The organism is Streptomyces sp. NPDC047028, from assembly GCF_040644095.1.
Taxonomy (GTDB): domain Bacteria; phylum Actinomycetota; class Actinomycetes; order Streptomycetales; family Streptomycetaceae; genus Streptomyces.
In genome coordinates, this window is record NZ_JBEYVS010000009.1 from 1 (window position 1) to 114846 (window position 114846).

Below are 114846 nucleotides of genomic sequence, written 5' to 3' on the forward strand. Positions count from 1 at the left end.
ACCTTCTCGTCCAGGTGCTTGGGCAGCACGTACACGCCGATCGGGTACTCGTCGGGCTTGGTGAACAGCTCGATCTGCGCCAGCGTCTGGTCCGCGAACGAGTTCGACATCACGAACGACGGATGCCCGGTCGCGTTGCCCAGGTTCAGCAGACGGCCCTCCGACAGCACGATCAGCACCTTGCCGTCCGGGAACGTCCACGTGTGGACCTGCGGCTTGACCTCGTCCTTCACGATCCCGTCGATCTTCGCCAGGCCGGCCATGTCGATCTCGTTGTCGAAGTGACCGATGTTGCCCACGATCGCCTGGTGCTTCATCCGCGCCATGTCCGACGCAAGGATGATGTCCTTGTTACCCGTCGTGGTCACGAAGATGTCGGCCGTCTCCACGACCTCGTCCAGCGTCGTCACCTGGTAGCCGTCCATCGCCGCCTGCAGCGCGCAGATCGGATCGATCTCCGTGATGATCACCCGGGCGCCCTGACCCCGCAGCGACTCCGCACAGCCCTTGCCGACATCGCCGTACCCGCACACCACGGCCGTCTTCCCGCCGATCAGGACGTCCGTCGCACGGTTGATGCCGTCCACCAGGGAATGCCGGCAACCGTACTTGTTGTCGAACTTCGACTTCGTCACCGAGTCGTTGACATTGATCGCCGGGAAAAGCAGGACACCGTCACGCTGCATCTCGTACAGACGGTGCACACCCGTCGTCGTCTCCTCCGTCACCCCACGGATCTCGGAGGAGAGCTGGGTCCACTTCTGGGGATTCTCACCCAGGGTGCGGTGGAGGAGCTGGAGGATGACGCGGTGTTCGTCGGACTCGGCGGTGTCGACGGCAGGGACCTCGCCGGCCTTCTCGTACTCGACGCCCTGGTGGACGAGGAGGGTGGCGTCACCGCCGTCGTCCAGAATCATGTTCGGGCCGCCGGTGGCGCTGTCCGGCCAGGTCAGCGCCTGCTCCGTGCACCACCAGTACTCCTCGAGCGACTCGCCCTTCCAGGCGAAGACCGGGATGCCCTGCGGGTTGTCCGGGGTACCGTTCGGGCCGACGGCGATGGCGGCGGCCGCGTGGTCCTGCGTGGAGAAGATGTTGCAGGAGGCCCAGCGGACGCGGGCGCCGAGCGCGACCAGGGTCTCGATGAGCACGGCGGTCTGCACGGTCATGTGCAGGGAGCCGGTGATGCGGGCGCCGGCCAGGGGCTGGGCCTCGGCGTACTCCTTGCGGATCGCCATCAGGCCGGGCATCTCGTGCTCGGCGAGGGTGATCTCCTTGCGGCCGAACACGGCCAGGGAGAGGTCGGCGACCTTGAAGTCCTGTCGGCTCTCGACAGTCGTCATTGCGAGCTACTCCTCGGGATCGGGGCGAGGTGGATACGGCTGGTCTGCGCGGCGGCGGACACAGGAGTGCCCGGGAAGAGGACACAGGCATGCCCACATGCGCGCAGCGCAGTCCGTCGGAGGCCCTCTCTCCCTCGGCCGGTCCGCACCGGGACCGCCCGACCGCCATCAGCAGCGACGTCTGGCTCCGTCCCAAGCTACACCGGACGGCACCGACGCCCCCAGTCCGCCTCCGGACAGTTCCCACCGATCGAGGGAGGGCCGCGCCGGCTTCCAGGTGGCCGGCCGCTATTGTCCGCAGCGGTCGATGGGCGGCCGGGGAGGACGGACATGGCGGGCAGAGGGCGGGGACTCGGGGTGGCGGCGCTGGTCGTGGGGGTGCTGGGGCTGGTACTGGCCGTCGGTGCGTTCGGGTACGGGCGGCATGCCTACGGCGGCGGCACCGTGTCGAGCCGGAGCATGGAGCCGGCCTACGAGCCGGGTGACCGGGTCGTCTGGGAGCGGATGGACGGCAGCCAGGTGCGGCGCGGTGACGTGGTGATGTTCTCGATGCCGGACCGCTACGGGACCAGCGCCGTCGTCATGCAGCGGGTGATCGGGGTGGGCGGCGACAGGGTGGCGTGCTGTACGCGGGTGGGCTCCGAGGAGCGGGTCACCGTGAACGGGAAGCCGGTCGAGGAGCCCTACGTCAGCCGGGGCGACGCCGACGGGGCGCACCACTCGTACGACGTGAAGGTGGAGCGGGGCCGGCTGTTCCTGCTCGGTGACCACCGGGACGATGCGCGGGACTCCCGCTTCTTCGCCTCCGACCACGGCGGGACGGTGCCCGTGTCGGCGGTGCGCGGGAAGGTGACCGACGGCCGCGGCCCCGTGCTGTTGCTGGTCGCGGGGCTGCTCGGCGGCGGGGTGCTGGTCCTCACCGGCATCGGGCTGGGGATCGGCGCCCTGGTGGTACGGCGGAGCACGGTGCCGCCCGCGCCGCCGGTGCCCTGGCCGGTGCGGCCGGTCTGACCCAGCCGGGATGACCCGGCCGGGATGACCCGGCCGGGACAGCCTCCCGCCCACCGGGAGCGGGGGCCCGACGTCGGGGCTCAGTGGCCGGCCGGGTGCGGGACCGGGCCGCCCGGGGTGGCCTCCGGGTCGGGGCCCTTGGCGGCCTCGGCCTCGCTGTAGATGTCCGGCTCCAGGTAGATGACGCGGGCGATGGGGACGGCGGCCCGGATGCGTGCCTCGGCCGCGTCGATGGCCTGGGCGACCTCGGTGGCGGTGTCGTCGTGCCGGACGGCGATCTTGGCGGCGACGAGCAGCTCCTCGGGGCCGAGGTGGAGCGTGCGCATGTGGATGATCCGGGTGACCGAGTCGCCGTCGACCGTCGCGGTCTCGATCTGCTGGACCACGTCGGCGCCGGCCGCCTCGCCGAGCAGCAACGACTTGGTCTCGGCGGCGAGGACGAGGGCGATGAGGACGAGCAGGACGCCGATGCAGACGGTCCCGATGCCGTCCCAGACGCCGTCGCCGGTCAGCAGGGACAGGCCCACGCCGCCGAAGGCGAGGACGAGACCGATCAGGGCGCCGAAGTCCTCCAGCAGGACGACGGGCAGCTCGGGTGCCTTGGCGCGGCGGATGAACTGCGCCCAGGACAGCTTGCCGCGCAGCTCGTTGGACTCCTTGATGGCGGTGCGGAACGAGAAGCCCTCGGCGATGATCGCGAAGGCGAGGACGCCCACCGGCCAGTACCAGTGCTCCACTTCGTGCGGATGGCGGATCTTCTCGAAGCCCTCGTAGACGGCGAACATGCCGCCGATGGAGAAGAGGACGATCGAGACGAGGAAGGCGTAGATGTAGCGCTCGCGGCCGTAACCGAAGGGGTGTTGGGGGGTCGCCTCGCGCTGGGCCTTCTTGCCGCCGATGAGCAGCAGGAACTGGTTGCCGGAGTCGGCGAGCGAGTGGACGCCCTCGGCGAGCATCGACGAGGAGCCGCTGAACGCGAACGCCACGAACTTCGATGCCGCGATCGCGAGGTTGGCGCCCAGTGCCGCCACGATCGCCCTGGTACCGCCTGACGCGCTCATCTGTCCGCGTTGTCCCTTCGCCTCGTCCGTCCACGCCGTGCGGCGGTCGTCTTTGCCCGGCCTTTGCCGGGGCCGGTGGGCCATTCTTGCAGCCCGGCCGGCCCGCGGGGCGTCAGGTGTCCACAACCCCGGTCATACGATCACAGTGGCGCGGAAGACGGTGCCCTCGCCCGACACCTCGGCCTTCTCACCGGCGGGGACGAACACCGACCGGCCCGGCGTCAGCCCGTGTTCGCCGGCCCGGACGGCACCGGCGGTGCAGAGCAGGATCTGCGGGGTGTCCAGGGTGATGTCGTGGGTGGTGCCGCCCGCGGGGAGGACGTACCGGGAGAGCCGGAACTCGTCGATCGGCGTCTCGTAGACCTCCTCGCCGTCCGGGGAGGCCTCGGGGCGCAGCACGCCCGGGTCGCTCGCCTCGAAGCGGACGACGCGCAGGAGTTCGGGCACGTCGACGTGCTTGGGGGTCAGGCCGCAGCGCAGGACGTTGTCGGAGTTGGCCATGATCTCGACGCCGAGTCCGGTGAGGTAGGCGTGCGGGATGCCGGCGCCGAGGAAGAGGGCCTCGCCGGGCTGTAGGCGGACGTGGTTGAGGAGCATGGCCGCGATGACGCCGGGGTCGCCCGGGTAGTGGTGGGCCAGGTCGGCGTACGGGGCGTAGTCGCCGCCGAGGCGTGCGCAGGCGGCGGTGGTCTCGGTGACCGTGCGGGCCATGTCGGCGGGGTCGGCGGTGAGGACGGCGGTGAGGACCTCCCGCAGGGCCGCCTCCTCGGGGTGCGCGTGCAGCAGGTCGGCGTACGGCTTGAGGGAGGCCACGCCGAGTCCGTCGAGCAGGGCCGCCGTCTCCAGCGGGTCGCGGAAGCCGCACAGGCCGTCGAACTCGGTGAGGGCGCAGACCAGTTCGGGTTTGTGGTTGGCGTCCTTGTAGTTGCGGTGCGGTGCGTCCACGGGGATGCCGCGCCGCTCCTCCTCGGCGTAGCCCTCCTTGGCCTGTTCCAGGTCGGGGTGCACCTGGAGGGAGAGCGGGGCGCCGGCGGCGAGGATCTTGAACAGGAACGGCAGGTGCGGGCCGAACTTCGCGACCGCGGCCGCGCCTAGTTCGCGCTCGGGATCGGCTTCGATGACCTCGACGAGCGTCCCGCGCGCGGTGCGTGAGGGTGCGCCCGGGTGCGCACCCAGCCACATCTCCGCCTGCGGTTCGCCGGTCGGCTCGACGCCGAGGAGCTGCGGGATGGCGGTGGGGGAACCCCAGGCGTAGGGGCGGACGGTGTTGTCGAGGCGGTCCATGTGGCTTCTCAGTCTCCGTACGTACGGTGCTCGGCGGGCGCCGGTGCCGGTCGCCCGGAGCCAGGTCAGGCCCTTGAGGCGAGCGCCAGGTAAACGGCGGCGAAATCGGTGACGGCGATCAGCTCGGCGAGGGTCTCCAGTTCGCCGCCCTCCTCCGGTTCGAGTTCGCTGACCGGTGTGTCGTGGCTGAGGGCCAGTTCGCGGGCGGCGGAGGCGGCGGTGAGGCCGCTGATCGGGCGGTCGCGCAGCAACACCACGCGCGCGTGCAGCGCGGGCGGCTCCTCCACGCGGTCGCGGAAGAAGTCGTCGGGGTCGGCGCTGGCGGCCAGGGGGCCGGCGAGCAGGGCACCGTGCGCGGCGAGGGCCTCGGGGAGTTCGGCGACGACGGCGGGGCGGCCGGCGAGTTCGGCGAGGGCGTCGGCGAACCGGCGGCCCGCGGGGCCGGCCGAGGTGCCTTCCGTCCACACGAGGGGGAGCGCGTCGGCGAGTTCGGCGGCGAGGGTCTTCGCCGCGTTGCTGTACGTGGCGATCGCGGGGCCGCAGCCCTCGGCGATGTGGTCCAGGCGGTCGGCGACCTTCTCCAGGGCCTCGGGCGGCGCGATGAGCAGGCCGATTCGGTCGAGGAGGGCGAGGAGCGGCGTGAGCAGGGCCCAGAAGACGCCGGGTGAGGAGGCGGCGACGGGTTCCTCGTGGTCGTACGGTGCCGTCGCCATCGGTACGAAGAGGCCGTGCGCCCCGGTGACGGCCTCGGCGAGCGGGGTGCCGGCCGGGGCCACGGCGACGACGGAGCAGCCGCGGCGGTAGGCCTGCTCGGCGAGCAGGCCGAGGCTGGGTTCGGTGCCGTCCGGGGTGGCGATCAGCAGGAGGTCGACGGAGCCGGCCCAGCCGGGGAGTTCCCAGCGCAGGGCGCCCGCGGCCGGGGCGACGCCGGTGGGGGCCAGACGGGTGACGGGGCTGCCGGGGCCGGCGAGGGTGCCGAGGAGGTCGGCGGTGTGGGTGGCGGCGGCGCCGGGGCCGGCGATCAGGACGGCGCGCGGGCGGCCGTCGGGCTTCAGGCTGCCGACGCCGGCCTCGGCGGCGTGCCGGGCGGCGGTGCGGACGCGGGCGCCGGCCTCCGCGGCGCCGCGCAGGAGACCTCGGCGGTCGGCCTCGGCGAGGGCGTCCGGGGTGTCGAGCAGCGATTCGTCGAGCATGGGCGGCAGCCTCCGGTCGCCGGGATCCTGAGTGCGTCGTCGGTTCGCGGGCGGCCCCCTGCGGGGCTGCGGCGGGCGTCTCCGCCTACGCGGGGCGGCGGGCCTCGTCGACGAGGAGGACGGGGATGCCGTCGCGGACGGGGTACGCCAGGCCGCAGTCCTGGCCGGTACAGATCAGCTCCGTGTCCTGCTCCTTCAGGGGGGCGTGGCAGGCCGGGCAGGCCAGGATCTCCAGGAGGCCGGCTTCGAGCGGCATGAGGGGTCCCTTCGGGGCGTACGGCGTTGTCGTGCGGATGTGCTGGTCAGCGTACCGCTGGTGGGGGTGGGGCGGCGGGGTTGGGCGGGGCCGGTGCGGTGGGGCTCGGCGGACTCCGGTCACCCACCAGAGGGCTCCGCCCCCTGGGCCCCCGACCTATGCCCACCCACCACCCGACTCGGTGGGTCGAGAGGTGCCGAAAAGCGGGGGAGGCGGGGGGAGGGGGGCGGCGGGGTGGCTCGGACGGCCGAGACGTGCTGAAAAGCCGGAAGCCGGGCGGCTCGGTGTGGCTGAGACGTGCTGAAACGCCGGGGGCATGATCGGTGCGGCTGAGACGTGCTGGGACGCCCCGGGGGCCTCGGCAGGATGCCGGCGCCGGGGGCCCGGGTCAGGATCTGATGATCGTGAGGGCTTCGTCTCGGATCTTGGTCATCGTGGCCCCGTCCTTGGCTTCCGCGTTGAGACGGAGGAGGGGCTCGGTGTTGGAGGGGCGGACGTTGAACCACCAGTCGGGGGCGGAGACGGTGAGGCCGTCCAGGTCGTCCAGGGTGACGTCGGCGCGGTTCTCGTAGGCCGCGCGGATCGCGGCGAGGCGGGACGCCTGGTCGGCGACGGTGGAGTTGATCTCGCCGGAGCCGGCGTAGCGGTCGTACTGGGCGACGAGGGCGGACAGGGGGCCGTCCTGGCCACCGAGGGCCGCGAGGACGTGGAGGGCGGCCAGCATGCCCGTGTCGGCGTTCCAGAAGTCCTTGAAGTAGTAGTGGGCGGAGTGCTCGCCGCCGAAGATCGCGCCGGTGCGGGCCATCTCTGCCTTGATGAACGAGTGGCCGACCCGGGTGCGGGCCGGGGTGCCGCCGTTCTCCCTGACGACCTCGGGGACGGTGCGCGAGGTGATCAGGTTGTGGATGACCGTGCCGGAGCCGCCGTTGCGGGCCAGTTCGCGCGCGGCCACGAGCGCGGTGATCGCGGACGGGGACACCGGGTCGCCGTGCTCGTCGACGACGAAGCAGCGGTCGGCGTCGCCGTCGAAGGCGATGCCCAGGTCGGCGCCCTCGGCCGGAACCCGCTTCTGCAGGTCGACGAGGTTGGCCGGGTCCAGCGGGTTGGCCTCGTGGTTGGGGAAGGTGCCGTCCAGTTCGAAGTACATCGGGACGAGGGTCAGGGGCAGGCCGGCGAAGACGGTGGGCACCGTGTGGCCGCCCATGCCGTTGCCCGCGTCGACCACGACCTTCAGGGGGCGGACGGACGTCAGGTCGACGAGGGAGCGGAGGTGTTCCGCGTAGTCGTTCAACGTCTCGCGCGTGGTGAGCGTTCCGGGTTCCGCGGACGGCTCGGGGGCGCCCGACTCCAGCCAGCCCTCGACCAGTTCGCGGATCTCGGCGAGGCCGGTGTCCTGGCCGACGGGGGCCGCGCCGGCTCGGCACATCTTGATGCCGTTGTACCGGGCGGGGTTGTGGGAGGCCGTGAACATGGCGCCAGGGAGGTCCAGCGCGCCCGACGCGTAGTAGAGCTGGTCGGTCGAGCAGAGGCCGATCTCGGTGACGTCGACGCCGCGCTCCGCCGCGCCGCGCGCGAAGGCGCGGGTGAGGCCGGGCGAGGAGGGCCGCATGTCGTGGCCGACGACGATCGCCGCCGCTCCGGTCACCTCCGCGAAGGCGGCGCCGAAGAGTGCGGCCAGTGACTCGTCCCACTGGTCCGGGACCACTCCGCGCACGTCGTACGCCTTCACGATCTGCGACAGATCAGCAGCCACGGCCAACCCTCCTGAATGTCCTATGGGTGCCCACAAACTACCCGCAAGGGGTAAGAGGGCGGCGGAGGGACCGCCGTGGTGCGGTTTTCCGGTCAGCAGTCCGGTCTCAGCAGTCCGGTCTCAGTTGTCCGGGGAGCGCAGGACGCGCAGGTGGCCGCGGCGGGCCACCTCCATGGGGTCCGCGCCGCGTCCTCCGCCGCCGCCCGCCTCGGCCACCCGCTCCTGGGGCCGGGCCGCCTCGCGCACGGCGTTGGCGAGGGCCTCCAGGTCGTCACCGGTGGGCCGGGCCGGCGCCGAGCCGTCGAGGAGCCGTACGACCTCCCAGCCGCGGGGGGCGGTGAGGCGCTCGGAGTGATCCGCGCACAGGTCGTAGCAGTGGGGTTCGGCGTAGGTGGCGAGCGGGCCGAGGACCGCGGTCGAGTCGGCGTAGACGTACGTCAGCGTCGCGACGGCGGGTCGGCCGCAGGCGGTGCGCGAACAGCGACGTACAGGGCTCACGACGTTGGACGGTACCGCACTCTTGAGCGGGCCGCGACGACTCTCCACCAGGTCACTCCACCGTGTCGCCCTGTGAAACGGCTAACACCCAGTCCTCAACACGCCCTGATGACCTGCGTCTACGGGATGACGCGGGATCTCGTACCGGGCTGCCTTCGATCATGATCCGGCACAAATCCCTTCAATTGCCTTGAGGTTGTGGGTCTGGGAGGGTTACGGAAACGAGCCAGACGTTGGCCGGAATGGTCATCCCGTGACAGAGATGAGCAGCGGTCGATCACCGTGCGGACTGGGCCGCGTCGCCGTGTGCAGCCGGGCGGGCGGACCGCTCGGGGACTACGCTTCACCAGTGATGGACAACCGTGTACCGCCCCCTCCCGCCGGCCCGGGGCCCCGCCGCCGTGATCGCCACGGGCGGGGCATGCGGGGGCCGATCGCGCCGCCGCAGGTGCCGCTGGCGGCCAGCAGGGCCGAGGTGTTCGCCGACCTGGTCCAGGACTCCGTGGAGCGCCTGGAACGGCACTGGCCGCAGCTCGCCGACATCGATTTCGTGGTGCTGGAGGTGCCCCGGCCGGCCGGCCGGGGAACGGAGACCTGGAGCGACGAGGCCGTGCCGCTCGGCGGGGTGGTGCCCGCGCGGGAGGGCCGGCGGGCGCGGGTGGTCGTGTACCGGCGGCCGGTGGAGATCCGGACCAAGGGGCGGGACGAGCGGGCCGCGTTGGTGCACGAGGTCGTCGTGGAGCAGGTCGCCGAGCTGCTGGGGCTCACTCCGGAGACCGTGGACCCGCGCTACGGCGAGGACTGAGCCCCTCCCCCGCCGGCCTCGGGGGCTGCGTCGGCAGCCCGCCCCGGGAGCTATTTCTGCAGCACCGAGAGATCCTCCTCCGCCTGCGGCACCGCGACCGTCCCCCGGTCGCTGGGCAGGGTCTGGATGGTGAAGCCCGGCACGCCCTCCTCCGTCGCCGACAGGGTGCGGGCGCCGTAGACGGGAGTCGCGGTCAGAGGTTCCACGGTGAGGGCGTAGGTGCCCTTCAGGGAGGCCGGGGACGGGGCGTCGATGTTCTGCGTGGTGCCCGGCTTGATCGCGTACGTCCTGCTGACCGGTGTGCCGCCCTCGCTGCCCGCCGACGCCGTCACCTTGACCCGGGCCGTGCCGCTGGGGGCCGTCAGCGACAGGGTCGAGCCCTTGGCGCTGTTGTCGGCCACCGTGGCACGGGCGCCGACGGGCGCGGTGGCGGGGATGTAGGCGGTCTCCTGCTTGGCGCCCTTGCCCCGGACGACGCGCAGCGCGGCCACCACCGGGACGTCCTGGTCGGTCGGGGCGAGCACCAGGGAGCCGGGTTCGCCGCGGGTGAGGTCGTGGAGGTCGACCGCTGTTGTCATACCGGACTTGACGTGCAGGGTCTCGTTGCCCGCCGGGGTGAGCAGGCCGTCGGACGAGGCGAGGCGGACCTTCAGGTCGGCGTCGGCGTCGCCGGGCGTGAAGGCGATCAGCCGGACGTCGGTGGCGTCCTTGGGGATGCCGGGCAGCACCAGCTCGGGGGACGGGTCCGCGGCGGCGGCCAGCCAGTCGCCGCCGCCCTTGTCGTCCAGGGCCTGCACGGCCGCGCCGACCCGCCCGCTGCGCACGCTCACGTGCACGGTGAGGTCGGTCTGCTTCTCGTCGGTGAGCGTGGAGAGCAGGACCGGCTCGCTGCTGTGCGGCTGGACGGTGAGGCCCTCCGCCACCGGGGACTTGATCGCGCCGTCCTTGCCGTACAGCTCGATGTCGACGACGGCGGCGGAGTCGTCGGGGTTGGTGAGGTGCACGTAGTCGGTGCGGTCGGCCGAGGTGCTGGCGCCGGGGAACCAGAACTCGGTGTCCGGTTCGGTGCAGTTGACGCCGAGGAGGCCGCGGCCGGTGCCGGCGGCGACCTCGGTGGTCTCCTGGACGGTCCAGCCGGGCGCGAACTTCCCGTCGGCGGTGCCGAGGAGCGCGGGCGCGTCGGAGCCGGAGCTGTCACCGGTGGCCGGCGTGCCGGGCTTCTTCGGCGCGAGCACCGGCTTGTCCGCCTTCCCCTTGCCGCTCTTGCCCTTCTGGGAGTTGCCCGTGCCGTCCGCGGACTGCTCGGCGGCGGCCTGGAGTTCGGCCTTGCCGCTGCTGTCCGTGCCCTTGGTGTCGGGCGTGAACGAGGTGTACGCGGTCTCGGCGATGTCCGAGATGCTGGGCGCCGGGCAGAGCAGACTGGTGCGCTCCACGGGGAGCCGGGCGGCCGCCGTGGGGGCCGCGCCGGACGCGGCGGGCGGGTCGAGCGCGGCGAACGCGGTGACGGCGGCCAGCGCGGCGGTGCCGGCGATCAGGGACAGGGTCGTGCGGTTCACTGCTGGCTCCCGTCGGGGCGCTGGCCGGTGCCGTGGGGGTGCTGGGCGGGGTCGTACTCCGGGTCGTAGCCCTGCTGGTAGGCCGCGGGGTCGTACGGCTGCTGCTCGGCCGTGCCGCCGTAGGCGTACGGGTCGTAGGAGCCCGCCTGGTACGGGTCGGCCTGGTAGGGATCGGCCTGGTACGCCGACTGGTCGTAGCCGCCCTGGGGCAGGTACTGCCCGGCGTCCTGGTACTGGCCGGTGTTCTCGTACTGGCCGGTGTTCTCGTACTGGCCGGTGTTCTCGTACTGGCGGCCGTTCTCGTATTGGCCGGCGGCCGGGTACTGGCCGGTGCCGTACCCGTCGTAGTAGCCGCTCGTGTCCCAGTCGCCGTACTGCTGTTGCTGCGGGACGGCGGCGGCCGGGGCCTCCTCCTCGGCGGGGGCGGGGCCGCCCTCGGGCGCCTCCGTGGGCTGCTCCGGTACGGCCGCCTCCTCGGCCTGGGCGCGCAGGCGGCGGGCGCGGCGCCCCTCGCCCTCGGTCGCCTGGGCGGGCAGCGGCTGCTCCTCGGGCAGGTCGTCGTCGATGTCTCGGCGCCGGCCGGGGAGGGCGAGGACGACCAGGACGAGGGCGAGCGCGCCTTGCGCCCACAGCCAGGCGGTGTGGCCGATCGGGTCGTCGTAGGAGACGTCCAGGGTGCCGCCGTTCGCGGGCAGTTCGAAGCCCTGGGCCCAGCCGTCGACGGTGGTGCGGGGCAGGGGCTTGCCGTCGAGGGTGGCGGTCCAGCCGGGGGCGGCGCTGTCGGCGAGCCGCAGGACGCGGCCGTTCGCGCCGGCCGGGATCGTCGTGTGGATCCCGACGGGCCCGGCGGCCACGGACCGGGCGGCGCCGGAGCCGCCGGCGGGCACGATGGTCGCGCGGGACACCTGCTGGTCGACGCGCCACAGGGCGCCGCCACGCTGCTGGCTGAGCCGGCTCAGGCCGGGGGTGGCGTCCAGGACGCGGGTGATGTCGCGGGGCGCGCCCTTGTGGACGAGGACGTAGCGCACGGCGAAGCCGCCGAGCTGCCCGGCCTGGTCGGCGCCGGAGCCGGCGACGAGATTGGCGACGATCTTGTCGAGTCTGGCGTTCCGCCCGTCGGCGGCGGCGAGTTCGGCGTCTCCCATGCGGGCGCCGGAGCCGCGGACGAGGCTGTAGCGCACGCGCGCGGTGGAGTCGCTGTCGAGGATGAGGGTGCGGGCCCGGTCGGCGGTGGAGGAGTCCTCGGCGACGAACGCCGGCACCTGGGAGGGGTCGCGGCGCTCCAGGGGGCCGTCGGCGCCGCCGAGCATCCAGCCGGCGGCGACGAGCAGCGGGCCCGCGGCCGAGGCGAAGGCGATCAGCGCGGCCACCGGCTGGCGCCAGCCGAAGCTCTGCTCGGCGACGCGCGAGCGGGCCCCGTCGGCGCCGAGCGCGGCGGCGGCCAGCAGGGCGACGCCGTAGACGAGGGTGGCGGGTCCGGCCCAGGTGGACTGGTTGGACAGGACGGCGAAGACCAGGCCGCTCAGGGCGACGGCCCAGGCGGTCCGCACGGCCCGCTGCCGTTCGGTGCGCAGGAGCGCGGCCAAGGCGGCGAGGACGATGCCGATGAGCATCAGGCCGTGGACGGTGCCCGGGCCGCCGGGGCTGGCGCCGAGCAGGTCGGTGGCGGAGGCGGCCGAGGAGCCGTACTCCAGGCCGGCCTGCTGGAAGAAGCCGAACGGCAGCAGGGTCAGCGACCAGGGCGCGAGGATCAGCAGCGGGGTGCCGAGCTGGGCGAGGAACCGCAGGCCGTGGGCGACGGGGTCGGTGCGGCGCAGCACGAGGACGCCGAGGCCGAGGAGCAGCGCGAGGGGCCAGACGATCGGGGTGAACGCGGTGGTGATGGTCAGCAGCAGCGCGTACGCCCAGGTGGCGCGCCAGCTGCCGCGTCCACCGGATGAGCTGGTGAGTCCGGCGGCGGCGATGCCCGCGCGCGCGACGAGCGGCAGCAGGACGGCGAGGACGGCGGTGCCGATGCGGCCGCCGGCCAGGGCGCCGGTGGTGGCGGGCAGGAAGGCATAGGCGATGGCCGCCCACGCGCGCAGCAGCCGGGAGGTGACGAGCGGCCGGGAGGCGAAGTAGGCGGTGAAGCCGGCCAGGGGCACCGAGCCGACCAGCAGGACCGTGACCGCGAGTCCGGTGGAGCCGAACAGCAGGGAGGCGAGGGTGGCCACGACGGCCAGGTACGGAGGCGCGGACGGGGTGCCGCCGGCGCCGACGGGGTGCCAGGCGTCCAGGTAGCGGGACCACAGGTCGCCGGCGCCGGCCGGGGCGGGCAGCAGGGCGCCACCCGCGAGCGCGCCGCCGCCGAGCAGCGCGCGGCAGGCGACGAGCGAGATGAGCAGCAGGGTGAGGAACAGTACGGGGCCGGGTTTGCGGGCGATCCGCTTGAGCCGGGCGAACTGTTCGATCTCCAGGAAGTCGGCGTCGTCGCCGCCGGGCCCGGACTCGATGGCGCCGCCGTGCCGGCCTGCCGCGGCCAGTTCGGTGTCGGAGCCGCCGAAGAGGCTGCCGGCGGCCTGTTCGACGGTGGCGCGGATGGTCGCGCCGGGCGGCGGGAACAGCTGCCGCAGTTCGTCCTTGTCTATCTGGGGGGTGCCGCGGCTGCGCCGTCCGGCGATGACCCGTTCGGGCCGCAGCAGGGTGCCGAGCAGGCCGCGGATCTCGTCGACGGCCTGTCCGGGGACCTTGCCGACGAGGTAGGCGACGGTCCGCAGGAGGGTGCCGACGACGATCCGGAGCAGCGTCCAGGGGAGGGCGGCCGTACGGGCGTTGACGAGGAGGGTGTAGACGGCGCCGGCCTTGTCGACCTTGTGCGGGGACGCCGCCGTGCGGCCGACGCAGTCGACGGTGCGGCGCTCGCGGGAGGCGGCCTCGGCGTGCCGGACGACGGCGTCGGGGGCGATGAGGACGCGGTGTCCGGCCGCGTGGGCGCGCCAGCACAGGTCGACGTCGTCGCGCATGAGGGGCAGCCGGCGGTCGAAGCCGCCGAGTTGTTCGAAGACGTCGCGGCGGACGAGCATGCCGGCGGTGGAGACGGACAGCACGCTGCGGACGTGGTCGTGCTGGCCCTGGTCCTGTTCGCGGCGGTCCAGGCCGGTCCAGCGGCGGCCGGAGTTGGCGATGGAGACGCCGACCTCCAGCAGCTGCCGCCGGTCGTACCAGCCGCGCAGTTTGGGGCCGACGACGGCCACGTCGTCTCGGCCGAGTTCGAGTTCGGTGTCGACGACCCGGAGCAGCTGGGCGAGGGCGTCGGGTTCGGGGGCGCAGTCGTCGTGCAGCAGCCAGAGCCACTGGATGGGTTCGCCGTACGGCAGTTCGGGCATGTCGTAGGCGTCGTCGCGCCAGGAGCGGGTGACGGGGTCCCAGCCGCTGGGGCGCTTGAGGTACGGCAGTTCCTCCGCGGTGAGGACGGGTGCCGTGCGGTTGGCCTCCTCGACGGCCTGGCCGAAGCCGGTGCGCCGGGCCAGGTGCAGCACGTTGCCGTCGCCGAGGGCTTCGGTGAGCCGCTGGGCGGAGTCGTCCGCGCTGCCGGTGTCGGCCGCGACCGCGTGCTGGACGGGGCGCTCCTGGGCGAGCAGCCCGGCGAGCGCGTCGGGTAGCCAGCGGGCGCCGTCGTGCGCGACGAGGACCGCGGTCACCACATGACGCGGGGACTCTGGGGTGGCGGCTCCGTCATGGGCGGCCGCTTGGCTGTGCACGGACATCGAGGTACGGGCCCCGGTTCGCTGGACTGCGGTGGACGCGTTCCCTCTCCTCGTGCGTCGTGCGTGTGCGTCGAGGGGACGGTGAGGCGTCTCGGACGAGCGACCACACTATCGGCCGCGCACGACAACAGCCCGCCGCCTGTGGATAACCCATGGGCGACGGGCTGTTCGCGAGGTTTGTGCCGGTCGGCGGCTCAGACGGCCGCCTTCTTCAGCCGGCGGCGTTCCCGCTCGGACAGACCGCCCCAGATGCCGAACCGCTCGTCGTTGGCGAGGGCGTACTCGAGGCATTCGGAGCGCACCTCACAGGCGAGGCAGACCTTCTTCGCCTCTCTGGTGGAGCCGCCCTTCTCGGGGAAGAAGGACTCGGGGTCGGTCTGGGCGCACAGCGCGCGCTCCTGCCAGCCGAGTTCCTCGTCCGCGTCGTCGACCAGCAGTTGCTGCACCAGCTCGGTCATGTGCGCCCCTCGTCTGTCTTTCGCGTCCCCGTGCCTGGCCGTTACCGATTTCGGCTGAACGACACGAGTGAAATTACAAGTGTGCTGCTCCGGGCGAGTCAAGCCGAGATCTGCTATTGGGCCCGTTATTCACTCTGCGGAACCAAGGCCATGCGGAAAGTGTTCAAATCGCCATAAACCCTGACACGCAGCCGTGGCCCACAGGGCCACCGGTCCTCGCACAGATCTCTGTACGAAGAAGGACGCCCCCGCGTTCGATCACGTTCCGCGAGGCATGAGCGCTCGGATGGACGCCATGTGTCCCGGTAGGCGAGTGAACAAACCTTTCACCTGACAGATGAACCTGATGAGGTGAACCCTGTCCCACATACCGGCGTGGAGTTGACAGTGCGGGTGTGAACCGCTGTCCTAGTGGGCATGCTCGCGAACTTGGCACTCACCTCGACCCGCACCGCCGGGTCCCACGGTGCTGCCCGGTCGCGCTGTCTGTGTTGTCGCTGTACCGGCTGTTGAGCGAACCGCTCCGGCCGTCCCCGAGTCCTGTTGCGTGACTCGGTCGTTCCCTCCTTCGCAGAACCCTCCGTCCGGCCCCCGCAGAACCCGCCGCCCCGGGGCCCCACTCTCCGCCGAGGAACCACAGCACCCCATGAACAGCGACAACGACCTCCAGATCGCCGGCGACATCCTCGAAGTCCCGCACCTGCTCCAGCCGCCGCGCGAGCACCCCGCCACCGTGGCCGAGTTCGCCGGCCTGGCCCGCGCCGTCGCCGCCGACCGCGCCCAGTGGGCGCACCTCGTCCAGTACGACGCCACCACGCGCTGGTACCACCGGCTGCGCACCGGCCCCGGCTACGAGGTGTGGCTGCTGTCCTGGGTGCCGGGGCAGGGCAGCGGGCTCCACGACCACGGCCGCTCCTCCGGTGTCCTGACCGTCCTGGAGGGCACGCTCACCGAGCGCACCGAACGCGGCACGCGCGCGTTGGCGGCCGGCGCCCAGCGTGTCTTCGCGCCGGGGTACGTGCACGAGGTGGTGAACGACTCGCTGGAGCCGGCCGTCAGCCTGCACGTGTACTACCCGGGCCTGACCGAGATGCCGATGCACACCTCCCCGCACTGCGAGGCCCGCACCGCGCCCGGCACCGGGGCGCGGCCGGTGTCCGCCTGACGCGTTGTCGTACCCGCCTGCCAGACTTGGGGCCATGCGCATTGTGGTTCTGGCAGGCGGCATCGGCGGTGCCCGTTTCCTGCGCGGTCTGAAGCGGGCCGTGCCGGACGCGGACGTCACGGTCATCGGCAACACCGGCGACGACATCCACCTCTTCGGGCTGAAGGTATGCCCGGACCTCGACACGGTGATGTACACGCTGGGCGACGGCATCAACGAGGAGCAGGGCTGGGGGCGGGCGGAGGAGACCTTCCACCTCAAGGAGGAGCTGGCGGCCTACGGGGCCGGCCCCGAGTGGTTCGGGCTCGGCGACCGGGACTTCGCCACGCACATCGTGCGCACGCAGATGCTCAGCGCCGGATATCCGCTGAGCGCGGTCACCGAGGCGCTGTGCGACCGCTGGAAGCCGGGCGTGAAGCTGATCCCGATGACCGACGACCGCGTGGAGACGCACGTGGCGGTCGAGGTGGACGGGGAGCGCAAGGCCGTCCACTTCCAGGAGTACTGGGTCCGGCTGCGGGCCTCGGTGCCGGCCGAGGCCGTCGTACCGGTCGGCGCGGAGCAGTCCAAGCCGGCGCCCGGCGTGCTGGAGGCCATCGCGGCCGCGGACGTCATCCTCTTCCCGCCCTCCAACCCGGTCGTCTCCGTCGGCACCATCCTCGCCGTGCCCGGCATCCGGGAGGCCATCGCCGAGGCAGGCGTCCCGGTCGTCGGCCTGTCCCCCATCGTCGGGGACGCCCCGGTGCGCGGCATGGCCGACAAGGTGCTCGCCGCCGTCGGCGTGGAGTCCACGGCCGCCGCGGTGGCCGAACACTACGGCTCGGGCCTGCTGGACGGCTGGCTCGTCGACACCGTCGACGCGGGCGTGGTCGAGCGGGTCGAGGCGGACGGCATCCGCTGCCGGGCCGTACCGCTGATGATGACCGACGTGGACGCGGCCGCCGAGATGGCCCGCGAGGCGCTGACGCTGGCCGAGGAGGTGCGCGCGGTATGAGCACGGCGGCCCCCGGCGGGGCGGGCGAGCGGGCCGGATACCGGGTCTGGGCCCCGGCCGGGCTGCCCGAGGTGCGACCCGGCGACGACCTGGCCAAGCTGATCGCCACAGCCGAGCCCGGCCTCGCGGACGGGGACGTGCTGCTGGTCACCTCCAAGATCGTGTCCAAGGCCGAGGGCCGGATCGTCGAGGCCGCCGACCGGGAGGCGGCGATCGACGCCGAGACGGTCCGGGTGGTGGCCCGGCGCGGCACGCTGCGCATCGTCGAGAACCGGCAGGGCCTGGTCATGGCCGCCGCCGGGGTGGACGCCTCCAACACCCCGGCCGGCACCGTGCTGCTGCTGCCCGAGGCCCCGGACGCCTCCGCGCGCGCGATCCGCGACGGCCTGGGGGACATCCTCGGGGTGCGCGTCGGCGTCGTCGTCACCGACACCTTCGGGCGGCCCTGGCGCTCGGGCCTCACCGACGTGGCGATCGGCGCCGCGGGCGTGCGCGTGCTGGACGACCTGCGCGGCGGCACGGACGCGTACGGCAATCCGCTGAGCGCCACCGTCGTCGCCACGGCGGACGAGCTGGCCGCCGCCGGAGACCTGGTCAAGGGCAAGGCGGCCGGGCGGCCGGTGGCCGTGGTGCGCGGACTGTCCCACGTGGTCGCGGAGGACGGGTCGGGCGACGAGGGCGCGCGGGCCCTGGTGCGCTCCGCGCGGGACGACATGTTCCGGCTCGGCACCTCCGAGGCGGTCCGGGAGGCGGTCGCCCAGCGGCGCACCGTACGGGCGTTCACCGACCAGCCCGTCGACCCCGGCGCCGTACGCCGGGCGGTGGCCGCCGCCGTGACCGCGCCCGCCCCGCACCACACCACTCCGTGGCGGTTCGTGCTCCTGGAGTCCGAGGAGTCCCGCGTACGGCTGCTCGACGCGATGCGGGACGCGTGGATCGCGGACCTGCGGCGGGACGGCAAGAGCGAGGAGTCCGTCGCCAGGCGCGTCCGGCGCGGCGACGTGCTGCGCCACGCGCCGTACCTGGTCGTGCCGTGCCTCGTCATGGACGGCGCGCACACGTACGGGGACGCGCGGCGGGACGGTGCCGAGCGGGAGATGTTCGTGGTCGCGGCCGGTGCGGGCGTGCAGAACCTGCTGGTCGCCCTCGCCGGCGAGCGGCTCGGCTCGGCGTGGGTGTCGTCGACGATGTTCTGCCGGGACGTGGTGCGCGAGGCGCTCGGGCTGCCGGCGGACTGGGACCCGATGGGCGCGGTGGCGGTCGGTCACCCGGCCGAGGAGCCGCGGCCGCGCGCGGAGCGGGACGCGGGGGTGTTCATCGAGGTGCGGTGAAACGGGGCGGGCGCGCCGCTCGGTCTCGTTAGTCTGGCAACACTCCTACCCACCCCTGGGACTCATCCGTGGCAGGACGTTTCGCTCCGCGGCCCACGCGTACGACGGTGCGCGGGGGCCATGTCGTCGTGCCCGGCGGAGCGGGCATACCGCGGCAAGCGGATGCGGGGGCCGGGCCGGCGCGGGTGCGGACGTATGTGCCCGACGGGCCGCTGGACCTGGGGCTGGTGCTCGGGCCGCTGCGGCGCGGGCCCGGCGACCCGACGTTCCGGGCGGCGGCCGACGGGTCCGTCTGGCGTACCAGCCGGACACCGGCCGGCCCGGGGACCCTGCGGGTGCGCGCGTACGGCGGTGAGGTGCGCGGGGAGGCGTGGGGGCCCGGCGCCGAGTGGCTGCTGGAGCGGCTGCCCGAGCTGCTGGGCGCCGCCGACGATCCCGCCGCGTTCGTGCCCCGGCACCGGCTGGTGGCGGTCACTCGGCACCGGCGGCCCGGGCTGCGGCTGACGCGTACCGGGCTGGTGCTGGAGTCGCTGATTCCGTCGGTGCTGGAGCAGAAGGTCACGACCGTGGAGGCGTACCGGGCGTGGCGGTCGTTGGTACGGAGGTTCGGGGAGCCGGCGCCGGGGCCCGCGGGAGTGGGCGCCGCGGGTGAGCCACGGATGTTCGTGATGCCGGACGCGCGGAGCTGGGCGCTGATCCCGTCCTGGGAGTGGCACCGGGCCGGGGTCGATGACAAGCGGGCCTCGACGATCCTGCGGGCCGTGCGGGTCGCCGCGCGGCTGGAGCAGGCGGTGGGGATGCCGGCGGAGGCCGCGCAGGCGCGGTTGGAGGTCGTGCCGGGGGTGGGGCCGTGGACGTCGGCGGAGGTCGTGCAGCGCAGTCATGGGGCGGCGGACGCGGTGACGGTCGGGGATCTGCATCTGCCGGGGATCGTGGGGTGGGCGCTGGCGGGCGAGCGGGGGGCCGATGACGCGGTGATGCTGCGGTTGCTGGAGGCGTATGCGGGGCAGCGGCATCGGGCCGTGCGATTGATCCTGCTGAGCGGGCGGACGCCGGCGCGCCGGGCCCCCCGGATGCCTGTCGGCGACATCGGCCGTTTGTAGCCGCCCTGCGCTGCGGCTGACCGGGGGTGGGTTTCACTGGCCCGCGTCGCGGGGTGCCGCTGCGCGCCCACCCGTGCCGCCCTGGGGGTCCCCCCAGGCCCTGGAGGCACTGGGGGAGGCACGCATGCCCGCAGCTATGTACGTGCCCCGTCAGGGGCGCGGGGAACTGCGCGACCAGCCACGACGCGCCCGCAGTGAGCCTTCTACTGGTCCGAGGAGAAGCGGAGGGCTGCCGGGGGGATGGTCGCGTCGCACCAGACCCTCGCGCCGGTCCGGAGTTCGTTGTCCGCTCCGACGACCGCGCCGTCGCCGATGACCGTCCCGGTCAGCACGCTGCGTTCGCCGACGCGGGCCCGGCTGCCGATGAGGGAGTCGGTGATGACCGCGCCCGGCTCGATGACCGCACCGGGCAGGATGGTGGAGCCGAAGACCCGCACGCCCTCGGCGACGAACGCGCCCTCGCCGACCACCGTGCCGCCCGTCAGCTTGGCGTCCGGCGCGACCCGTGCCGTGGGGAGGACGAGCCGGTCACCACAGCGGCCGGGGACCGCCGGGGACGGGGCGCGCCCCATGACGAGGTCGGCCGAGCCGCGGACGAACGCGGCCGGGGTGCCGAGGTCCAGCCAGTAGGTGGAGTCGACCATGCCCTGGAGGTGGGCCCCGGCGGACAGCAGGTCAGGGAACGTCTCGCGCTCGACCGAGACCGGGCGGCCCGCCGGGATGGTGTCGATGACGGAGCGGCGGAAGACGTACGCCCCCGCGTTGATCTGGTCGGTGACGATCTCCTCCGGCGTCTGCGGCTTCTCCAGGAAGGTGAGGACGCGCCCGGTGTCGTCGGTGGGGACGAGGCCGTACGCCCTCGGGTCGGTCACCTGGGTCAGGTGCAGGGAGACGTCCGCGCCGGTCGAGGCGTGCGTGTGGACGAGCCGGCGGATGTCCAGCCCGGTGAGGATGTCGCCGTTGAAGACGAGGACGGGGTCCTCGGGCCCGGAGTGCAGGCGCCCGGCGACGTTGCGGATGGCGCCGCCGGTGCCGAGGGGCTCGTCCTCGGTGACGTACTCGATGTGCAGGCCGAGCGCGGAGCCGTCGCCGAAGTACGGTTCGAAGACCTCGGCCAGGTAGCTCGTCGCGAGGACGATGTGGTCGACGCCCGCCGCTCTCGCCCGGGCCAGCTGGTGCGTGAGGAACGGCACGCCGGCCGCCGGGACCATGGGCTTGGGTGTGTGCACCGTGAGCGGACGCAGCCGGGTTCCTTTGCCGCCGACCAGGAGGATCGCTTCTGTCACCTGTCGTCTCTGCTTCCTGCCGGGACCGGCCGAACTTCTCTTTTCGGCCGGCCAGTGTATGCAGACCGTGCGACGGTGCCCCCGTCGGCCGCGCGGCGACCCGAGGGATCGGCACGCGCTTTCACCCGTGCCGCCCTCACTTCGCCCCGCCGCGTCCTCCCCCGACGGCGGTGAACGCGCGCCCCCGCCTCAGCGCCCCTGGTAGCGGGCCGCGGTGGAACGGGCCGTGCCGAGCTTGGCGTAGAGCCGTTTGCCCGGGCATGACGTGGCGAACCCGTCCCGATGACCGGAGATCACGTTCAGTCGTACGATCTTCCCTTTTGCGTAGAGATTGCCACCCCCCGACCTGAGAGACGTCTTTCCGCGCGGATCGGCTCCATAGAGGCCGAGTTTCCACGCGGCGAGCCGGGCGACGGCGTTCACGGCGGCACGGGACGGCTTGGCGGAGCCAAAGCTGCCGATCACGGCGATGCCCATGCTGTCGGTGTTGAACCCGCGGGTGTGCGCGCCGTAGACCGCCTTCGCCACTCCCCCGGCCCGGCCCTCGTAGACGGTTCCGCACTTGTCGACGAGGAAGTTGTAGCCGATGTCCCGCCAGCCCATGCTCTTGACGTGGTAGCGGTAGATACCCCGGATGACGGAGGGCGCCTGCGCGCAGGTGTACCTGTTGCCGCTGGCCGTGTGGTGCACGAAGGCGGCCTTGACCCTCTTCGTGTAGACGAAGCCGCCCCTGCGCAGTGACTCGTTCGCGCCCCAGCCGCGGCGCGTCACGATGCGCGGCCGGGGTCCGACGTACGGCTTCGCCCGCAGGCCGCCGCCCTCGCGCCGGGCGAGTTCCCGCTCGGTGGCGCTCCTGCTCAGCGCCGGGATCTCGGTGGCACCGTACGGGACCAGGTCGGTGTTGGCGGCGGAGGTCGCGACCATCGCGTCGCCGCGGGTGCCGGCGGCGACGCGCGGAGTGCCGGCGGGCGGGCCCGGAAGCGGCGCCCGCCCGCCGGGGTCGACGAGTTGCAGGCGCAGTCCGGCGGGCAGGGGTGAACGCCCGGCTCCGGTACGGCTCCTGTCCGGCCTATCCGCCGCGGCGGCCCGGACCCGCAGGTCGACGCCGTCCGAATCGCCCACCCACAGCGGTGCCGTGGCCCCGCGCACCAGGCCGGAGGACCGGTCGGCCGTTCCGGGGTCGGCCCCGTGGTCGTCGTTGTGCGTGTCGATGTCCTGCCAGCCGGACCAGGTGCCGGTCGCGGCGGACCGGGTGCGCACCTGTACCCGGCCGTGCAGGACGGTGTCCGGGTCGTCCCAGATGACACCGACGAGGGAGAACCGCCGTACGCCCGCGCGGTACAGGCCCTGCTCGGGGGCGGCGCCCAGGACGCGTTCACCGGAGAGGGGCACGAGGGGCAGCGACCGGGTGCTGCCGGGGAGCGCCGCCGCCTCCGGCTTCTCATGTGCCGTCAGCGCGGCAGTGGTGGTGGTGGTGGTGCGTTCCGCCCGTACGGTCGCGGCGGTCGCGGGCGACGTCAGCGGCAGCGCGAGAACGGCCGCGCACGTGACGCCGATCGAGGTAGTGAGGAATCCACGCATACCCATGATCATGGACATAGTCGTAGAAATCTGGCCATCGGAAACCGGCCGTGAACTGACGGCCCGTCGGGAAACTGTTCCGCCGAACCGGTGGCCCCGCCAGCCCCAGCGCGCCCGGGGCCCGGCGTACCCTTGCGCGGGTGAACGCCACCGACCACACCCCTGCCGACCTGCTGCGATCCGCGTTCGCCGCGGATCCCGGACGCCCCTTGGTGACCTTCTACGACGATGCCACGGGCGAACGCGTCGAACTGTCCGTGGCCACCTTCGCCAATTGGGTGGCCAAGACCGCGAACCTCCTCCAGGGCGAGTTGTCCGCAGCGCCCGGCGACCGGGTCGCCCTGCTGCTGCCGGCGCACTGGCAGACGGCGGTGTGGCTGCTGGCCTGTTCGTCGGTCGGCGTGATCGCGGACATGGCCGGGGATCCGTCGGCGGCGAACGTCGTCGTCAGCGGCCCGGACGACCTGGAGGCGGCGCGGGCCTGCCGCGGCGAGCGGGTCGCCCTCGCGCTACGGCCGTTGGGCGGGCGCTTCCCGCAGACCCCGGCCGGGTTCGTCGACTACGCGGTGGAAGTGCCGGGCCAGGGTGACCGGTTCGCCCCGTTCGCCCCGGTCGATCCCGAGAAGCCGGCGCTGATCGTCGCCGGGGCGGAATACAGCGCGGCAGAGGTCGTGGAGCGGGCGGCTTCGGACGCGGGGGCGCTCGGTCTTTCGGGGCCGGGGGCCCGGCTGCTGTCGGGGCTGCCGTACGACACGTGGGAGGGGTTGAGCGCGGGGCTGTTCGCGCCGTTGACTGTCGGGGGGTCCGTGGTGCTGTGCAGGAACCTGCCGATGAAGGACGAGGGGGTTGTCGCTCGGCGGATCGAGAGTGAGCGGGTGAGTGTGGTGCGCCGCTGAGAGGGGGTGCCTGGGCTTTGCTCGGCGGGTGCGGGTGCGGGTGCGTGGTGGTTCCTCGCGCCGTTCCCCGCGCCCTGACGGGGCGCACTGCAGTCACCCGGGTGGAGTAGTAACTGTCCGCCTTGCCCCGCCCTCCGGGTGATCGTCGTAGGAGCAGGAACCGAACGCTCGTACGTCGTCGCGAGGGGGCCGCATCGTGGACGAGGACGTGCGGCGGCGTCTGCGGCGGCGGTGGATCAAGGGTGGGGCGCTCGCGGCTGTCGTGCTCGTCGCGGGTGGCGCCGGGGCCGGGTGGGCGCTGTACGCCCGGCTCAGCGGCAACATCACCGCCGATGACGCGGCGGCCGCGGAACTCGCCCGGTACGAGCGGGAGCGACCGACCGCGCTGGTGCGGGGCGCGCAGAACATCCTGTTGATCGGGTCCGACACGCGGGCCGGGGACGGCAACGGCGCGTACGGGCGGGACTCGGGCACCGAGCGGTCCGACACGACGATCCTGCTGCATCTGGCGGCCGACCGGCAAAGCGCCACCGCCGTGTCCATACCCCGGGACCTGATGGTGGCCGTGCCGGGCTGCCGGCGGCCGGACGGCAGCCGCAGTGCGCCCGCGTTCACCATGTTCAACCACGCCTTCGAGACGGGCGGTTCGGCGTGCACGATCCGCACCGTGGAGAAGCTGACCGACATCCGGGTCGACCATCACATGGTGGTCGACTTCAGCGGGTTCAAGGACATGGTGGACGCCGTCGACGGGGTGCGGGTGTGCCTGAAGGAGCCCATCGACGACAAGGCGGCGAAGCTGAAGCTGCCGGCGGGCCCGGTGACGCTCGACGGGGAGCAGGCGCTCGGGTTCGTGCGGGCGCGCAAGTCGCTCGGTGACGGCAGCGACACCGAGCGGATGGACCGGCAGCAGATGTTCCTGGCCGCGCTGGTCGACACGGTGCGCGGCGACGACGTGCTGCTGAACCCGGTGAAGCTGTATCCGGTGCTGGAAGCGGCCACCTCGTCGCTGACCACGGATCCGAAACTGGCAAGTCTGGGCGGTTTGCACCAGTTGGTGCGAGGACTGCGGAAGATCCCCACCGAACATGTGCAGTTCCTGACGGTGCCGAGGGAGCCGTACGCCTCGAACGCCAATCGCGACCAGTTGGTGGAGGACCGGGCGCGGACGCTGTTCGCGCGGCTGCGCACGGACCGGCCGGTGGCCGTCGCAAAGGACATTCCGTATGAAGAGGGGACGAACGGGCCGTCCCATGACCCCTCCCCCGTACCGGTCTTCCGCGGCAGCACGGCCGCCGGGCGGGCCTGCGGGTAAGCCGGGAGCAGTCTTCTCGTAAAACGAGCGCCAAGGCGACGAACCTGTGTTCAGGGGTATGAGAGGGATTGCCCGGTTGTAGGGAGGTGGAATTCGTCACCGGCGTCGCTCTTCCCTGAACTGGCCGGATAGTGTGAGCGGTCCGGTGCACCCGGCCACGAGGTCCTCTCTGCGGTCGAGCACTGTTTCACCGAGAACCGGGCGCCTTTGAGGGGGAAGGCGCCGCGTGCCCCGACGGAGGATCGGACAACCGTGGACGCGCAAGGCCGTGGGCGGGCGGACGATGTCGACCCCGCAGACCAGTGGGTACGCAATCCGGTCACCGGCGAATACGAACTGCGACTGAGCCCTTCCGGACCGCAGTCACCGGTGCCCGGACCCCGGAGACCGGGTCCCCGGGACACCCCCGGTGTGCCGCGTGCCCGTTCGGCACCGCATGGCGGGCACCCGCAGGAGCCGGGCCCGGCGCGCGCCGACGTGCCCGGACCGCGCCGGGCCCGGCGCGGCGGTGAGCCGGAGGTGCCGCCGGCTCGGCGCGGGCATCGGCCGGTGAAGAAGAAGTCGAGGGTCAAGAAGGCACTGCTGTGGACCGGTGGGTCCATGGCGTTCGTGCTGGTCGCCGTCAGCGCGGCGGGCTACCTCTACATCAGGCACCTGAACAACAACATCACGTCCGTCTCCGACGACGGCGCGAGCACCGGTGGCTTCCACAAGGACCAGGCCATCAACATCCTGCTGATGGGCACGGACAAGCGCACCGGCAAGGGCAACGAGGGCTACGGCGACAAGGGCAGCGTCGGCCACGCGGACACCACGATCCTGCTGCACCTCTCCCAGGACCGCACGAACGCGACGGCGCTGAGCATCCCGCGTGACCTGATCGTGAACGTGCCGGACTGCCCGACGACCCAGCCGGACGGCTCCACTAAGGTCATCCCCGGCACCCAGAACGTGCGTTTCAACACGAGCCTCGGCCAGGACGGCCGGACGCCGAGCTGCACCGTGCGCACGGTGACCGAGCTGACCGGGATCAGGGCGGACGACTTCATGGTCGCCGACTTCAACGCGGTCAAGACGCTGACCGAGGCCGTCGGTGGCGTCGAGGTGTGTCTGGCCCACAACATCGACGACCCCGACTCGCACCTGAAGCTCTCCAAGGGCACGCACAACATCTCCGGCGACCAGGCGCTGGCGTTCGTGCGCACCCGGCACTCCGTCGGCTTCGGCGGCGACCTGAGCCGGATCACCCTGCAGCAGCAGTTCCTGAGCGCGCTGATGCGCAAGCTGAAGGGCAACTCCACGCTCACCAGCCCCACGAAGATGCTGAAACTGGCCGAGGCGGGCACCAAGGCTCTGACGGTCGACGACAAGCTGGACAGCATCGGCAAGCTGAAGGACCTGGGTCTGGAGCTGGGCAAGCTCAACCCGAAGAACCTGACCTTCACCACGGTGCCGGTCGTGGACAACCCGGCGGAGAAGGTCCACGCGACGGTCGTCCTCAACAACGCGACGGCCCCCTCGGTGTTCGACGCGATCAAGAACGACGTCTCCTTCACCGAGGTGAAGAAGAAGAAAAAGGCGGCCAAGGACGCGGCGGCGGCCCGACTGAAGGGCTCCAAGGCGCCGGCCTCCGACGTCAGGGTGCGCATCCTCAACGGCGGCGCCGTCGCCGGAAGCGCGCAGCAGACCCTGGAGTGGCTGCAGAACCAGGAGGGCGTCCTGAAGTCGGAGAACTCGGGCAACGCTCCGGCGGAGCTGAGCAAGACCACGCTGGAGTACGCTCCCGACCAGGCGCCCCAGGCGCGCCGGCTGGCCGATCTGATGGGCCTGCCCGGTACGGCACTCAAGCCGGGCAAGAGCGTCGTCAACTCCCAGGGGGTGCCGGCGATGACGCTGACCCTGGGCAAGGACTTCAAGGGTGCGGGCGTGTCCCTCACCGCTCCGACGAAGGCGCCGGACGTCGACAAGTCCACTGCGGACAAGGTGAAGTGCGCTTCGTAGGTAACCCAATGGGCTCCTCGTGCGTCTAAGTGAGCGCGGGACGGGCCCGTGGTGGGGCGCAAGGTGGGGAGGGCAGCGAGTTTGACGCAGAGCGGTGTGCGGGGGAAGGCTCCTGCGGTCGAGGACACGATGTCGCTCGCGCCGCAGACCTCGGGTCCGTCAGGCGGGTCCGGACGGCACGGCGGCGGACGGCGGCGGGGAGGACCGAAGACCGAACGCCGGCGGCGCAGACGACGCGTCCTGCGCTGGTCGGCGACCGTGCTGGCGGTGGTCATACTCGGCACGGCCGGCGCCGGATACCTCTACTACCGGCACCTGAACGCCAACATCCGCAAGGGTGAACGTTCCGCCGGTGACTCCAAGGCCCGCAAGACGGCGCCGAACGCGGCCGGACAGACGCCGCTGAACATCCTGCTGATCGGCTCCGACAGCCGTAACTCCGCGGAGGACCTGAAGCTCGGCGGCTCCAAGGAGAGCGTCGGCGCTCCGCCGCTCGCGGACGTGCAGATGCTCATCCACCTCTCCGCGGACCGCAAGAGCGCCGCCATGGTCTCCATCCCGCGCGACACCCGGGTGCACATCCCCCAGTGCAAGGACCCGAAGTCCGGCAAGGTGTATCCGGCGACGGAGGACATCATCAACACCACGCTGGCCCGTGGCGGGGCCGGCTGCACGCTGTCCACCTGGGAGAACCTCACCGGGGTCTACATCGACCACTGGATGACGATCGACTTCTCGGGCGTGGTGAGAATGGCGGACGCCATCGGCGGCGTCGACGTCTGCGTGAAGCAGAACGTGTGGGACCACTCCACCCCGATGGTGCACGGCGGCTCCGGCCTGAAGCTCACGGCCGGCACGCACCCGGTGAAGGGCGAGCAGGCCCTGCAGTGGCTGCGCACCCGGCACGCCTGGGGCAGTGACCTGATGCGGGCCCGCGCCCAGCACATGTACCTGAACTCGATGATGCGCAAGCTCCGGAACCAGAACGTCTTCACCGACACCGGGCATCTGATGGACCTCGCCGAGGCGGGCACCAAGTCGCTGTCGGTGTCCAAGGAGATCGGCACGGTCAAGAAGCTCTACGACCTGGCCATGGAGATGAAGTCGGTGCCGTCGAACCGCATCACGTCAGTGACGATGCCCAACGTGCAGGACCCGCTGAACAAGGAACACGTCGTCCCCGACAAGCCCAACGCGGACAGGATGTGGCAGCTGCTCCGCGACGACGTTGCCTTCGACAAGAACGGCAAGAAGTCCGCGAAGGACGACGGCAAGTCCAAGGACGAGCCGGCCAAGAAGCCGTCGACCGACGCGTCCCGGCTGGGCGTGCTGGTGCAGAACGCCACCCAGACCTCCACCGACGCGGCGGTGCCGCACCGGGCCGGATCGATCGCCGAGCTGCTCGCGCAGCAGGGCTACACCCGGGCCACCTCCGACACCTCGGAGACGCTGTCGGAGGACCAGACGGTCGTCCAGTACCCGAGCGCGGAGCTGGAGGGCGACGCGCAGGCCGTGGCGAAGTCGATGGGCATCCCGATGAGTTCGGTGAAGAAGTCGACCGCCGTCTCCGGCGTCACGGTCGTCGTCGGCTCGGACTGGCGGACGGGGAACACCTACCCCAAGCAGGCCCGGCCGAAGGCCGGCGACCTGCCGAGCAACTCGGACGCGATCAACGGCGGCGACACCTCGCAGTGCATGGACGTGTACGGGCCCTACCGCTGGTAGCGGCCGGGGTTTTGAAGGAAGGCGCCCTCCGGGGCGCCTTCTTGTTTATGTTGGTCGCGTCCTGAACAGCGAACAGCGCGCACGCCGAGGAGAGCAGACGTCATGGCGGATGACACCACAGCAGCGAGGGACGAGGGCATCGCGCGAGTGGCGCGGCTGCGTACCGACGTCTCGCACTCGGCGCGGATCTGGAACTACTGGCTGGGCGGCAAGGACCACTACCCGGTGGACGAGGAGGTCGGGGACCAGATCCTCGGCTTCGTGCCGGCGCTGCCCCGCTCGGCCGTCGCCGACCGGGCGTTCCTGTCCCGTGCCGTACGGCATCTCGCCGGGCAGGAGGGGATCCGGCAGTTCCTGGACATCGGCACCGGGCTGCCGACCGCCGACAACACGCACGAGGTCGCCCAGCGCGTCGACCCCTCCTGCCGGATCGTCTACGTCGACAACGACCCGCTGGTCCTCACCCACGCCCACGCGCTGCTCACCAGCACACGCGAAGGCGCCACCGACTACATCGAGGCGGACGTCCAGGACCCCGAGAAGATCATCCGGGGCGCGGCCGAGACGCTGGACTTCGACCGGCCGGTGGCCATCACCATGCTGGGCATCCTCAACTTCGTGATGGACACCGACGAGGCGGTCTCCATCGTGCACCGGCTGCTCGACGCCGTGCCCGCCGGCAGCCACCTGGTGATCTCCCACCCCACGACCGAGGTCGACGGCGAGGCCATGACGCAGGCCGTGGAGTACTGGAACAGCCAGGGCTCGGCCCTGATGACCCTGCGCAGCCGCGCCGACCTGAGCCGCCTCTTCGACCGGGTCGACCTGCTGGAGCCCGGCCTCGTCTCCTGCTCCCGCTGGCGCCCCGTGCCGGGCACCGGAGAGCCGGTGGAGGTCACCCACTTCGGGGGGGTGGGCAGGAAGTCGTAGAGGGAGGGGAGTCGGAGGAGTACAGCAAGCTGGTCCCATGACGATCATGGATGCGACCGAGGCCTTCGACTCCGCCGAGCGGGCCATGTGGGACGGGCGGGCGCGGGCGTACGCCGACAGCTTCGCCCTGTTGTGCGCGCACCCGGTGCCGGAGTTGCTGGACGCCGCCCGGGTGTCCGCCGGGACCCGGGTCCTGGACGTCGGCACGGGCCCGGGGACGGCCGCCCTGGCCGCTCTGGAGCGGGGTGCGCGGGTGCGGGCCGTGGACGCCGACCCCGGGATGGTCGCGGCCGCCCGGGCGCGGGGCGTTCCGGCCGAGGTCGCCGTGCTGCCTCGACTGCCCTTCGCGGACGGCGAGTTCGACGCCGTCGTCGCCAACTTCGTGCTCAATCACGTCGGCCGGCCGCGCACCGCGCTCGCCGAGCTGCGGCGGGTGCTGCGGCCCGGTGGGCGGCTAGCGCTCACGCTGTGGAGCGGCCGGCGCGGGGCCGGGCAGGACCTGCTCGGGCGGGCCTGCGCGGCGGGCGGTGCCGTACCGCCGTCGTACCTGCCGAGGCTGGCGGCGGACGAGGACTTCCCGCGAACGACGGCCGGGCTCGCGGGCCTGCTCACCGGGGCCGGGTTCACCGGCGCCGAGGCCGCCGAGTCGGCCTGGGACCACCGGACGACCGTCGAGGAGTGGTGGGGCGGCGCGGCCGGCGGGGTCGCCACCGTCGGGCTGGTCGTGACCTCGCAGGACCCGGAGACGGTCGTACGCATACGGCGGGAGTACGAACGGCTGTGCGCCGAGTTCTCCACCGGGGACCGCGAAAGGGACGGCGATGGGGAAGGGCGCCTGGCCCTTCCCCATGTGGCACTGCTCGGCGCGGCGACCGCCTGAGCCTGAGGCGGCCCGAGCGTTCTCAGTTGCCGGCGACCGTGACCTTCTGGTCGTTCTTCAGCTCGTCCACCAGCGTCTTGACCTTGGCCTTGTCCCAGACCAGGTTGCCGCCCGTGGAACCGGAGATCGGCATGTTCATCGAGGTGCCGCCACCGCTGTTGACGTTCTTCATGGCCCAGAACATCGACGCCAGGTCCCACAGGGACATGTCCTTGTCGACGATCAGGGAGTCCAGGCCGGCGCCCATGGTCGGGTAGAACGTGAAGGGGTTCAGGAGCGTCGACGGGGTCGCCACCTGGTGGGCGAGGGCCGCGAGGAACTTCTGCTGGTTCTTCGTCCGCTGCAGGTCGGAGGCGGCGAACGCGTGCCGGGTGCGGACGAAGGCCAGGGCCTGCTCGCCGTTCAGGGTCTGCTTGCCGGCCTTGAAGTCGGCACCCGAGTAGGAGTCCTTGAAGCCCTTGTCGATGGTGAGGGTCACACCGCCGACCGCGTCCACGATCTTCGCGAAGCCCTGGAAACCGATCTCCACGTAGTGGTCGATGTGCAGGCCGGTGTTGAACTCGATGGTGCGCACCAGGAGGGTCGGACCGTCCTCGGCGTACGCCGCGTTCAGCTTCGTGTGCCGGCCGGTGGCCGGGTAGACCTTCCCGGACTGCGAGCCCTTGTACGACGGGATCTCCACGTTCGAGTCACGCGGCAGCGAGATCAGCGTGTCCCCGTTGTCGCCGACGTGCAGGATCATCATCGAGTCGGTGCGCTTGCCCTCGGCGGAGCCCGTGTGCAGCTTCTTCTCGTCCGCCTTGGTCATGCCCTCGCGGCTGTCCGAGCCGACGATCAGGTAGTTCGTGCCCTGACCCGTCTCCGGCCGGTCGATGACCTTGGAGAGGTCCACCTCGCGGCGCAGCTTGGAGTCGGCCCAGAAATAGGTCGCCACCGATGTGACGATCAGCACCGTCACCAGCGTGAGCGCGGTCCACTTGATCCGCCGCCGCCAGTTCGGCGCGGGCCGGGCCGCCCGGGCGGGGGCGCCGGTCGGGCCGTCACCGCCGTGACCGTGACCGCCGTAGACCTGCCCGGTGTTGTAGCCGCTGTCGTACTCGCCGTAACCGTCGTCGTAGCCCTGGCCGTCGACGTACGACGGCTGCTGCGGGACGCCGGCGCCATACGGCGGCGCCGACGGGCCGGGGTTGCCGTACGAGCGCTGCCCGGGCGGCACCGGGCCGCGCCGCGGCACCTGGCGCATCATGCGGGCGCCCTCCGGCTGCTCGCCTGCGCTGCCGTGTCCGTAGCGGGAGCGGGAGCCGCGGTTGTCGTCGGACCATCCCTCGGGCCAGTCATTCATGCGCCCCAGTGTGCAGGGCGCTGGTATGTGCCTTACAAGAGCTGTCGGAAAATCAGGGCGGTGCTGTTGCGAACCCGACACAAATTCCGCGAATGTCGCTTCGGCATAAGGTGGGGGTCATGACAGACCAGGCCACGGATCCGGTGACGGACACGGAATCGGACATCCCGGGCAAGCCCACGTCCGCGTCCCGCACCACGCTCAGCCACATCATGACCCACAACGACACCAACCTGCTGGGGACGGTGCACGGCGGGGTGATCATGAAGCTGGTCGACGACGCGGCGGGGGCCGTGGCCGGGCGGCACTCCGGCGGCCCCGCCGTCACCGCCTCCATGGACGAGATGGCCTTCCTGGAGCCGGTGCGCGTCGGTGACCTGGTCCATGTGAAGGCACAGGTCAACTGGACCGGCCGGACCTCGATGGAGGTCGGCGTGCGGGTCCTGGCCGAGCGCTGGAACGAGTCCTCCCCGCCCACCCAGGTCGGCTCGGCCTACCTGGTGTTCGCGGCCGTCGACGCGGACGGGAAGCCGCGCCGGGTGCCGCCGGTGGTCCCGGAGACGGACCGCGACCGGCGCCGCTACCAGGAGGCCCAGATCCGCCGCACCCACCGCCTGGCGCGCCGCCGCGAAATCCGCGAACTGCGGGAGCAGAGGATCGCCGAAGGGTTCGAGGACTGACTTGATACGCCGGTTCACGGCAGCGCCCCTTCACGGGCGCGGGGCTGTGTCTGACGTGCGGCTCCGCCGCGTGGGCGCGACAAGCCACAACGCACCCGCACCAGACCCACTACGTACCGGAGCACAGCTCCTCGTCCCCCCGCACCACACTGGGACTCGGCTCCGGCTCGGCCGGGTTCGCGACCCGCACCTTGCGCACCGCCTTGAAATCGGCGCCCGCCGTGACCTTCAGCACGGCCCCCTGCCCCGGCACCGCCCGCAGTTCGCTGCCCGGCAGGGCCGCCGCGAGGGAGCGGGCCGAGCGGTCCCAGCGGGGGTCGTAGGAGACGATCGTGCGCTTGACGGCGTGGTCGGCCGCCGCCACCGGCAGGCGGGTGGTGGCGAAGCCGGCCGCCGCCAGCGCCGCGTCGACGCGCTTGCCGAGGCCGCTCGTGGCCGTACCGTTCTCCACCTGCACCTTGATCTGGTGCGGGTCCACCTCCACCGTCGCCGGTGCGGGCGCGCTCTTCGGGCGGTCCGTGGTGAGCGGTTTGTCGTCGCGCAGGGACTGGAACAGCTTGTCGGCGGCCGGCTGGTTCCACTTCAGGGTCGAACCGATGCCCTTGACGGGGAAGTTCATCTGGCCGATGGGCACGGTGGTGAACTCGGAGGAGGAGGGCGAGAAGGTGCGCATCGCCCGCCCGAGGTCGAGCAGTTCGTCGGCGCCGAAGCCCTCGTCGGCGCGGACCGAGCCGAGCACCGCCCGGGTGACGTCCCGGAACCTGATCGGGTTCAGCAGGACACCGGAGGAGGTGGCTCGCCCGATCAGCGCGGCCAGGAACTTCTGCTGCCGCTTCATCCGGCCCAGGTCGCTGGCCGCGTCCAGGTGCCGGGAGCGGACGTACTGCAGGGCCTGCCCGCCCATCAGGGTGTGCGTGCCGGCCGTCAGGTCGAGGCCGGTGTAGGAGTCCTTCAGGGGCGTCGGCGTGCAGATCGTGACCCCGCCGAGGACGTCCACGGTCTTCATGAAGCTGGTGAAGTCGACCTCCAGGTAGTGGTCGATCTTCAGGTGGGTCATGCCCTCGACGGTGCGCACGGTCAGCTGGGGGCCGCCCTCCGCGTACGCGGCGTTCAGCTTGAGCGGGTGCGGGCCGTGCCGCTGTCCGGAGTTCAGGTCGACGTGCTCGGGCACCTCGACGTAGGAGTCGCGGGGCAGACTGACCACGGTGGCCCGGTTCCGGTCCTCCGAGATGTGCACGATCATGATCGTGTCGGTGCAGTGACAGGGCGCCCCGCCGAGGTGGTACGCCTGCCGCTGCTGCTCGCTGATCTTGTCGCGGCCGTCCGTGCCGACCAGCAGGATGTTCGTGCCGTGGCCGGCGCGCGGGCGGTTCTTCATGTCCTTGAAGGCGTCGACCCGGGCGATCCCCGCGTCCAGGCTGCTGACGACCGCGTGCCCGATCCCGGCGGCCGCGAGCACCACCACGGACAGCGTGGTTGCCGCACGCATCGCCCAGCGCGGCCGTCGGCGCCGGACGGGGGGCGCCGGCGGTCTGGGCACGCGGTGGGCGGGCTGCGGACGGCGCTGTGGCCGGGCAGGGGACCGTGGCGGGCTGGGCAAGGGACACCTCCGGGCGACGGCCGTACGTGGGATCGTGAGCACCGTAGGCCGATACGATCCTCATCCCGCGTTCACGCCCCGGTGGCGCGCATAGCTGTCCCCCGTTCGCGGTAACGTGAGCCCCCTATGAACGCCAAGCCCGACGTGCGGCTCCCCGCTGTGTCCGTGATCATGCCCGTCCTCAACGAGGAGCGGCATCTGCGCGGGGCCGTCCAAGCGATCCTCGCGCAGGAGTACGCCGGCGAGATGGAGGTCGTGATCGCCCTCGGTCCGTCCACGGACCGCACGGACGAGATCGCCGCCGAGCTCGTGTCCGACGACCCGCGCGTCCACACGGTCCCGAACCCGACCGGGCGCACCCCGGCCGCCCTGAACGCCGCGATCAAGGCGTCCCGGCATCCGATCGTCGTCCGCGTCGACGGCCACGGCATCCTCTCGCCCAACTACATCGAGACCGCCGTGCGCCTCCTTAAGGAGACCGGTGCGCAGAACGTCGGCGGCATCATGCACGCCGAGGGCGAGAACGCCTGGGAGGACGCCGTCGCCGCCGCGATGACGTCGAAGATCGGCGTGGGCAACGCGGCCTTCCACACGGGCGGCCAGGCGGGCCCGGCCGAGACGGTCTACCTCGGTGTCTTCCGCCGCGAGGCCCTGGAGCGGCAGGGCGGCTACAACGAGGAGTTCATCCGCGCCCAGGACTGGGAGCTGAACTTCCGCATCCGTGAGGCGGGCGGCCTGATCTGGTTCTCGCCCGAGCTGAGGGTGTCGTACCGCCCGAGGCCGAGCGTGAAGGCGCTCGCCAAGCAGTACAAGGACTACGGCCGCTGGCGCCACGTCGTCGCCCGCTACCACTCCGGCTCGATCAACCTGCGCTACCTCGCCCCGCCCACGGCGGTCTGCGCGATAGCCGCGGGCCTGGTGGCGGGCGCGGCCCTGACCCCGTGGGCCCTCGTCGTCCCGGGCGGATACCTCGCGGCGATCGCCGCGGGCTCGCTCCCGGCGGGCCGGGGGCTGCCGCTGAAGGCCCGCCTCCAGATCCCGGTGGCCCTGGCCACGATGCACATGTCCTGGGGCTACGGCTTCCTGACGAGCCCGAAGGCCCTGGCCCGCAAGGTCATCGCCTCCCGCCGCCCGGCGGTGACGGCGGAGGAAGAGCCGCTGGTGCGGGACTGACCACCCGCACCACCCCGGACGTACTACGGTGCCGGCACCCCCGAGGGGATGCCGGCACCGCCGCGTTCACGCCCTACGGCAGGTTGCGGGCCATCACGATCCGCTGGACCTGGTTCGTGCCCTCATAAATCTGCGTGATCTTGGCGTCGCGCATCATGCGCTCCACCGGGTAGTCGCGGGTGTAGCCGTAACCGCCGAGGAGCTGGACGGCGTCGGTGGTGACCTCCATGGCGACGTCGGAGGCGAAGCATTTGGCGGCGGCGCCCTGGAAGGTGAGGTCCTTGTCGCCGCGCTCGGACTTGGCGGCGGCCGCGTAGGTCAGCTGACGGGCGGCCTCGATCTTCATGGCCATGTCGGCGAGCATGAACTGGATGCCCTGGAAGTCGGCGATCGGCTTGCCGAACTGCTTGCGCTCCTGGACGTAGCCCTTGGCGTAGTCGAGGGCGCCCTGGGCGACGCCGAGGGCCTGGGCGGCGATGGTGATGCGGGTGTGGTCCAGGGTCTTCATCGCCGTGGCGAAGCCGGTGCCCTCCTCGCCGATCATGCGGTCGGCGGGGATGCGGACGTTGTCGAAGTAGACCTCGCGGGTCGGGGAGCCCTTGATGCCGAGCTTCTTCTCCGGGGCGCCGAAGGAGACGCCCTCGTCGGACTTCTCGACGACGAACGCCGAGATGCCCTTGGAGCGCTTGGTGGGGTCGGTGACCGCCATCACCGTGTAGTACTCGGAGACGCCCGCGTTGGTGATCCAGCGCTTCACGCCGTTGAGGACGTAGTGGTCGCCGTCGCGGACCGCCTTCGTCTTCATGCCAGCCGCGTCGGAGCCGGCGTCCGGCTCGGAGAGGCAGTACGAGAACATCGCCTCGCCCTTGGCGAGCGGGGTCAGGTACTTCTTCTTGATGTCCTCGCCGCCGGACAGGATCACGGGGAGCGAGCCCAGCTTGTTCACGGCCGGGATGAGGGAGGAGGACACACAGGCGCGGGCCACCTCCTCGATCACGATGACCGTGGCGAGGGCGTCGGCACCGGCGCCGCCGTACTCCTCGGGGACGTGCACGGCGTGCAGGTCGTTCGCGACCAGGGCGTCGAGCGCCTCCTGCGGGAAGCGGGCCTCTTCGTCCACCGCTGCCGCGAACGGCGCGATCTTCGCCTCGACCAGCGAGCGGACGGCGTCACGGAGCATGTCGTGCTCCTCGGACGGGCGGTACAGGTCGAAGTCAGCCGATCCGGCCAAGGTCTCTCACGCTCCAAAGACGCAGTGACGCTAATTACCGTTAAGTAACCCAATTTTAAAACGTCGGCCGGGACCCGCCTACGTGACCTTGACGACAGCGGGAAAACTGCCCGGCCCGCGGCCCGACTATGCTCGGGCACCGCATCACCGACGTCACCGAGGGGGAGCACCCATGAGCCTCAAGATCACCGTGATCGGCACCGGTTACCTCGGCGCCACGCACGCCGCGGCCATGGCCGAGCTCGGTTTCGAGGTGCTGGGCCTGGACGTCGTGCCCGAGAAGATCGCGATGCTGGAGCGCGGCGAGACCCCCATGTACGAGCCGGGGCTCGACGAGCTGCTGCGCCGGCACGTGGCCGGGATCGAGGGTTCCTCCGGGCGGCTGCGGTTCACCACCGACTGGGCCGAGGTGGCGGAGTTCGGCGATGTGCACTTCGTGTGCGTGAACACCCCGCAGAAGCACGGCGAGTACGCGTGCGACATGTCGTACGTCGACTCCGCCATCGCCTCGCTCGCCCCGCACCTGAAGGGTCCCGCGCTGGTCGTCGGCAAGTCGACCGTCCCCGTCGGGTCGGCGGACCGGCTCGCCGCCTACCTCGCCGAGCACGCGCCGGCCGGCGGCGACGCCGAGCTGGCCTGGAACCCGGAGTTCCTGCGCGAGGGCTTCGCCGTCGAGGACACGCTGCACCCGGACCGGATCGTGGTCGGCGTGCGTGGCGAGCGGGCCGAGAAGCTGCTGCGGGAGGTGTACGCGACCCCGGTCGGCGAGGGCACGCCGTTCGTGGTGACCGACTTCCCGACGGCCGAGCTGGTGAAGACGGCCGCGAACTCCTTCCTGGCGACCAAGATCTCGTTCATCAACGCGATGGCGGAGGTGTGCGAGGCGGCCGGCGGTGACGTGGCGAAGCTCGCGGAGGCCATCGGGTACGACGACCGGATCGGGAAGAAGTTCCTGCGTGCCGGGATCGGGTTCGGCGGCGGCTGTCTGCCCAAGGACATCCGGGCGTTCATGGCGCGCGCCGGTGAGCTGGGCGCGGACCAGGCGCTGACGTTCCTGCGGGAGATCGACTCCATCAACATGCGCCGGCGCGGGCAGATGGTCGAGATGGCGCGGGAGGCGCTGGGCGGCGGTTCGTTCCTGGGCAAGCGGGTCGCGGTGCTGGGCGCCACCTTCAAGCCGGACTCGGACGACGTCCGGGACTCGCCCGCGCTGAACGTGGCCGGTCAGATCCACCTCCAGGGCGGTCAGGTGACCGTGTACGACCCGAAGGGCATGAAGAACGCCAAGCGGCTGTTCCCGACGCTGGGGTACGCCGACTCGGCGCTGGAGGCGGTCCGGGGGGCCGACGTGGTGCTGCACCTCACCGAGTGGCGGGAGTTCCGTGAGCTGGACCCGGCCGCGCTGGGCGAGGTCGCGTCGGTCCGGCTGGTGCTGGACGGGCGCAACGCGCTGGACCCGGAGCTGTGGCGCCGCGCGGGGTGGACGTACCGGGCGATGGGGCGGCCGACGGCCTGACCCTCTTCTCCCCCGGCGTAGGCGTTCTCCCACCGGCGTACGCGAGGACGCCGGTTCGGCCGAGGCTCAGTCGGCCGAACCGGCGTCTTTCCGCATTCTGCACCACGGACACATCCGTGGCCGATGAACGCCCGTGGGGTTTACGTCTCCTTGGCCCGGTAGCGGCGCATCTTGGCGCGGGCCCCGCACACCTGCATGGAGCACCAGCGGCCGCGTCCGGCGGGGCTGCGGTCGTAGTACGCCCAGTGGCAGGTCGGCGCCTCGCAAGCCTTGAGCCGGCTCCAGGTGCCGGCCACGAGCGCCTCGGCGACGGCGGCGGCGATCCGGGACGGCAGTGGGCCCGGGTCGGCCGGGGCGAGGGCCGCCGAGCCGTCCCCCGGTTCGACGGTGACGTGCAGCGGGACGCGGGCGAGCAGGTCGCCGAGGGGGGTGACCTCGCGGTGCGGCGGGTGCCCGGCGTGCGCCAGCAGGGTGGCGCGCAGGGACTCGCGCAGTTCCCGTGCCTCTTCCAGCCGCTCCGGATCGTCGGTGAGCCCGAGGCGGGCTCTGCATTCCGCGGTGTCCAGCGCGTCCGCTCCCGATGCGAAGTCCACGGTGTTCAGCAGGGACTCGACCAGGGCCAGGCCTCCCGGCGCGGGCGCTCTCTCACTCATGTCCGCACCGTACCTCCGTATATCGGTTGCCAGGGTTACCTGCTATGGGGCAGCATGCGGTAACGGTTACCGGTAATCCTCATCTGAGGGTAACTCCGGCTTCGCAGTGTTCTCCGAGGAGGAAGTCATGGCTCTGGCCACGATGGATGTCGTCGTCCTGGACTGCCCCGACCCGCGCGCGCTCGCCGGGTTCTACGCCGAGGTGCTGGGCGGCAGCGTCGAGGGGGACGGGGAGTGGGTGGACCTGAAGCTGCCGGGCGGCACTTCGCTGGCCTTCCAGCAGGCACCGGGCTTCGTGCCGCCGAGCTGGCCCGCGCCGGACGCCTCGCAGCAGTTCCACCTGGATCTGAAGGTGCCTGACCTGGACACGGCCGAGAAGGGGGTACTGGAACTGGGGGCGCGTCCGCTGGACGCCGAGGACCGTTCGCGGAACTGGCGTGTGTACGCCGACCCAGCGGGGCACCCCTTCTGTCTCTGCGCCTGCTGAACCGACCGGGAGGACACCATGGCGTCCGTCGCTCGACTCCGTTCCGTCGTGCTCGACTGCCCCGACCCGCACGCACTCGCCGCGTTCTACTCGGCGGTGGCGGGCGGCACCCCGGAGCCGGAGGACGACGACTGGGTGGTCCTCCAGGTCCCCGACGGCCCCCGGCTCGCCTTCCAGCGGGCCGAGGGCCACACCCCGCCCCAGTGGCCCCACGCCGACCACGACTCCCAGCAGTTCCACCTCGACTTCGACGCGGGCCCCACCTGGGCCGACATCGACACGGCCCACGAGCGCGTCCTCGCCCTGGGCGCCCGCCCCCTGGACCTCACCGACCGCGAGAAGAAGGACTTCCAGGTCTACGCGGACCCGGCGGGCCACCCGTTCTGCCTGTGCAGGATCGAGGGGTAACTCTCGAACGACGTCCAGGGCACGACGTCAACGGCGTGCCCGACTCGCCTTGGCGACAAAATCCGCCGCCCGCAAAACCCTCTGCACATTCCCCCAGGTCAACAGGGACACCTCCGCATCCGACCACCCCCGCCGCACCAGCTCGGCGACCAGGTGCGGATACCGGGAGGCGTCGCCAAGCCCCTGCGGATGCGCCGCCCCGCAGTCGTACATACCGGCCAGCCCCACACACTCGGTCCCCGCCACCGCCCGCACATGGTCGAGGTGATCGGCGACGTCCCGCACCGTCGGCCCGGTCTGCTCCGCGCTCAGCGGCACCATGCACAGGCCCTTGGCCTCCCCCAGCGCGGCGAGCAGGTCGTCGGGCAGGTTGGCGGGGTGCGGCCGCAGCGCGCGGGCGGCGGAGCGGGTGCACAGCACCGGCGTCCTGGACAGGACGGTGACCCGCCGGACGACGGCCTCACCGGCGCCGGAGAGGTCGGCGAGCACGCCTAGCCGGTTCATCTCGCGTACGACCTCCTCGCCGAACCGGGTCAGCCCGGCCTCGCCCGCCCAGGGCGTGCTGGTGAGGGTGAGGAGGCGCACGCCGAGGGCGTGCAGGATGCGCAGGATGCCGAGGGAGCCGTCGAGCACGGCGGCCTGGGCGGGGCCGAGGACGACGGCGACCCGGCCGCAGTGGTGGGCGTCGATGACCTGCCCGGCGGTTCGTGCCAGGCGCAGCCCCTCCGGATGGGCGGCGATCACCGTGCGGGCGAGGTCGAGCTGTTCCAGGGTGGCGGCCACCGCCCGGTCCCCGGCGAGGTCCTCGGGCAGGTGCAGGGACCAGAACAGGGCGCCGACGTGGCCCTCGCGGAGCCGGGGCAGGTCGGTGGCGACGGCGCTCTCGCCGAGTTCGAGGTCGTACCAGGGCAGGTGGCGCAGCGCCCGGGGCAGTGCGTTGTGGCCGTCGGCGACGGGATGTGCGGCGAGCAGGGCGCGGGCGTGTTCCAGGGCTTCGCCCTCGGGGAAGCGCGGCTCCTCGGGGAGGTACGGCTCCTCGGGGAAGGGGTCGTCCGGCAGTCCGCCGGCCGCCGCGACCTCGGTGGTGGCGGGCGGGTCGTCCTGGAGGTCGGCCATGGCGGGCTCCGTACGTCGTGCGCTGCTACGGCGTCATTTCTGCGGGTGGCGTACGGCCACCGTCGCACGGAGCGAAGGGGGACTTCCTGGTGAGTGGAGCGTTCGGGGGTACGGCGCCCGGCCCGGCCCGTACCCCCGTAGGCGCCTCGTCGGCGCCCCGTCGGTTCAGCCGTCCAGTGCGTCGATCGTCGCGTTGGACGGGGCGTGCCGCGCCTGGAGGTCGCGGGCGGTGTCCTCGGCGGCGCCCAGGACGCGTACCGCGTTCTGCCAGGTCAGCTTGGCCAGGTCGGGCTTGGACCAGCCGCGGTCCAGCAGTTCGGCGATCAGGTTGGGGTAGCCGGAGACGTCGTTCAGGCCGTCCGGGGTGAACGCGGTGCCGTCGTAGTCGCCGCCGATGCCGAGGTGGTCGATGCCGGCGACCTCGCGCATGTGGTCGAGGTGGTCGGCGACCGTCGCGGTGGTGGCGACCGGGCGCGGGGTGTGCTCCTCGAAGGCGCGGTGGACCTTCATCGCCTCCTCGGTGGTGTCGAGGTGGTGGAAGCCGTGGGCGCGCATGTTCTCGTCGGCGGCGGCCGTCCAGTCGACGGCGGCCTGGAGCACGAACTTCGGCACGAAGGTGACCATGGCGACGCCGCCGTTGGCGGGTAGGCGTTCGAGGACGTCGTCCGGGATGTTGCGGGGGTGGTCGCAGACGGCCCGGGCTGAGGAGTGGGAGAAGATCACCGGCGCGACGGAGGTGTCGAGCGCGTCCCGCATGGTCGTCGCCGCCACGTGGGAGAGGTCGACGAGCATACCGAGCCGGTTCATCTCGCGGACGACCTCGCGGCCGAAGGCCGAGAGGCCGCCGACGTTCGGTTCGTCGGTCGCGGAGTCCGCCCAGGCCACGTTGTCGTTGTGGGTGAGCGTCATGTAGCGCACGCCGAGCCCGTACAACCCGCGGAGCGTACCGAGGGAGCCCGCGATGGAGTGGCCGCCCTCGGCGCCCATGAGCGAGGCGATGCGGCCCTCGGCGCGGGCCGACTCCATGTCGGCGGCCGTGAGCGCGGGGGCCAGGTGCTCGGGGTAGCGGGCGAGCAACTGCCGTACGCAGTCGATCTGTTCCAGGGTGGCGGGGACCGCGTCGGGCAGGTCGGAGCGGACGTACACCGACCAGTACTGCGCGCCGACGCCGCCCTCGCGCAGGCGGGGCAGGTCGGTGTGCAGGTGGGCGCCCTGATCGCCGGCGATGTCGCGGGCGGCGAGGTCGTAGCGGACCTGCTCGCGCAGCGCGTACGGCAGGTCGTTGTGGCCGTCGACGACGGGGAACTCGCGCAGCAGGGCGCGGGCGTCTTCGAGGGAGGTCACGGGCCTCACTTCCCGAAGCCGAAGCCGCCGGCGCCCTCGACCTTGGAGCGCAGCCGCTTGCCCTTCTCGGTGGCCTGGTCGTTCAGCTCCTGCTGGAAGTCCCGCATGCGGTGCAGCAGGTCCTCGTCGTGCGTGGCGAGGATGCGGGCGGCGAGCAGGCCGGCGTTGCGGGCGCCGGCGACGGAGACGGTGGCGACGGGGACACCGGCCGGCATCTGCACGATCGACAGCAGGGAGTCCATGCCGTCGAGGTACTTCAGGGGCACGGGGACGCCGATGACGGGCAGCGGGGTGACGGAGGCGAGCATGCCCGGCAGGTGGGCGGCGCCGCCGGCGCCGGCGATGATCGCCTTCAGTCCGCGGTCGGCCGCGTGCTCGCCGTAGGCGATCATCTCGCGCGGCATGCGGTGTGCGGAGACGACGTCGACCTCGTACGCGATCTCGAACTCGTCGAGCGCCTTGGCGGCGGCCTCCATGACGGGCCAGTCGGAGTCCGACCCCATGACGATGCCAACTAGGGGGCTCATTCGGTGATCGTGCCTCTCAGGTATGCGGCTGCGTGACGGGCGCGTTCCAGCACGTCGTCCAGGTCGTCGCCGTAGGTGTTGACGTGTCCGACCTTGCGGCCCGGCTTCACGTCCTTGCCGTACATGTGGATCTTGAGCTTGGGGTCGCGGGCCATGCAGTGCAAGTACGCGGAGTACATGTCCGGGAAGTCGCCGCCGAGGACGTTCACCATGACGGTCCACTTCGCGCGCGGGCGGGGGTCGCCGAGGGGCAGGTCGAGGACCGCGCGCAGGTGGTTGGCGAACTGCGAGGTGATCGCGCCGTCCATCGACCAGTGGCCGGAGTTGTGCGGGCGCATCGCCAGTTCGTTGACGAGGATGCGGCCGTCGCGGGTCTGGAACAGCTCGACCGCGAGGTGCCCGACGACGCCGAGTTCCTTGGCGATGGTCAGGGCCATCTCCTCGGCGCGCAGGGCAAGATCCTCGTCAAGGCCGGGCGCCGGGGCTATGACCGTGTCGCAGACGCCGGCGACCTGCTGCGATTCGACGACCGGGTAGGCGACGGCCTGGCCGTGCGGGGAGCGGACGACGTTGGCGGCGAGCTCGCGGACGTAGTCGACCTTCTCCTCGGCGAGCACGGGGACGCCCGCGCGGAAGGGATCGGCAGCCTCCTCGACGGAGTCGACGACCCACACGCCCTTGCCGTCGTAGCCGCCGCGCACGGTCTTCAGGACGACGGGGAAGCCCTCGCCCTCCGCCGCGAACGCCGCCACGTCCTCGGGATCGCTCACGATCCGGTGCCGTGGGCACGGCACGCCGATCGCGTCGAGCCGCGCCCGCATCACGCCCTTGTCCTGGGCGTGCACGAGTGCGTCGGGGCCGGGGCGCACGGGGATGCCGTCCGCCTCCAACGCCCGAAGGTGCTCGGTGGGTACATGTTCGTGATCGAAAGTGATCACATCGCACCCGCGCGCAAACTCACGCAGCGTGTCCAGGTCGCGATAGTCGCCGATGACGACATCGCTGACGACCTGCGCCGCGGAATCCTGAGGGGTGTCACTGAGGAGCTTGAACCTGATGCCCAGCGGGATGCCCGACTCGTGTGTCATACGAGCGAGCTGGCCACCGCCGATCATGCCGACTACCGGGAACGTCACACACCCAGGGTATCGGCCGCGCCGACCGGGTCGGTTTTCCGCCCCGGCAACCCCCTCTTACCGGCTTCTTTCCGACCTGTTTCCCTGCTGTGGCCCGGTCCGGGGGCGTCGGCGGTGTCGCCTGGTTAGCATGGCTGGGTTGACGAAACCTACGGACGGGGGCTGTGACAGCCATGGAACATCGTTCCTCGGGGCTGCGACGACTCGTGCGCGAGGTGGCCAAGTTCGGGGCGGTCGGCGGAGCCGGCGTCCTTGTCAATCTCGGCGTCTTCAACCTGGTCCGGCACGTGTCCGACCTGCAGGTGGTGCGCGCCAGCATCATCGCGACCGTCGTCGCGATCGCCTTCAACTACGTCGGTTTCCGCTACTGGACGTACCGGGACGCCGACAAGAGCGGCCGTACCCGGGAACTCACGCTGTTCCTGCTGTTCAGCGCGATCGGCCTGGTGATCGAGAACGGCGTGCTCTACCTGGCGACGTACGGGTTCGGCTGGAACACCCCGCTGCAGAACAACATCTTCAAGTTCGTCGGCATCGGCGTCGCGACCCTGTTCCGCTTCTGGTCGTACCGCTCGTGGGTGTTCCGGGCGATGCCGGCCCGCGAGAGCGCGGCGGAGGGCACGGGACCGGTCGTGCGGCACGAGCCGGAGAAGAAGCCGGGTGAACCGGCGAAGAAGCCCGGTACCGAGCCGGACAAGCCCCGCCAGCGGGTCCCGTAACCCCCGGTGACCCCCGGCACCCTCAGCGCACGGTGGGCGGCTGCTCCTCGTCCGGCTTGCGGGCGGGCGGTGTGCGGGACAGGAACAGGCCGAACACCGGCGGCTGGGCCTGGAGCAGCTCCAGCCGGCCGCCGTCGGCCTCGGCGAGGTCCCGGGCGACGGCGAGGCCGATACCGGTGGAGTTGCGGCCGCTGATGGTCCGCTCGAAGATCCGCGCGCCGAGGTCCGCCGGAACGCCGGGACCCTCGTCGGTGACCTCGACCACGGCCTGGTTGCCGGTGACCCGGGTGCGCAGGGCGACGGTGCCGCCGCCGTGCATCAGGGAGTTCTCGATCAGCGCCGCCAGCACCTGAGCGACCGCGCCCGGTGTGCCGACGGCCTGCAGATGCCGCTTGCCGGAGCTGACGACGGCCCGGCCCGAGCTGCGGTAGGCGGGCCGCCACTCGGCGAGCTGCTGCTGGATGACCTCGTCCAGGTCGAAGGTGACGGCGGAGCCGGTGCGCGGGTCGCGCGCGTTGGTCAGCAGCCGCTCCACGACGTCCGTCAGCCGCTCCACCTGCGTCAGCGCGACGTTCGCCTCCTCCTTCACCGTGTCCGGGTCGTCGGTGAGGGTGATCTCCTCCAGACGCATGGACAGCGCGGTGAGCGGGGTGCGCAACTGGTGGGAGGCGTCGGCGGCCAGCCGTCGCTCGGCGGTCAGCATGCGCCCGATCCGCTCGGCGGAGGAGTCCAGCACATCGGCGACCCGGTCCAGCTCCGGAACGCCGTACCGCTTGTGCCGGGGGCGCGGATCACCGGAGCCGAGGCGTTCGGCGGTCTCGGCGAGGTCGGTCAGCGGGGACGCGAGCCGGTTCGCCTGCCGTACGGCGAGCAGTACGGCCGCGATCACGGCGAGCAGCGCCACCAGCCCGATGATCAGCAGGGTCCGGCCGACCTCACGGGTCACCGCGGAGCGCGGCTCCTGCACCGTGACCGTCTCGCCCTCCTCACCGGCGTGCGTGGCGTGGATGACGTCGCCCTCGGGCTTCGTACCGATCGTGATCGTCCGCTGCCCGGGGACCCGCACGATCGCGTACTGGTCCTTGCTGACCGGGTTGCGCAGCATGTCCTCGGTGACGGTGTCCCCGGCGAGCACCCGGCTGTCCACGATGCTGGACAGCCGCACCGCCTCCGAGTCCACCCGCTCCTGCGCACTGTTGCTGATCGTCCGCGTCTCGACGATCACCAGGGAAACCCCGAACACGGCGATCACCACGAGCACGACAGCAAGAGTGGACTGAATAAGACGACGACGCACAGGGGCCCTCCGGGGCGGGTGGCTATGTGACTACCAGTGTGCCAACCCCCTCAGGGGCGCGGGGAACTGCGCGACCAGCCACAACGTGCCCGCAGCCGCGCACTCACAGCGGCCCCGCGGCGCAACCGCGAAGTCGGCCGAGCTCAGCCGCGGCGCTCAGCTCTTCTCGAACCGGAACCCGACCCCACGCACCGTGGCGATGTACCGCGGGTTGGCCGCATCGTCACCGAGCTTCTTCCGCAGCCAGGAAATATGCATGTCCAGCGTCTTGGTCGACGACCACCAGGTCGTGTCCCACACCTCCCGCATCAACTGGTCCCGCGTGACCACCCGCCCGGCGTCCCGCACCAGCACCCGCAGCAGATCGAACTCCTTCGCGGTCAGCTGGAGTTCCTCGTCCCCCATCCACGCCCGGTGCGACTCCACGTCGATCCGCACACCGTGCGTGGCCGGCGGCTGCTGCGGCTCCGCCGCCCCGCGCCGCAGCAGGGCCCGTACCCGGGCGAGCAGTTCGGCGAGCCGGAACGGCTTGGTGACGTAGTCGTCGGCGCCCGCGTCCAGGCCGACGACGGTGTCCACCTCGTCGGCCCGCGCGGTCAGGATGAGGATCGGCACGGTGTGGCCCTCGGCGCGCAGCCGGCGGGCGACCTCCAGACCGTCCATGCCGGGCAGCCCGAGGTCCAGCACGACCAGGTCGACGCCGCCCTGCATTCCGGCGTCGAGCGCGGTGGGTCCGTCCTCGCGCACCTCGACCTCGTAACCTTCCCGGCGCAGGGCGCGGGCCAGCGGCTCCGAGATGGACGCGTCGTCCTCGGCGAGCAGTACACGGGTCATGCAGTGATGGTAGACCGCCCGCGCATCGGGCCGTGGTGTGATCGACCGCCGGGATTCTTACCTTCGCTCACAGGTGTACGAACCTCTGGCCTGGGGATGCGATCGTAGGGGGGACCTTCGAAACCGGTCGCGCGGTTCCCTCGACACCTGTGATCCGCGTCTCAAGTCCTTCCATATCCGGCAGTGTCCTGCCGTATGGTGACCGGAACGCCTGTAGTACACCGGGGACCTTTGGCAAGCAGATGACGCTGAGGGTCTGTTTTGTGTGCGGGCCGGTCGCCTCGACCGGCCTTGAAAGGAATGACCTCTGGCCGGGCCCCGGACGCGAACAAAGCGTCGGGGCGTGGATCCCGGTGGTCGCCGTCCACCGCTCCGTGATCCGGGGCGGACTCCCCTCGGGCGTGGGGGCGGACGACCGACCTGCCGGTGCCGGCCACTCCCCCCACGGGCGCGCAACGCTCCAGCGCGCGTCCCGACCAGCAAGGAACGACCATGGCGTCCAGCCTGACGAAGGACTCGGTCCGTCCGGGCACCCCCGGTTCCGAGAAGACCTTCTTCGGCCACCCCCGCGGACTGGCCACACTGTTCATGACCGAGATGTGGGAGCGTTTCTCCTACTACGGCATGAGGGCCCTGCTCCCGCTGTACCTGGTGGCCCCTGGTGGCCTGCACCTGAGCGCGGGCACGGCGACCGCGATCTACTCGGTGTACGTGTCGCTCGTGTACCTGCTCGCCCTTCCCGGCGGCTGGGTCGCGGACCGTCTCCTCGGCCCCCGCAAGACGGTGGCCGTCTCCGGTCTGATCATCATGATCGGCCACCTGTGCCTGGCGCTGCCCGCGGCTCCGAGCTTCTTCGTCGGCCTCGGCCTCGTGGCCATCGGCTCCGGTCTGCTGAAGGCCAACATCTCCACGATGGTCGGCCACCTCTACCGCGGTCCCGAGGACCCGCGCCGCGACGGTGGCTTCACCCTCTTCTACATCGGCATCAACGTGGGCGCGTTCGCCGCTCCGCTGGTCATCGGCACCGTCGGTGAGAACGTCAACTGGCACTTCGGCTTCGCGCTGGCCGCGGTCGGCATGGGCCTGGGCCTCGCCCAGTACCTGCTCGGCAGCCGCCACCTGAGCGCGCAGAGCGACGTCGTCCCCACCCCGATGTCCGCCGAGGAGAAGTCCGCCACCCTGCGCAAGGGCCTGATCTGGCTGGCCGTCGCCGCGGTGTTCTACGGCATTGTCGGTTTCTCCGGTCACTTCACGCTGAACTGGGCGCTGATCCCGCTCACCCTGATCGGTCTGATCGTGCCGATCCTGGTCATCGCCCGCATCCGCCGGGACAAGGACCTGGACCCGGCCGAGCGCACGAAGGTGTCGGCGTACGTCTGGTTCTTCGTGGCCGCCGCCGTCTTCTGGATGATCTACGACCAGGGTGGTTCGACCCTGTCGCTGTTCGCCGAGAGCTCGGCCCACAACTCGGTGTTCGGCTGGGGCTTCCCGGTCTCCTGGTACCAGTCGGTCAACCCGGTCATGATCATGGCGCTGGCGCCGGTGTTCGCCTGGGCGTGGCTGTGGCTGAACAAGCGCGGCAAGGAGCCGAGCACGATCGTGAAGTTCTCTTCCGGTCTCGTGCTGGTCGGTGCCTCGTTCTTCCTGTTCCTCGCCCCGCTGTCGATCGCCGAGGGCGGTCACAAGGCCGCCGCGCTGTGGCTGGTCGCGGTCTACTTCGTCCAGACGGTCGGTGAGCTGACGCTGTCGCCGGTGGGTCTGTCGGTCACGACGAAGATGGCGCCGAAGAAGTACGCCTCGCAGATGATGGGCGTCTGGTTCCTCGCGGTCACCGCGGGCGACTCGATCACCGCGCTGCTGTCCAACCCGGCCGTCGGCGGGGTCAACCTGGACAGGATGGGCTTCGTCGCCCTGGAGGCGGTCCTCGCGGTCGTCGCCGGCTGCGCGGTCTGGATGTACCGCAACAAGGTGAAGTCGATGATGGGCAGCGTCAACTAAGCGCTGGCCGCTGGGCTTGGCCGTGGAGGGTCACCGCATCCGATTCCGGGTGCGGTGACCCTCCGGGCGTTTGGGGGGGTCGGTGAGTTCGGCACCTCCCCCACTGCCTTAAGGGCGTGGGGGCCCCAGCTGCTGCCTCCTGGTTGCTCGCCGTCGCGGCGGATTTCTTGTGACCGGGGATCAAGAGCAGGCCGGTGTCGCCGACTGGTGCGTGCGCGGCTCAGCGGGTCCTTCGGTTCGGCATGAACGTGAAGACCGCTGCTCCCAGGAGGATCGCCGTGCCGGCGATCAGGCCGAGGGCCTTCAGGGGGCCGTGGGTGGTGGAGCCGGTGTCGGCGAGGCCGCCGGAGTCGCCGGTGGTGCCGCCCGCCGCCGTGCCTCCGGAGGAGGACGTGCCGCCCGCCGTACCACCCGGCTGGCCGGTGGTGTCGAGGGTGAGGGAGACCTCCGACTTGGCCGGGGTGCAGGTGGTGGTCGTACCGAGGGCCTTGATGGTCAGGACGCCCGGTGCCAGGGTCGAGGTACCGCTCGCACCGGGCTTGTAGGTGCCGGTGAGGTCGGGGATCTCGATCGGGGTGCCCGACTTGACGGGCTGGGCGTTGGTCGGCCCCTCCACGTGCACCGTGCCCTTGTCGGCGCCGCCGACGACCACCTCCATGGACGGCTTCACGGAGTCCTTGGGGATGTCGACGGGACTGTCCATCACGGACTTCTTGAACTGCACGGTGAGGTCGTAACTCCCGCCGTTCTTTCTGGCGTTGATCTGCACCGGCGAGGTCGCGCTCTTGTCACCGATGGGGGTCTTGCAGGCGTACGGCACCTGCACCTCCTTGCCGGTGAAGACGGTCTGCCCGCTGCCGCCGGACGCGCTCGTGCTGGGCGCGGGTGAGGTGGAGGCCGATGTGGAGGGGCTCGGTGAGGGCGAGGGACTCGGGCTCGGACTCGGCGAACCGCCGCCGCCCGCCGTCACCTGGATCGTCGCCGCCTTCTGGACGGTCTCCTTCGGCGTGCACTTGGTGTTCGTCGACATCGCGTTGACCGTGTACGCGTCCGGCGTCAGCGTCACCTCCCCCGGCGCCGTCAGCTTCAGCGTGCCCTTCATGTCGGACAGCACCATGGGGGCGCCCTTGGGGATCGGCGGGTTCTGCCGGGGCCCTTGCAGGTCGATGTCACCGGTCTGCGCGCCGGCCGCCTTCAGCACCCCGGACGGCTGGACCGAGTTGGCGGGCAGGTCGATGATGTCCGGGTTCTTCGAGGCGGCCTGGACGAACTTCCACACGATGTCCACGGTGTCGCCCACCTTCGCGGTGGCCGGCGCGGTGATCGCGACCTCGGTGGTGCCGTCGACGGGGCTGATGCCGGCGGGCGGCACGCAGTGGGTGGCGAACGACACCTGGGCGGCCTGTGCGGGCGCTGCCGCCAGGCCCAGCAGGATGCCCGCCGAGCCGAGGAGCAGGGCGGTGCCCGCGGCTCCCGTGCGGCGGGCCGGGGTGACTCTCCTTCGCATGCTCACGTGGGTCCCTTCGGGGTGGGAGTCGTCGGACTCGTGGGGCTGTCGTCGTGCGGTGCGGAGAGCCGCCCGGCCGGGCCGCCCGGAGCGGAGTCCGGGGTGAACCACGGCAGGTTCGACGTCGGTGGGGTGGTCGCCTCCGGGGCCGTACGCCGAAACCGGCCCGGCAGTGGCGAGGCGGGGCGGGGCAGCCCGCGATGGCGGACACCGCCCGGGCGGCGCGGCCGTACGCGGTCGACGACGGCCATCCCCGCGCGGAAGACCGCGGCCGGGACGACCAGGCAGAGCAGGATCCAGAACAGCGTCACGCCCCAGGGCCGGCCCACGCCCCAGGGCTGCTCGGCGAGAACCCTGCCGTCGTACTTCAGGGAGACGGTGTAGTCGCCGTGTGCCCCGGCTGACAGCTCGACCGGCAGCCTGACCTGCGCCTTCCTGCCGGGTCCGAGGGTGCCGTGCCACTGCTGGTCGTCCCATTCGGGGGCGAAGACGCCGTGCGCGGTGCCGACCTGGAAGACGGGGTCCTTGATGCTGCCGGTGCCGGTGTTGCCGACGGTGAACACGAGGGTGCGGGACGGCGGCGCCCCGAACCAGGTCAGCAGGCCACTCGAACCGGCGAGCCGGGTGTCGGAGATGACCGACAGCCGGCCGCCGGCGGGGGCGGAGGGCAGCGGGGCGACGGGGTGCCCGGCGACGTCGAGGACGGCGTCCGCCTCCGCCCTGGCGCCGGTCACCGTGGCCACGTGCACCACGCAGGGACAGGGCACGGGCGGCTCGGCGACCGGCAGCTTCCTGGTGAAGCCGCCGTGGCCGTCGGTGGTCACGGCCCGGCCGTCGCCGTTGGCGCAGGAGTTGGTGCCGCCGATCACGCCCCGGGCCGGAGTGGCGCGCCCGCAGACCAGCAGCATCAGCAGTGTGTGCGCCCGCCATCCGCTGCCGTTGACGGTGACCGAACCACCGGTGCCCGCCTGGGAGGTGGAGAGCTGCACGGCGGGCTTGCCGTCCGCCGCGCTCGCCGTGCCCGCACCCAGGCAGGGCAGGAGAAGCAGCGCGAGCACCGCCATAAGCGCCGGGATCCGCAGCTTGCGCGTCACGTCACCGCTCCCGTCAACTCCGCCCGTTCAGCCGTTCGTTCAGTGGTGCGGGGCCCGCGCAGGCGCCACAGTCCGACGGCCAGCACGGCCGCCACCGCGCCGGCCGAGCCCAGCACACGCCAGGGCACGAAGGTGACCGACGTGCCCGCTGTGTGGTGGGCTCCGCCGGCCGCCGTGACCGTCAGCGTCACGTCGACCGCGTCCAGCGCCGGCCGGCCGGGCCACGGTTCGCTGAGGGCGAGCCTGCGGCCGGGGGCGAGGTGGACGGGCAGCGTGCGCGCGGGACGGTCCAGGACCGGGCCGAACAGGCCGTCGGCGCGTACCGCGAGTTTCGGGACGAGGACGGTCGTACCGCGGTTGACCAGCTCGTAGGTGATGCGGTCGCCGTGCACGGCGACGTGCTCGACGGTCAGCGCGGACAGCGCCGGACCGCCGACGCGAAGCCGTAGCCGTACCGTCGCCGTACGCCCGTGCGCGTCCCGGGCGGAGAGCGTGCCCGAGCGGTCACCGGGCGCCGCACCCGTCGGCACGGTCACCGCGAACGGCACGTCCGCGCGGGTCCGGGCGGGCACCGTCAGCCGCGTCCGCGTGAACCTGACCGGCACACCGCTGCCCGACAGCCGTACGGTGAGCGGCTCGTGGGCCCGGTTGGTCACGGACAGCGTGTCCTGGAGGACCGTGCCGGGGGCGCCCTCGGCGTAGAAGGTGGGGCGTCCGGTGCCGGCGGGTGCGAGGGACCAGCCCGGCGCGGCGGCGGCCGCCGGGGCGGCGGAGGCCAGCAGGACCAGGAGCGGGAGCAGGAGCGGGGACAGGGCGAGCGCGAGGGCACCGGGGGCGCGGGCGGAGGCGGACGGCATCGGCGGCTCCAGCGGTCGTCGGCTGCGGGTCAGCGGCGTACGGGCTGGTTCCGCCGGGTCAGCCACAGCGCACCGGCGGCTCCCGCGAGCAGGACGGTGCCGCCGAGGGTGCCGAGGGCGATGGTGGAGTCCTCGGGGCCGGTCTGCGGGAGCTGCCCGCCGTCGGTCCGGCCCGAAGAACCGGAGGAGTTGGAGGAGGATTGCGAGTTGCCGTTGGCGGAGCCGCCGCCGGCAGCCGTCACGTCCAGGGTCAGGGCCGGCGCGGGGCTGTTGGCCGGAGTGCAGGTCGTCGTCGTACCGAGCGCCTTGATGGTGAGCGTGGCAGGCGTGAAGGTGACCTTGCCGGTCCTCTTCGGCGTGTAGGTGCCGCTCAAGTCGCTGATCTTGATAGGGGTGTTGGCGGGAATCGCGGCCGAGTTGGCGGGCCCGCTGACGGCAAGGGTGCCGCTGTCGGCGCCGCCGAGCCTGATGGTGGCGCTCGGCTTCATCGCACCCTTGCCCAGCTCGACGGGGCTGGAGGAGACGCCCTTCTGCCAGGACATGGTGATCGTGTAGCCCGTACCGCTCCTGACACCCTTGATGTCGATCGGCGAGACGGCGCTCTTGGCCCCGATCGGCGTTTTGCACTGGTAGTTGACGTCGACGACGGAGGCGTGCGCGGCCGGCGCGGCCAGCAACAGCACCGGACCGGCCAGTGTCGCGGCGGACACGAGCGCGGCGGTTCGCTTCGGGTACGACACGGTCGGTCCACCCCATTCATTCCTGACGGCACATCAGATTCGGCCGTCAAGGTACGCCGGGGCCCATGAGGAAGGAAGACACGTCACACACGAGAGTTGTGGAACTCTGTGGAGACTCGGTGCCGTCCCGTACCCCGAAGGGGCGCGGGGCTGTGTCGACATGCGGCTCCGCCGCCTGGGCGCGACAAGCCCCCACCGGTCCGGGGCCTACAACGCACCCGACCGTCCCTAGGGCCTGTCCGGCGGATCTTCGTGGCTTGGGTGATTCGAGCATGCGGCGAGAGGGCGTGCCAGGCGTCGCGGGCCCACGAAGATCCGCCGGACAGGTCCTAGGCGGGAGCCCCCAGCTCCGCCCACACCGTCTTCCCCGACTGCCCCGGCGTCCGCAGGACACCCCAGTCGAGACAGAGCCGCTGAACGATGAACATGCCGTGGCCGCCGGGCCGCCCCGCGCGGTGCGGGGTGCGGGGTGCGGGCCGGCCGGTACCCCGGTCGGACACCTCCACCCGGATGACCTTATTGTCCTGGGCGAGGAACAGCTCCTCGGGCCCCTCGGCATGCAGACACGCGTTGGTGACCAGCTCGGACACGACGAGCAGCACGTCCTCCGCGGCGGCCCGCTGGTCCGCGGAGGCGGCCGGCAGCCAGCCCCACGCGTACAGCGCCTGGCGGGCGAAGTCGCGGGCCATGGGAACGACCCCGCTCTCCCCGTCGAGCCGCAGCCGGCGGATCTGCCGCCCCCGGACGGCCTGCGCACCCTCGGACGGCGCGGTCGGCGCGCCAGGCACGGACGGCGCGGCTGCCCCCGTGGACGCGCCGTCGCCCGGCGCACCCCCCTCGGACGCCCCGGAAGCGCCGCTCGGCTCCGGGCCGCGGTCGCCCGGCGAGTAAGGCCGGGTGGTGCTCATCAGCGCTTCACCTCACCGATTCACCGATTCACCAGTTCACGATTCACATCAGTTTCCGTCGGTACCCGAGCGCGTCCCGGCCGGGTGTCCGACGTGTTTCAGGATCTCTCCTGCCCGACCGATCCCGCGGAACACCCCCCATGTTCCGGCGGGGCCGGAGCGGCGCGCGGAGGCGTCCGCCGGGGAGGTCACCCGGAGCGGGCGGGCGCGGTCTCAGCCGGTCTCGTCGGCCAGGGCCGCCTCGACGGAGTCGTGGACGGTGAAGACCGCCTCCGCCCCCGTGATCTCGAACACGCGGGCCACCACGGGGAGCATCCCTGCCAGGTGCACCCCGCCTCCCGCGGCATCCGCCTTCAGCCGGGCCCCCAGGAGGACGTTCAGCCCCGTGGAGTCGCAGAACTCCAGGCGCGAGCAGTCCACCACCAGCCGGGAGAATCCCTTGGCCAGGAGGTCGTCGAGCGGCTCGCGCAGGAGATCGGCGGTGTGGTGATCGAGCTCACCTGCCGGTGTCACAACGGCGCTGGAACCCTCTTCCCGTACCTCCACCAGAAGCCGGCCAGACTGTGCGCTGCCGACCGTCCCGTGGTCCATGCCGTCTCTCTCTCCCGAGGCCGTGGCTGTCGATGCCCTCGAACATTACGCCTTCGATCCGCACTCCGACACCCGAACAACCTCTCACAATCGGACATAACGCCACGTAACGCACTTGCAACACGCTGGTGGAGCCGATAGGGCTAGTAGGAACACCTTCCGCTACACGCCGGCTTTGGAGGCGCCGCACACCGCAGTGCACGTACTGGCTTCGGCAGCCATATGCCGAGAACGATGGAGGACACCATGTCACCCCGGCTCGACGCATCGCATACCCATACGGCGACGTCGACACCCCCACCGGAACAGCTGGATCCCATCCATTCCCTCGACCCCTTCGAGGGCCTCCCGGAGATCCCCCCGTACGACGAGATCGGCCCGGTGGACGCGAGGGCCCTGTCCAAGACCCTCTTCGAGCGGCTCGAATCGCTGGAGGAGGGGACGCACGAGTACTCGTACGTCCGCAACACGCTCGTCGAGCTGAACCTCGCGCTCGTCAAGTTCGCCGCCTCCCGCTTCCGCTCCCGCAGCGAGCCGATGGAGGACATCATCCAGGTCGGCACCATCGGCCTGATCAAGGCGATCGACCGCTTCGAACTCGCCCGGGGTGTGGAATTCCCCACCTTCGCGATGCCGACCATCATCGGCGAGATCAAGCGCTTCTTCCGCGACACGTCGTGGTCCGTGCGCGTACCGCGCCGGCTGCAGGAGCTGCGGCTCGACCTGGCCAAGGCCGGCGACGAGCTGGCCCAGCAGCTGGACCGCGCGCCCACGGTGGCGGAACTGGCCGAGCGCCTCGGCATCTCCAACGACGAGGTCGTCGAGGGCATGGCCGCCTCGAACGCCTACACCGCCTCCTCCCTGGACGCCCAGCCCGAGGAGGACGAGACCGAGGGCGCGCTCGCGGACCGCATCGGGTACGAGGACCACGGGCTGGAGGGCATCGAGTACGTCGAGTCGCTCAAGCCGCTGATCGCCGGGCTGCCGGCCCGGGACCGGAAGATCCTCTCGCTGCGGTTCGTCGGGGGCATGACCCAGTCGGAGATCGGCGAGGAACTCGGCATCTCACAGATGCACGTGTCCCGACTGCTGTCGCGCACCCTGGTACGGCTGCGCAGGGGTCTGACCCTGGAGGAGTGACCGCCGGCCGCCCGAGCGGCCACGTCCTCCCACCGAAGCGGTCCGGCGTCACGACGCCGGACCGCTTCGGTGTTCGGGCAGAGGTCTCCGGCTGCTGGGTACCCGCCGTCCCAACCGTCATGCGGTTACCCCGGGAGAAACGTCTTTCCCTGCCCTCGTCGCTGCCCCACCATGGGCGACCGCCGTGGCGGACAGTAGCTTCTAAAAGGGCGAGGCGACTCGGGGGCGCTTACGACGCCTCCCGCCGACTCGGGGCGTGCTCGGCGTGCGTCAGGGGCTTGCCGATGTCGAGGGCCCACACGCCGGTGCCGTCGTAGGCCTCGGGCGTCGCGGTCAGCACCTGTCCTTCGGCAGCGTCCGAGACCGCAGCGTAGACGGCGTGTCCGAAGGGCCAGTCCAAGCCGCTGGAGATCACCGCCTCGACCCCCGCCGCACCGGCGAAGTCGAGCGGCAGGAACTCCAGGCCGGGCAGCGCGCCGAGATGCGCCGCCACGCCGGGCAGTTCCAGGCTCGCGGCGACCAGACACAGAGCGGGGACGTGCGGCTTCTGAGCGGGGTCGTCGACCTCCACCACGGCCAGGCCCGAGAGCAGCCGGTGGCCACGGCAGAGCGCGAGCACCGCCGTGTGATCCAGGATGATCACCTGCGGCCCCCCACCTGTCGTGCGGCGATCGCCGCACGCCACTCCTGCGCCTCACGCACGTCGTCGTCGGTGAGATCCGCTCGCAGGTGAGCCCGGACGTACGCGACGGCCCGGGCGGTGCGCTCGGCACGCTCGGCCTCCGTGGGGGTCGAGGCGACCACACGCTCGACATACGCCCGGGTACTCAGACCACGCTCCTCGGCCAGCGTGCGGAGGCGGTCCCTTACCGATTCGCTGATCTTGATCGTGGTGTCGGCCATGGGGTGAATACCTCGGGGTCGCCCCGGATTTCCGGTCAGAGTACGCGCACCCCTCCGCGCCACACCCCGCTCACCAGCGGGACGCCCGGGCGGTAGGCCAGGTGGACGTGGCTGGGGGCGTCGAGGAGGGTGAGGTCGGCTCGGGCGCCGGGGGTGAGGCGGCCGATGTCATCGCGGCGCAGGGCCGCCGCGCCGCCGGCCGTGGCCGCCCAGACCGCCTCGTCCGGGGTCATCCGCATGTCGCGGACGGCCAGCGCGATGCAGAAGGGGACGGAGGAGGTGAAGGAGGAGCCGGGGTTGCAGTCGGTGGACAGGGCGACGGTGACGCCCGCGTCCAGCAGGCGGCGGGCGTCCGGCCACTCGGCGCGGGTGGAGAACTCGGCGCCGGGGAGGAGGGTGGCGACGGTGTTGCCGCTCGCCAGGGCGTCCACGTCGGCGTCCGTGAGGTGGGTGCAGTGGTCGGCGCTGGCCGCGTCCAGTTCGACGGCGAGCTGGACGCCCGGGCCGTAGGACAGCTGGTTGGCGTGGATGCGCGGGTGCAGGCCCTTCGCCTTGCCGGCGGTGAGGATCGCGCGGGCCTGGTCGCCGTCGAAGGCGCCCTTCTCACAGAAGACGTCGATCCAGCGGGCGTGCGGCGCACAGGCGTCCAGCATCTCGCCGGTGACCAGGGCCACGTAGGCCGCCGGGTCGTCGGCGTAGTCGGGCGAGACGATGTGCGCGCCGAGATACGTCACCTCGTCGGTGTGGGCGGCGGCGATGCGCAGGGCGCGGGCCTCGTCCTCGACGGTGAGCCCGTAGCCGGACTTCGTCTCGAACGTGGTCGTGCCCTGGCGGAGCGCCTCAGCGAGGTAGCGGGTGAGGTTGGCCTCCAGTTCCGCGTCGCTCGCGGCGCGGGTGGCCGCGACGGTGGTGCGGATGCCGCCCGCCGTGTAGGAGCGGCCGGACATGCGGGCGTTGAACTCCTGCGTGCGGTCGCCGGCGAAGACCAGGTGCGAGTGGGAGTCCACGAAGCCCGGCAGCACCGCCCGGCCGCCCGCGTCGACCCGGTTGTCAGTGGCGGGTGCTTTGCTTGATTCACCGGTCCACGCGACGCGGTCGCCCTCGATGACGACGGCCGCGTCCTGGATCAGACCGAGGGGAGAGCTGTCGCCGAGGGAGGGATCGTTGGTGACCAGCGTGGCGATGTTGGTGATGACGGTGCTGCTGCTCATGGTGTCCTCGTGGGTGGCGGTGAGGTTCAGTCGCGCAGGGCTGCGACGGCGTCCGACAGTGCCCGCGGGACGTCCGGCACGAGCGCGTGCGCTCCGTCGCGCACGACGTGCCGTCCGCCCACGACCGTGTGGCGTACGTCCGCCGCGGTCGCCGCGAATACGGCCGTCTCGGCGCCGAGCCTGGGCTCCGGGCCCGCTGTCCTGACCGAGTCGAGCGCGATCGTCGTGAAGTCGGCGAGCGCGCCCGGCCGCAGGACGCCCGCGTCCTGCCAGCCCAGGGCGGCGTGACCGTCGGCGGACGCGGCGCGCAGCAGGGCCGCGGCCGTCCAGTGGCCCCGGGTGCGGGTGCGCAGCCGCTCGTTCAGCTCCATGGCGCGCGCCTCTTCGAGCAGGTCGATGACGGCGTGGCTGTCGGAGCCGAGGGAGAGCGGGGAGCCGGCCTGCTGGAGGGCGACCGCGGGTCCGATGCCGTCGGCCAGGTCGCGCTCGGTCGTCGGGCACATGCAGGTGCCGGTGCCGGAGCCGCCGAGCAGGGCGATGTCCTCGCCGGTGAGGTGGGTGTTGTGCACGCCGGTGGTGCGCGGCCCGAGGACGCCGTGGTCGGCGAGCAGTCGGGTGGGGGTGCAGCCGTGGGCCTCCAGGCAGGCGTCGTTCTCGGCGGTCTGCTCGGACAGGTGTACGTGGAGCGGGGCCCGCCGCTCCTCGGCCCAGCCCGCGACGGTCGCCAACTGCTCGGCGGGCACGGCCCGTACGGAGTGGACGGCCGCTCCGATCCGCGCGTGATCCCGTTCCTTGAGAACTGAACAGCGTTCGGCCCAGGCCGCCGCGCAGCCGTCGGAGAAGCGCAGCTGGTGATCGTTGGGCGGCTGCCCGAAGCCGGCGGAGAGGTAAGCGGTGTCGAGGAGGGTGATGCGGATGCCGGCCTCGGCGGCGGCCGCGATCAGCGCCTCACCCATCGCGTTGGGGTCGGCGTAGGGGGTGCCGCCGGGGGCATGGTGCAGGTAGTGGAACTCGCCGACGCAGGTGACGCCGGCGAGGGCCATCTCGGCGTACACCGCGCGGGCCAGCGCGTGGTAGCTGTCGGGGGTGAGCCGGTCTGCGACGGAGTACATCACCTCGCGCCAGGTCCAGAACGTTCCGGAGCCGACCTGGACGGTGCCGCGCAGCGCCCGGTGGAAGGCGTGGCTGTGCGCGTTGGCGAGGCCCGGCAGCGTGAGTCCGCGCAGCACCTGAGCGCCGGGCGGCGGGGCGGGCGTGCCGGTGCGGACGGCGGCGATCCGGCCGTCGCGCACCTCCAGGGCCACGCCCGGCTCGGTGTTCCCGCCGAGCCAGGCGTGCTCCAACCAGTAGGTTCCCTGAGTCACCTGCAGGCCAGTCCTTCCAGTACGTCGGCAAGCGCGTGGACGCCGGTCACGCAGTCGTCCTCGGCCGCGAACTCGGCCGGGGAGTGCGAGACGCCGGTGGGGTTGCGCACGAACAGCATGGCGGTCGGGATGCGCCCGGAGAGGATTCCGGCGTCGTGTCCGGCGCCGGTGCCGAGCACGGGCACCTTCAGTTCGGTGTCCCGGCCGAGGATGCGGGCGAGTTCGTCGCGCAGGGCGTGGTCGAACTCGACGACGGGGGTGAAGGACTCCCGGACGACCCCGAGGTCGATGCCGTGGGCGTCCGCGTACTGCCGGGCCGCCTTCTCGATGCCGCCGACGACGGTGTCGAGGGTCTCCTGGTCGGCGGCGCGGGAGTCGAGCCAGCCGCGCACCAGTGAGGGGATGGCGTTGACGCCGTTCGGTTCGACCGAGATCTTGCCGAAGGTGGCGACGGCGCCGGCGAGTTCGGCCTCGCGGCGGGCGGCGAGGACGGTCTCGGCGTACGACAGCATCGGGTCGTGCCGGTCGACCAGCCGGGTGGTGCCGGCGTGGTTGGCCTCGCCCCGGAAGTCGAACCGCCAGCGGCCGTGCGGCCAGATGGAGCTGGCGATGCCGACCCGGTCCCCGGAGAGGTCCAGAGCACGCCCCTGTTCGACGTGGAGTTCGACGAAGGCGCCGATCCGGGAGAGCCGCTCGGGGTCGGCACCGATCGCCTCGGGGTCGTACCCGGCGGCCTCCATGGCCCTCGGGAGGCTCACGCCGTCGCCGTCGGTGAGCCGGTGCGCCTGCTCGACGGTCAGCTCCCCGGCGGTGAGCCGGGAACCGACACAGGCGAGCCCGAACCGGGCCCCTTCCTCGTCCCCGAAATTGACGATGGCCAGGGGCTTCGTGAACTCCGCTCCCCTGCCGCGCAGTTCGTCCAGCGCGGCGAAGGAGGACACGACCCCGAGGGGCCCGTCGAAGGCCCCTCCGTCCGGCACGGAGTCCAGGTGCGACCCGGTGACGACGGCGTCCCCGGCGGCGGGGTCGCCCAGCCAGGCCCACTGGTTCCCGTTCCGGTCCACCTCGTACGCCAGCCCCCGCCCCCGGGCCTGCTCCTCGAACCAGCTCCGGCACTCGGCATCGGCCCCGGACCAGGCGAACCGCCGGTACCCCCCGGACTCCGCATGCCGCCCGACGGGCAGCAACTCGGCCCACATCTTTTGAAAGGAGGAAGGGTTGCCGGGCTGTGGGCAGGCGTTCCGCAGGGCGATGGGGGTCTCCCCGTTCGAACGGAGTTGAGAGTGGGGGAGGGTGGGCACGGCCGAACCGGCGGCCGGCGACGAATCGCCCGCCCCCACCGGAGAGTGGCCGCCCCCGCCCGAACCCACGCTCACGCGCCCTCACCCTCACGCATAGGCACCCGAACCCCCCGCTCGCCCGCGACGGACTCCGCGATGTCGTACCCCGCGTCCACGTGCCGGATGACACCCATCCCGGGGTCATTGGTCAGCACACGCCGGATCTTCTCGCCGCCCAGCTTCGTACCGTCGGCGACCGTCACCTGCCCCGCGTGGATGGACCGCCCCATGCCCACGCCGCCACCGTGGTGGAGGGACACCCACGATGCCCCGGACGCCACGTTCACCATCGCGTTCAGCAGCGGCCAGTCGGCGATCGCGTCGGACCCGTCGAGCATCGCCTCGGTCTCGCGGTACGGCGAGGCGACGGACCCGCAGTCCAGGTGGTCGCGTCCGATGGCCAGCGGCGCGGCCAGCTCACCGCTCGCGACCATGTCGTTGAACCGCTCGCCGGCCTTGTCCCGCTCGCCGTAGCCGAGCCAGCAGATGCGCGCCGGCAGGCCCTGGAAGTGGACGCGCTCGCCGGCCATCTTGATCCAGCGGGCCAGGGACTCGTTCTCCGGGAAGAGGTCGAGGATGGCCTTGTCGGTCTTGGCGATGTCGGCCGGGTCGCCGGACAGGGCCGCCCAGCGGAAGGGGCCCTTGCCCTCGCAGAACAGCGGGCGGATGTAGGCGGGGACGAAGCCGGGAAAGGCGAACGCCCGGTCGTAGCCGGCCAGCTGGGCCTCGCCGCGGATGGAGTTGCCGTAGTCGAAGACCTCGGCGCCGGCGTCCATGAAGCCGACCATGGCCTCGACGTGCCGGGCCATGGCCTCCCGCGCGCGGGTGGTGAAGCCGGCCGGGTCCTTGGCGGCTGCGTCGGCCATGTCCTCGAAGGCCACGCCGAGCGGCAGGTAGGCCAGCGGGTCGTGGGCGGAGGTCTGGTCGGTGACGATGTCGATGGGGGCGCCCATGGCCAGCAGCTGCGGGACCAGTTCGGCCGCGTTGCCGAGGACGCCGATGGACAGCGGCTTGCGCTGGTCGCGGGCCTCGGTGGCCAGCTGGAGCGCGTGGTCGAGGGAGTCGGCCTTCACGTCCAGGTAGCGGTGCTCGATGCGGCGCTCGATGGCGCGCGGGTCGCAGTCGACGCAGATGGCGACGCCGTCGTTCATGGTGACGGCGAGCGGCTGGGCGCCTCCCATGCCGCCGAGGCCGGCGGTCAGGGTGATGGTTCCGGCCAGGGTGCCGCCGAACTTCTTCGCGGCGACGGCGGCGAAGGTCTCGTAGGTGCCCTGGAGGATGCCCTGGGTGCCGATGTAGATCCAGGAGCCGGCGGTCATCTGGCCGTACATGGTCAGGCCGAGGGCCTCCAGGCGGCGGAACTCCTCCCAGTTGGCCCAGTCGCCGACGAGGTTGGAGTTGGCGATGAGGACGCGCGGCGCCCACTCGTGGGTCTGCATCACGCCGACCGGGCGGCCGGACTGGACCAGCATGGTCTCGTCCTGCTTGAGGGTGCGCAGCGTGCGGACCATGGCGTCGAAGGAGCGCCAGTCGCGGGCGGCCTTGCCCGTGCCGCCGTAGACGACGAGCTTGTCCGGGTGCTCGGCGACCTCGGGGTCGAGGTTGTTCTGGAGCATTCGCAGGGCGGCCTCCTGCTGCCAGCCGAGCGCGCTCAGTTCCGTGCCGCGCGGTGCTCGTACGGGGCGGGGTCCGGACATCGTCTGCCTCCTCCTGTGCCTATGTCTATTCACATCCTGTCTCTCTGAATAGAACTAGTCAATACGGCCTCCCGGTCCCGTTCCCGCGCCGTCGGTGTTTGGCTGGATGCAGCCGGGGCGCACACAGGCGTCTCCGACGCGGACACGAGGGGGAAAGGCCGTGGAGCGGGACATCGAGACCGAGGCACGCGAGCGCGCCGGCCGGCGGGACGACGCGGTGCGCGCGGCGGTGGAGCAGGGCCTGCTGGGCCCGGACGCGGCCGTGGTGGGCCTGCTGGACGTCACCGGCATCCGGCGGTCGGCGGCGGCGCTGCGGGCGGCGTTCGACGCGGTGACCGCCCCCGGCACCCCGGTCCTGCACGCCTTCGCGGTGAAGGCCACCCCGCTGGTGCCGGTGCTGCGCCTGCTGCACGAGGCGGGCATCGGCGCCGAGGTGGCCAGCCCCGGCGAGCTGGCGCTGGCCCGCGCGGCCGGGCTGCCGGCGTCCCGGACCGTGCTGGACGCGCCCGCCAAGACCCTGGCCGAACTGCGTGAGGCGCTGGACCTGGGTATCGCCGTCAACGCGGACAACCCGCAGGAGCTGGCCCGCCTGGACGCTCTCGTGCGGTCCGCCCCGGCCCCCACCCGCTCCCCGCTCGGCCTCCGGGTCAACCCGCAGATCGGCGGCGGCGCGATCGGCGCGACCTCCACGGCGACCGCGACCTCGAAGTTCGGGGTGGCGCTGCGCGACGAGGGGGCGCGCGAGTGGGTCGTCCAGGCGTTCCTGGACCGGCCGTGGCTGACCCGGCTGCACGCGCACACCGGCTCGCAGGGCATCCCGCTGCCGCTGCTGGCGCGGGGCGTGGCGGAGGCGTACGCGCTGGCGGAGGAGATCAACACGCGCGCCGGGCGGCGGCAGGTCGACACGCTCGACATCGGCGGCGGCCTGTCGGTGGACTTCGCGTCGGAGGTGGCGGGGCCGACGTACGAGCGGTACGCGCGCGCGCTGGCCGAGGAGGTGCCGGGGCTGTTCGACGGGCGGTACGGGCTGGTGACGGAGTTCGGGCGGTCGCTGCTGGCCCGGCACGGAACGGTGGTGGCCCGGGTTGAGTACGCCAAGAGCGCCGGGGGGCGGCGGATCGCGGTGACCCACGCGGGCGTGCAGGTGGCGACGCGGACGGTGTACGCGCCGGGCGCCTGGCCGCTGCGCATCGCCGCGTACGACACCAAGGGGCACCCGAAGCCGGGCCCGGACGTGGTGCAGGACGTGGCGGGCCCGGCCTGCTTCTCGGGCGACCTGCTCGCCGAGGGGCGTGCCCTGCCGCTGCTGGAGCAGGGGGACTACGCGGCGGCGCTGGACACGGGCGCGTACTACTTCGCGCACCACTACGCGTACAACTCCCTGGCCCGGCCGGGCATTTACGGCTTCCTCGCGGACGGTCCGGGCGGGGTGAAGTTCGCGACGGTGCGCGAACCGCAGACGGTGGCCCAGGTGGTGGCCGAGTCCGGCGGGGCGCACACCGGCGCGCTCACCACCCTGGGCGCGCCCGGGAGCCGTTGACGCGCACCGGCGGCGCCGGACCACAAAAGGGTCGTACGGCGGTCACCTCGCGCTGGAGAGACCTCGTCTCGCGCTGAAGACACCTCGTCGGCCAACACTAGTACGCCGGACGCATGTTCCGCCGGAAAATGCCAAAGCCCTCACCCCTCGCGTACACGGTGCGTAGTGTCAACGTCACTCATCCGGATGACGAGGGGGGAGGGGATCCACGGTGCCCGGAATCGACGAGTGCCTCCTGGAGGCGATGCGCCTGCCCGGCGCCCGGGGAGCCGCGCTGGTGGACTGGACGAGCGGACTGGCCCTCGGCACGGTCGGCGAGGCCCCCGGCGGGGACCACGAGACCACCGCCGCCGAGGCCGCCGAACTCGCCCGCATGGCCGCCGAACACGGCGCGTTCACGCTCGGGGAGACCACGGACGGACGGCCGGCCGTCGAAGACGTGATCGTCTGCAACCACGAGAACTACCACCTGCTGCGGTTCGTCGACACGTCCTTCGACAGCAGCGTCTTCCTGCACCTGTGGCTCGGCCGCGAAGAGGGCAACCTCGCCCTCGCGCGGATCCGGCTCGGCGAGATGGCCGCCCGGCTGGTGCTGGGATGACCGTGCTCGGGACGACACCGCCGTTACCGGTGCGGCACCGGACGGCCGTACGGGCACTGGGGGCCGGCGGCGCCGGGCACGGGCTCTCGCCGATGCTCACCCGGCTCGCCGAGGAACGGGCCACCGGTGTCCTGGTCCGCGAGCACGGCACCCTGCACCTGGCCGAGGGCCGGGTGGTGTACGCCGAGAGCCCCCTCGCACCCGGCCTCGACGTGCTCCTCACCGCCCACGGCACCCTGGCCGCGACCGCCTGGCAGCGGGCGGCCGCACGCTCCGCCGGCCCCCTGGACGCCGCCGCGCTGCTGCTCGACGCCGGACTGCTGCCGACGGGTGCGCTGGAACTGTGCCACCTGGACGCGCTGTACGACGCCGCGTACTTCGCGCTGGCGCCGAGCAGCACGCCGGGCCGCTTCCGCTACACGGACGCACCGAGCCCCGACGCGCACCACACCGACGCGCCGAACCCCGACACGCACCGCACGGGCCCGGGTCACCTTGATACGGCCCACCCCGGCTCGGCCCACCCCGGCCCCCTGCCCTCCGTCCCGGTCACCGCGCTGGAGCGGGAGACGCTGCGCCGCCGGGAGCTGCTGCACCGCCTCTGGCCGGACCCGGCGGCCGACAGCGTCCCGCTGATCCGCGCCGACCCCGTGACCGCGCCGCCGGTCACCGCGCGCCGGCGGGCGGTCCTCGACCGGGTCGACGGCATCCGCACCGCCCCCGAGATCGCCCGCGACCTGGGCCGGCAGGCGTTCCACACCCTCGTGGACGTCCGCCGGCTCGCGGCCGCCGGACACCTCCGGCCGGTGCTCGCGGCACCCGTCCCGGCACCGCCCCCACCCCCGGTCACCGACCCCGACATCGCGCTGCTGAAGAGGCTCAGGGATGCGCTGGAGGCACTTTGAACGGCACCGCCCCGCCGAAGGGAGACAGCTGATGGTGCCCCAACAGGACCTGGAGACCGTCCGGGACGAACTGCGCCGGCTCCGCACCCGCGTACCGCAGCTCACCGGCGCCCTCGCGGCCGGCGTCGACGGACTCGTCGTGGCCGAGGACACCCCCGGTGTCGACCCGGAGGGCTTGGCCGCGCTCACCGCCGCCGCGCTCGGCGTCGCCGTACGGGTCGCCGACGCCACCGGCAACGGCGGCTTCCGGGAGCTGCTGGTGCGCGGCGAGCACGGCTACGTCGCCACCTACGCCGCCGGCCGCACCGCCGTACTGACGCTGCTCGCCCAGGACCGGGTCAACGTCGGCCGGCTGCACCTGGAGGGCCGCCGGGCCGGCGCCCGCATCGGTGAGCTGCTGGACGCGGCCGAGGCCGCCGCACCGCCACCCCCACGCCCCGCCAGGAGCACGTCCCGCGCCCCCACGACGCGCACCCGGACCCCCCGCACACCCCGCACGACCACCACCACCGCCGTCGAGGCGCACACCACAACCGAGAACTGAGAGGGCATCATGGCCAACACCGAGACCGCGCTGAAGGAAGCACTCACCTCCATCGAGGGAGCGACCGGCGCCGCGCTCGTCGACTACACCAGCGGCATGGCGCTGGGCACGATCGGCGGCAGCAAGGACTTCGACCTGAACGTGGCGGCCGCCGGCAACACCGACGTGATCCGCGCCAAGATGCGCACGATGGAACACCTGGGCCTCAAGGTCGAGATCGAGGACATCCTGATCACACTGTCGGACCAGTACCACCTGATCCGCCTGCTCAAGGGCCGCGGCGGCAACGGCCTCTTCCTCTACCTCGTCCTGGACGCGGACCGCGCCAACCTGGCCATGGCCCGCCACCAGCTGAAGCGGATCGAGGCGGAACTGGAGGTCTAGAAACCCTCGCCGGAGGTTTCAAGGACGCCTCGATCACGCGAGTGCGGCGGTACGGCGGCGGGCGCCTCCCGGGGCGGCGTCGCCGGCCGCGACGCCCGTGCCGCGCAGGGCCTTGACCGCCATACCCGCCGGGTTGCCACCGCGGCCGTCGAGCCAGTCCACGCGCACCCACAGCAGGGTCTGCTCCACCCGCTCGCGCCGCCCGAGCCACGCCGCCTTCAGCCGCAGCCCGGCACCGGTCCCGGCGAGCAGCATGCCGCCGGCCGCGGGCACGGCGAAGGAGCTGCCGAGCGCGGCGGCGAACGCCAGCAGCAGCCACCAGCGGTGGCCCCGGCGCCAGGCGCGCACGGTCACCGCACGGTCCTGCAGGGTGTCGTACTTGCCCGCGCGGGCAACCCCGCGGGCGATGGCGGCGTACCTGCCGCGGCGCAGCAGCGCGACGACGGCGGCGGAGACGAGGAACAGCGCGGCTCCGCCGAGGACCCCGATCCGCCGCCCGGTCACCCCGGGCGGCAGGACCCCGATCGCGGCGGCGAACACCCCGCACCACCACAGCGGGGCGGCCCCCGCCCGTACGACGACGGCCACCCTGGCCAGACCCTGTCCTCCGCGCGCCACGTCAGCCTCCCGTGTCACGTTGCCGCAATGCGCCTGTGAACGTGTGCGGCAGCACGCTAGGCGGAGAACCTGAGACGAGTCTGAGAGAGGGCCCCCAGGCCCGCCTCACACCGCCTCAGTCGACGAAGAGTCCGCGTGCGGCCGCGTTCGCGTCGAACTCCTCCAGCCGGGCCTGCGCCTGCGGCAGGTCGTCGCAGAGCGCCTCCAGCAGCACCCGGCCGAGCAGCATCGGCGCGCACGCGGTGTCGAAGGCGAGCCCGGTGCCCACGGCGGCGGGCAGCAGCAGGTCGGAGTACTTGGCGACCGGGGCGAACGCGGAGTCGGCGACCGTGACGACGGTCAGCCCGGCGTTCTTGGCGTAGGCGAGGGTGTCGACGACCTCGCGCGGGTGCCGGGGCAGGGCGAAGCAGAGCAGGGCGGTGGCGCCGGCACGGACGGCGGCGTCGATGCGGTCCTCGATCATCGTGCCCCCCTCGTGGAGCAGCCGGACGTCGGGGTGGACCTTGGCGGCGAAGTAGGAGAAGCCGTACGCCTGCGAGGCGGCGGCGCGCAGGCCGAGCACGGGCAACGGGCGGGAGGCGGCCAGGATGCGGCCGGCCTTCTGCACGGGCCGCGGGTCGGCGAGGACCTCCGCGAGGTGGCGCAGGTTCTCGATCTCGGCCTCGACGGCCTGCTGGTACTCGTTGAACGCGCCTGCCTCGGCGGCCGGTTCCGCCGGCACGACCTCGCGCAGGTGCTTGCGCAGCGCCGGGTAGCCGTCGAAGCCGAGCGCGACCGCGAACCGGGTCACGGACGGCTGGCTGACGCCGGCCAGGTCGGCGAGCTCCACGCTGGACAGGAAGGGCACGTCCGCGGCCCGCCGCACCATGCTGTGCGCGATACGGCGCTGCGTGGGCGTGAGCCGGTGCCCCTCGAAGAGCGCCTGCAACCGGGTCGCAGGGCTGTCGGTCGCGCTCATGGCGTACTCCCCCTCAAGATGTCTCGCCGCCCCGGGAGAGTACAGCGCCGGGGTCCGCCTCCCACCTTCGTATTCAGACAAGGTGTCACTGCATACCGTTATACAGCGGGAGGGGGGAGAACGGCACGCCGGACAGGGGGGCTGTCCCCAGTGCGCCGGACGGGCCCGTTTCCTATGGTGTCCGCATGAGCACACTGGACTCGCGTGGCGCCGACCTCGGGAAGGACCTCGACGCCACCGTGCGGGCACGCAGGGAACTGGGCGAGGACTACGACTCCGCGCTCGTGGACTCCTTCCTGGAGAAGGTCGAGCAGCGCATCGACGACACCGTGGACCGCCGGGTCCGCCGGCACCTGGCCGAGCAGCAGATGGCGGCCGCACGCGGCGGCCGGCCCTCCCGGTCGGCGGACTCCTGGGCCGAGCGCTTCGGTTTCGCGCTGGTCTCGCTGGTCCTGGCGATCCCCCTGTCCGCGATCGGCGGCGCCTTCGGGGGCATGTCCGGCATTGTCGCCACCTGGATCGGCGTCGTCGGCGTCAACGCGGCCCAGGCGGTCCGCGCCAACCCCGAACTCCTCACCGCCCGCGGCCGCCGCCCCGCCGGGGACGACGAGCACTGAGGGCCTGAAAGCACCGGGCCGAAGACCTGCCGGTCCGTACGTCAACTCGGAATGCCTTCCTCACTCGATACGGTTGGCGATCGGTCATCCACTACCGCACCCCGCGCCCCTCGGGCAGTCTTCGAGATGATCGAACTCAGCAGCTGATCTCGAAGGGGCGTTCTCGTGTCCGGCTGGTCCAGGAGCTTCCTCAATCCCTCGCTCGTCTCCTCTCTGGCGGCCGGGCACACCTTTGAGGAATGGCTCGACGGCCGGATACCCGGAGTGGACTACGCCCGGGTCAGCGCCGACCAGAGCGCGCGATCGTCCACGGCGGCCAAGGGGCGACCGGCCGGAACCGGCATCCGCCACCAGCACGAGGAGAACGTCGAGACAGCCTCCGCCTTCGGTGTGGCCCTGGTCCGGTTCTACGAGGACAACAGCCGAACGGCGGTCCAACCGGCCCTTTCTCGGCCGGCGTTCGGCGACATGATCGAAGCACTGCACTACCGCAGGACGCCCGAGGGATTTCCCGTGCGGGCGCTCGTCGCGACGGAACACGAACGCGTCTGGCGTCTGACGGCGGACTTCGCCAGGCTCCGGCAAGCCCTCCGCGTTACCGATGACGGCCTCTTCATCGAACGCCGTGCCGTCTTCGACGCCGAGTCGGAGGCCGACGCTCGCAACGCGGCCGGCGGCGAGGAAGAGGTACGCAGGACGAGGGAGCGCATCGAGCGCCACATCCATCGGCGTGCCCTCGACGGCGGCGCTCCGGGCGGCCGCAGACGCTTCGGCTGGCTTCCTCCGGACCCGCGCGGCTGACGCAGGATGAACATGGTCAAAGACCCCCGGGAATGGCCCGTGCTGCGGACGATGATCGAGTCGGCACTGCGCGGCAGCAGTCGGAACGACATCGCCAGGGATCTCAACGCCCGCGACGCGAAAACCGCGGCCGGTAACCGGTGGAGCGGGGCAACGGTCCGTCAGGCCCTGACCAACCCGGTGATGTGCGGCTACCGGGCCATCAAAGGTTCTCTTGTCCGCGATCCGGTCACCGGGGAGCCGGTGGTCGGGCAGTGGGACGCTCCGGCGACCGTGGCGGAGTGGCGGGCGCTCGTGGACCTCTCCCGGCAACGCGGAGCGCGGCAGGGCAGTCGGATGACAAACGGCAGTCCCCGCCCAGGAAGGCAGCCGCAAAGCTCACGCAAGTACTTGTTCAGCGGATATCTGCGCTGCGGTGCCACTCGGAAGGACGGTAGCCCGTGCAACTCCAGGATGGGCGGGTGCATCCGGCCCACGGCGAAGGACCCCGCCAACGCGGTGTACGTGTGCACTGCCCTGGACTGCGCGGGGACAGCGCGCAACGTCCGTGACGTCGACGCACACCTGGAGGGCGTCGTCCTCCGCCTGTTGCGGGAGCGTCGGACGTCCTGCGACGCCGGGCGACCGGATTGGACGGGCGCGGCGCTCCTGGACGACTTGCGGCGGCAACTCGCGGCTTCGCCCGCCGCCGAGCACTCCGTCGGGACGGCCGGCCTCCAGACGCGAATCTCTGGACTCGAAGCGGCTCGCGAGGCGTACCACCAGCGGCTGAACGCCGCCGAGGCCGGGCAAGATCCCTCACGTTGGCCGGGAATGACCCTGGAGCAGCGGCGGGCGTCGGTCGGCCGGGTGCTGGAATCGGTGACCGTTCATCCGCTGCCGCCCGGCCGGTCGCGCCGTGCCCCCTTCGATCCCGTGCTCCTGCTGGTCAAGCCCCTGCAGGCCGGCTGATCACGTCGGCGCCGCCGTTCGCCCCGCTTGGCCACCGACCGTCGGGCGGTCGACGGCCGCGGGCCTGCGGGAACGGCGGCGCCCTCCGACATCACTGCTCGGCGCGAGCCATGTAGGCCAGGAGGTCCTGGCGGGTCACGACTCCGGTCGGCTTGCCCTCGACCAGGACGATCGCCGCGTCCGCGCCGCCCAGGAGGGACATCAGGTCCGCGACGGGCTCACCCGAGCCGACCTGGGGCAGCGGCGACGACATGTGCTTCTCCAACGGATCCGTCAGGGTGGCCCGCTGGGTGAACAGCGCGTCGAGGAGGTCCCGCTCGACGATGGAACCGACCACTTCGGCGGCCATGACGTCGGGGTGACCGGCGCCCGGCTTCACGACCGGCATCTGGGAGACGCCGTACTCACGCAATACATCGATGGCCTCGCCCACGGTCTCCTCCGGGTGCATGTGCACCAGGTGCGGGATGAGGCCCTCCTTGTGCTTCAGGACGTCACCGACACGAGCGGTGGGACCCGTCTCGTCGAGGAAGCCGTAGGACGCCAGCCACTCGTCGTTGAAGATCTTGCTGAGGTAGCCGCGGCCGCTGTCCGGGAGGAGGACGACGACGACGTCGTCCTCGGTGAGGCGTTCGGCGACCTTCAGCGCGGCGACGACGGCCATGCCGCAGGAGCCGCCGACCAGGAGGCCCTCCTCCTTGGCGAGACGGCGGGTCATCTGGAAGGAGTCCTTGTCGGAGACGGCGACGATCTCGTCGGCGACGGTCCGGTCGTAGGCGGTCGGCCAGAAGTCCTCGCCGACGCCCTCCACGAGGTAGGGACGGCCGGAGCCGCCGGAGTAGACGGAACCCTCCGGGTCGGCGCCGACGACCTTGACGGTGCCGTCGCTGGCGTCCTTCAGGTAGCGGCCGGTGCCGGAGATGGTGCCGCCGGTGCCGACGCCCGCCACGAAGTGGGTGATCTTCCCCTCGGTCTGCTCCCACAGCTCGGGGCCGGTCGAGTGATAGTGGGAGAGCGGGTTGTTGGGGTTGGAGTACTGGTCGGGCTTCCAGGCGCCCGGGGTCTCACGGACGAGCCGGTCGGAGACGTTGTAGTACGAGTCCGGGTGCTCGGGGTCGACGGCCGTCGGGCAGACCACGACCTCCGCCCCGTACGCGCGGAGCACGTTGATCTTGTCGGTGCTCACCTTGTCCGGGCAGACGAAGATGCACTTGTAGCCCTTCTGCTGGGCCACGATGGCGAGCCCGACGCCGGTGTTCCCACTGGTCGGCTCCACGATCGTGCCGCCCGGCTTCAGCTCGCCGCTCTGCTCGGCGGCCTCGATCATGCGCAGGGCGATGCGGTCCTTCACGGAACCGCCCGGGTTGAAGTACTCCACCTTGGCCAGGACGGTCGCCCGGATGCCCTTGGTCACGTTGTTGAGCCGCAGCAGCGGGGTGTTGCCGACGAGGCTGATCATCGAGTCGTGGAATTGCACCGTTGTCTCCGGTTGCTTGCAAAAACATTGGTCGTCAGTGGTTCCGCCAGCCTACGGCCCGCGGGTGGGGCGGGGCGGGCGTTCACTCCCTGTCGAGATTGGCGCACGGCCTGTACGGGGCAAGGAGTGGGTGTACGGCTACGAGGAGGTGGCGGCGGCGCATGACGAGCATGTCGAGGGCGAGGGTGGCCCGGCGTATCGCGGCCGGGGCGGCGTACGGCGGTGGCGGGGCGGGGCTGGTCGGTGCGGCCGCCGTGGGTCTGCTGCTGGCCGAGATGCGGCTGGCCCGGCGCCATGTGGGCAACGGCAGCGGCGGGCGGGTGCCGGTGGCCGACGGGGTGTACGGCCATGCGTACGACGTCCCCGGCGAGCCTCCCCTCCGGCTGACCATGCTGGGCGACTCCACGGCCGCCGGGCAGGGGGTGCACCGGTCCGGCCAGACCCCGGGCGCGCTGCTGGCGTCGGGTCTCGCGGCGGTGGCGGAGCGGCCGGTGGAGCTGCGGAACGTGGCACTGCCGGGGGCCCAGTCGGACGACCTGGACCGGCAGGTGGCGCTGGTGCTGGCGGCTCCGACGCCGGTCCCCGACATCTGCGTGATCATGGTCGGGGCGAACGACGTGACCCACCGGATGCCGCCGACCCGTTCGGTACGGCACCTGTCGGCCGCGGTACGACGGCTGCGCACGGCCGGTGCGGAGGTGGTGGTCGGCACGTGCCCCGACCTCGGCACCATCGAGCCGGTGCAGCAGCCGCTGCGCTGGCTGGCCCGGAGGACCTCGCGGCAACTGGCGGCGGCGCAGACGATCGGGGTGGTGGAGCAGGGCGGGCGGACGGTGTCCCTAGGCGATCTGCTGGGCCCGGAGTTCGAGGCGAATCCGCGGGAGCTGTTCGGGCCGGACAACTACCACCCCTCGGCGGAGGGGTACGCGACCGCCGCGATGGCAGTCCTGCCAACGGTGTGCGCGGCGCTGGGGCTGTGGCCGGCGGAGGAGGAGCGGCCGGACGTGTTCCGCCGCGAGGGGTTCCTGCCGGTGGCGCGCGCCGCGGCGGAGGCGGCGTCGGAGGCGGGCACGGAGGTCACGGCGGCGATGCCGACCGGTCCGCGCGGCCCCTGGGCGCTGCTCAAGCGGCGGCGCCGGCGCCGGGTCCCGGAGGCCGAACCGGCGGCGCCGTCGCCGTGAGAGCCCGGGGTGTTCCGGCACGGCCGGCGCCCAGAGACCCCGGCCCGGCGACCGAAGCGCAAAGCAAGCGCTTAGTAAATTGCGGCCAGTGTCACACCGCGACACCGATGACCTCTCCGGTACGGGCGGGTAATTTCCCAACCGGCCCTGCAATCTTCCCTCTGGAGCCGTGATGCCCGAAGCCGTCATCGTCTCGACCGCCCGCTCCCCCATCGGCCGCGCCGGCAAGGGTTCCCTCAAGGACCTGCGCCCCGACGACCTGACCGCGACCATCGTCCAGGCGGCGCTCGCCAAGATCCCCGAGCTCGACCCGCGGGACATCGACGACCTGATGCTGGGCTGCGGCCTCCCCGGCGGCGAGCAGGGCCACAACCTGGGCCGGATCGTCGCCGTGCAGATGGGCATGGACCACCTGCCGGGCTGCACGATCACCCGGTACTGCTCCTCCTCCCTGCAGACCTCCCGCATGGCCCTGCACGCCATCAAGGCCGGTGAGGGCGACGTCTTCATCTCGGCCGGTGTCGAGACCGTCTCGCGGTTCGGCAAGGGCAGCTCCGACGGGCTCCCGGACACGCACAACCCGCTGTTCGCCGAGGCCGAGGCGCGTACGGCCGCCGTCGCCGGGTCCGAGGGCTCGACCTGGCACGACCCGCGCGAGGACGGCCTGCTTCCCGACGCCTACATCGCGATGGGCCAGACCGCCGAGAACCTGGCCCGCTGGAAGGGCATCAGCCGCCAGGAGATGGACGAGTTCGGCGTCCGCTCGCAGAACCTCGCCGAGCAGGCCATCAAGAACGGCTTCTGGGAGCGCGAGATCACCCCGGTGACGCTGCCGGACGGCACGGTCGTCTCGACGGACGACGGCCCGCGCGCCGGCGTGACCATGGAGGGCGTGTCCGGGCTGAAGCCGGTGTTCCGCCCCGACGGCCTGGTCACCGCCGCCAACTGCTGCCCCCTGAACGACGGTGCCGCCGCGCTCGTCATCATGTCCGACACCAAGGCCCGCGAGCTGGGCCTGACCCCGCTCGCCCGGATCGTGTCCACCGGCGTGTCCGGCCTCTCCCCCGAGATCATGGGCCTCGGCCCGGTCGAGGCGAGCAAGCAGGCGCTGAAGCGGGCCGGGCTGTCCGTCGGCGACATCGACCTCGTCGAGATCAACGAGGCGTTCGCCGCCCAGGTCATCCCGTCCTACCAGGACCTCGGCATCGACCTGGACCGGCTGAACGTCAACGGCGGCGCCATCGCCGTCGGCCACCCCTTCGGCATGACGGGCGCCCGCATCACCGGCACGCTGATCAACTCGCTCCAGTTCCACGACAAGCAGTTCGGTCTGGAGACGATGTGCGTCGGCGGCGGCCAGGGCATGGCGATGGTCATCGAGCGCCTCAGCTGATCAACCGTCAGTAGCGAGCCGTACACACTACGTCAGAAAACGGTCCGGAACCCGGGAAACCTCGAGGTTCCGGGCCGTTTCGTGATTCAGTCGTCCTCAGGATGTGACCTATGTCCCTCGGCGAATACATCCATGCAGGTCAGAGCGGTTGCACGATAAACATCGAGGCCAAAGTCCTGTCCGATTCGTGACGTTACGCACTGACAGCTGGTTAGTCCACCCTTCAAGCTGATGTAGGAAGTCGGGGGTCGACTTTGAACCTGGGAGTACGTCAGTGAGCGCCATGCCGATCGCCCTGCTGCTCACCACGGCCGCCACGGGCGCCGTGGGCGTCGCCGTTCTGCGCACCGTTCTGAAGCTGCGCCGTCAGCTCGCGGAGCTGCAGAGCCAACTCGCCGAGAACCAGGCCGCCGCCATGCGGGCCCTGCTGCCCGCCGCCCGCACCACGTCCGACACCGAGGAGATACGCGCGGCCGTGGCCGAGGCGCTCGCGGAGGAGCGGGAGCGCGAGCTGGCCGAGGCACGCGCCTTCTGGGCCGCCCAGGAGACCCGTGACGCCTCCGACGCCCCCACGCTGCTGGGCCTGCCCGAGGCCGACCTGTTCCTGCCCCGGCAGGCCGACTTCATCGGTCTGGAGCCGGTCACCGAGCAGGCCGCCGAGGCCGACGAGTTCGCCGGCGACTCCCCGGAGCTGGCCGCCGCCCGTCGCCGCCACCCCTCCCACCCGGACTTCGTCCCGGTGCAGTCGCCGGCCGTGAACGAGCACGAGCGCACGGTGACCGCCCTGGAACAACTCGCCACCGAGCGCGTGGAGCTCTCCGACGTCCGTCCCGGTCCCCTCGGCACCCTCGACGTCTACGTCTTCGCCGACGGCACCACCCTGTGCATGACCCCGGGCCACCGCGAGACCGCCGAACGCCTGGCCTCGGCGGTCAAGTCCGGCGACACCCCCTACCTCCTGGGCGGCTCAGGCATCTCCGGCGCCTACACCCTCACCTTCGCCTGCGGCGAGGACATGATCTACATCCTGGCGGACCGGGTCATAGCGTCCGTGTAACGCCCCTCAGACCCCCGCCCGCTCCCGCGCGGCCTCCACCAACCGAACCGCCTCGGCGACCTCGCCGTCCGTCCCCAGGACCACCGCCAAGTCATGCCCGGCGACCATCACTTGGTCCGCCGCGGCGAACATCCCCGCATCCGGCATCTCCCGCGGCTCGCCCGAGGGCTCCTCGATCCGCTGGGTCCAGAGGGCCAACTCCCGGGCCAGGGCCAGAGCCTCCCCGGCCCCGCTTCGCTGCAGGCGACTCTGGGGCGCCGCACGCAACCGGTCCGCGAAGTGATCCACCGCTCGGGTCAGGGGCGTCGTATCAACCACGCGGTGAGCGTAACGCGTCGGGGCGGGACTGTTGCCAACGCGCGGCCCCTCAGGCACCGTGGCGTGAAGGACCGGCTTACATCCCTTTCCCATTCGGAGGCGCCGATGTCCCAAGTCTTCTCCGAGGAGACCCATCGCAATCTGCTCGCCCGCATCCCCCACTGCACCGGTCGTGACATCGCCGACTGGCTGCGCACCGTCGACGAAGGTCCCGCACTGTTCCGCTTCGAGGAGAAGGTCAGCTGGCTCCGCAGTGAGCACAACCTCGCGTACGGCCACGCGAAGGCGATCGTCCACGAGTACGACCTGAGGAGGGCCGCGCGCAAACTGCTCTAGCGCGCACCACCGCACCACTCCTACGACGAAGAGGGCCCCGGGTGCGAACACCCGGGGCCCTCCTCCGCGTCGCGGCGGCCCTGCTAGTCGCTGTTGGTGAAGATCGCCACCAGTCGCAGCATCTCCACGTAGATCCACACCAGGGTCAGGGTGAGGCCGAACGCGGCGAGCCAGGACTCGTTGCGCGGGGCGCCGTAGGCGATGCCGTCCTCGATCTGCTTGAAGTCGAGCGTCAGGAAGAAGGCGCCGATCAGGATCGCGAGGATGCCGACGAGCGCGCCGAGCGGGCCGAAGCTGCGCAGGCCGCCGCCGTCTGCGGCGCCGAACGCGACCAGCAGCAGGTTGACGGCCATGACGAGCACGAAGGCGATGGCGATGGCCATGCCGATGCGGGCGTACCGGGCGGTGACGCGGATCCAGCCGGCCTTGTAGACGAGCAGGGTCGCGGCCGAGACCGCCATGGTGCCGAGGACCGCCTGGAACGGGGCGCCGCTCCAGCGGCTGTTGTACATCTCGCTGATGACGCCGAGGAAGACGCCCTCGAAGGCGGCGTACCCGAGGATCAGCGCGGGCACCGGGGTGCGCTTGAAGCTCTGCACGAGCGCCAGGACCATGGCGATGATCGCGGCGCCGAAGGCGAGGCCGAAGCTGGTGTCGGACACCGGCAGCACGGCCCAGGCGACGACGGCGCCGAGGGCGACCGTGCCGAGCGTGATGGCCGTACGGACGACGACGTCGTCCATCGTCATCCGGTCGGTGGTGGCCGGGGCCTGCGGCACGGTGCCGTGCTGCGCGTCCTGCGGGGCGTAGGGGTTCTGTGCGTACGGGTTGCCCTGCGCGTACGGGTTGCCCTGTGCGTACCCGGCCTGCGGTGCGGTGTTGAAGCCGGCGTAGCCGTTGTCGCGGCTGAACCCCCGTCGCGAGAAGACCGGGTTACTGCTCCTCATTTCACTCCTCCATGGGCCACCGAGTGTGGACCTTGGCTCAAGAGTAATGGATTGGCAAAGGATCGGTCCTGCTACTTGAGGAGGATCTTTCCCTGCCGGGTCGGCCCCCACGCTACGACGGAAATCTTGTTCCCGGCCAGGTGTGGGCGCACGGCAGGCCGCCCGCCCGCCCGCGTCTGGGGGACGCGGGCGGACGGGCGGCCGTGTCGGACGGCGGTGGCTCGGTCAGTGGCCCGGCCAGCCGTCCAGGTGGCGGTGCAGGGTGACGGCGGGCTTCCCGGCGGGCGCCTTCGGGGCGTGCGCCACGGCGTTGTCGAGCACCTGGGTGACCTCGGCGGCGAGTCCGTCCACGCGGGTCCTCAGCTCGGCGGCGGGCAGCGTGGAGCGGGTGAGCGCGTCCAGCCGGTGGTGGATGTCGTCCAGGCGCCGCCGGGTCGCGGAGTCGAGGCTGAACGCGGTCGGTGTGGAGACGACGAACTGGTAGGCGCCGGCCAGGGTCTGGCAGCCGGTGCACTTCTTGTTGGCGGCGTCGCTGAGGTTCACGGCGTTGAGGTGCGTGTGTTCCCCGGCGACCGTGACGATCTGGAAGGACAGCGCGACCGAACGGCAGTGGTCGTCGGCCGAGCAGCCCGCGGAGACGGCGTTGGCCTGGTTGCGGACGGCGGTGGCGTTCACCTGGCCGAACTGCCGGACGGTGAAGGCGTCCCTGGCCTGGGTGTGATGGGCCCGGTCGGCGTGGCTGAACACGTGGTCGGAGGCGAAGGCGGCGTGGGACACGCCGGTGCCGGTCGCCGCCTGTGCGGGTACGGCGGTGGCCACTCCGGCGACACCGGCGGCGAGCAGGCCCAGGCGGAGGGCGCGCTGGGAGATCGGGTTGGTGCGGGAGCGTGCCTTGCGGTGGCTGCTCATGAAGTCTCCTTGTGGGTCAGGAACGGGTGAGGAACCCCCTTCGTCGTGGAAGGGGGCTGGTGGGCCGGGCCGGGCGGTCAGGACGTGGGCGGGTGAGCCGGCGCTCGGTCAGGACGTGGGCGGGTGAGCCGGCGGTCAGGACGACGCCGGTGCGATCGAGTCACCCGGGGTCGGGGAGGGCGGCTCCCCGGTCGGTGACGCGGGCACGCTCTCCGACGGGGTCGGTGAGGCGGGCACCCCGGGGTCCGTGGCGGTGGCCGACGGCGCCGGATCCTGGCCGCCGGACCCGCCGGTGGCGGTCCCGTGGGACTTGCCGCCGGACGGCTTCCCGGCCGGCTTTCCGGACGCCGGTGCCGATGCCGACGGCGCCGGAGCGGACGGCGAGGCGCTGCCCGGCGCCGTGGCGGACGCGCTCGGGCCCGCCGTCGGCGCCGGCGCCCCGGGTACGGCCGACGGCGAGGCCGACCCGCCGCCCCCGGTGCCGGGCGCTCCTCCCCCGCCCGGCCCCGGTGTGGTCGCGCCGCCCGTGGTCGGCTCCTGGGTGGGCACCCCGGGCTGCAGGACCGGCGCGATCGGCGGCTTCTTCGGCAGGGGACGCGGGGTCACCCCGGACACCCAGGCGTAGCTGAGTCCGAAGAGTCCGGCCAGGACGAGCGCGCAGAGCGCCACCTGCAGCCCGGGCCGGCCGCTGGTGGCGCGCTTGCCGGCCCTGAGCAGCCGGCCGCCGATCTTGACGGAGAGGTAGACGACACCGGCCATCGGGCACAGCAGCATGACGGTGCCGATCACCCCGACGAGCCCGGAGACGACCTGGCCGTGCAGGAACGCCGAGCCGGTGCCGAGGACCTGCTCGGTCAGCGAGCGGATCATGGTGCTGAGGATCCGCGGCAGGTTCCACAGGGCGTAGCCGAGTTCGCCGACGAGCAGGGGCACCATGGTCAGCACCCAGGTGGCGACGATGGTGCGCGCCGACTTCTTCAGTCCGGCGACCTCCGTGCGCGCGGCCCGGCCCTTGGCGCCGGGTGCGAGCGAGAGCAGGATCGGTTTGATCTTGCCGTAGAGGTCGGGCACCCCGGCGAGGTCGCCGAGGATGTAGTAGCCGTCCAGCCGGACGGCCGGCATCAGCTGTTCGAGGATCTCGAAGTGGCCGAGGTATACGGCGGCCAGGAAGAACTGCGCGCCGGTGGCGAAGTAGGCGCCGGCCATGGCCAGCATGAAGACGACGTTGAAGTACACGCCGCCCAGGTCGGTGCGGATCCGGCCGCCGCGGGAGATCCGGTAGACGTCGGTGACGTCGGTGTACATCGACGGCCAGATGAGGAACAGCCCGCAGCCGATGCAGCCGGGCCGGCCGCCGCCGTAGCGGCAGGCCGAGGCGTGTCCGAACTCGTGGAACACGAGCGAGGCCACGGTGAGGACGAAGACGATGAGGATCAGCACCGGCTGGTCGAGGACCTCCAGCACCGGGGCGATCGCGCCGAAGAAGCCGAACAGCCAGACGTCCATGGCGACGGCCGTCAGCAGCACGGCGGTGACGACGGCCGGCCGGTGCAGCCAGGCCAGGGCCCGGGCGATGCGGGCCGTCCGGCGTTCGTCGAACACGACCCGGTGGCCCTTGAGGGCGAGCAGCAGGTCGGAGCGCGGGGCGTCGACCTCGTCGTCCTCCTGGCCCTCGGGCACGGTGACGCCGAGTGGTTCGAGCTTGTTCTCGACCAGGTAGCGGATGTTCTCGCCGCTGACCTCACGGCCGAAGCGGGCGCTGACCCGGTGGGCGATCGTGTCTACGTCGCGGACGCCGTCGACGGACGACGCCACCAGGTACAGCAGCCGGGTCAGCTGCACGACCTGCCCGTCACCCCGACGGGCGATGTACCGGGGGTCGGTGAAGCCGGACCCCTGGTACTCACCGTGCAGCCGCAGTCCCGCGCTGAGCCGCGGGACCGGTCCGGCCGGTGTTCCGACGACCGGCAGGCTGCCCGTCGCCACCTGCTCGTACGTCACCGGCCAGCCACCGGGGCCGGGGACCGGGCCGGTGTCGTAGAGCGTCGTGGTGCCGTCGTTGAGCACCGTCATCTGTGGTCTCCCCCCACCTTGGCGCCGCTTCCCCCCGGAAGGGCCGCCGGGGCGGTCCGCACCGCTGACGGGTGCGGACCGCCCCGGCGGCCGTCGTCGCGGTGGTGCCGTTACTGCTTGACGGTGATCGTCTGGACGGCCTGCGACTCGGCGTCCGACCACAGGGAGTGGTCGTTCAGGGCGGCCGACTCGTTGTGGGCGGAGATGTTCGCGACGTGCTTGGTGACGTTGACCGACTTGCCGAAGCTGAACTTCAGCCGGCCGAGGGCCTCACGGCCCGGCAGCAGCTCCGCGGTCTCGCCGTCCAGCTCGCGCATGTCCATGCTCATGTTCGTCTCTCTTTCGGTGTGGTGGTGGTGCGGATGGGGTGGTGCGCGAGGGTTACTGGCTGACGCTGATGGTCTGGCCGGCGCCGGAGTCGGCCACGGACCACGCGGAGTGGTCGTTCAGGGCGGCGGACTCGTTGTGGGCGGAGATGTTCGCGACGTGCTTGGTGACGTTGACCGACTTGCCGAAGCTGAACTTCAGCCGGCCGAGGGCCTCGCGGCCCGGCAGCAGTTCCGCGGTCTCGGCCTCGAGCTCGTGGGCGTTCATCATGTTCGTTTCCCCCTCGGGAAATAGGCATGTCCGGTCGAACCGAGTCAGGTTCCCCCCCGACTCTGTCCAACTTGGTCGGACGAACTGTCCAACGAGATTGGACACTAGGGCCTCGCGGCACCGCTCCGCAACCCGTTCGGTGAATCACCCTTTCGGCACCCCGCCTACCCGACCGTAGAATCGCCCTCGACAGGGGAGGTCCGGCCCGACGGCGAGCAGGAAGTGACCATCGGTGGCCAACGCACTGCAGCAGTTGATCCGCGAGCGACTCGACCGGGGTGGCTGGTCCTACGGCGACGTCGCGCGCCGCGGCGGCGTACCGCGCTCCACCGTGCACCATCTGGCCACCACCGACCGCGTCGTGCGCATGCCCCAGCCGGCCACCCTGGAGGGCCTGGCCAAGGGCCTGGACCTGCCGCTCGACACCGTGCGCCGCGCCGCGGCCGAGGCCTGCGGCATCCACGTCTACGGCGCCCCGCCCGCCCCGGCCCCCGAGAACGCGGCGCCCCGCTCGGGCGACGCCGAGGTGGACCTGCTCATCGCGAGCGTGCAGCAACTGTCGGCCGACGACCGCCGGCACGTTGCCGCCCTCGTGGAGTCCCTGCTGGGCCGGTCCGCGCAGCCGGCACCCGAGAACTGACCGAGTACGCGCTCTCTTTCGCCAACTCGGAAAAAGAATCCAACAGCGCCCGTAACCACCGAGATCCCCCGCTAGTCTCTCGTCCTGCCCGAGGAGCGAGAGCCGCACGACCCCGGGCTCCTTGGGGGGAACGTGTTGTTCGTGCATGGCGGCCCGGCCACGGCGGTGGTCCGGGGTCCCGCTGGTGAGTCGGTCGTGCTCCTGTCCGGAGAACTGCCCGAGGTGCTCACGCAAGAGGCGGTCGGCGAACTGCTGGACCTGGCCGCCGCCATCCTCGACGAGGAGGAGCTGACCCTGTTCCACACCTGCCTGCGCACCCTGCGCACGACCGGCATGCGCGCGGGACGCCGCGTGGAGGTGCACGGCGCCGTGCTGACGGTGTACGAGGGGTGAGGGCCGCGCGCGGTCCGCGCGAGGCCGGGCGGACCGCGGGCGGGGGGCTCGGAAGGCCACCGCCCCGTGGACGCGGTGGTGCCCGGAACCGGACTTGAACCGGTACGCCCGCGAGGGGCAGCGAGGTTTAAGCTCGCCGTGTCTGCATTCCACCATCCGGGCAGGCCATGGGCTCCGCTTCGAGCGGTCCGAGCCTATCGGGACGCGTCCCCCGAACAGCGGAAGGGCGGACCGATGTTGTCTTATTCTATTGACGTCTGAGGGTGCATCAGCACACTGAACGCGCCATCCGCACTTGCCAACAGCGTGACCCGTCGTGCGTGCGTGCGCACGCGGAATGACGGAATTTCACCGTACGAACGAGGGTGCTCCACCCGTTCTCGACAACCGCGTCGGCACCCGGCGCTGCGACGGCGGAGTTACGCTGCCCGAGGGGCCGTTGACACAGCTCTGCGAGGCGCGACATGGCCATGGTCCGCTACATCGTCGACGACGTCGACGCGGCGATCGCCTTCTACTGCACCCATCTCGGGTTCCGCGAGGTCATGCACCCGGCACCGGCGTTCGCCCTGCTGGTCCGGGACGACCTCCGGCTCGCCCTGAGCCGCCCCGGGGGCGGGCCGGGCGGCGGCCAGGCCATGCCCGACGGCACCCTGCCCCGGCCGGGCGGCTGGAACCGGATCTCCCTGGAGGTCGCGGACGTCGAGGCCGACGCCCGACGGCTGTCCGCGGCCGGTGTCCGGCTGCGGAACGAGGTCGTCACCGGGGTCGGCGGCAAGCAGGTGCTCGTCGAGGATCCTTCCGGCAATCCCGTCGAGCTGTTCGAGCCGCTCCTGCCCGAGGCGCGTGAAAATCGGTAGGTAATTACGAAAAGTGGGTGTACCCAAGGTGCTCGTGTTCCGTTTTGCACCTTTTGTGACGGTGACCCGGCAGGGGACCGCTCTGAGAGAAAGGTGAACGCACATGATCACCAGAGAGCAGATCCCGACTGTTCTGGACCGCCCGGTTCTGGACGCGGGCGGGAAGAAGATCGGCGATGCCAAGCACGTCTTCCTCGACGACGCGACCGGCCGCCCGGAGTGGGTGACGGTGAAGACGGGGCTGTTCGGCAGCAGCGAGTCGTTCATACCCCTGCGGGACGCCGCGATGGCGAGCGACCACATGGAGGTCCCCTTCTCCAAGTCCAAGGTCAAGGACGCGCCGCACGTGGACGTCGACTCCGGCGGCCACCTCTCCGAGACCGAGGAGCACAGCCTGTACGACTACTACGGCATCGACTGGGACGCGTCCTGGGCGCAGGCCAACCGTCCCGGCGAGGGCGGCTGGGCCGCGGGTGCCGCGGGTACGGCCGGAGCAGCGGGTGCGGCGGGGACGACCGGCACCGCCGGGACAGCAGGCACGGCAGGGATGGCAGGCACGGCAGGGATGGCCGGGACCGCCGGGACCGCCGGCCGTGAAGGCCGGGCGCGGGCCGGGGACGCGCGCTCCCAGGGCCGCGACGACGCCATGACGCGCTCCGAGGAGCACATGCACGTCGGTGTCGAGCGCCGCGAGGTCGGCCGCGCACGGCTGCACAAGTACGTCGTCACGGAACAGGAGGAGCACACCGTGCCGTTGCGGCACGAGGAGGTGCGCATCGAACGGGAGCCCATCACCGACGCGAACCGGGACGCGGCGCTCTCCGGCCCCGAGATCGGCGAGGCGGAGCACGAGGTCATCCTGCACGAGGAGCGCCCGGTCGTGGAGACCGAGGCCGTGCCGGTGGAGCGGGTCCGCCTGACCACCGAGGAGCACACCGAGCAGGAGACGGTCCGCGGTCAGGTGCGCAAGGAGCGCATCGAGGGCGATGCGGAGGTCACGGACGACGAACCGGGCGGGATCCGCGGCACGCGCCGAGACGACCCGCGCGGACCCGACGCCCGTGGCGGACGCGACACCCGGGGCGGGCTGACCTAGCGCCACCCGACTCTCCGGCCACAACGAGAACCCCGCGCCGGCACCCCGCAGAGGGTTGCCGGCGCCTCACTGCACCCGTGCCCCCGGTCTCTTTCCGGCCCCTTTGCTACTCGCCGGTAGCCTCCGCTGAGCAGGTTGGATAACGTGTGAGCGAGCCGTTCGGGGCACCCAGAGGCGCACCGGCGGAAAAGTTCGTGAAGTTCTTCACAAGGATTTCGGCGCCAGTGGGTCACCAAACGGCCTCCGTTGGCCCGTTCGAGGGCTCAACGGGCCCTGAGGAACGCTCGGCCGAGCGGGCGCGAGGGTCTCCGGAAGGGTGTCGTACGGCGCTCGGAGCGGTCCCTCACAGGGGCCTCCACCAGCCAGAGAGGCAGCTCACGCGGCCTTGACAACGGGGCGAACCACCCCGGGGCCGCCCCTCGCCGGCAGGACCGCCGTGGAGGGGGTCGCGGATACTAACACAGACCCTGCATGACCTTGTGAAGGGGCGCACGAGCACCCCCCCTGAGGCAGGTGGATACTCGATGGCATGAGCACCACGGAGCGTCCCAGGATCCTCGTAGTAGGCGGTGGGTACGTAGGCCTGTACGCAGCTCGGCGCATTCTCAAGAAGATGCGCTACGGCGAGGCGACCGTCACGGTCGTCGACCCCCGGTCGTACATGACCTACCAGCCCTTCCTCCCCGAAGCCGCCGCCGGCAGCATCTCCCCGCGTCACGTCGTCGTCCCGCTGCGGCGCGTGCTTCCCAAGGCGGAGGTCCTCACCGGCCGGGTCACCACCATCGACCAGGACCGCAAGGTCGCCTCGATCGCCCCGCTCGTCGGCGAGGCGTACGAGCTGCCCTTCGACTACCTGGTCATCGCGATGGGCGCGGTCTCCCGCACCTTCCCGATCCCCGGCCTCGCCGAGCAGGGCATCGGCATGAAGGGCATCGAGGAGTCCATCGGCCTGCGCAACCACGTGCTGGAGCAGCTGGACAAGGCCGACTCCACGACCGACGAGGAGATCCGCCGCAAGGCGCTCACCTTCGTCTTCGTCGGCGGTGGCTTCGCGGGCGCGGAGACCATCGGCGAGGTCGAGGACATGGCCCGGGACGCGGCCAAGTACTACACCAACGTCTCCCGCGACGACATGCGCTTCATCCTCGTCGACGCCGCGGACAAGATCCTTCCCGAGGTCGGCCCCAAGCTCGGCCTGTACGGCAAGGAGCATCTGGAGAGCCGGGGCGTGGAGATCTACCTCTCCACCTCCATGGACTCCTGCGTCGACGGCCACGTCGTGCTGAAGAACGGCCTGGAGGTCGACTCCAGCACGATCGTGTGGACCGCCGGCGTCAAGCCGAACCCGGCGCTCGCCCGCTTCGGCCTGCCGCTGGGCCCGCGCGGCCACGTCGACTGCGAGCCCACGCTCCAGGTCAAGGGCACCGACTACATCTGGGCCGCCGGCGACAACGCCCAGGTGCCGGACCTCGTCGGCCGCAAGGCGGGCAACGAGAACGCCTGGTGCCCGCCGAACGCCCAGCACGCGCTGCGCCAGGCCAAGGCCCTCGGCGACAACGTGATCTCCGGCGTGCGGGGCTTCCCGCAGAAGGAGTACAGCCACGCCAACAAGGGCGCGGTCGCGGGCCTCGGCCTGCACAAGGGCGTCGCGATGATCGTCATGGGCAAGATGAAGATCAAGCTCAAGGGCCGTCTCGCCTGGTACATGCACCGCGGCTACCACGGTCTGGCCATGCCGACCTGGAACCGGAAGATCCGCATCTTCGCGGACTGGACCCTGGGCATGTTCCTCAAGCGCGAGGTCGTCTCCCTGGGCGCCATGGAGAACCCCCGCGAGGAGTTCTACGAGGCCGCCAAGCCGGCGCCGGTCGCCGCCGCGAGCAAGACCAGGGCCAAGGCTTCCTGACGCCCCGTCACTGAACCGTCCGAGGGACCTCCCGCCATCCGTGGTGCGGGAGGTCCCTCGGCGTTGTGAGCCACGGTCGCACTGGGTAGACGATGTTTGCCTACCTGTAACCCCCGGACGGGACTGCCACCGGCCCCCTCGGGTGTTCACCAGGTGAACGGACATCCGGGATCGTCGTCTTGGAGGTGTGCGCCATGGCCGACGCCGCGTCGCGGCTGAGGAGTCTCGCCGAACAGCTGCTGGGAGTGCCGCTCCCGGTGCGGGTGCGGGCCTGGGACGGCTCGCAGGACGGGCCGCCGGACGCGCCGGCGCTCGTCCTGCGCAACCGCCGCGCCCTGCGCCGCATCCTGTTCAAGCCCGGGGAGCTGGGGCTGGCCCGCGCGTGGGTCTCCGGGGACCTGGAGATCGAGGGCGATCTGTACGCGGCCCTCGACGCGATGGCCGGGTTCGTCTGGGAGCGGGACGAGGACACCCGAGGCCTCGTCCGGTCGCTGCGCGACCCCGACGTCCGGGCCGCGGTCCGCGACCTGCTGAGGCTCGCGGGGCCGCCGATCCCGCCGGCGCCGCCCGCCGAGGAGGTCCGCAGAACCCGCCACCTGCACACCCGGCGCACCGACAAGCGGGCCATCAGCCACCACTACGACGTCGGCAACGACTTCTACGAGCTGGTCCTCGGCCCCTCCATGGTGTACTCCTGCGCCTACTGGGAGCCGGACGGCACCCTGGAGTCGGCCCAGCGCGACAAGCTCGAACTGGTCTGCCGCAAGCTCGGCCTGACCGCTGGTCAGCGCCTGCTCGACGTGGGCTGCGGATGGGGCTCGATGGCGATCCACGCGGCCCGCGAGCACGGGGTGAGCGTCGTCGGCGTCACCCTGTCCCAGGAACAGGCGGCGTACGGCCGTAAGCGGGTCGCCGACGAGGGGCTGACCGACCGCGTGGAGATCCGCGTCCAGGACTACCGGGACGTCGTGGACGGCCCCTACGACGCCATCTCCTCCATCGGCATGGCCGAACACGTCGGCGCCGAACGCTACCTGGAGTACGCCGGCGACCTGTACGCCCTGCTGAAGCCCGGCGGCCGGCTCCTCAACCACCAGATCGGCCGCCGCCCCCAGGGTGACGAGACGGCGTACGAGGTCGACCGGTTCATCGACGCCTACGTCTTCCCCGACGGCGAACTCGCCCCCGTCGGCACCACCGTCACCCAGCTGGAGAAGGCCGGGTTCGAGGTCCGGGACGTGGAGGCGCTGCGCGAGCACTACGCCCGCACGCTGCGCCAGTGGGTGACCAACCTGGAGGCCGGCTGGGACCGCGCGGTCCGCCTCACCAGCCCCGGCCGGGCCCGCGTCTGGCGCCTCTACATGGCGGCCTGCGCCCTCGCCTTCGAACACAACCGCATCGGAGTCAACCAGGTCCTGGCCGTCCGCACCCCGGAAGCCGGCCCCTCGGGCCTCGCCCTGCGCCCGCGCACCTGGCACGGCTGAGGGGCTGTAGGTGCAAGAGCCGGGACATGCGTCAGCCGTATGTCCCGGCGCTTGCACCTACCGCCGGAGCGGCTCACCGAGGGCTGCACGCAGCCGTCGTCGCTGAGGCGCGGTCGTCTCGCCGATCCCGGTCGCCTCGCCGATCCGGTACGCCCAATTAGCCCGGTTCGCAGACTCGCCGGCGTCGTCACGGAGCGCGTCGTCGATGAAGTACGACATGCGGGCACGGTCGCCCTGCCGGCTGCTACCGCGGCGCCGGAACGCTGAGTCAACCACCTGGTCAGCCAGTCGTCCGGGCGTTCGGCCGGCTGATGCTCGGCAACCCGGTCTTCGGTGTCCGCGTCCGGGCCTGCCGACCTGGCCGCCGCGGTTCGCGGGCACTGGGGAGTGGAGTACTCCTCGCACCGCATCAGGGATGTCATTTTCGCCGAGGACGCGTCCGGGCATCACCAAGCCTCCCGGGCTGCCCGGCGAGTGCCGGTGGCTGTGGACCGCGCAGTGCCCCTTCTCAGTCGCGTACGCCGGTCTGACCGCCCCGCTCACCGGGCTCGGCGGCGTCACCGCGTCGATCCTGGCCGGCACGGCCACGCCGTATGTCACGGCGGCCGGATCCACGTCAAGCTACCGGACGGCCCGCATGCGCCGCTGGAGCGCGTATGACGTCTTCTGCGAGTGGCATAGTGAACGCACAACCATGGGCGGTTACGACACAACGGGATGACATCGTGGATTTGATCCGACTGGTGGACGACGACAATATCGTCCGTGTACACATCATAGGCCGGAGAACGCCAGGAATCCTGCCAGAACACGACTTGCTCGACGCGGAGATCATCGTGGAGAGCAGTTTCATCAGCGGACGTCTCGATATCTGCTTCTATCCCTCGGACCTGGAGAAGTGGTCTCTGGCGCTGGATGCCCTCGGCGCGGGACGGGACGCCGAATGGCTGGACCTCGGAAACGGGCCGGTCATCAGAATCGAGTTGCCCGGCGACGACCGGAACTACCCGTCGGTTCTCGTCGAGGACGGATCCGGCTCCTGCGCGTCGGCAACCATCCCGCTCGCGCTGGACGACGGGTGGGTCGAGGAACAGCGCACCCACCTCCATGAAGTAATGCGCGCCTGGCCGAGCGAGGTACTGCAAACGTCACCAGGCGCTTACGAATGGCGTCACTGAAACACGTACGGACGGAGATTCGATGGAATCTCCGCCCGTACGCCCAGCCACCGGCTGCCGCTACTGATGGAATGTCTGACGCACGGACCAGCCGGTATCGTCAAACGCTTCAATCGTCACGGCAAATGGAACGTTATCGCCCGGATTATAGTGCGGTGTCCCCGAGTACATGATGACATGACCGTCATCCGCGTCATTGAGATACTTGGCAATTGACTCCTCGAATGTCCTCATGGGGCCGTTGTCAATGGCTGCCGTCGTCCGGACGAAGTTCGCCTCGACGGTCCCCAGCCCACCCAGCGCCTGCGGCAGGAGGTGCCCACGCGCGTCTCCATTCGCCCCGCTCACGAAGCCCGGCGGCTTGATCCTCCGCACCGCCTTCGTTCCAGTACCGAGCATTTCCTTGGTGACTATCGCGACCACTCCGGAGCGGCGTTGGGCCGCGTCGACGGTTCCGTAGTCGATCTCACCTTCCCCGCAGGTGTTGTGGACCAGGACCGGCGTGGCGCCCGCCAGCACATAGAACGTGTGCAGCTGGCGGACAGTCAGGTTCCACCGGTCTGCGGATCCCCGCGTCACACGGAGTGCCACCACATGCGCGTGGCGGTTGTGCGCGGTGTTCAGCGCGTGGCCAGGCCTCAGCTTGCCCGCGGGTACCCACGTGTGGGTGGTGTCGTCCCAGAAGGGGTGGTTGGAGGTGGTGTGGAGGGTGGCGGTGTCGCCGCCCTCGGTGCGGATCGTGACGTCGAGCAGGTCGTGGTCGTGGTTGATCCAGACGTGCTGGACGGTGCGGGCGCCCTGGTGCTTGCCCGTCTTGGGGCTGGCGGACTCGACCTTGTCCCCGGTCCTGATCTCACCGATCGGCTTGGTCTTGCCGTGGGCCATGAGGACCGGGGTGTCCGGCGAGAAACTGCAGCCCTTCGGCCTCGGCTTGGTCCCCTCGCTGCCGACGTGCGGGCTGTCCGGCTCGGCGGCACGCTGGTTCGCGGCGTCGGAGCCGTCTTGCAGGTCGTGGGGCTTGCTCGACTTCCCGCCCCCGGTGCCGTCCTTCGGGGACCCTCCGCCGTCGGCGTCGCCCTTCGGGGACCCTCCGCCGTCGTCGCCCAGGCCCTTGGCCGCCGCGTTGCCGCCGGAGGCTCCCTCTTCGACATCGTGGGCCGCCCGCAGGGCCTTCAGGGCCCTGAAGGCCTTGACGCCCTTCGACGCGAGTCCGACGCCGTCGACGGCGACTCCGCCGATGAAGCCGGTCCAGTTTCCAGCCTTGTAGGAGGTGGCGCCGGTCTTGGCGCCGAACAGGTGGGCGAACGGATGGTTGTGGTTCGTGCTGAACGGGTGGGCGTGCGTGTTCAGGTGCGGGGCGTACCAGGAGGCACCCGAACGGTTCGCTGCCCAGTTCCATCCCGTGGCGAGGCCCTGTGCGGCATGGTTGCCGAAGCTGCTGGCCATGTTCCAGATGCCGGCCAGGCCGTCACCGATGAACCCGTCCAGGACCCCGGTGACGAAGTTGCCGATGCTGCCCCAGCCGAACAGACCCGTCGGGTCGCTCATGCTGGCGGGGTTGTCACCGGCGTAGGCGTACCCGCCCATCTGGTTGGGGTCGCCCGCCTCGAAGAGCGGGTCGGGGGTGAGGAAGCGGCCGGTCGTCGGGTCGTAGTTGCGGGCTCCGAGGAGGTCGAGGCCGGATGACGGGTCGGTGGGCTTGCCCAGGAAGCCGTGGTTCTCGTCCGGGGCGACCCAGCTGGACGGCTGGATGCCGCGCGGATTGCCCCACGGGTCGAAGGCGCGCCGGGTCACCGCCAGGCTGCCGGCGTCGACGGAGGTGGTGGCGGTGCCCTGCGTGTTGGCCATCTGGTAGCTGACCGAACCGGAGGACGAGCGGGTGATGAGAGTGCCGTCGGGGCCGTCGTAGTGCCGCAGACCGGTGAACGTCTTCGCCGGGACGTTGAGGGTGATCTGCTCGGTGCCGCCGAAGAGGTACAGGATGCGGGTCTTGGCCGTGCCGTCGACGGAAGCGGTCTGCTCCAGCAGTCCGCCATCCGCGTCGTAGAGGTAGGTGCTGGTGTCGGTGTGGGTGCCGGTGGTGGTGGCGACCGTGTGGGTGCGGCCCTCGGCGTCGTAGGTGAAGTCCTGCTGCTGGCCGGGCAGTACCGGGCCCGCCTTGATGGTCGTCCACACGTCACCGCTGGAGGAGCAGCCCGAGACGGTCAGCTGGGTGCCCTTGGTGGCAGAGGCGGACGGGTCGGTCAGGCACAGGTTGTTGTTGGCGACCAGGGCCAGTTTGCCGCTGGTGGTCATGCGCCATTGCTGCGTCGCGTCACCGTTGCAGGTGTCGATGACGACCTTGGTGCCGGAGGTGGTGGCGTTGCCCGTGGTGTCGAGGCACATGCCGAGGACTCGTACGGTGTGGTCCGTGCCGATCGACCACTTCTGCGCGTTGGTGCCGTTGCAGGTGTAGACCTGCACCTTGTTGCCGGGCGTGGTCGAGGATGTGGCGTCGTCGACGCACAGCTTGCCGCCGCCGGACAGGGTGAACCCGGTGACGATCGGGCCGACCGTGCTGACCTTGCGGTCCATCGCGTTGCCGGCGTTGACGTTCGGGGTGTAGCCGGTGTCGGTGTGGGTCTCGGTCTGGGTGGCGGTGCCGAGGGTGGGGTTGGAGACCGTCTCCGTGCCGGTCTGGTCGGGGTGGGTGGCCGCGGTGGTGCCGTCCACGCCCGGGTAGCTGATGGTCTGGGTGGTGTCGTCGAGGGCGTTGCCGGTGGTGTCGTGGTCGACCTTGCCGGTGCGATCTCCCAGCAGGTCGTAGTCGTAGGTCTGCCAGTACGGGTCCGGGCCGCCCACAGTGGAGGCGTCCTGGACGCGGCTGGTGGCGCAGCCGCCGACCTGGCCCGGGGTGGCCGTGCCCGGGCTGGTGATGCCCTTGGTGTCCGTCCAGGCCGCGGTCAGGCGCTGGAAGGAGTCGTAGGCGAAGCACTGGGTGTCGTGCGTGGTGTTGTCGCGCAGGTCGTCGATCGCGGTGATCGCTCCGGCCTGGTTGTAGCGGTAGTCGACGACATCCAGCGCGGCGGTCTGCGTCTGCAGCATGCTGGAGGTCTGCGTGAGCCGCCCGGTGGTGGAGTCGTACTGGGCGTAGGTGGCCAACTCCTGGCCATCGGATCCGTAGTTGGCCTGGATGGTGCGGCCGAACGCGTCGTGGCGGGTGTCGTCCAGGTACGACGGGGTGTTGACGGGGCTGATGAAGCCGCCGAAGCCCGTCAGCGTGCCGTCCTGGTTGTAGCCGTATCCGATCTCCTCGGCCGGGAGGTTGCCGTCGGCCTGGTAGGTGGTGGTGTTCAGCAGCCCGATGGTGTCGGTGTAGGTGGACGACAGGGTGTAGGTGACGGTGCCGGAGGACGGCGGGGCGGACTGCCCGGCGGCGGCGAAGCCGTCGCTCGCGGGGATCGTCAGGGTGGTGCCGGTGGGCTGGTAGGAGGTGGTGTAGCCGGTGACCTTCTGGGTGTACGCGTCGCCGGAGGCGCCGCCGACATAGCGGGTCGCCGAGGTCGGGTGGCCCTTGGTCAGGGTGTCGTACGTCCAGGCGGCCAGTTGCTTGGTCGTGTCCGGGCTCGTCGCGTAGGCGGCGGCGTACTCGCCGGTTGGCCGGTTGTCCCAGTCGTAGTGGTAGGAGAGCACCTGGCCGCGGGGGTCGGTGGTCTGCAGCAGGTTGCCGGCGGTGTCGTACTTGTCGTAGGTGCTGGTGCCGGTGTTCGGGTCGGTCTGCGAGGTCTTCTGGCCCAACAGGTCGTAGGTGTACGACCAGGTGTTGCCGGCGGTGTCCTTGACACTCTCGATCTGGCCGGCCGGGGTGTAGGTGTAGCGGGTGGTGGCGTCCGCGGCGGCGGCCTGGCCGGCCGTGCCGGAGGACCAGATCGAGGTACCGGCGCTGTCGTAGACGGCCAGGTCGGCGTCGTTCTGGAGCTTGAGGACAGAGTCGCTGGTGGCGGCGAGCCCGGTGGACCACAGCTGGGTGCCGGACGGGGTGTAGACGGCCAGGTTGCCGTCGGTGGTGAACTTCGCGTACGCGCCCGCGCTCTGGGAAGTCGCCGCGAACAGCGTCTTGACGGTCTTGCCGGTGGCCAGCGACGACAGCACGAGGCTGCCGTCCGCCCGCATCGCAAGCCGCACGCTGTTCGAGGTCAGCGAGGTGCCGGAGGGAATGATCTGCCCGCCGGCAAGGGTGACGGTGGTGCCGGTGTTGCGTACCACCGCCTCGGTGGTCTGCCCCAGCGCATTCTGGTAGGTGGCGGTGGTGCGGCCGCCGGCCGGGCCGGTGGAGGTTGCCTCGTCGGCGCCGGGGTAACTGGCGGTCGAGGACCACTGCTTGACTGCCTGGTGCCACAGCGTGGAGGCCGTGGGGCGGCCTTCGCCGTCGTACGTGGTGGTGGTCTCTGCGGGGACCTGGTTCTCGTTGGCCGCGTACAGCGTCGTCGACGGATTCGTGGTCGGCTCCGAGTACGGCGCGTACTTCGCCGTCAGCCAGCCGTGGGAGTCGTAGAACGTGTCGGAGATGATCCGGCCGGTGCTGGAATCGCCCAGCGCCGTCGACTGGGTCTGCCGCGGCTGCAGCATCCCGTCGTAGATCGTCACCGCCGTGCTGTACGTGCCGTCGTCGCGCAGCGTGTGCGTGGTCACCGACGACGGGTCGCCCGGCTGGGTGATGGTGCCGCCCGGCGCGGCGACCGCGCCCGGGTTGATCGAGTAGGTGAACGTCCTGTCCGCGCTCTGGCCGCCGGACTTGTCCCGGCCCGGCAGCCACACCTCGGTGCGGCGCCCGAGCGCGTCGTAGGTCATGTCCGTCTTGCGGCCGTTGGCGTCGACGTTCTCGGTGGGCAGGCCGCGCAGCGGGCTGAGCGTGGTGGATACCTGCCAGCCCTGGCTGTTGGTGGTGGTGTACGAGGCCGGGTTGGTGTTGTTGCCCGAGGAGGACCAGGCCGGGCTGTAGGCGGTGGTGGTGGTCTGGCCGGTGGCGTCCGTGGTGGCGCTGACCCGGCCGGCGCCGTCGTACGTCACCGCCTGCGTCGTACGCCAGGTCTCGGTGCCGTTGGAGAAGCCGTCGGCGACCCGTGTGGCGGTCGGCCGTCCTGTCGACGACAGGTCGCCGAACGTCCCGAGGGACGACAGGGTGCCGTCACCGGTGTAGTAGACCTCCTCGTCCGAGATCAGGCTGGTGGCGGATACGGCGGTGCCGCACGCCCCGGCCACCGCGGTGGTGCGGTCCGGGTAGTCCAGCATCATCGGGTTGGACGTGGGCGGGCTCGCGTAGGTGAAGGTGGTGCACTTCTCCTGCGACGTGTCACCGACGTCGCCGTGGTCGTCCTCGGTCGAGATGCGGCCCTGGCTGTCGTAGGTGCTGTCGGAGCGGGTGTGGCGCCAGGTGCCGTCGGCGAGCAGCGCGTAGCCGTGGGCCTGGGTGGTCTTGATCCGGTGTGCCGTCTGGTCGGGCAGGGTGGACAGGACGGGCTTGGTGCCGGTGTCGCTGTCGGTGTTCCAGCTCGACCACGCCGTCTGCGCCTCGTGCGCGGTCGTCGTGTACGTGAACGGGCCGTTGACGCTCACGGCGTTGATGGTGCCGCCGGCCTTGGTGTACGTGTCGGTCTGAAGGACCGCGCCCGCCAGTTGGTCGGAGTCGGTGACCGTCTCCACCGTGGAGCCGCCGACGGTGGCGGTGCGGCTGACCGAGCGGCGGGTGCCGTCGGCCAGGTAGTCGCCGTCCATGCCCTGCAGGTAGTGCGTGGTGGTCTGGGTGACAGGTTCGGGCGCGGTCCCGGTCTCGACCGTCACCGTCTTGAACCCGCGGAACTGGCCCCAGGTGCGGTAGTGATCGTCCGTCAGCGACGAGTCGTCCCGGTGCCAGGCCGGGCCGCTGTACGTGTAACGGGTGGTCTGCGGCTCGGAACCGTCCGGAATGTTCTGTGAGTCCGGCTTGTACTGGGCGGCGACTGTCAGGTCCGAGACCGTCACCGCGTGCACGGTGGTCAGGTTGAACCAGTCCGCGGTCGGCTTCGACGCCCCGGCCACGGTCCAGTACACGGGGAAGCAGGAGTGGGTGTTGGTGTCGGCGTCGGCCATCGTCAGCGTCAGACCGGCGCAGGGGTCCAGGTTGTAGTCGACCGCGATGGACTCACCGGTCTCGGTCTGCACACTCGCGATGCGCGGCCGGTACAACGGCGGCGCGGAGGGTGAGGCATCGTTGACCCGGTTGTCGATCTCCGTGCCGGTGAAGGCGACCTTGTTCAGCGCGATGTCGCTGTTGCCGTTGTCGTACGTGTCCTCACCGGTGTGCTGGATGGTCTGCAGCCACATCACCGCTTGCAGCTGCCCCGCGTCCTTCGGGTCCACCGACGTCCCCGTGACCGGGTCGACAGTGCCACCGGCGTCCGAGTACACCTGGTGCAGGTGGTAGGAGTCCACAGGCTTCAAGGCGTCCGTGGAGGAGTCCTTCACGTGCACGTCGGTGGTGATGTCCTGCAGCCGCGTCGTCGTCCAGAACGTCGGGGACGGCACTATGCACACGTTCGACGGCACGCTCGTGGCGTCGGCCGCCAGCGTGGTCGTGTCGGTCGAGTCGCAGTGCAGGTCCCAGGGGACGTCCGGCCAGTGCGTGGCGGTGCTGTCCTTGAGGTTGCCCGCCGAGCAGTCGGTGAAGGTGTCCGTGGTCTGGCACCGCTGGGCCAGGGTGAAGTCCACCTCGGCGGACGGCGTGCGGTTCGCCTTCTCGTCCGCGAGCGTGTAGCCGTAGCGGATGGAGGTCAGTGCCCCGCCGCGCGTGTAGGAGGTCAGCGTGCCGTGCGAGCCGCTTGCCGCCTGGCCGCCGCCGAGGTCGTAGTAGTTGGTCTGCCCCGTGTAGCCGTAGCGCTGCACGGAGCCCGACGGCGCCACCACGAAGTCCAGGTTCCAGCGCCAGCCTTCCTGCTTGGCGCACTTGGACTTCTTGCCGTCGGTGGAGTTGTAGCAGGGGTCGGAGGACACCGGGTGCAGCACCGGCACACCCCACGCGGAACCGGTGGAGTCGTCGGTGGGGCTGGACGGGATGGTCGCCGAACCGCCCGTGCCGCTCGGCGCGTGCTCCGCGCCGAAGTAGGCGGCCGTGCCGTCGGTCGTCAGGACGCGGAAGTAGATGCCGTCCTGGAGACCGTTGGGGGCGCCGGACAACTCCTGCACCAGCGTGCCGTCGTCACCCTGAAGCCGCCACTGCTTGATCTCCCCCGTCACCGAGGAGTCCACCCCGTCCGGGACCAGCCGCCCGGAGTGCGAACCGAACGACAGCGTCGCGTTGTCGCCGCCCCAGCACTCGTCACCCGAACCCTTGAGGATCGGCTTGTCGTCGGAGTCGACCAGGCTGCTGCACGGCCGGTAGGAGCGTTCGACGAAGCCGGGCTCGTAGTCCCAGCCGTCTCCGGCCCAGGACGCCTGGGAGTTGCGGGCCGACGTCTCCCCGTCCTGCGACTGCGAGTTGTAGTCCAGCGACACCGACGGCGCGCTGCCGTCGGCCCCGCTGGGCACGTCGATGGGGTACGAGTACGTGAACGCGCCCGTGGGCGAGGTCTTCCACGCCCCGGCCGGGTTCAGCGAGGTCGCCGAGTAGTCACCCTGCGAACCGGAGGCGGAGGAGGTCACCGCCAGCGTCGTCGACGAGTCCGTGGTCGTGGTCGACATCGGTGCGATGTAGGCCAGTTGCGAGCCGAGGCCGCTGCCGGTGGGGTGCGGAGCGGGCATGGTGGAGGGGGTGCCGGGCAGGGTGATGGTGGCGGTCAGCTCGTTCGCCCCCACCCGGTTGGTGAAGTGGACCGGGGTGCGTTTCTGGCAGGCCGCGTCCTGCGGGGTGGTCAGCACACAGCTGGGCAGCTGGACCAGTTCGAGGCGCGAGCCGTATCCGCCGCCGTAGGCCTTGGCCAGCTGGGCGTAGTCGACGACGACCTCGACCTTGCCGCCTGTACTGCCGCTGGTGGGGGTCAGGGTGAGCAGCATGCCGTTCGCGCCCGCCCGCAGCGCCGCCTTGTGCGAGGCGACGCTCACGTCGACCGCCTGCGGAACCTTGGCGGCCGCTGCCGTCTTGGCCGTCTTGGCGTGCTTGCCCGTCGTGGCCGGGGCCAGCCACACCGGCAGTCCGGCCGCCTTCACCGGGCCGTCCACCGGCTCCTGGGCGGTCGTGGGCGGCGCGGAGCTCTGGGGCGAGGCGTTGGCCTCGGGGTCGTCCGACGGAGCCGGGGTGCTCGCGGCGGGGCCACTCGCGGATGTGCTCGCGGCCGAGTTCGGGGTGGTGTTCGGGGGCGCACTCGCCGCACCGGAAGGCGCGACCGAAGGCGTGACCGAAGACGTGGCCGAAGGGGTCGGCGAGGCTGAGGGCTTCGCGGCGGGGGTCCGTACCGGTGCCTCGACGGGTGCCTTCACGGACGACGTCGACTTCGCGGCCGACGTCTTGGCCGCGTGCGTCAGGCGCACCGTCGCGGTGCCGGTCTTGGGCCACACCGGCGCCTTCCCGCGGTACGTGCCCAGCGCCTTGAAACCCTTGCCGTGCGCCGTGACTCGACGGGCAGCCAGGGGGTGGCCGCCCACCGCCGGGGCGGTCTGCGGCTTGTTCGGCCGCCACACCTTCCCGTCGAAGTGATAGCCGCTCGCGAACGGATCCGCGTGCCGGCCGAACAACGCCGTGCCCAGACCCTGGGATACCCCCAGCGGCACCAACAAGGCCAGCACGAGGCCTGCGACCATCCAACGGCCGGCCGCCGAGCCCCACATGCCCCGCCACAAGCGCGCCAACGCACGCCGATTCCTCGCCACCTGGGCCCCCCACGCACAACAGCGGCCCTGAACAGGGCCGCTGTGAAGCCAATGACCGCACGAATACGCGATCGACGGGAGGCTATTGATCAGCCACGTTTGGCTCAATAGTCTGCGCCGGCGCTGTGGCCAGGGTGTTCCCCCACCAGGTGTCATGATTTCCCGCATTGAAGCGGGGTCGAATCATGACACTGCTTGACATTCCCGCACTGCGTGCAACACCCGCCACAACGTCCCCCACCCCGGTTATGACGGACATCACATCCATTGAGCGCCCGCCAAAAGAAGGAAATTTTACTCAGTGCTTAACTCACCTTTTGAGATACCCACCCCACGCCGGAAGTTGAGACGTCGTCGCACGGCGCTGGTGGCCGTTCTCGCCGGGCTCGTACTCGGCCTGCCGGTACTGCCCGCCGCGGCCGCGGCCTCCGCCACGCGTCCGACGGACCCGATGTCGGCCGCGCGGCAGCAGGCCAAGGACGGCGGCCACCGCGTGCGGGTGGCCGCGAAGACCACCCAGACCACCACGATCGACGCCAACCCCGACGGCACCTTCACCGAGACCACCCACCTGCTGCCGGTCCGGGTGAAGAAGAACGGCGCCTGGACGAAGGTGGACGCCACCCTCGCCCTCAACGGCGACGGCACGTACTCCCCCGCCGCCACCCCCAACGCCGTCAAGCTCTCCGGCGGCGGCACGGGCCCGCTGGTCACCCTCACTCATGCCGACGGCCCCAGCATGCGGCTCACCCTGCCGTTCGCCCTCCCCACCCCGCAGGTGAGCGGTGACACGGCGCTGTACAAGGCCGTACTGCCCGGCGTGGACCTGTCCGTGTCCGTCACCGACCAGGGTGGCTTCAGCGACGTCCTGATCGTCCACAACGCCACGGCGGCCGCCGACCCGCGGCTCAAGACCCTCACCCTGGCCGCCACCACGCACGGCCTCTCCCTCAAGCCCACCCCCTCGGGCGGCATGCAGGCGACCAAGGTGGACGGCACCCTGGCCTACACCAGCCCCCGCCCGCTGATGTGGGACTCCAGCGCCAAGGCGGCTCCCAAGGCCGCGCTCGCCACGCCCGCCGGCGGCACCACCGAAACCCACGGCAACAGCGGCCGGACCGCCCCGTCCTCGGCGCACTCCCCCGGCACCGGCGCCCATGTCGCCCCGATCGCCATGAAGACCGGCTCCGGCGGGCTGACCCTCACCCCGGACCAATCGGTGCTCACCGACCCGGGCACCACCTACCCGGTGTACATCGACCCCTACACCAACCCGGTCTCCTCCACCGCCGGCCACTACGACGAGGTCTACTCCAGCTCCACCTGCCACGACGCACCGCAGTACGACAAGCCGCAGACCGGCGGCGAAGGGGTGGGCTACCAGCGCTGGGGCGGCTCGTGCGGCACCGGTCTGGAGCGCACCTACTACGCCATCGACACCTCGGGCCTGCACTCCTCCTTCGTGATCTACGACGCCAAGGTCGCCATCTCGACGACCTACGCGGCCAGCTTCTCCTGCTCCCAGGACCAGCCGATCACTCTGCACACCACCGACGCCATCAGCTCGTCCACCGACTGGGACAGCAGGCCCGGCACCCACGATGTCGCCTTCCCGACGGTGACCACCCACGTGCCGTCCGGCGCGAACCCCAGCAGCTCCTGCAGCAACAGCACCGCCACCTTCACCGTCACCGACGAAGCCCAGAAGATCGCCGACCAGGACGGTGACGGCTACAACGCTTCCGGCACCTTCGGCGCCCAGACCAACGCCTGGACCATCGGCCTGTACGGCGACGAGGACATTTCCTCCAGCAACACCGACTACCTGCGCACGTCCCAGACGCTGACGCTGACCACCAAGTTCGACATCGCGCCCAACACGCCCACCAGCCTCCGCACGGTGCCCGCCGCCACCGGCGCAAGCTCCGCCTGCACCACGAGCGGCGACGGCTGGATCGGCGCCACGACCTACTCCGACGCCGGCAGCAACGTCAAGCTGCACGCCACCGTCACCAGCAACGTCTCCGGCGAACTCGTCGCCGCGCACTTCCACGTCTGGGACCGAAGCGTCCTCGACTCCGGCGGCAACGCCGCCGACAAGACCTCACCGGCCACCTCCTACCTGGCCTCCGGCTCCGACGCCTCGGCATCGGTCGGCTTCACCCTCCTCGACGGCCACGAGTACGGCTGGGACGTGTACTCCGAGACCAACTCGACGCTCCATCTCAAGTCGTCGACCAGCGACCACTGCTGGTTCAAGACCGACCTGACCGCGCCGGCCACCCCGGCCGTGGACGCCAACCCGTCCTTCCCACCCGTCGGCAGCGGCTCGGCGAACCCGATCGTCTACGCCGGCAGCGGCAAGACCACCAGCTTCACCGTCCACGACAGCGACAACCCGGCCGCCGACAGCAGCTGCACCCCCAACGCGTGCCTGACCTCCGGCATCGACCACTTCCTGTGGAAGCTGGACACGCCGCCGACCGCAGCCGACAGCACCACCGCGGCGGTGAGCGGCACGAGCAACGGCGTCGGCACCGCCACCATCACTGTGCCGATCAACACGTGGGGCGTACACACCCTCTACGTCGCCGGAGTCGACAAGGCCGGCAACATCTCCACCGCCCCCACCAGCTACACCTACACCGTCCCCTGGAACCCGGCCACCAAGGCCACATCGGGCGACGTCACCGGCGACGGCGTACCCGACCTGCTGACCACCACCAAGGGCGGCAGCCTGCTCGTGGTACCCGGCGACACCGACCCCGCCCAGCCGGCCACCCAGCCCACCTCACCCACCACCAGCAGCTACACCGGACCACTGACCGCCGCCGACTCCGACCACACCCCGGCCGCCACCAGCGGCGACAGCTGGGCCAACTACCTCATCGCCCACCACGGCAGCCTCACCGGCCACGACGTGGACGACCTGTTCGCCCTGCACACCACCTCCAGCCCCAAACAGCTCTACCTCGTCCCCAACGACGTCAACTACGACACCACCACCTACGGCTACAGCAACTACGCGAACAACAAGTCCCACACCATCGCCAAGCCGTCCTGCCAGTCCTCCACCCCCGCCGACCGCTGCACCGCCGCCGACTACACCACCGACTGGAACGCCACGACCAAAATCGCCGCCCCCGGCGACGTGTACGGCACCGGCCTCGCCGACCTGATCACCATCGAGAACGGCCATCTCTGGCTGTACCAGGGCCGCAGCGGCGGCACCCTCGTCAACCCGGTCCTGCTCGGCGACGGCGACTGGTCCGACTTCGACCTGCTCAGCCCCGGCACCGTCAACAACACCCCCACCCTGTGGGCACGCAACCGCTGGACCGGCGTGTTGTACACCTTCCCCCTCACCATCGACACCACCACCACCCTGCCGCCGCTGCTGCACGCGCCGGTCAGCACCCCGCTGCAGTCCGCCGTGGTCCCCTCCACCGACCACCTGTGCCTGGACGTACGCGGCTACAACACCGACGACGGAACCCCGATGGAGATCTACACCTGCAACGGCACCCACGCCCAGCGTTTCTCCCTGCTGACCGACAACACCCTGCGCGTGTACGGCAAGTGCGTGACCGTCGCCCAGGGCGGCACCGCCGACCACACACCGGTGGAGCTGGACCACTGCACCGGCTCGGCCGCCCAGCAGTGGACGCCCTCGGGCACCGGTAGCCTGACCAACCCGCAGTCCGGGCGCTGCCTGGACGACCCGTCCGCTTCCACGGCCACGAGCACCCAGGTGCAGATCTACACCTGCAACGGCACCGCCGCCCAGAACTGGACCTCCAGCGCGAACACCGGCTGGGACACCAACTCCGCTTCCGCGCTGACCACCGGCGTCCCCACCCTCGACTACCCGCTGATCGCCACCGACGGCGACACGAGCAGCCCCGCGGGCGGCCCCGACGGCCACCCGGACCTGTACACCACCGACACCTCGGGTCAGCTCCTGCTCCACCCCGGCGGCGTCCTCAGCAACGGCCTGCCCACCCTCACCACCCCGGTCTCCCTGGGCAGCGTCACCGACGCCGCCCAGAACTGGTGGAACCTCGACGAAGGCACCGGCACCACCCTCACCGACACGAGAGGCAGCCTGGACGCCACCCTCACCGGCGACCACACCTGGACCACCGACACCACCCACGGCACGGTCCTGAACCTCGACGGCACCACCGGCTACGCCGCCACCAGCGGCCCGGCCGTCGACAGCTCCAAGAGCTTCTCCGTCTCCGCCTGGGTCAAGCTGAACTCCCTCACGGCGAACTCCACCTTCGTCTCACAGTCCGACACGGCGGGCAACGCCAACGGCTTCCAGCTGTACTACTCCTCGTACGCACACGCCTTCGCCTTCAACCGGCACAACGACGACACCACCGGCGACAACTTCTCCGCCGCCTACGGAGGCACCCCGACCACCGGCACGTGGACCCACCTCGTCGGCGTGTACGACGCCACCACGACGAAACTCAGCCTCTACGTCGACGGACACCTGGCAGCGACCCAGGACTACACCGGCACCACATGGAACGCGGCCGGCAACGTCCAGATCGGCCGCCGTCTGTACCAGAGCTCCTACGGCGAATACACCGACGGCGAGCTCTCCGACATCCGCCTCTACGACACCGCCCTGCCCGCCGCGGACGCCGCAGCCACCAACGACCTCCCGCAGGCGGTCCGAATGAGCTGAGTCGACGCGCCGGGAACACCCGGCACCACCGCGTGAAGAGGCAGGGGCCTGCTCCGACGCTCGTCGGAGCAGGCCCCTCCGCGTGTAGGGCGTCCCGGCGAGCGGGTGCCGACGTTCAGTGGCAGTCCTGTGAACCCTCAGCCCTCGTACACCGTCGGAACGGCGCCGTGCCCGTCCATGCGGCAGCCCCGCGCAGGGGGAGGGCCCCGCCGCGACGGGCGGGGCCCAAGCATTCCTGCGGTTACTCGGCCTTGATCGCCGTCAGCATGTTCAGGCGGGCGGCGCGGCGGGCCGGCCAGAGGGCGGCCAGGATGCCGACCAGGCCCGCGAGGAGGAGGAAGAGGGCCATGCGGCTCCAGGGGAGGACGAGTTGGTAGGTGGGCATCTTCGTGCCGAGGAGTTCGCCGGCCGCCCAGCCGAAGAACACGCCGAGACCGATACCGAGGACGCCGCCGAACAGGGAGATCACCAGGGACTCCAGGCGGACCATCCGCTTGACGGACGTGCGGTCCAGGCCGATCGCGCGGAGCATGCCGATCTCCTGGGAGCGCTCGAAGACGGACATGGCCAGGGTGTTGATGACGCCGAGGACCGCGACGATCACGGCCATGCCGAGGAGGCCGTAGACCATGTTCAGCATCAGGGTGAACATCTTCGCGATGTCGTCGGACAGGTCCTGCTTGTCCTGGACCTTGATGGCCGGGTTGGCGCCGAGGGCCTTGACCAGCTTGTCCTTGGCGGCCGCCGAGGCGCCGTCCGCCGTCTTGACCATGACCTGCATGTCGGCCGGGTCGCTCAGGTGCGGGGAGAGCGTCCTGTTGTCGAGCATGATGCCGCGGATCAGTTCGTTGCCCTCGTAGATCCCGGCGACGGTCAGCGTGGCTTTCTCGCCGTCCTGGAAGTGCGCGGTGAAGTGCGAGCCGGCCTTCCAGTGGTGGGACTTGGCGGTGTCGTCGTCGACGACGGCGTTCGTACCGGACACGGCGAAGGTGCCCTGGTCGACCTTGAGGTCGGTGAGCTCGCCGATCGCGGCGCCGGTCACGCCGGTCAGGTACTCGGTCTCGCCGCCGATGCGGGAGGGCGCGTTGCGCAGCGGGCTGCTGGCGGTGACGCCGTCGGTGGCGGCGACCTTCCTCGCCACGTCCGGGGAGAGCGGGTTGCCGTTGGCCATGGAGACGACGTAGTCCGCGCGGAGGGCCGAACTGGCCATCTTGTCGATGGACTTCTGGAGGCTGCCCGCCATCACCGTCATCCCGGTGATCAGGGTCAGGCCGATCATAAGCGCCGACGCGGTGGCCGCCGTACGGCGCGGGTTGCGGACCGAGTTCTGCCGGGCCAGCTTGCCGGAGACGCCGAAGACGCGGAGCACGGGGGCGGCGGCCGCGATCAGCGGGCGGGACAGCAGCGGGGTCAGGACGAACACGCCGATGATCAGAAGGACGGCGCCCAGGCCCATGGGGGCCTCCCCGTCCGAGCCGTTCATCGTGGTTGCGGCGAGGATGACGGCGACGCCGGCCGCCGAGAACAGGGCGCCGATCGTGTTGCGCAGCACCAGGGACTTGGTGGTGGCCCTGGCGTGCACGCTGCTCATCGCGGCCACCGGCGGGATCTTGGCGGCGCGGCGGCCGGGCAGCCAGGCGGCCAGCACGGTGATGACGATGCCGACGGCGAGGGCGGTGGCCACCGTGCCGGACGTGATCACCAGGGGTCCGTCGGGGACGGTCGCGCCGAAGGAGCCCAGCAGGCTCCGCAGGCCCGCGCCGATGCCGATGCCGGCGGCCAGGCCGGCCACGCCGGCGACCGCGCCGACCACGAACGCCTCGACGAGGACGGAGCGGGTGACCTGCCGGCGGGAGGCGCCGACGGCCCGCAGCAGGGCCAGTTCGCGGGTGCGCTGGGCGACCAGCATGGTGAACGTGTTGGCGATGATGAAGGTGCCGACGAACAGGGCGATGCCGGCGAACACCAGCAGGCCCTGCTTCATGCTGCTCATCCCCTGGGCGATGGTGGTTGCCTGGTCGTCGGCGAGCTTCTGCCCGGTGGTGGTCTCCACGAGCCGGTGCGGCAGCGCCCGGTCCAGCTGGGACTTGAGGGCGGCCTGGCCGGTGCCGGGCTTGCCGGTCACGTCGATCTCGTCGTACGTGCCCTTCTTGCCGAACAGGGACTGCGCTGTCGGCGTGTCGAACAGGGCGAGGCTGCCGCCCGCGGCCACATTGCCGTCGTCGGTGGTGAAGATGCCGCTGATGACCGGCGTGAGGACGGGGCCGTCGACGGAGATGCGCACGGTGTCGCCGACCTTGTACCCGGCCCGCTCGGCGGTCCTGGAGTCGATCAGGACCTGGTTCCGGCCGTGCGGGGCGTGGCCCTCGGTCAGGGGGTAGCGGGGGTCGTTCGTGCCCCAATAGTTGCCGCCCTCGGACTGCCAGCCGCCGCCGATCAGCTTGCCGTCCTTGTCGGCGATGGCGGTGAAGCCGGTGACGACGCCGGTGGCGGAGGCGGCGCCGGGAACCCGCTCGCTCTTCTTCAGGAGCGCCTGGGTCAGCTCGGCCTCCTTGCCGACCTTGTCGCCCTTGGAGTCCTGGTACCGGGGCTGTACGGCGACGTCGACGCGGTCGAAGCCCTTGGCGGAGCTTTTCTGGTAGGCGTCGGAGATGGTGTTGGTGAAGACGAGCGTCCCGGAGACGAAGGCCACGCCGAGCATGACGGCGAGCACGGTCATCAGGAGCCGGGCCTTGTGCGCGAGGACGTTGCGCAGGGCTGTGCGGAACATGGGGTGTCTGCTTTCGGGAGGTCGCGACCGGGAGGGCTCGAGCCGGCGTCAGCTGGTGCGGCCCTTGGCGTCGAACCGCTTCATGCGGTCCAGCACCGCCTCCGAGGTCGGCTCGAAGACCTCGTCGACGATCCGGCCGTCCGCGAGGAACACCACGCGGTCGGCGTACGCCGCCGCCACCGGGTCGTGGGTCACCATGACGACCGTCTGGCCCAGTTCGCGCACGGAGTTGCGCAGGAAGCCGAGGACCTCGGCGCCGGAGCGGGAGTCGAGGTTTCCGGTCGGCTCGTCACCGAAGATGATCTCGGGCCGGGAGGCGAGGGCGCGGGCCACGGCGACACGCTGCTGCTGGCCGCCGGACAGCTGGGACGGCCGGTGGCCGAGCCGGTCGGACAGCCCGATCATGGCGATCACCTGGTCCAGCCAGGCCTTGTCGGGCTTGCGGCCCGCGATGTCCATGGGGAGGGTGATGTTCTCCAGGGCTGTCAGGGTCGGCAGCAGGTTGAACGCCTGGAAGATGAACCCGATCTTGTCCCGGCGCAGCTTGGTCAGCTGCTTGTCCTTCAGGGAGCCCAGTTCGGTCTCGCCGATGCGCACGGAGCCGGACGAGAAGCTGTCCAGTCCGGCCACGCAGTGCATCAGCGTGGACTTGCCGGAACCGGAGGGGCCCATGATCGCGGTGAACTCGGCCTGCCGGAAGTCGACGGAGACCCGGTCCAGGGCGACGACCTGGGTCTCGCCCTGCCCGTAGATCTTCGACAGCTCCGTGGCTCGGGCGGCCACGGTGATGGTCCGGCCGGCGGTGGGGGTGGTGGTCACGGGCGGGTGCTCCTGTCGGGACGACGCGGTTCCTGGGGACCGTTCCATCGTCCCTGCCGCAACCGCCCGTGAAGTCAGCCGCAGTTCCGGTTCCGGGGGCCGACTCGGGTCGGACAGAAGCCCGCCGTGTCATACCTCAGGTGGATCCGGACCCCTGAGACGGCCGCGTGTACACAGACCTGTGTACGCTGATGGCATGACTGAGAACACCGTGACCGTACGGGAAGCTCGCGCGCACCTCGCCGATCACATCAACCGGGCCGAAGAAGGTGTCCCGACCGTCATCACGCGCAACGGCGCCCCGGTGGCGGCCGTGGTCCCGATCGCGGACTTCGAGGCGCTGGAGGAAGCGGCCGACGTCATGCTGGCGCGGGAAGCCGAAGCGGTCCTGGCCGAGGGCGGCCCCACGGTGACGATGGCGGAGCTGCTGGCGGACCTGTTCACCGAGCAGGGCGGCGAGGCGGCGTGAAGTACGCCTTCCGGTTCACCACGGCGGCGCAGCGGCAGCTCCGGGCCATCAGCCGACCCGACGCCATGCGCATCCTGACCGCGCTGACCGCACTCGGCGACGACCCGTACCGCCAGGACGCCGACGTCCAGAAGCTCACCGGCCCGTCGGGGCTCTACCGGCTCCGGGTCGGAAGCTACCGGGTCGCCTACCAGATCGACGACGGTGAACTCGTCGTCCTCGTCGTCAAGGTGGGCGACCGGCGGGACGTCTACCGCAGCCTGTAGGCGATCAGGCCAAGGACCAGGCGATGCCGTCCAGGATGTCGTGTTCGCTGACGACGACCTCCTCGGCTCCGGTGCGTTCCATGATGGTGAGGAGGACGAGGGCGCCCGCTCCGATGACGTCGACCCGGCCCGGGTGCATCGACGGTACGGCGGACCGCTCGGCGTGGGTGGAGCGCAGCAGCCACTCGGTGATCTCGCGGACGCGCTCGCGGGAGACGCGGGAGTGGTGGATGCGTGCGGTGTCGTACTCGGGCAGGTCCTGGGCGATCGCGGAGACCGTGGTCACCGAGCCGGCCAGACCGACCAGGGTGCGGGCCTCGCGCAGTGGGACGGTCCGCTCGGCGAGGTCGAGGGCGGCCTCGATGTCCGCCTTCATGGCGGCGATCTGCTCCTCGGTGGGCGGGTCGGTGACCGCGCCCTCGTGCACGAGGTGCCGCTCGGTCATGCGGACGCAGCCGACGTCCACGGAGCGGGCGGCCCGCACTTGCTCCTCGCCGACGACGAACTCGGTGGAGCCGCCGCCGATGTCCACGACCAGGAAGGGCGTGGCCAGGTCGGTGCGGCCGGTGAGTTCCTTGGTGGCGCCGGTGAAGGAGAACTCGGCCTCCTGGTCGCCGGTGATGACCTCGGGCTCGACACCGAGGATGTCGAGGACCCCGCGCACGAAGTCGTCCCGGTTCTCGGCGTCGCGGGAGGCGGAGGTGGCGACGAAACGGAGGCGTTCGGCGCCGTGCTCCTTGATGATCCGCGCGTACTCGCGGCAGGCGGCGAAGGTCCGCTCCAGGGCCTCGGGGGCGAGCCGCCCGGTGCGGTCGACGCCCTGGCCGAGCCGCACGATCGTCATGCGCCGGTCCAGGTCGAGGAGTTCGCCCGTCTCGCCCGCGCCGGAGGCGCTTTTGGACACAGTCGCGTCGGCGACGAGGAGCCGGATGGAGTTCGTACCGCAGTCGACGGCGGCGACCCGGGTCACCGGTCGGTCTCCTTCGGGTCCTCGGGGAGCGTCACGCAGGCGCCCTTGGCCCACCACTCGGGCAGCATCGCGATCGCCTCGTCGCCGAGCGGGTTCACGCCCGGACCGGCGGCCAGCGAGTGGGCCACCAGGACGTGCAGGCACTTCACCCGGTCGGGCATGCCGCCCGCGCTGGGGAAGCCGGCCAGCACCTCGATCTCGTCCCGGCGCCGGATGTAGTCCTCGTGCGCGGCGCGGTAGGCGGCGGCCAGCTCCGGGTCGTTCTGGAGCCGTTCCGTCATCTCCTTCATGACCCCGTTCGCCTCCAGCGTGCCGATGGCCGAGGCGGCGCGCGGGCACGTCAGGTAGTACGTCGTCGGGAACGGCGTGCCGTCGGGCAGGCGGGGCGCGGTCTCGACGACGTCCGGGTGGCCGCAGGGGCAGCGGTGGGCGATCGCCCTGAGGCCCCGGGGCGGACGGCCGAGCTGCTGCTGGAAGGCCACGACGTCGGCGTCGGTCGGTTCGGTGCGCCCGGTGGGCGGCGGAGGGGTGTCCATGACTGCTTTCGGATGGCTTTCTACGGGTTGCTGTGCGGGACGCCAGCCGGGGCGGGCCGGGTCACTGGTCGGAGGCGTCGGACCGGTCGACCCCGTCCCAGACGTTCGCGTACCAGGGCCGGCGGGCGGCCCTGAGGTCGGTGCGGGACTGCTGGGCCGTGCCCTGGCCGGCGACCGTGTACCCGGTCTCCCCGGGCCGCACGTAGTGCAGCCGCTTGCGGATCTGCTGCTCGGCGTAGGCGTCGTCCTGCCAGCGGGCCTTGAGGTCGCGCAGCTGCTCGACGCGTTCCCGGGCCTGGTCCTGCTGCTTCTGCACGTCGGCGATCTCGGCGCGCTGGGAGACGTACTGCCGCATCGGATAGGCCAGGGCGACGATCATCGAGCAGAGCACCAGGGCGAGCAGTGCCGCGCGGCCGGTGAGCCGGGAGCGCCGGGCCTGCCGCTTGGTCTGGGAGCGGTAGACCCGGGCCGCCGTCTGCTCGCCGAGCACCCGCAGCCTGGTCGCGGTGGAGAAACGGTCCCGGTCCTTGGTGGGCATCTCGCTCTCCGCCTCCCCTTTCACACGTACGTACGTCCCCGGACACGGTACGGGACCGGGTCCGGGGACGTACGGACGACTGGCTAAGCCTCGCGCCGGGTTTCCCGGACGGGTGGCCCGGGCGCGCTGTTCGGCCGGGTCTCAGCCCTTGGAGATCTCCACGCTGCCGCGGAAGCGCGGGAACGCGCTGCGGCCCGCGTACACGGCGGCGTCGTCGAGGATCTCCTCGATGCGCAGCAGCTGGTTGTACTTGGCGACGCGCTCGGAGCGGGCCGGGGCGCCGGTCTTGATCTGGCCGCAGTTGGTGGCGACGGCCAGGTCGGCGATGGTGACGTCCTCGGTCTCGCCGGAGCGGTGGGACATCATGCACTTGAAGCCGTTGCGCTGGGCCATCTCGACGGCGTCCAGGGTCTCGGTGAGCGAGCCGATCTGGTTGACCTTGACGAGCAGGGCGTTGGCGGAGCCCTCCTCGATGCCGCGGGCGAGGCGCTCGGGGTTGGTGACGAACAGGTCGTCGCCGACGAGCTGGACCTTGTCGCCGAGCTTGTCGGTGATGACCTTCCAGCCGGCCCAGTCGTCCTCGAACAGCGGGTCCTCGATGGAGACGAGCGGGTAGGCGGCGACCAGCTCCTCGTAGTACTCGGTCATCTCGGCGGCCGAGCGGGACTTGCCCTCGAACTCGTACTTGCCGTCCTTGTAGAACTCGGACGCGGCGACGTCGAGCGCGAGCGCGATCTGCTCGCCGGGGACGTAACCGGCCTGCTTGATGGCCTCGAGGATGAGGTCGAGCGCGGCGCGGTTGGACTCCAGGTTCGGGGCGAAGCCGCCCTCGTCGCCGAGGCCGGTGGACAGGCCCTTGGTCTTCAGCACCTTCTTGAGGGTGTGGTAGACCTCGGCGCCCCAGCGCAGGGCCTCGGAGAAGGTCTCCGCGCCGATCGGGGCGATCATGAACTCCTGGATGTCCACGTTGGAGTCGGCGTGCGACCCGCCGTTCAGGATGTTCATCATCGGCACCGGCAGCACGTGCGCGTTCGGGCCGCCCAGGTAGCGGAAGAGGGGCAGGTCGGACGCCTCGGAGGCGGCGTGGGCGACGGCGAGGGAGACACCGAGGATGGCGTTGGCGCCGAGGGCGCCCTTGTTGTCGGTGGCGTCCAGGTCGAACATGGCCTGGTCGATCAGGCGCTGCTCGGTGGCGTCGTAGCCGACGAGCTCCGGGCCGATCTGGTCCATGACGGCGAGGACGGCGTTCTCCACGCCCTTGCCCTGGTAGCGGTTGGGGTCGCCGTCACGCAGCTCGATGGCCTCGAAGGCGCCGGTGGAGGCGCCGGACGGGACGGCGGCACGACCCGTGCTGCCGTCGTCGAGGCCGACCTCGACCTCGACCGTGGGGTTGCCTCGGGAGTCCAGGATTTCCCGGGCTACGACGACGTCGATGGACGGCACGAGCATCTCCTTCTGGGATGTGACGCTGAAAGTGCGGGGCGCGGTGCCTTACGGCGGTGCCTTGCGACTAGAGCCTAACCGTCCCGGGCGCGTCGGCCACCGACCGACCGTCCCGTGGACAGGGAGACCGTACCCATTGTTCACCACCGGAACAAAGGGTCGGTGCACGGGGCACGGGAAAGGGGCGGGCGGACGGTCGGGGAGGCAGCCGGGCGGGCGCGCGACCGGGCCGGGTAGAACAGACCCCGCCCCGGTGCGTACGGGGGAAGACGCACCGGGGCGGGGAACCCGTGGGGACGGGGGCGGGGCCGCTGCCTACTTCAGGTGCAGCTGCTGGCCCGGGAAGATGAGGTCGGCGTTGTCGACGATGTCCTTGTTCAGCTTGAACAGCTTCTCCCAGCCGCCGTCGACGTGGTGCTTCGCGGCGATGGAGCTGAGGGTGTCACCCTTGACAACCTTGTACTCGCCGTCGCCCTTCTTGACCTTCTTGCCGGTCGGGGTGGTGACGGTCTTCTCGCTCTTGGCGGCCGGACGGTCGGCGGAGCGGGAGGCGGCCTGCTGGTCGCCGGAGCGGCTGGTGGTGCTGCTCGACGAGGAGCTGTTCGACGAGCTGTTCGAGGACGTGCTCGGGGCGGAGCCGTTGTAGGGGGTGCTCGTCAGGCCCGTGCCGCACACCGGCCAGGCGCCCTTGCCCTGGGCGGCGAGGACCTTCTCGGCGACGGCTATCTGCTGGGCCTTGGTGGCCTGGTTGGCCTGCGCGGCGTACTGCGTGCCGCCGTACGCGGCCCAGGTGGAGGCGGAGAACTGCAGGCCGCCGTAGTAGCCGTTGCCGGTGTTGATGGACCAGTTGCCGCCGGACTCGCACTGGGCGACCGTGTCCCACTGGGAGGCCGTGGCGGCGGAGGCGTTGCCGGCCGCCATGAGCGGGGCGGCGACGGCGGCGCCGGTGACCCCGGCGAGAGCGATGGCGCGGGTGGCCTTGGACGGACGACGGTGCTTGCCCTTGCCGGAGAACAGCATGGATTGATCCCCTCACCGACGCCTGCGAGGTGAGCTGTCGGGTTCGGGCCGGTTGAGTTGCCCGGCCGCACGCCCGCTGTCGCGGCGTGCGGCTTCACCCCCAGCCGGTCCCAGCTCAACTGCTGGGCCCGGCACTTACCTTGGGTCCCCCGCTCCTGCCTGCGGCGCATGACGCGACGACTGTTCCCGGGCAACCGCTGGCAGGATTCGGCGTTGCGACTGCCGGGGCTCGTGGTGACGAGCGGTCCTGACCGTAGACACGCGATCCGGGGAATTTCAAAGACGATCAGGGCTTCTGAGACTCATCCCACACTTTCACCAAATCGGACATCACCGGGCGAAGCGGGGCGCCAACTACCCCTGTCCCGCATCCGTTTACGCCCCGACTCGCAGGGTCTGACCGGGCGCGATGCGGTTCGGGTCGGTTCCGATCGTCTTCTTGTTCGTCGCGTAGAGCGCGTGCCATCCGCCGTCGACGTCAAGGGAGTCGGCGATGGAGGCGAGCGTGTCCCCTTCGCGGACGGTGTAGGTGCTCACGCCGCGGGAGGCGTGCCGGCCGGACGAGGCGTCATCCTGACCGTTTGTCACGCTTTCGTCCGCACTGCCCCCACGGTGACGTCCACCACTACTGAGCGCGCCGGTGTCGACCAGGCTCCAAGAGCTGCCGCTCTGCCACGAATTGTCCGAGTCGTCGGTTCCGGGCGTGGTGGTGGACGCACTGTCGTCAGCCTGCGACGTGCCCGGGTCGGACGATGCCGACTTGTCGGACTTCGGGGTGTTGGTCCCGCCACTGCCGGCGTCGCTCCCGCCGGCCTCGTCGGATGCGGACGGTGCACCGGAGCCGGAGTCGGCGTCCGAGCCCGTCCCCGAGCCCTTGCCCGCGTCGGGGGACGGCGTGGTGGAGGAGCCCGTCCCGGAGCCGGAGTCGGCGTCCGAGCCCGTGCCCGAACCGGTGCCGGGGGTGGACGGGGAGCCGGAGCCGGAGCCGGACGGCGAATCCGGCAGACCGGATGAATCGGAGGTACCGGCCGAATCACCGGAACCGGTCGTTCCGGACGAGTCGCCCGAGTCGCCCGCGTCGGCGGAGCCGCCGGTGCCGCCGCTTCCCGGGTCCACGGTCACCGAACCGGAGTCGGAGGTCAGCCCGGAGAGGAGGGCGCAGGTGGCCCACGGGGTGGTGCCCCGGTCGTCGAGGATCTTCTCGGCGACGGCGATCTGCTGCGAGCGGCTGGCCAGGTCGGGGCTGGAGGCGAACTGGTCGCCGCCGTACTTGTCCCAGTCCTCCTGGGACATCTGCAGCCCGCCGTAGTAGCCGTTGCCCGGGTTCGCGCTCCAGGAGCCGCCGCTCTCGCACTCGGCCACCTTGTCCCACGTGGTGCCGTCGGCCGCGTGGGCGCTCGCGGCGCCGAGCAGCGGGAGGGCCAGGGCGGAGCCGGTCACTCCTGCCGCGACGAGGATGGCCGGAGCCTGACGGGGGCGACGGTGACGACCGTTCCCGGAGAGCATGCGGGAGCCTTTCGGGTGACAACAGGAGCGGCGCGGCGGTGAAGCTGGGGCGCCACGCTGAGGGGTGAACGTATCGGCATACGATCACTTGTCACAAGTTAATGCCGCGCAGATCACGTGAAGATCACAGAGGTGAGCGCGTGTCATGTTTGCGCTACGGCGGTGTCGTGCCCCCGAGTTCACGGGGCCGGCGTGAACTCCACGGGCAGCGTGCGCAGTCCGCGCATGATGAGCCCGCCGCGCCAGCGCAGCTCGGCCGGATCGGCGGCGAGCCGCAGGTCGGGGAGGCGGGTGAGGAGGGCGGCGAGCGCGGCCCGGCCCTCCAGCCGGGCGAGCGGGGCGCCGAGGCAGTAGTGGATGCCGTGGCCGTAGCCGAGGTGCTGGTTGTCGGCGCGGGAGAGGTCGAGGACGTCCGGGTCGGCGAACCGCTCCGGGTCCCGGTCGGCGGCGGCCAGCACGACGAGGACCGGGTCGCCGGCCGCGATGTCCTGCCCGCCGATGCTGAGCGGCCGGGTCGCGAACCGCCAGGTCGCCAGCTCCACGGGGCCGTCGTAGCGCAGGAGTTCCTCGATGCCGGTCTCCAGCAGGCCCGATTCGCCGCGGGCCAGGGAGTCCTGGAGCCGCCGGCGCTGCCCGGGGTGGGTGAGCAGGGCGTAGGTGCCGTTGCCGATGAGGTTGACGGTCGTCTCGAAGCCGGCGAAGAGAAGGATGAAGGCCATGGCGGCGGCCTCGTTCTCGGTGAGGTGCTCGCCGTGGTCGGAGGCGCGGATGAGGCCGGAGATCAGGTCCTCGCCGGGGGTGGGCTCGGCGGGCAGCGCCTCGCGCTTCTTGTGGATCAGCTCGGCGAGGTAGCCGCGCATCTTCTTCACCGACCGCGCCACCCCGCCGCGGGGTCCTCCGCCGTGTCGGATCATCATGCCGGCCCAGTCCCGGAAGTCGTCCTGGTCCTCCCGCGGGACGCCTAGCAGGTCGCAGATCGCGTAAATGGGGAGGGGGAACGCGAACTCGTGAATGAGGTCGGCGGAGCCCGTCGCGGCGAAACCGTCGATGAGCCGGTCGGTCAGCTCCTGCACGCGCGGCGCGAACTCGGCGACCCGGCGGGGGGTGAACGCCTTGCTGACCAGCCGCCTGAGCCGGGTGTGGTCCGGCGGGTCGATGTTCAGCAGATGCGTCATCAGCTCGGCCTTGCGCTCCCCCGGGATGCCGGTCTTGCCCTTGGCGTGCGCGGGCTCGTCGTGGTGCGCCGGGTTCTTGCTCAGCCGCTGGTCGGCGAGGGCCTGCTTGGCGTCGGCGTACCGCGTGACCAGCCAGGCCTCCACGCCGCTGGGCAGCCGGGTGCGGTGCACGGGGGCGTGCTCGCGCAGCCAGGCGTAGGCCGGGTAGGGGTCGGTGGCGAACTCCCAGCTGAAGAGGTCGGGGGCGGGGCCGCCGGGGGCCGGGGGGTGGGGCTGGTTGGGCTGGTGGGTCACTCCTAGACGGTATCGAGAGGGATGACGGCGTGCGCCTCCGCCTGGGCGGGCAGGGCGGCCAGGGCGTTCTTCGCGGCGGGGTACCCGCCGGCGGCTGCCTGCCGGAGCCAGTGGTCGGCCCGCTCCCGCAGGAGAAGGCTGAGTTCGTAGGCGGCCTCGGCGTCTCCCTTCTCCGCTCCGCGCCGCAGCCAGGCCGCGGCCTCCTCGTGCTCGCCGTCATGCGCGAGGAGTCGGCAGAGCGTGAGGAGGGCCCCCTGCGCCAGCTCCACGTCCGTCACCTCGGCCTCGTTCGCCCTCCGCAGCCAGTGGAGCGCCGCCGCTGGGTCGTCCTCCCACTCGGCCACGAGGCCGAGCATGGCCATGGCATCCCCGTCGCCCGCCTCGGCCCTGGGCGTCATGTACGCCCGCATCGCGTCCGCCACTCCCCCCAGGGAGGGCGCGCCGTCGGTGTCGGCGGCGTCGAGCACCACGATCCACACCGGCAGGGGTATCTCCGGGGGTTCGGCGATGGCCTCGGTGTCCGCGATCAGCGATCCGAACGCGGACATGTCGTCCTCCCCGTGCTTCTGGAGCAGCGCCGCCACGCCGTGGTGCTTCTCCGTCGCCCAGGCGAGCGCCTCGTCGTCCGGCTCCCAGTCCGGCTCGGGTCCCTCGGGCTCGTAGGCCTCCAGCATCTCGCCGATGAGGTCGCCCGGAACGGGTCCGGAGATCCCGCAGCGCGCCGCGTCGACGGCGGCTCGCACGAGGAGGTGTCCCAGTGGGTGGCCACCCGCGCGGTGCGGACGGTCCGCGCGCCGCCAGACGTCCCACAACTCCGGTGCGACCGCCAGGTATTCGGTGACCCCGCAGTCGCCCCGCCGCTCCAGGGCGTCGCGCAGTCGCGGGTCGCCGGCCTCGGCGAGCGCGGTCAGCTCCGTCTCGGTCCAGTGGCGGGGCAGGTCCACGGTGGGAACCCCGCCGAGCACCTTCGAGGCGCGCCCCCCGCCGAAGCGGTGCCTGTCGTACGCCTCGTCGCTCATCGTCGCCACCACGGGCATCCCGAGCGCGTCGAGTTGGGCGAGCAGCCCCACGCCCAGGCCGTGGTCGCCGAGGTGGCCGTCCAGCTCGTCGAGCCAGAGGACGTACGGTCCCGGGCGGTCCCGCACCGCTGCTGGCAGCCCGGTCAGGTCCGTGCCGGGTAGCGGTGCGTACACCCGCGTGGTGGGCGGCGCTACGGTCCACAGCGCCTCCCATGCCGTGCGGCTCTTGCCCGAGAGCGGCTCACCGGTGACCACGACCAGCCTCTCGCCCCGCAGCAGCGCGGCAAGCCGGGCGTCGGCCTCCCGCGCGACGTACGGCGGCAGCCGGCTCTCCCCGTCGAACCGCCGGGTCCGCTGCACGCCCAGCGCGATCGGGTCGGCGTCGGCGAGCGTGGGCCAGCCGGCGGGGTCGGAGCGGGCGGGGCGGTCGCCGCCGTTGTAGTAGTGGTGCTCCGCCCCCGAGACGGGGCCGTAGAACGTGCCGCGCCGGAAGTCGACGTGGTCGCCCTGGGGAGGGGCCGGGGTCGGCTGCGGGGCGGCCGGGTAAGGGGTGCGCCTCGCTCGTTTGTCCGGGGCACCGGCAGGGTCGTCCTTCGCCACGGCCGTGGACCCCGGCGAGGTGGCCGGCGACGCTGTGGGGCTGGAGGACGGACGGGCCGCCGCACCGCCCCGCATCGCCCGGCTCCGGATGTCCTGGAAGACGGCGGGATCGTCTGCCTGGAGGCTGCGGAGATGGGCGCGGATCGAGTCCCGGTTCGAGTATCCCCAGATGAGTGATCGACGTTCCGGGACGGGTAACTTCAGGATCGTGTCGACCAGCCAGTCCAGCTCCTGGTTCATGCACCCCCCACGCAGAGCACCCAGCGGTGCGATGCAGCCTACCCGCGGACCCTCCGTCAGTCCCTACACTTCGGCCCCTCCACCTTCGGCGGCCCGTATCGCGTCCCGGTACACCCGGGCCGCCGCCCGCAGGGACGCCTCCGGGTCGACGCCCTCGGCCTCGGCGCGGGCCGCCAGGGCGAGCAGTTCGTAGCCGATGCCCTCCCCCTGGGGAAGCGGCACGTCCAGGTGCGCCGTGCGGGCGCGGGAGGCCAGCTTGGCAGTGAGGGCAAGGCCGGGCTGGCCGAGCGGCACGCCCTCCGTCACCGACGTGCGGC

Annotated in this window: 99 protein-coding genes, 1 tRNA gene and 1 riboswitch (1 of these 101 only partly in view); of the genes, 43 read left to right on the forward strand and 57 right to left on the reverse strand. The window is 71.5% G+C overall.

Annotation, left to right across the window (positions count from 1 at the left end; all coding sequences use genetic code 11):
- On the reverse strand, window positions 1-1340 hold a 1340-nt coding region (gene ahcY / locus ABZ854_RS10625; RefSeq protein ID WP_361207413.1), incomplete at its 3' end, for an adenosylhomocysteinase.
- 330 nt (window positions 1341-1670) lie between these two features.
- On the opposite strand from ahcY, the gene lepB reads away from it, so the two are divergent.
- Window positions 1671-2351, forward strand: coding sequence for a signal peptidase I (gene lepB / locus ABZ854_RS10630; RefSeq protein WP_361207416.1), 681 nt, complete (start codon window positions 1671-1673; stop codon window positions 2349-2351).
- Window positions 2352-2431: 80 nt separating this feature from the next.
- Here the strand turns inward: lepB and ABZ854_RS10635 are convergent, their stop codons facing one another.
- The 6 genes from ABZ854_RS10635 to ABZ854_RS10660 all read right to left on the reverse strand — a co-directional run bounded on the left by ABZ854_RS10635 (window position 2432) and on the right by ABZ854_RS10660 (window position 8444).
- The gene (locus ABZ854_RS10635; protein ID WP_361207418.1) at window positions 2432-3412 is read right to left on the reverse strand and encodes a cation diffusion facilitator family transporter; all 981 of its coding nucleotides are present in this window, start codon (window positions 3410-3412) and stop codon (window positions 2432-2434) included.
- 132 nt (window positions 3413-3544) lie between these two features.
- The gene (gene manA / locus ABZ854_RS10640; protein WP_361207421.1) at window positions 3545-4696 is read right to left on the reverse strand and encodes a mannose-6-phosphate isomerase, class I; all 1152 of its coding nucleotides are present in this window, start codon (window positions 4694-4696) and stop codon (window positions 3545-3547) included.
- A gap of 65 nt (window positions 4697-4761) precedes the next feature.
- Window positions 4762-5889, reverse strand: a complete 1128-nt coding sequence (locus ABZ854_RS10645; protein ID WP_361207424.1) for an SIS domain-containing protein — start codon at window positions 5887-5889, stop codon at window positions 4762-4764.
- Window positions 5890-5974: 85 nt separating this feature from the next.
- The gene (locus ABZ854_RS10650) at window positions 5975-6145 is read right to left on the reverse strand and encodes a Trm112 family protein (RefSeq protein WP_007382472.1); all 171 of its coding nucleotides are present in this window, start codon (window positions 6143-6145) and stop codon (window positions 5975-5977) included.
- Window positions 6146-6533: 388 nt separating this feature from the next.
- Window positions 6534-7898, reverse strand: a complete 1365-nt coding sequence (locus ABZ854_RS10655; protein WP_361207427.1) for a phosphomannomutase/phosphoglucomutase — start codon at window positions 7896-7898, stop codon at window positions 6534-6536.
- A 120-nt stretch (window positions 7899-8018) separates the two neighbouring features.
- Complete coding sequence (locus ABZ854_RS10660) at window positions 8019-8444, reverse strand: DUF3499 domain-containing protein (RefSeq protein WP_361207430.1); 426 nt, start codon at window positions 8442-8444, stop codon at window positions 8019-8021.
- Between the two features lie 304 nt (window positions 8445-8748).
- Between ABZ854_RS10660 and ABZ854_RS10665 the strand changes: the two genes are divergently transcribed.
- Entirely contained in the window at window positions 8749-9201 is a 453-nt protein-coding gene (locus tag ABZ854_RS10665; RefSeq protein WP_361207858.1) for a metallopeptidase family protein, read from the forward strand.
- 50 nt (window positions 9202-9251) lie between these two features.
- Here the strand turns inward: ABZ854_RS10665 and ABZ854_RS10670 are convergent, their stop codons facing one another.
- The 3 genes from ABZ854_RS10670 to ABZ854_RS10680 form a co-directional block, all read right to left on the reverse strand.
- Window positions 9252-10757 (reverse strand): DUF5719 family protein, encoded by a 1506-nt coding sequence (locus tag ABZ854_RS10670; protein ID WP_361207433.1) that lies wholly within the window; start codon window positions 10755-10757, stop codon window positions 9252-9254.
- Window positions 10754-14503, reverse strand: a complete 3750-nt coding sequence (locus ABZ854_RS10675) for a glycosyltransferase (protein ID WP_361207436.1) — start codon at window positions 14501-14503, stop codon at window positions 10754-10756. Before ABZ854_RS10675 ends, ABZ854_RS10670 begins: the two co-directional genes overlap by 4 nt.
- 194 nt (window positions 14504-14697) lie before the next feature.
- Window positions 14698-14961 (reverse strand): WhiB family transcriptional regulator, encoded by a 264-nt coding sequence (locus tag ABZ854_RS10680; protein WP_003975777.1) that lies wholly within the window; start codon window positions 14959-14961, stop codon window positions 14698-14700.
- Window positions 14962-15607: 646 nt separating this feature from the next.
- Between ABZ854_RS10680 and ABZ854_RS10685 the strand changes: the two genes are divergently transcribed.
- From ABZ854_RS10685 to ABZ854_RS10700, 4 genes are all read left to right on the forward strand, one after another.
- On the forward strand, window positions 15608-16126 hold the full coding sequence (locus tag ABZ854_RS10685; protein ID WP_361207439.1) for a cysteine dioxygenase family protein: 519 nt from the start codon (window positions 15608-15610) through the stop codon (window positions 16124-16126).
- Window positions 16127-16160: 34 nt separating this feature from the next.
- A complete protein-coding gene (cofD, locus tag ABZ854_RS10690; protein ID WP_361207441.1) occupies window positions 16161-17120 on the forward strand; it encodes a 2-phospho-L-lactate transferase in 960 nt (319 codons plus the stop codon).
- Complete coding sequence (locus ABZ854_RS10695) at window positions 17117-18451, forward strand: coenzyme F420-0:L-glutamate ligase (RefSeq protein WP_361207444.1); 1335 nt, start codon at window positions 17117-17119, stop codon at window positions 18449-18451. The genes cofD and ABZ854_RS10695 overlap by 4 nt, the downstream gene beginning before the upstream one ends.
- Window positions 18452-18519: 68 nt before the next feature.
- On the forward strand, window positions 18520-19554 hold the full coding sequence (locus ABZ854_RS10700; protein WP_361207447.1) for a DNA-3-methyladenine glycosylase 2 family protein: 1035 nt from the start codon (window positions 18520-18522) through the stop codon (window positions 19552-19554).
- Window positions 19555-19757: 203 nt separating this feature from the next.
- On the opposite strand, the gene ABZ854_RS10705 is transcribed toward ABZ854_RS10700, so the two are convergent.
- Both ABZ854_RS10705 and ABZ854_RS10710 read right to left on the reverse strand, forming a co-directional pair.
- On the reverse strand, window positions 19758-20840 hold the full coding sequence (locus tag ABZ854_RS10705; RefSeq protein WP_361207450.1) for an NDP-sugar synthase: 1083 nt from the start codon (window positions 20838-20840) through the stop codon (window positions 19758-19760).
- A 189-nt stretch (window positions 20841-21029) separates the two neighbouring features.
- Complete coding sequence (locus ABZ854_RS10710; protein WP_361207453.1) at window positions 21030-22439, reverse strand: N-acetylmuramoyl-L-alanine amidase; 1410 nt, start codon at window positions 22437-22439, stop codon at window positions 21030-21032.
- A 122-nt stretch (window positions 22440-22561) separates the two neighbouring features.
- Here ABZ854_RS10710 and ABZ854_RS10715 point away from each other — a divergent pair, with 122 nt between their 5' ends.
- From ABZ854_RS10715 to ABZ854_RS10740, 6 genes are all read left to right on the forward strand, one after another.
- A complete protein-coding gene (locus ABZ854_RS10715; protein WP_361207456.1) occupies window positions 22562-23317 on the forward strand; it encodes a TIGR03089 family protein in 756 nt (251 codons plus the stop codon).
- A gap of 196 nt (window positions 23318-23513) precedes the next feature.
- Window positions 23514-24632 (forward strand): LCP family protein, encoded by a 1119-nt coding sequence (locus ABZ854_RS10720; RefSeq protein ID WP_361207459.1) that lies wholly within the window; start codon window positions 23514-23516, stop codon window positions 24630-24632.
- Between the two features lie 252 nt (window positions 24633-24884).
- Window positions 24885-26633, forward strand: coding sequence for an LCP family protein (locus ABZ854_RS10725; RefSeq protein WP_361207461.1), 1749 nt, complete (start codon window positions 24885-24887; stop codon window positions 26631-26633).
- A gap of 129 nt (window positions 26634-26762) precedes the next feature.
- Window positions 26763-28358: an LCP family protein gene (locus ABZ854_RS10730; protein WP_361207860.1), complete on the forward strand. Its 1596-nt coding sequence runs from the start codon at window positions 26763-26765 to the stop codon at window positions 28356-28358.
- 102 nt (window positions 28359-28460) lie between these two features.
- Window positions 28461-29288 carry an SAM-dependent methyltransferase gene (locus tag ABZ854_RS10735; protein WP_361207464.1) on the forward strand — a complete coding sequence of 276 codons (828 nt, stop codon included), beginning with the start codon at window positions 28461-28463 and terminating at the stop codon, window positions 29286-29288.
- Between the two features lie 37 nt (window positions 29289-29325).
- Entirely contained in the window at window positions 29326-30168 is an 843-nt protein-coding gene (locus tag ABZ854_RS10740; protein WP_361207466.1) for a class I SAM-dependent methyltransferase, read from the forward strand.
- A 22-nt stretch (window positions 30169-30190) separates the two neighbouring features.
- Here ABZ854_RS10740 and ABZ854_RS10745 read toward each other — a convergent pair whose 3' ends face one another.
- Window positions 30191-31510: an LCP family protein gene (locus ABZ854_RS10745; protein WP_361207469.1), complete on the reverse strand. Its 1320-nt coding sequence runs from the start codon at window positions 31508-31510 to the stop codon at window positions 30191-30193.
- A 119-nt stretch (window positions 31511-31629) separates the two neighbouring features.
- Between ABZ854_RS10745 and ABZ854_RS10750 the strand changes: the two genes are divergently transcribed.
- Window positions 31630-32190, forward strand: coding sequence for an acyl-CoA thioesterase (locus tag ABZ854_RS10750; protein WP_361207472.1), 561 nt, complete (start codon window positions 31630-31632; stop codon window positions 32188-32190).
- Window positions 32191-32299: 109 nt separating this feature from the next.
- On the opposite strand, the gene ABZ854_RS10755 is transcribed toward ABZ854_RS10750, so the two are convergent.
- Window positions 32300-33679 (reverse strand): LCP family protein, encoded by a 1380-nt coding sequence (locus tag ABZ854_RS10755; protein WP_361207475.1) that lies wholly within the window; start codon window positions 33677-33679, stop codon window positions 32300-32302.
- A 237-nt stretch (window positions 33680-33916) separates the two neighbouring features.
- Between ABZ854_RS10755 and ABZ854_RS10760 the strand changes: the two genes are divergently transcribed.
- The gene (locus tag ABZ854_RS10760) at window positions 33917-34963 is read left to right on the forward strand and encodes a glycosyltransferase family 2 protein (protein ID WP_361207478.1); all 1047 of its coding nucleotides are present in this window, start codon (window positions 33917-33919) and stop codon (window positions 34961-34963) included.
- A gap of 73 nt (window positions 34964-35036) precedes the next feature.
- Here the strand turns inward: ABZ854_RS10760 and ABZ854_RS10765 are convergent, their stop codons facing one another.
- Entirely contained in the window at window positions 35037-36194 is a 1158-nt protein-coding gene (locus ABZ854_RS10765) for an acyl-CoA dehydrogenase (RefSeq protein WP_361207481.1), read from the reverse strand.
- Between the two features lie 172 nt (window positions 36195-36366).
- On the opposite strand from ABZ854_RS10765, the gene ABZ854_RS10770 reads away from it, so the two are divergent.
- Window positions 36367-37710 (forward strand): UDP-glucose/GDP-mannose dehydrogenase family protein, encoded by a 1344-nt coding sequence (locus tag ABZ854_RS10770; RefSeq protein WP_361207484.1) that lies wholly within the window; start codon window positions 36367-36369, stop codon window positions 37708-37710.
- Window positions 37711-37850: 140 nt separating this feature from the next.
- On the opposite strand, the gene ABZ854_RS10775 is transcribed toward ABZ854_RS10770, so the two are convergent.
- Window positions 37851-38363 carry a CGNR zinc finger domain-containing protein gene (locus ABZ854_RS10775; protein ID WP_361207487.1) on the reverse strand — a complete coding sequence of 171 codons (513 nt, stop codon included), beginning with the start codon at window positions 38361-38363 and terminating at the stop codon, window positions 37851-37853.
- 127 nt (window positions 38364-38490) lie between these two features.
- Between ABZ854_RS10775 and ABZ854_RS10780 the strand changes: the two genes are divergently transcribed.
- Entirely contained in the window at window positions 38491-38850 is a 360-nt protein-coding gene (locus ABZ854_RS10780) for a VOC family protein (protein ID WP_361207490.1), read from the forward strand.
- Between the two features lie 18 nt (window positions 38851-38868).
- Window positions 38869-39258 carry a VOC family protein gene (locus ABZ854_RS10785; RefSeq protein WP_361207493.1) on the forward strand — a complete coding sequence of 130 codons (390 nt, stop codon included), beginning with the start codon at window positions 38869-38871 and terminating at the stop codon, window positions 39256-39258.
- Window positions 39259-39285: 27 nt separating this feature from the next.
- Here the strand turns inward: ABZ854_RS10785 and ABZ854_RS10790 are convergent, their stop codons facing one another.
- The 4 genes from ABZ854_RS10790 to ABZ854_RS10805 all read right to left on the reverse strand — a co-directional run bounded on the left by ABZ854_RS10790 (window position 39286) and on the right by ABZ854_RS10805 (window position 43381).
- The gene (locus tag ABZ854_RS10790; protein WP_361207496.1) at window positions 39286-40374 is read right to left on the reverse strand and encodes a dipeptidase; all 1089 of its coding nucleotides are present in this window, start codon (window positions 40372-40374) and stop codon (window positions 39286-39288) included.
- Window positions 40375-40539: 165 nt separating this feature from the next.
- Window positions 40540-41718 (reverse strand): dipeptidase, encoded by a 1179-nt coding sequence (locus ABZ854_RS10795; RefSeq protein WP_129308784.1) that lies wholly within the window; start codon window positions 41716-41718, stop codon window positions 40540-40542.
- A 5-nt stretch (window positions 41719-41723) separates the two neighbouring features.
- The gene (gene purE / locus ABZ854_RS10800; RefSeq protein WP_129308783.1) at window positions 41724-42245 is read right to left on the reverse strand and encodes a 5-(carboxyamino)imidazole ribonucleotide mutase; all 522 of its coding nucleotides are present in this window, start codon (window positions 42243-42245) and stop codon (window positions 41724-41726) included.
- Window positions 42242-43381, reverse strand: coding sequence for a 5-(carboxyamino)imidazole ribonucleotide synthase (locus ABZ854_RS10805; RefSeq protein ID WP_361207500.1), 1140 nt, complete (start codon window positions 43379-43381; stop codon window positions 42242-42244). Before ABZ854_RS10805 ends, purE begins: the two co-directional genes overlap by 4 nt.
- Window positions 43382-43554: 173 nt before the next feature.
- On the opposite strand from ABZ854_RS10805, the gene ABZ854_RS10810 reads away from it, so the two are divergent.
- The gene (locus ABZ854_RS10810; RefSeq protein WP_361207503.1) at window positions 43555-44100 is read left to right on the forward strand and encodes a GtrA family protein; all 546 of its coding nucleotides are present in this window, start codon (window positions 43555-43557) and stop codon (window positions 44098-44100) included.
- A 22-nt stretch (window positions 44101-44122) separates the two neighbouring features.
- On the opposite strand, the gene ABZ854_RS10815 is transcribed toward ABZ854_RS10810, so the two are convergent.
- Window positions 44123-45397: an ATP-binding protein gene (locus ABZ854_RS10815; RefSeq protein WP_361207506.1), complete on the reverse strand. Its 1275-nt coding sequence runs from the start codon at window positions 45395-45397 to the stop codon at window positions 44123-44125.
- Between the two features lie 156 nt (window positions 45398-45553).
- Entirely contained in the window at window positions 45554-46231 is a 678-nt protein-coding gene (locus tag ABZ854_RS10820; protein ID WP_018566970.1) for a response regulator transcription factor, read from the reverse strand.
- A gap of 492 nt (window positions 46232-46723) precedes the next feature.
- Here ABZ854_RS10820 and ABZ854_RS10825 point away from each other — a divergent pair, with 492 nt between their 5' ends.
- Window positions 46724-48229: an oligopeptide:H+ symporter gene (locus ABZ854_RS10825; protein WP_361207509.1), complete on the forward strand. Its 1506-nt coding sequence runs from the start codon at window positions 46724-46726 to the stop codon at window positions 48227-48229.
- Between the two features lie 220 nt (window positions 48230-48449).
- Here ABZ854_RS10825 and ABZ854_RS10830 read toward each other — a convergent pair whose 3' ends face one another.
- The 6 genes from ABZ854_RS10830 to ABZ854_RS10855 form a co-directional block, all read right to left on the reverse strand.
- On the reverse strand, window positions 48450-49736 hold the full coding sequence (locus tag ABZ854_RS10830) for a hypothetical protein (RefSeq protein ID WP_361207512.1): 1287 nt from the start codon (window positions 49734-49736) through the stop codon (window positions 48450-48452).
- 2 nt (window positions 49737-49738) lie between these two features.
- A complete protein-coding gene (locus tag ABZ854_RS10835; RefSeq protein ID WP_361207515.1) occupies window positions 49739-50830 on the reverse strand; it encodes a hypothetical protein in 1092 nt (363 codons plus the stop codon).
- Window positions 50827-51687, reverse strand: a complete 861-nt coding sequence (locus ABZ854_RS10840; protein ID WP_361207518.1) for a hypothetical protein — start codon at window positions 51685-51687, stop codon at window positions 50827-50829. The genes ABZ854_RS10835 and ABZ854_RS10840 overlap by 4 nt, the downstream gene beginning before the upstream one ends.
- A 29-nt stretch (window positions 51688-51716) precedes the next feature.
- Complete coding sequence (locus tag ABZ854_RS10845; protein ID WP_361207521.1) at window positions 51717-52427, reverse strand: LPXTG cell wall anchor domain-containing protein; 711 nt, start codon at window positions 52425-52427, stop codon at window positions 51717-51719.
- Window positions 52428-52756: 329 nt separating this feature from the next.
- Entirely contained in the window at window positions 52757-53335 is a 579-nt protein-coding gene (locus ABZ854_RS10850; RefSeq protein ID WP_361207524.1) for an ATP-binding protein, read from the reverse strand.
- A gap of 213 nt (window positions 53336-53548) precedes the next feature.
- Complete coding sequence (locus tag ABZ854_RS10855; RefSeq protein ID WP_361207527.1) at window positions 53549-53926, reverse strand: STAS domain-containing protein; 378 nt, start codon at window positions 53924-53926, stop codon at window positions 53549-53551.
- A 246-nt stretch (window positions 53927-54172) separates the two neighbouring features.
- On the opposite strand from ABZ854_RS10855, the gene ABZ854_RS10860 reads away from it, so the two are divergent.
- Window positions 54173-55066, forward strand: coding sequence for an RNA polymerase sigma factor SigF (locus ABZ854_RS10860; protein ID WP_129312003.1), 894 nt, complete (start codon window positions 54173-54175; stop codon window positions 55064-55066).
- Between the two features lie 229 nt (window positions 55067-55295).
- Here the strand turns inward: ABZ854_RS10860 and ABZ854_RS10865 are convergent, their stop codons facing one another.
- The 6 genes from ABZ854_RS10865 to hutU form a co-directional block, all read right to left on the reverse strand.
- Complete coding sequence (locus ABZ854_RS10865) at window positions 55296-55709, reverse strand: hypothetical protein (protein ID WP_361207530.1); 414 nt, start codon at window positions 55707-55709, stop codon at window positions 55296-55298.
- A complete protein-coding gene (locus tag ABZ854_RS10870) occupies window positions 55706-55969 on the reverse strand; it encodes a hypothetical protein (RefSeq protein ID WP_361207533.1) in 264 nt (87 codons plus the stop codon). Before ABZ854_RS10870 ends, ABZ854_RS10865 begins: the two co-directional genes overlap by 4 nt.
- A gap of 35 nt (window positions 55970-56004) precedes the next feature.
- Complete coding sequence (gene hutI / locus ABZ854_RS10875) at window positions 56005-57180, reverse strand: imidazolonepropionase (protein WP_361207536.1); 1176 nt, start codon at window positions 57178-57180, stop codon at window positions 56005-56007.
- Between the two features lie 26 nt (window positions 57181-57206).
- Window positions 57207-58544 carry a formimidoylglutamate deiminase gene (locus ABZ854_RS10880; RefSeq protein WP_361207539.1) on the reverse strand — a complete coding sequence of 446 codons (1338 nt, stop codon included), beginning with the start codon at window positions 58542-58544 and terminating at the stop codon, window positions 57207-57209.
- Window positions 58541-59743 (reverse strand): allantoate amidohydrolase, encoded by a 1203-nt coding sequence (locus ABZ854_RS10885; protein ID WP_361207542.1) that lies wholly within the window; start codon window positions 59741-59743, stop codon window positions 58541-58543. The genes ABZ854_RS10880 and ABZ854_RS10885 overlap by 4 nt, the downstream gene beginning before the upstream one ends.
- A gap of 173 nt (window positions 59744-59916) precedes the next feature.
- Window positions 59917-61581 (reverse strand): urocanate hydratase, encoded by a 1665-nt coding sequence (hutU, locus tag ABZ854_RS10890; protein ID WP_361207544.1) that lies wholly within the window; start codon window positions 61579-61581, stop codon window positions 59917-59919.
- 160 nt (window positions 61582-61741) lie between these two features.
- Here hutU and ABZ854_RS10895 point away from each other — a divergent pair, with 160 nt between their 5' ends.
- The 5 genes from ABZ854_RS10895 (at window position 61742) to ABZ854_RS10915 (ending at window position 65555) form a co-directional block, all read left to right on the forward strand.
- Window positions 61742-63121, forward strand: a complete 1380-nt coding sequence (locus tag ABZ854_RS10895; RefSeq protein WP_361207546.1) for a diaminopimelate decarboxylase — start codon at window positions 61742-61744, stop codon at window positions 63119-63121.
- A gap of 211 nt (window positions 63122-63332) precedes the next feature.
- The gene (locus tag ABZ854_RS10900) at window positions 63333-63722 is read left to right on the forward strand and encodes a hypothetical protein (protein ID WP_129308769.1); all 390 of its coding nucleotides are present in this window, start codon (window positions 63333-63335) and stop codon (window positions 63720-63722) included.
- A complete protein-coding gene (locus ABZ854_RS10905) occupies window positions 63719-64627 on the forward strand; it encodes a transcriptional regulator (protein ID WP_361207549.1) in 909 nt (302 codons plus the stop codon). The genes ABZ854_RS10900 and ABZ854_RS10905 overlap by 4 nt, the downstream gene beginning before the upstream one ends.
- Window positions 64628-64658: 31 nt before the next feature.
- Window positions 64659-65171 (forward strand): roadblock/LC7 domain-containing protein, encoded by a 513-nt coding sequence (locus ABZ854_RS10910; RefSeq protein ID WP_361207552.1) that lies wholly within the window; start codon window positions 64659-64661, stop codon window positions 65169-65171.
- A 9-nt stretch (window positions 65172-65180) separates the two neighbouring features.
- A complete protein-coding gene (locus ABZ854_RS10915; protein ID WP_361207555.1) occupies window positions 65181-65555 on the forward strand; it encodes a hypothetical protein in 375 nt (124 codons plus the stop codon).
- A gap of 33 nt (window positions 65556-65588) precedes the next feature.
- Here the strand turns inward: ABZ854_RS10915 and ABZ854_RS10920 are convergent, their stop codons facing one another.
- Window positions 65589-66173 carry a hypothetical protein gene (locus ABZ854_RS10920; protein ID WP_361207558.1) on the reverse strand — a complete coding sequence of 195 codons (585 nt, stop codon included), beginning with the start codon at window positions 66171-66173 and terminating at the stop codon, window positions 65589-65591.
- Between the two features lie 115 nt (window positions 66174-66288).
- Window positions 66289-67131: a MurR/RpiR family transcriptional regulator gene (locus tag ABZ854_RS10925; protein WP_361207561.1), complete on the reverse strand. Its 843-nt coding sequence runs from the start codon at window positions 67129-67131 to the stop codon at window positions 66289-66291.
- 185 nt (window positions 67132-67316) lie between these two features.
- On the opposite strand from ABZ854_RS10925, the gene ABZ854_RS10930 reads away from it, so the two are divergent.
- The 3 genes from ABZ854_RS10930 (at window position 67317) to ABZ854_RS10940 (ending at window position 69500) form a co-directional block, all read left to right on the forward strand.
- On the forward strand, window positions 67317-67748 hold the full coding sequence (locus ABZ854_RS10930; protein ID WP_361207564.1) for a hypothetical protein: 432 nt from the start codon (window positions 67317-67319) through the stop codon (window positions 67746-67748).
- A 165-nt stretch (window positions 67749-67913) separates the two neighbouring features.
- On the forward strand, window positions 67914-68549 hold the full coding sequence (locus tag ABZ854_RS10935; protein ID WP_361207567.1) for a hypothetical protein: 636 nt from the start codon (window positions 67914-67916) through the stop codon (window positions 68547-68549).
- 12 nt (window positions 68550-68561) lie between these two features.
- Window positions 68562-69500 (forward strand): recombinase family protein, encoded by a 939-nt coding sequence (locus ABZ854_RS10940; RefSeq protein ID WP_361207570.1) that lies wholly within the window; start codon window positions 68562-68564, stop codon window positions 69498-69500.
- 91 nt (window positions 69501-69591) lie between these two features.
- On the opposite strand, the gene ABZ854_RS10945 is transcribed toward ABZ854_RS10940, so the two are convergent.
- A complete protein-coding gene (locus tag ABZ854_RS10945; protein WP_361207573.1) occupies window positions 69592-70977 on the reverse strand; it encodes a cystathionine beta-synthase in 1386 nt (461 codons plus the stop codon).
- A 161-nt stretch (window positions 70978-71138) separates the two neighbouring features.
- On the opposite strand from ABZ854_RS10945, the gene ABZ854_RS10950 reads away from it, so the two are divergent.
- The 3 genes from ABZ854_RS10950 to ABZ854_RS10960 all read left to right on the forward strand — a co-directional run bounded on the left by ABZ854_RS10950 (window position 71139) and on the right by ABZ854_RS10960 (window position 74608).
- Complete coding sequence (locus tag ABZ854_RS10950) at window positions 71139-72158, forward strand: SGNH/GDSL hydrolase family protein (protein ID WP_361207576.1); 1020 nt, start codon at window positions 71139-71141, stop codon at window positions 72156-72158.
- 172 nt (window positions 72159-72330) lie between these two features.
- Window positions 72331-73551, forward strand: a complete 1221-nt coding sequence (locus ABZ854_RS10955) for an acetyl-CoA C-acetyltransferase (protein WP_361207579.1) — start codon at window positions 72331-72333, stop codon at window positions 73549-73551.
- 274 nt (window positions 73552-73825) lie between these two features.
- Window positions 73826-74608 carry a hypothetical protein gene (locus tag ABZ854_RS10960; RefSeq protein ID WP_361207582.1) on the forward strand — a complete coding sequence of 261 codons (783 nt, stop codon included), beginning with the start codon at window positions 73826-73828 and terminating at the stop codon, window positions 74606-74608.
- A 6-nt stretch (window positions 74609-74614) separates the two neighbouring features.
- Here ABZ854_RS10960 and ABZ854_RS10965 read toward each other — a convergent pair whose 3' ends face one another.
- Window positions 74615-74926, reverse strand: coding sequence for a hypothetical protein (locus tag ABZ854_RS10965; protein ID WP_361207585.1), 312 nt, complete (start codon window positions 74924-74926; stop codon window positions 74615-74617).
- 105 nt (window positions 74927-75031) lie between these two features.
- Between ABZ854_RS10965 and ABZ854_RS10970 the strand changes: the two genes are divergently transcribed.
- Window positions 75032-75262, forward strand: coding sequence for a DUF4287 domain-containing protein (locus tag ABZ854_RS10970; protein WP_129308758.1), 231 nt, complete (start codon window positions 75032-75034; stop codon window positions 75260-75262).
- 83 nt (window positions 75263-75345) lie between these two features.
- Here the strand turns inward: ABZ854_RS10970 and ABZ854_RS10975 are convergent, their stop codons facing one another.
- The 5 genes from ABZ854_RS10975 to ABZ854_RS10995 all read right to left on the reverse strand — a co-directional run bounded on the left by ABZ854_RS10975 (window position 75346) and on the right by ABZ854_RS10995 (window position 79788).
- Window positions 75346-76209, reverse strand: a complete 864-nt coding sequence (locus ABZ854_RS10975; RefSeq protein ID WP_361207588.1) for a Bax inhibitor-1/YccA family protein — start codon at window positions 76207-76209, stop codon at window positions 75346-75348.
- Window positions 76210-76434: 225 nt separating this feature from the next.
- On the reverse strand, window positions 76435-77118 hold the full coding sequence (locus ABZ854_RS10980) for a hypothetical protein (protein ID WP_361207591.1): 684 nt from the start codon (window positions 77116-77118) through the stop codon (window positions 76435-76437).
- A 135-nt stretch (window positions 77119-77253) separates the two neighbouring features.
- The gene (locus tag ABZ854_RS10985; protein ID WP_361207594.1) at window positions 77254-79191 is read right to left on the reverse strand and encodes a hypothetical protein; all 1938 of its coding nucleotides are present in this window, start codon (window positions 79189-79191) and stop codon (window positions 77254-77256) included.
- Between the two features lie 110 nt (window positions 79192-79301).
- Complete coding sequence (locus ABZ854_RS10990; protein WP_129308754.1) at window positions 79302-79520, reverse strand: hypothetical protein; 219 nt, start codon at window positions 79518-79520, stop codon at window positions 79302-79304.
- A gap of 52 nt (window positions 79521-79572) precedes the next feature.
- Window positions 79573-79788 (reverse strand): hypothetical protein, encoded by a 216-nt coding sequence (locus ABZ854_RS10995; RefSeq protein ID WP_129308753.1) that lies wholly within the window; start codon window positions 79786-79788, stop codon window positions 79573-79575.
- A gap of 232 nt (window positions 79789-80020) precedes the next feature.
- Between ABZ854_RS10995 and ABZ854_RS11000 the strand changes: the two genes are divergently transcribed.
- A complete protein-coding gene (locus ABZ854_RS11000; RefSeq protein WP_361207598.1) occupies window positions 80021-80428 on the forward strand; it encodes a helix-turn-helix transcriptional regulator in 408 nt (135 codons plus the stop codon).
- A gap of 195 nt (window positions 80429-80623) precedes the next feature.
- A complete protein-coding gene (locus tag ABZ854_RS11005) occupies window positions 80624-80821 on the forward strand; it encodes a hypothetical protein (protein ID WP_361207601.1) in 198 nt (65 codons plus the stop codon).
- A 76-nt stretch (window positions 80822-80897) separates the two neighbouring features.
- Here the strand turns inward: ABZ854_RS11005 and ABZ854_RS11010 are convergent.
- Window positions 80898-80983: transfer RNA gene (locus ABZ854_RS11010), tRNA-Leu, on the reverse strand.
- Between the two features lie 302 nt (window positions 80984-81285).
- Between ABZ854_RS11010 and ABZ854_RS11015 the strand changes: the two genes are divergently transcribed.
- From ABZ854_RS11015 to ABZ854_RS11030, 4 genes are all read left to right on the forward strand, one after another.
- Window positions 81286-81681, forward strand: a complete 396-nt coding sequence (locus ABZ854_RS11015; RefSeq protein ID WP_361207604.1) for a VOC family protein — start codon at window positions 81286-81288, stop codon at window positions 81679-81681.
- Window positions 81682-81784: 103 nt separating this feature from the next.
- Window positions 81785-82777, forward strand: coding sequence for a PRC and DUF2382 domain-containing protein (locus tag ABZ854_RS11020; protein WP_361207607.1), 993 nt, complete (start codon window positions 81785-81787; stop codon window positions 82775-82777).
- Between the two features lie 529 nt (window positions 82778-83306).
- Entirely contained in the window at window positions 83307-84683 is a 1377-nt protein-coding gene (locus ABZ854_RS11025; RefSeq protein ID WP_361207610.1) for an NAD(P)/FAD-dependent oxidoreductase, read from the forward strand.
- A 194-nt stretch (window positions 84684-84877) separates the two neighbouring features.
- Window positions 84878-86167: a cyclopropane-fatty-acyl-phospholipid synthase family protein gene (locus ABZ854_RS11030; protein WP_361207612.1), complete on the forward strand. Its 1290-nt coding sequence runs from the start codon at window positions 84878-84880 to the stop codon at window positions 86165-86167.
- A gap of 57 nt (window positions 86168-86224) precedes the next feature.
- Here the strand turns inward: ABZ854_RS11030 and ABZ854_RS11035 are convergent, their stop codons facing one another.
- Window positions 86225-86386: a hypothetical protein gene (locus tag ABZ854_RS11035; protein WP_361207615.1), complete on the reverse strand. Its 162-nt coding sequence runs from the start codon at window positions 86384-86386 to the stop codon at window positions 86225-86227.
- 196 nt (window positions 86387-86582) lie between these two features.
- Between ABZ854_RS11035 and ABZ854_RS11040 the strand changes: the two genes are divergently transcribed.
- A complete protein-coding gene (locus tag ABZ854_RS11040) occupies window positions 86583-86888 on the forward strand; it encodes a hypothetical protein (protein ID WP_361207619.1) in 306 nt (101 codons plus the stop codon).
- A gap of 4 nt (window positions 86889-86892) precedes the next feature.
- Window positions 86893-87345, forward strand: coding sequence for a DUF5959 family protein (locus ABZ854_RS11045; protein WP_361207622.1), 453 nt, complete (start codon window positions 86893-86895; stop codon window positions 87343-87345).
- 60 nt (window positions 87346-87405) lie between these two features.
- Here the strand turns inward: ABZ854_RS11045 and ABZ854_RS11050 are convergent, their stop codons facing one another.
- Window positions 87406-96144 carry a ricin-type beta-trefoil lectin domain protein gene (locus ABZ854_RS11050; RefSeq protein WP_361207625.1) on the reverse strand — a complete coding sequence of 2913 codons (8739 nt, stop codon included), beginning with the start codon at window positions 96142-96144 and terminating at the stop codon, window positions 87406-87408.
- Between the two features lie 364 nt (window positions 96145-96508).
- Here ABZ854_RS11050 and ABZ854_RS11055 point away from each other — a divergent pair, with 364 nt between their 5' ends.
- Window positions 96509-100864, forward strand: coding sequence for a LamG-like jellyroll fold domain-containing protein (locus ABZ854_RS11055; protein WP_361207628.1), 4356 nt, complete (start codon window positions 96509-96511; stop codon window positions 100862-100864).
- A gap of 241 nt (window positions 100865-101105) precedes the next feature.
- Here ABZ854_RS11055 and ABZ854_RS11060 read toward each other — a convergent pair whose 3' ends face one another.
- Complete coding sequence (locus tag ABZ854_RS11060) at window positions 101106-103634, reverse strand: ABC transporter permease (RefSeq protein WP_361207630.1); 2529 nt, start codon at window positions 103632-103634, stop codon at window positions 101106-101108.
- 48 nt (window positions 103635-103682) lie between these two features.
- A complete protein-coding gene (locus tag ABZ854_RS11065) occupies window positions 103683-104453 on the reverse strand; it encodes an ABC transporter ATP-binding protein (protein WP_129308746.1) in 771 nt (256 codons plus the stop codon).
- A gap of 196 nt (window positions 104454-104649) precedes the next feature.
- Here ABZ854_RS11065 and ABZ854_RS11070 point away from each other — a divergent pair, with 196 nt between their 5' ends.
- Both ABZ854_RS11070 and ABZ854_RS11075 read left to right on the forward strand, forming a co-directional pair.
- Window positions 104650-104922, forward strand: a complete 273-nt coding sequence (locus ABZ854_RS11070; protein WP_361207634.1) for a type II toxin-antitoxin system Phd/YefM family antitoxin — start codon at window positions 104650-104652, stop codon at window positions 104920-104922.
- Window positions 104919-105188 carry a type II toxin-antitoxin system RelE/ParE family toxin gene (locus tag ABZ854_RS11075; RefSeq protein WP_361207637.1) on the forward strand — a complete coding sequence of 90 codons (270 nt, stop codon included), beginning with the start codon at window positions 104919-104921 and terminating at the stop codon, window positions 105186-105188. The genes ABZ854_RS11070 and ABZ854_RS11075 overlap by 4 nt, the downstream gene beginning before the upstream one ends.
- 4 nt (window positions 105189-105192) lie before the next feature.
- Here the strand turns inward: ABZ854_RS11075 and ABZ854_RS11080 are convergent, their stop codons facing one another.
- The 9 genes from ABZ854_RS11080 to ABZ854_RS11120 form a co-directional block, all read right to left on the reverse strand.
- Window positions 105193-106158: a Ppx/GppA phosphatase family protein gene (locus ABZ854_RS11080; protein ID WP_361207640.1), complete on the reverse strand. Its 966-nt coding sequence runs from the start codon at window positions 106156-106158 to the stop codon at window positions 105193-105195.
- Window positions 106155-106694, reverse strand: coding sequence for a DUF501 domain-containing protein (locus ABZ854_RS11085; RefSeq protein ID WP_361207643.1), 540 nt, complete (start codon window positions 106692-106694; stop codon window positions 106155-106157). The genes ABZ854_RS11080 and ABZ854_RS11085 overlap by 4 nt, the downstream gene beginning before the upstream one ends.
- Window positions 106695-106755: 61 nt before the next feature.
- A complete protein-coding gene (locus tag ABZ854_RS11090) occupies window positions 106756-107232 on the reverse strand; it encodes a septum formation initiator family protein (RefSeq protein WP_361207646.1) in 477 nt (158 codons plus the stop codon).
- Window positions 107233-107373: 141 nt separating this feature from the next.
- Complete coding sequence (gene eno, locus ABZ854_RS11095; RefSeq protein WP_361207649.1) at window positions 107374-108681, reverse strand: phosphopyruvate hydratase; 1308 nt, start codon at window positions 108679-108681, stop codon at window positions 107374-107376.
- Between the two features lie 309 nt (window positions 108682-108990).
- The gene (locus ABZ854_RS11100; RefSeq protein WP_361207652.1) at window positions 108991-109695 is read right to left on the reverse strand and encodes a transglycosylase family protein; all 705 of its coding nucleotides are present in this window, start codon (window positions 109693-109695) and stop codon (window positions 108991-108993) included.
- A 4-nt stretch (window positions 109696-109699) separates the two neighbouring features.
- A riboswitch (cyclic di-AMP (ydaO/yuaA leader) is annotated at window positions 109700-109872 on the reverse strand.
- 198 nt (window positions 109873-110070) lie between these two features.
- Window positions 110071-111201 carry a transglycosylase family protein gene (locus ABZ854_RS11105; protein ID WP_361207654.1) on the reverse strand — a complete coding sequence of 377 codons (1131 nt, stop codon included), beginning with the start codon at window positions 111199-111201 and terminating at the stop codon, window positions 110071-110073.
- A gap of 179 nt (window positions 111202-111380) precedes the next feature.
- Complete coding sequence (locus tag ABZ854_RS11110) at window positions 111381-112670, reverse strand: cytochrome P450 (RefSeq protein ID WP_361207657.1); 1290 nt, start codon at window positions 112668-112670, stop codon at window positions 111381-111383.
- Between the two features lie 2 nt (window positions 112671-112672).
- Complete coding sequence (locus ABZ854_RS11115) at window positions 112673-114529, reverse strand: sel1 repeat family protein (protein WP_361207660.1); 1857 nt, start codon at window positions 114527-114529, stop codon at window positions 112673-112675.
- 63 nt (window positions 114530-114592) lie between these two features.
- A protein-coding gene (locus ABZ854_RS11120; protein ID WP_361207662.1) for a nucleoside triphosphate pyrophosphohydrolase crosses the window boundary here: on the reverse strand, window positions 114593-114846 show its end. Its footprint extends 748 nt past the window's final position; only the last 254 of its 1002 coding nucleotides appear in the window; the start codon falls outside the window, past its right edge; it ends in the stop codon at window positions 114593-114595.

Excerpts from the sequence above, each read along its gene's own strand:
- ABZ854_RS10985 (WP_361207594.1), bottom strand. The coding sequence starts at position 79,191 with ATGACGGTGCTCAACGACGGCACCACGACGCTCTACGACACCGGCCCG.
- eno (WP_361207649.1), bottom strand. The coding sequence starts at position 108,681 with ATGCTCGTGCCGTCCATCGACGTCGTCGTAGCCCGGGAAATCCTGGAC.
- ABZ854_RS10775 (WP_361207487.1), bottom strand. The coding sequence starts at position 38,363 with ATGAGTGAGAGAGCGCCCGCGCCGGGAGGCCTGGCCCTGGTCGAGTCC.
- ABZ854_RS10925 (WP_361207561.1), bottom strand. The coding sequence starts at position 67,131 with ATGAGCGCGACCGACAGCCCTGCGACCCGGTTGCAGGCGCTCTTCGAG.
- ABZ854_RS11020 (WP_361207607.1), top strand. The coding sequence starts at position 81,785 with ATGATCACCAGAGAGCAGATCCCGACTGTTCTGGACCGCCCGGTTCTG.
- ABZ854_RS10850 (WP_361207524.1), bottom strand. The coding sequence starts at position 53,335 with ATGAGCACCACCCGGCCTTACTCGCCGGGCGACCGCGGCCCGGAGCCG.
- ABZ854_RS10750 (WP_361207472.1), top strand. The coding sequence starts at position 31,630 with ATGACAGACCAGGCCACGGATCCGGTGACGGACACGGAATCGGACATC.
- ABZ854_RS11015 (WP_361207604.1), top strand. The coding sequence starts at position 81,286 with ATGGCCATGGTCCGCTACATCGTCGACGACGTCGACGCGGCGATCGCC.
- ABZ854_RS10840 (WP_361207518.1), bottom strand. The coding sequence starts at position 51,687 with ATGCCGTCCGCCTCCGCCCGCGCCCCCGGTGCCCTCGCGCTCGCCCTG.
- ABZ854_RS10730 (WP_361207860.1), top strand. The coding sequence starts at position 26,763 with ATGTCGCTCGCGCCGCAGACCTCGGGTCCGTCAGGCGGGTCCGGACGG.
- ABZ854_RS10680 (WP_003975777.1), bottom strand. The coding sequence starts at position 14,961 with ATGACCGAGCTGGTGCAGCAACTGCTGGTCGACGACGCGGACGAGGAA.
- lepB (WP_361207416.1), top strand. The coding sequence starts at position 1,671 with ATGGCGGGCAGAGGGCGGGGACTCGGGGTGGCGGCGCTGGTCGTGGGG.
- ABZ854_RS10770 (WP_361207484.1), top strand. The coding sequence starts at position 36,367 with ATGAGCCTCAAGATCACCGTGATCGGCACCGGTTACCTCGGCGCCACG.
- ABZ854_RS10820 (WP_018566970.1), bottom strand. The coding sequence starts at position 46,231 with ATGACCCGTGTACTGCTCGCCGAGGACGACGCGTCCATCTCGGAGCCG.
- ABZ854_RS10735 (WP_361207464.1), top strand. The coding sequence starts at position 28,461 with ATGGCGGATGACACCACAGCAGCGAGGGACGAGGGCATCGCGCGAGTG.
- ABZ854_RS10695 (WP_361207444.1), top strand. The coding sequence starts at position 17,117 with ATGAGCACGGCGGCCCCCGGCGGGGCGGGCGAGCGGGCCGGATACCGG.
- ABZ854_RS10885 (WP_361207542.1), bottom strand. The coding sequence starts at position 59,743 with ATGTGGGCCGAGTTGCTGCCCGTCGGGCGGCATGCGGAGTCCGGGGGG.
- ABZ854_RS10980 (WP_361207591.1), bottom strand. The coding sequence starts at position 77,118 with ATGAGCAGCCACCGCAAGGCACGCTCCCGCACCAACCCGATCTCCCAG.
- ABZ854_RS10650 (WP_007382472.1), bottom strand. The coding sequence starts at position 6,145 with ATGCCGCTCGAAGCCGGCCTCCTGGAGATCCTGGCCTGCCCGGCCTGC.
- ABZ854_RS11085 (WP_361207643.1), bottom strand. The coding sequence starts at position 106,694 with ATGGACACCCCTCCGCCGCCCACCGGGCGCACCGAACCGACCGACGCC.
- ABZ854_RS10940 (WP_361207570.1), top strand. The coding sequence starts at position 68,562 with ATGGTCAAAGACCCCCGGGAATGGCCCGTGCTGCGGACGATGATCGAG.
- ABZ854_RS10955 (WP_361207579.1), top strand. The coding sequence starts at position 72,331 with ATGCCCGAAGCCGTCATCGTCTCGACCGCCCGCTCCCCCATCGGCCGC.
- ABZ854_RS10825 (WP_361207509.1), top strand. The coding sequence starts at position 46,724 with ATGGCGTCCAGCCTGACGAAGGACTCGGTCCGTCCGGGCACCCCCGGT.
- ABZ854_RS11070 (WP_361207634.1), top strand. The coding sequence starts at position 104,650 with ATGACTGAGAACACCGTGACCGTACGGGAAGCTCGCGCGCACCTCGCC.
- ABZ854_RS10755 (WP_361207475.1), bottom strand. The coding sequence starts at position 33,679 with ATGCGTGCGGCAACCACGCTGTCCGTGGTGGTGCTCGCGGCCGCCGGG.
- ABZ854_RS11105 (WP_361207654.1), bottom strand. The coding sequence starts at position 111,201 with ATGCTCTCCGGGAACGGTCGTCACCGTCGCCCCCGTCAGGCTCCGGCC.
- ABZ854_RS10975 (WP_361207588.1), bottom strand. The coding sequence starts at position 76,209 with ATGAGGAGCAGTAACCCGGTCTTCTCGCGACGGGGGTTCAGCCGCGAC.
- ABZ854_RS10995 (WP_129308753.1), bottom strand. The coding sequence starts at position 79,788 with ATGATGAACGCCCACGAGCTCGAGGCCGAGACCGCGGAACTGCTGCCG.
- hutI (WP_361207536.1), bottom strand. The coding sequence starts at position 57,180 with ATGAGCAGCAGCACCGTCATCACCAACATCGCCACGCTGGTCACCAAC.
- ABZ854_RS10665 (WP_361207858.1), top strand. The coding sequence starts at position 8,749 with ATGGACAACCGTGTACCGCCCCCTCCCGCCGGCCCGGGGCCCCGCCGC.
- ABZ854_RS10760 (WP_361207478.1), top strand. The coding sequence starts at position 33,917 with ATGAACGCCAAGCCCGACGTGCGGCTCCCCGCTGTGTCCGTGATCATG.
- ABZ854_RS11035 (WP_361207615.1), bottom strand. The coding sequence starts at position 86,386 with ATGTCGTACTTCATCGACGACGCGCTCCGTGACGACGCCGGCGAGTCT.
- ABZ854_RS10780 (WP_361207490.1), top strand. The coding sequence starts at position 38,491 with ATGGCTCTGGCCACGATGGATGTCGTCGTCCTGGACTGCCCCGACCCG.
- ABZ854_RS10745 (WP_361207469.1), bottom strand. The coding sequence starts at position 31,510 with ATGAATGACTGGCCCGAGGGATGGTCCGACGACAACCGCGGCTCCCGC.
- ABZ854_RS10675 (WP_361207436.1), bottom strand. The coding sequence starts at position 14,503 with ATGTCCGTGCACAGCCAAGCGGCCGCCCATGACGGAGCCGCCACCCCA.
- ABZ854_RS11090 (WP_361207646.1), bottom strand. The coding sequence starts at position 107,232 with ATGCCCACCAAGGACCGGGACCGTTTCTCCACCGCGACCAGGCTGCGG.
- cofD (WP_361207441.1), top strand. The coding sequence starts at position 16,161 with ATGCGCATTGTGGTTCTGGCAGGCGGCATCGGCGGTGCCCGTTTCCTG.
- ABZ854_RS10905 (WP_361207549.1), top strand. The coding sequence starts at position 63,719 with ATGACCGTGCTCGGGACGACACCGCCGTTACCGGTGCGGCACCGGACG.
- ABZ854_RS10910 (WP_361207552.1), top strand. The coding sequence starts at position 64,659 with ATGGTGCCCCAACAGGACCTGGAGACCGTCCGGGACGAACTGCGCCGG.
- ABZ854_RS11040 (WP_361207619.1), top strand. The coding sequence starts at position 86,583 with ATGTCATTTTCGCCGAGGACGCGTCCGGGCATCACCAAGCCTCCCGGG.
- ABZ854_RS10870 (WP_361207533.1), bottom strand. The coding sequence starts at position 55,969 with ATGGCCGACACCACGATCAAGATCAGCGAATCGGTAAGGGACCGCCTC.
- hutU (WP_361207544.1), bottom strand. The coding sequence starts at position 61,581 with ATGTCCGGACCCCGCCCCGTACGAGCACCGCGCGGCACGGAACTGAGC.
- ABZ854_RS10740 (WP_361207466.1), top strand. The coding sequence starts at position 29,326 with ATGACGATCATGGATGCGACCGAGGCCTTCGACTCCGCCGAGCGGGCC.
- ABZ854_RS10970 (WP_129308758.1), top strand. The coding sequence starts at position 75,032 with ATGTCCCAAGTCTTCTCCGAGGAGACCCATCGCAATCTGCTCGCCCGC.
- ABZ854_RS11060 (WP_361207630.1), bottom strand. The coding sequence starts at position 103,634 with ATGTTCCGCACAGCCCTGCGCAACGTCCTCGCGCACAAGGCCCGGCTC.
- ABZ854_RS11115 (WP_361207660.1), bottom strand. The coding sequence starts at position 114,529 with ATGAACCAGGAGCTGGACTGGCTGGTCGACACGATCCTGAAGTTACCC.
- ABZ854_RS11025 (WP_361207610.1), top strand. The coding sequence starts at position 83,307 with ATGAGCACCACGGAGCGTCCCAGGATCCTCGTAGTAGGCGGTGGGTAC.
- ABZ854_RS10860 (WP_129312003.1), top strand. The coding sequence starts at position 54,173 with ATGTCACCCCGGCTCGACGCATCGCATACCCATACGGCGACGTCGACA.
- manA (WP_361207421.1), bottom strand. The coding sequence starts at position 4,696 with ATGGACCGCCTCGACAACACCGTCCGCCCCTACGCCTGGGGTTCCCCC.
- ABZ854_RS10950 (WP_361207576.1), top strand. The coding sequence starts at position 71,139 with ATGACGAGCATGTCGAGGGCGAGGGTGGCCCGGCGTATCGCGGCCGGG.
- ABZ854_RS10990 (WP_129308754.1), bottom strand. The coding sequence starts at position 79,520 with ATGAGCATGGACATGCGCGAGCTGGACGGCGAGACCGCGGAGCTGCTG.
- purE (WP_129308783.1), bottom strand. The coding sequence starts at position 42,245 with ATGAGCCCCCTAGTTGGCATCGTCATGGGGTCGGACTCCGACTGGCCC.
- ABZ854_RS10790 (WP_361207496.1), bottom strand. The coding sequence starts at position 40,374 with ATGGCCGACCTCCAGGACGACCCGCCCGCCACCACCGAGGTCGCGGCG.
- ABZ854_RS10645 (WP_361207424.1), bottom strand. The coding sequence starts at position 5,889 with ATGCTCGACGAATCGCTGCTCGACACCCCGGACGCCCTCGCCGAGGCC.
- ABZ854_RS10785 (WP_361207493.1), top strand. The coding sequence starts at position 38,869 with ATGGCGTCCGTCGCTCGACTCCGTTCCGTCGTGCTCGACTGCCCCGAC.
- ABZ854_RS10710 (WP_361207453.1), bottom strand. The coding sequence starts at position 22,439 with ATGTCCATGATCATGGGTATGCGTGGATTCCTCACTACCTCGATCGGC.
- ABZ854_RS10855 (WP_361207527.1), bottom strand. The coding sequence starts at position 53,926 with ATGGACCACGGGACGGTCGGCAGCGCACAGTCTGGCCGGCTTCTGGTG.
- ABZ854_RS10915 (WP_361207555.1), top strand. The coding sequence starts at position 65,181 with ATGGCCAACACCGAGACCGCGCTGAAGGAAGCACTCACCTCCATCGAG.
- ABZ854_RS11030 (WP_361207612.1), top strand. The coding sequence starts at position 84,878 with ATGGCCGACGCCGCGTCGCGGCTGAGGAGTCTCGCCGAACAGCTGCTG.
- ABZ854_RS10685 (WP_361207439.1), top strand. The coding sequence starts at position 15,608 with ATGAACAGCGACAACGACCTCCAGATCGCCGGCGACATCCTCGAAGTC.
- ABZ854_RS10930 (WP_361207564.1), top strand. The coding sequence starts at position 67,317 with ATGAGCACACTGGACTCGCGTGGCGCCGACCTCGGGAAGGACCTCGAC.
- ABZ854_RS11100 (WP_361207652.1), bottom strand. The coding sequence starts at position 109,695 with ATGCTGTTCTCCGGCAAGGGCAAGCACCGTCGTCCGTCCAAGGCCACC.
- ABZ854_RS10830 (WP_361207512.1), bottom strand. The coding sequence starts at position 49,736 with ATGCGAAGGAGAGTCACCCCGGCCCGCCGCACGGGAGCCGCGGGCACC.
- ABZ854_RS10810 (WP_361207503.1), top strand. The coding sequence starts at position 43,555 with ATGGAACATCGTTCCTCGGGGCTGCGACGACTCGTGCGCGAGGTGGCC.
- ABZ854_RS10635 (WP_361207418.1), bottom strand. The coding sequence starts at position 3,412 with ATGAGCGCGTCAGGCGGTACCAGGGCGATCGTGGCGGCACTGGGCGCC.